The sequence below is a fragment of the Phytohabitans flavus genome (genome assembly GCF_011764545.1).
Taxonomy (GTDB): Bacteria; Actinomycetota; Actinomycetes; order Mycobacteriales; family Micromonosporaceae; genus Phytohabitans; species Phytohabitans flavus.
Map to the genome: position 1 here is coordinate 6,235,552 of NZ_AP022870.1, position 89,449 is coordinate 6,325,000.

Consider the following 89,449-nt stretch of genomic DNA (forward strand, 5'->3'; position numbering starts at 1 on the left):
TCCCGCCTGATCACGGACCGCGCACACTCGTCGTCGTCTTCGAGACCCCCGTCGCCGAGCATCTGATCCGCTTCGCCGCCGACCTGGGCTACCGCACGGTGCTGGTGGAGCCCCAGCCGCGGCTGCTGGCCGGCACGCCCAAGCCACACGGCGACCAGACGGTGGCCAGCGTGACCACGGCCGGGCTCGACGAGCACACCGACGTCGTCGTCACCGACCACAACCGGCCCGAGCTGGCCGTCATGCTGCGCGATGCGCTCGACAGCAAGGCGAGGTGGATCGGGGTAATGGGCGGCAAGCGGCACACCGCCCCGCACGTCGAGGGGCTCAAGAGCCTCGGCGTGGACGACGAGGCGATCGCCCGGGTACACCGCCCGATCGGCCTCAACATCGGCTCGAAGACCCCGGCGGAGATCGCCCTGGCCACGCTCGCCGGCCTGATCGCCGACCGCAACCACCGGCCGGGCGGCTTCGCCTTCTAAAGATCTTTCCGAGTCGGGGTCGCGTCGGCGTCTTGGACGCGGATAAAGATCCAAAATCAAGGAAGTCGAGCTACCGCGATGTCCGCGGTGGTCCAGACCGTCGCTCCCGCGGCCTCACCCTCCGCGGTTGGGCAAGCTCACCCCAGGTCATCGTCGGCCGACCACGACCTTCGCGGCCAGGTCCGCGCTCCGGCCCAACCTGGACCTAGCTCGGTGGTTGGACGGGGCTCGGTCTTGCCTTGATCGGCGCTACGACGGGCCGCCGTCTGGCAGATCGTGGTACTTAGTTGCCCCTGGAGGGGCGGTTGGATACCACGATCTCTCGCGTACGCCGGCCCGACCGGGGATCAAGGAAGCGGGTCTGCGGGTCGAACACGACGGCCCGTCCCCCAGGGGGGACGGGCCGTCGAGTCGTACCGGGTCAGCAGCCGGGCAGGCGGTCGATCAGGTAGCGCTCGACCTGGTCCAGCGGCACGCGCTCCTGCTGCATGGTGTCGCGGTCGCGGATCGTCACAGCGTTGTCCTGCAACGTGTCGAAGTCGACCGTGACGCAGAACGGGGTGCCGATCTCGTCCTGCCGGCGGTACCGGCGGCCGATCGCCTGCGAGTCGTCGAACTCCACGATCCACCGCTTGCGGAGCGTGGCGGCCAGCTCGCGGGCCTTCGGCGAGAGCTCGGGGTTGCGGGACAGCGGCAGTACCGCCACCTTGATCGGCGCCAGCCGCGGGTCGAACCGCATCACCGTGCGCTTGTCGACGCCGCCCTTGGTGTTGGGCGCCTCGTCCTCGTCGTACGCCTCCAGCAGGAAGGCGAGCACCGCGCGGGTGAGGCCGGCCGCGGGCTCGATCACGTACGGCATCCAGCGCTCCTGCTTCTCCTGATCGAAGTAGGACAGGTCGACGCCGGAGTGCTTGCTGTGCGTGGTGAGGTCGAAGTCGGTGCGGTTGGCGATGCCCTCAAGCTCGGAGAACTCCGTGCCGCCGAACTGGAAGCGGTACTCGATGTCGACCGTCCGCTTCGAGTAGTGCGACAGCTTCTCCTTCGCGTGCTCGTAGAGGCGCAGGTTGTCCGGCGAGAGGCCGAGGTCGATGTACCAGTTCCAGCGCTCCTGCAACCAGTACTCGTGCCACTGCTCGTCGGTGCCCGGCTCGACGAAGTACTCCATCTCCATCTGCTCGAACTCGCGCGTGCGGAAGATGAAGTTGCCCGGGGTGATCTCGTTGCGGAACGACTTGCCGACCTGCGCGATGCCGAACGGCGGCTTCTTGCGCGCGGAGGTCTCCACGTTGCGGTAGTTGACGAAGATGCCCTGCGCGGTCTCGGGCCGCAGGTAGTGCAGGCCCTCCTCGCTTTCCACCGGGCCGAGGTAGGTCTTCATCAGACCGTTGAACATGCGCGGCTCGGTGAAGGTGCCCTTGTTGCCGCAGTTAGGGCAGTTGATCTCGGACAGGCCGGCCGGCGGGCGGCCGTGCTTGTGCTCGAACGCCTCTTCGAGGTGGTCGGCGCGGAAACGCTTGTGGCAGGAGAGGCACTCGGTCAGCGGATCGACGAACGCGTCGAGGTGGCCCGAGGCGGCCCAGACGTCCTTGGCCAGGATCACCGCGGAGTCGAGGCCCACGATGTCGTCGCGCTGCTGGACCATCGCGCGCCACCACTGGCGGCGGACATTTTCCTTCAACTCCACGCCGAGCGGGCCATAGTCCCAGGCCGACCGGGTGCCCCCGTAGATCTCACTGGAGGGGAAGACGAAACCCCGGCGCTTGGCGAGGCTGACAACGGCGTCGATGCGGTCGGCTGGCATGTGATTTTCCTCCTGCGCCGGCTGGCGGTCGGCGGGGACAAGGTCTACTGCTTCGGACGGGACTAACAACGTCTACCGCCACCGTACGGTTACCGGCGGCCCAAACCCCAGCAGATTACCCGCGACCCCGCACACCTCGAACTGGCCGGTGCCCTGGTCCTGGGCCAACGTGATCTCGAGCTGGGCCTGCTGACCGCTCGTGTACGTCACGTCGGCCGGCACCGTCAGGTCGGTCAGGTTGACGTCACCGACCTGGTACGACGTGACCCGCGGCTCGCGCGAGACCCGGTCGGCGAACTCGGCCTCCGACTCGTCGCGCTGGAGGCGGTTGCAGAGCAGCTTGTACGCGTCCGAGTACCGCTGCGTGCCGAGCGCGTCGAAGTAGTCGCCGACGATCGTGTCGGCCTGCTCGTTGAGCGACTCCGCCTGGGTGATGACAAGCCCGACCAGCGCGGTACCACCGGCGCCGCAGCACAGCAGCGTGGCCAGACCGGCGACACCCAGCCCCAGCCACACGCGGGCGGTGCGCCCCTCGGTGGGCGGAGCCGCGAAGGGCGGCGTCACGCCCGGTCCGGGCGGTGGCGGTGGCGCGTCGGTGGGCGAGGGCGCCCCGGCTGCCAGCGTCATGACGGCAAGCGTAGTGGGCGCTCGCGCGCGGCCAGTGTCACCGGGAGAAAGCGGACATCTGTCACCGGGAGGAAGGTGCACCGGGGTCGGCCGCACGGTCGCTCGCGGCCGTGACCACCTCGCCACTGGGCGCGGCCTCGGCCAGTGTCTCGTACGCGGAGGGTTCGTCGAGCGACTCGGCGAGCAGCGGGGTGGCGTAGACCTTGACGTCGAAGGCGCCCAACGCCCGCCGGTACGTGCCGACCGACTCCCACTCGGTGACCAGGCACCAGTGCGACGGCTCGTCGAGCGAGCGGGTGAGCCGCCCGCGCAGGTAGCCGGGTCGCGCCGCCAGGGCGGCGAGTGCGGCGTGGGCCCGCTCGGTGAACGACCCGGCCGCGACCTCTTCAACCACGAACCGGTTCATGACCAGCACGCGCGCCTCCTTAGCATGGAATCCCATGAAGGGTACGCGTGACGCCCGGCTTGCCCGGATCAACCCGACCGCCGCGTTTCTCGGCGCGCTCGTCGTCGTGCTCATCGGCCTTTTCGCGCCGGGTGTGATCGGCGGCGCGGTGCTGCTCGCGCTGGCCGGGGGATGATCTATCTGATGACCCGCACGTGGCCGGTGGCGGCCCCGCAGACCCGGACGATCCGCGTGATCATGCTGGGTCTGCTGCTCCTCGCCGCTCTGTTCAAGATCCTATAGACCCATGCGCTTTTGACAATCATTGTCATCTCGGCGGAGAGTAGTGGCTATGCGAACCCGCCCTACCCCTCGGGCTCTACTCGCCGCGGCCACCGCCGCCCTGGCGGTCGGTGCGCTGACCGCCTGCGGTGACGACGCGTCGGACGCGAATGCCGCCCCGGGCAAGCTCAACGTCGTAGCCGCCTTCTACCCGCTCCAGTTCGTCGCCGAAAAGGTCGGCGGCGACGCGGTGCACGTGACCAACCTCGCCAAGCCCGGCGCCGAGCCGCACGACCTGGAGCTCAACGCCGACCAGGTGGCCCAGATCGTCGACGCCAAGGTCGTTGTCTACCTCAAGGGCTTCCAGCCGGCCGTCGACGAGGCGGTGGAGCAGCAGGGCGGCGACCGGACGTTCGACGTATCGACGGCCGTCCCCCTGCTGGACGCCTCCGCCGGCCACGAGCACGAAGGCGAGGAGGCGGGCGCCGAGGAGGAGCACGAGGAGGCGGCGGGCGGCAAGGACCCGCACGTCTGGCTCGACCCCACCCGCCTGGCCACCATCGGCGAGAAGGTCGCCGAGCGGCTCGGCCAGGCCGACCCGGACCGCGCCGCCGACTACACCGCCCGCGCGGCGACCTTCCGCTCCGATCTGGACACGCTGGACAAGGAGTACGCGGCCGGCCTGAAGACCTGCGCGCGCCGGGAGATCGTGACCAGCCACTCCGCGTTCGGGTACCTGGCGGACCGGTACGACCTGGAGCAGATCGGCATCACCGGCCTCACCCCCGAGGACGAGCCCTCGGCGCAGCGGCTGGCCGAGGTGGCGACCGAGGCGCGCGAGCACAAGGCGACCACGATCTTCTTCGAGACGCTGGTGAGCCCCAAGGTGGCCGAGACCATCGCGGGCGAGGTCGGGGCGAAGACAGCCGTGCTCGACCCGATCGAGGGGCTGCAACCGGGCAGCTCGGACGACTACTTTTCGGTGATGCGGAAGAATCTCGCCGTGCTCAAGCCGGCGTTGGGCTGCACATGACCCTCAGCAATGTGGTGGACGTCACGCACGGGGTGGTCGCGTACGGCGACCGCCCCGTCCTGCGCGACGTCTCCCTGTGCGTCGCGGCCGGGGAGGTGGTGGCCATCCTGGGCGCGAATGGTTCGGGCAAGTCCACGCTGATCCGCGCGATCCTCGGGCTGATCCCGCTCCGGTCGGGCGAGATCTCGCTCTTCGGCACGCCGCAGCGTCGCTTCCGGCAGTGGCACCGGATCGGGTACGTGCCGCAGCGGGTCGGCGCCGGCAGCGGCGTCCCCGCCACGGTGCGCGAGGTCGTCGCCTCCGGCCGCCTGGCCCGCCGCGGAGTGCTCCGCCTGCCCGGCGCCGCCGACCGGGCCGCCGTGTCTGCCGCGCTCGACGCCGTGGGCCTCGCCGATCGGGCCAACGACCCAGTGTCCACCCTCTCCGGTGGGCAGCAGCAGCGCACGCTGATCGCCCGTGCGCTGGCCGGCGGGCCCGAGCTGCTGGTACTCGACGAGCCCACGGCCGGCGTGGACGCGGCGAGCCAGGAGGCCTTCGCGGAGGCGCTGCGCGGGTTCGTGGCCGCGGGCGGGACGGCGCTGCTCGTCGCGCACGAGCTCGGGCCGCTACAGCCGCTGGTGGGGCGCGCGGTGGTCGTACACGATGGACAGATCGCGCACGACGGTGCGTGCCCTCCGCCAGCGGGGCATCATGCCCTGCCGGGCCACGACCACGTCCACCCGCACGAGCATCCAGCACCGCACGGAGTCTTTCAGTCGTGAGCATGTTCCAGTACGACTTCATGATCCGGGCGCTGATCGGCGCGCTGGTGATCGGGCTGTCCGCGCCCGCGCTCGGTATCTACCTTGTACAGCGGCGGATGTCCCTGATCGGCGACGGCATCGGGCACGTGGCGCTCACCGGCGTCGGCGTGGGCCTGCTGCTCGACCGCTCCCCCGTGCTCACCGCGGTGATCGTCGCCATCATCGGCGCCGTCGCGATCGAGCTGCTCCGCGAGCGCGGCCGCACCTCCGGTGACCAGGCGCTGGCGCTGCTCTTCTACGGCGGTATCGCGGGCGGCGTGATGCTCGTCGGCCTCTCCAGCAACCGCAGCAACGCCAACCTCATGGCGTACCTCTTCGGCTCGCTCACCACAACGTCCCGCGACGACCTGATCGTGATCGTCGTACTGGGAGCGGCGGTGCTCGCCGCGATGCTGCTGTTGCGGCCGGCGCTCTTCGCGATCTGCCACGACGAGGAGTACGCCCGGGTCTCCGGCCTGCCCGTCCGCACGCTCAACGTGCTGATCGCGGTCACCGCGGCGGTAACCGTCACGATCGCGATGCGTACCGTCGGGCTGCTGCTGGTCAGCGCGCTGATGGTGGTACCGGTCGCGGCCGCCCAGCAGGTCACCCGAGGTTTCCGCGGCACGATGACGCTCGCGATGGCGATCGGCGTGCTCTCCGCCGGTACGGGCGTGTGGCTGGCCGGCGAGGCGAACACCGCGGCCGGCGCGACGATCGTGGTGCTGGCGATCGGCGGGTTCGTCGCGATCGCTATCGGGGCCGCGACCTGGCGCTTGCTCCGCCGCCGAGTTCAGGCGTTCCCCCAAACCGCCGATGTGGAACCGCCGGACGTCGTACTCGAACGCTGACCGTTCCCCGTTTTGGACTACGGTTGCGGGGTGACCACGACGGCCGGATACGAGGCGTACGAGGGTGCGGGCGAGCTGCTCCGCGCGCTGTCCGCGCCTATCCGGGTGGCGATCGTCACCGAGCTCGCCGGCGGCGAGCGCTGTGTGCACGAGCTGGTGGACAAGCTCGGCGCCCCGCAACCGCTCGTCTCCCAGCACCTGCGCGTCCTACGTGGCGCCGGTGTGGTGCGGGGTGCCCGGCGCGGGCGTGAGATCGCGTACACGCTGGTCGACGAGCACATCGCGCACATCGTGGCCGATGCCGTCAGCCACGCACGGGAGGCCAGATGACCATCGACGAGGGGACCGGGGCGGCGGTCCGCAACACCCGCCAGCGCAGCGCCGTCAGCTCGCTTCTGGGCGAGGTGGAGGGCTTCCACAGCGCGCAGGAGTTGCACGCGATGTTGCGCGAGCGGGGTGAGCGGGTGGGCCTCACCACGGTGTACCGCACGCTCCAGGGCTTGGCCGACTCGGGCGAGGTCGACGTGATGCGGCCGCCGGGCGGCGAGCACCTCTACCGCCGGTGCAGCGAGGGCCATCACCACCACCTGGTCTGCCGCTCCTGCGGGCGTACGGTCGAGGTCGAGGGCCCCGCGGTGGAGAGTTGGGCGGACCGGGTGGCGGCGCAGCACGGATTCGTCGGCGTGAGCCACACCCTGGAGATCTTCGGTACCTGCCCGGAGTGCGCTACCCGCACCGGGTGATCTTGGAGGGCGTGCGGGACGCTGATCCATGTGAAGATTTACGCCGATCGCGGTCCCGCCGCCGCCCGCCAACTGGTTACAGATCTGCTCGTCGTCGCCTGGGTGTACGCCGCCATCCGGGCCGCGATGTGGGTGCACGACCTGGTGCAGAAGCTCGCCGTGCCGGGCCAGCGGCTGGAGGGGGCCGGCACGGGACTCGCCGACGGCCTGTCCGACGCGGGCGGCAAGATCAATCGCCTACCCGGCGTGGGCGACGAGCTGGCCGCACCTTTCCGAAGTGCCGCCGACGCCGCCCGTTCCATGGCCGGCGCGGGACAGCAGCAACAGGACGTCGTAAACGACCTCGCGCTCGCCCTTTCCCTCGGGCTGCTTGTGTTTCCGCTCGGGCTGGTGGTCTTCGTGTGGCTCCCGCTGCGGCTGCGCTGGATCCGCCGCGCCGGAGCCGCCGCCAGCCTCCGTGACGCCCCCGCCGGCCGCGACCTGCTCGCGTTGCGCGCGCTGGCCACCCAACCCCTGCGCAAACTGACAAAGATCGACCCCGACGTCGCCCAAGCCTGGCGCCGCGGCGACGAGGACACGGTAACCGCGCTAGCCGCACTCGAGCTCAAAGCCCTAGGCCTACGCGCCTAGCCCTCGCTGTTGATCAGGGACTTGGTGGTGGGACACGCCGCGCGACACGCCCACCAACTCCCTGATCAACAGCGCTGGTTACGCGATCTTCTTGGCGACCGCCTCGTGCTGGCCGACCGACCGTCCCCATTGGACCCGCTCGGCTGACCACCCTCGACCGGCTCGGCCGTCGTGCCGAGGCGGGCCGGGTCGGACCCGACGTCCGGCTCGGTGAGCAGGAACGCGGAGACCTCGCCGCCGGCGAGCCGGGGCAGGTACTTCTGCTTCTGCTCGTCGGTGCCGAAGAGCTTGAGCGGCTGCGGCACGCCGATCGACTGGTGCGCCGAGAGGAGGGCGCCGATCGACGGGTTGACCGAGCCGGCGAGCGTGAGCGCCTTGCAGTAGTACAGATTGGACAGTCCGAGCCCGCCGTACTTCTTGTCGATCTTCATGCCGAATACGCCGAGCGCCGCCAGCCCGTGGAAGACATCGTCCGGGATGTGCGCCTCGCGCTCGATCCGCGCACCGTCTACTTCGGACCGTACGTACGCGTCCAGCTTGGCCAGGTAAGCCTCCGCGTCCGCCACGGACTCCTGCGACGCGGCCGGCCAAGGGTCGATCAGGTCGAGCCGGAAGCGCCCCAGGAAGAGCTCCTTGCCGAAGCTCGGCTTGCGCCACTCGGACTCGCGCGCGGCCTCGGCGACCTGCCTGGCCTGCTTTTCCGAAACGCTCGCGGTCATGGCATACCCCCTTTGACGAGGACTGCTCAGTGGCCACGCTACCCCCTGGATATTACCGAGCGGTAGGTACATCTTCCGATTCGTCGCGGTCGCCCCGGCGCAGCATCGGGAGGACGAGCCACAGCAGCACGAACCACACGGCCGTGACGGCGCTCAATACCCAGGCGATCCAGCGGTCCAGGATGAAGTCGGTGATCAGCAGTACCGCGCTCGCCATCGCGAGAAACATGAAGGCCAGCCCACCGGAGGCCAAGCGGTGCGCCGAGCGGACGAGTTCCGCCTTGCGACCGCGCTGGAAGAGCACGCGGTGGTACGCCACCGGCGCGATGAGTGTGGCGGCGGCGCCGGCCGACGCGAGCAGGGCGACGACGTAGACGTCCCGCTGGAACCCGTTCACCCTGTCGAAGCCCGAGCTGAACGGGAGCGTCAGCAGGAAGGCGAACAGGATCTGCACGCCGGTCTGCGCGACGCGAAGCTCTTGAAGCAGATCTGCGTAGTTGCGCTCGTAACGTTCCTTCTCGGACTCCGGCACGCCGCCGACAGTGCCCGCATCAGCCCAAGATCAAACCTGCCCGGGTCAGGCGCCGCGGCGGAGGCGGCCCTTGTAGCGGGCTTCCAGCTCGTGGTTGTGCTCGTCGCCGCCGGGGATGTTGGCGGAGAGATACACCGGTGGTGTCTCGCCCGCCTCGACCATCCGCCGCACCACCTCGACCACCACCTGCTCCGCGAGCAGCGCGGCGGTTATCGAGGAGATCGCGCCGACCGCGCCGCCGCCGGGCAGCGGGAGGGTCGCGTCGCCGTACGGTGCGCCGTTGTCGAGCACCACGTCGGCGATCTCGGAGAGCTTGCGGCCGGACGGGTGCCGCGAGTCGACGCCGGCCGAGTGGGCCAGCGAGGTGACCGCGATCAGCCCGTGCCCGCGCTCCTTGACCAGCGTCGCGAACTCCACGATGGACCCGTTGACCCCTGAGTTGGAAGCGAGGACGAAGATGTCGGCGGGCTGGACCGGGGCCAGCGCGTAGAGCCGGTGCGCCACCGACGGGTCGCGCTCCAGCATCGGCCCGAGCACGCTCGCCGGCTCGCCGCCGAAGAGCACCAGGTCGCGCAGCGAGATGCGGTTGGTGGGCACGAGTCCGCCGGCCCGGCCCGCCACCTCCATCGCGAACGCCTCGGAGTGGCCGCTGCCGAACGCCTGTACCACCCCGCCGGCCCGCAACGCCGCGACGAGCAGGTCGGCGGCACGCAGGACCCCTCCCGCTGGCTCGCCGAGACGCGCTCGACCGTGGCGGTGACGACGTGCAGGAAGCCGTCCGCGCTCAGCTCACTCATACTGCTGCTTGGGCGGATCGATCTGGGTCCAGGTCTCGACCTCGATGTACGGGATGGTCTCCTCGTTCACCGGGTCGGTGACGGTCTGGTCGGTGTACTTGCCGACCACCTCGACCCACGTGTCGTCAGGCAGCCCGGCGGGCGCGTTGCCCGACATGCCCAGCTTGATCGGGCGGCCGTCGGCGGCGCAGCAGCTCAGGATGATCCGGGCGAGGATCGGCTCGCCGTTGGGCCCCTCCGCGATGAAGCCGGTCAGCTGCACCGTGCGGTCGCCGAGCGACTCGCCCTTGTCGAAGACGGCCCGGGAGGCGTAGTCGAGCACGCTGACCTTGACGGGGTCACCGGGCGGGAGCGGCGGGTAGTCGGAGATCTGCTGGCTGGAGAGGGCGGTACCGGCCTGCCCAGCCGCGTACGACCCGAGGGCGGGCGGGGCGACGAGCAGCAGCCCCAGCACCGGCAGGATCAGCAGCCAGCCCACCCACGGCTCGCGGTGTGGCTTGCCGTCACCGTGGTCGTGGCCGTGGTCGGCGTGCTCGTCGTGACCCTCGGCCTGCCGGGGCCGCAGCACCTCGTGCACGAGCGTCATCACCGCGGCGGCGATCAGCACCACGCCGGCGGCGATCAGGAAGGGCTGGAGCGATTCCTTCACGTACCGCAGGTACATGTCGGTCACGCTGGCCCGCACGATCGCGCCGCCGAACAGCAGCATGACCACGGCTTGCGCTTGCTTGTTCAAAGGACCACCGCCGCTACTCCGACGCCGATGAGGACGCAGATCGCGAAGGTCGCCGGGGCGAAGCGGATCGCGAACCGCCGGCCGAAGACGCCGGCCTGCATCGAGATGAGCTTGAGGTCGACCATCGGGCCCACGACCAGGAAGACGAGCCGCGAGGTGAGCGAGAACTGGGAGAGCGAGGCGGCCACGAACGCGTCCGCCTCCGAGCAGATCGACAGGAGCACGGCGAGCACGGCGAGCGCCAGCACCGAGAGCACCGGGTTGTCGGCGAGGGTCTGGAGCCAACGCTCGGGGACGACGACGTTGATGGTCGCGGCGGCCATCGCGCCGAGCACGAGGAAGCCGCCCGCGTGCACGACGTCGTGCCGCACCGAGGCCCAGAACGCCCGCCCCTTCGGCATGCCGTCGATGTCGGGCCGGTGCGGCAGCCGAATCCACTCGGCCTTGCCGAGGCGCAGCCAGAGCCAGCCCATGATCATGGCGACGATCAGGCTGGCCACGCCGCGGGCGACGACCATCTCCGGGTTGTTGGGGAACGCGACCGCCGTGGCGGTCAGCACGATCGGGTTGATCGCCGGCGCGGCGAGCAGGAAGGCCAGCGCGGCGGCGGGTGTGACACCGCGGCGGATCAGCGAACCGGCGATCGGGACCGCTCCGCACTCGCAGCCCGGCAGCACCACGCCGGCGCAGCTCGCCACCGGTACGGCGAGGGCGGGGTGGCGGGGCAGCGCGCGGGCCCAGAAGGACTGCGGCACGTACACGGCGATGATGGCGGAGAGCACGACGCCGAAGACGAGGAACGGCACCGCCTGCACCATCACCGACACGAACACGGTGGTCCAGGTCTGGAGGCGCGGGTCGGAGATGGCGTCGGCGATCGGACCCCGGAAGATCACGAGCAGGACGAGCAGGATCGCCAGGATCTCGACCGAGCCGACCCGGTCGCCGAAGATGCGCCGGCGGGGCTCGCGCGGCTCTTCCGGAGGGGGCGGTGGCGCCCAGTCGATCTCGTCGCCATCCAGCTGCGCACGCTGCGCGGTTGCGCGGTCTGCGGCAGTCACAGCAGGTAATCCCCTTCACTGGCGGCGGCCGCCTCAGGGTAACCGGTGTTAACGTGACTGGAAACAACCGACAGGGGAGCGCAAAGCGCTGAGAGTGCGGGTGCCGCGAGGCGGCCGCAGACCCTCGAACCTGATCTGGGTAATGCCAGCGCAGGGAGTCGATTCTCAGGCTCGTCGATATCTGGCGTGCGTCTTCTCCTGGTTCGCGAGGACTGGGAGGTTTTCACATGAACAACAACCGTTGGCGCACAGTGGACGTCGTGGTCGCGGCTGTGCTCGGCGCCGCGTTCGGCGTCATCTTCTGGGCCTGGGGCCTGCTGTGGGACGGTCCGGCAAGCGCGATCCCGCTGCCCGGGCGAGCGCTCATCTACGGCATCTGGCTGGTCCCGGCCGTGCTCGGCCCGCTGGTGATCCGCAAGCCGGGCGCGGGCATCTTCACCGAGTTCGTGGCGGCCACCGTGTCGACGTTCTTCGGCTCGCCGTGGGGGCTGGTCACCCTGCTCTACGGGCTGTTCCAGGGCGTCGCGGGCGAGTTCGCGTTCGCCGCGACCGGCTACCGGAGCTGGCGGCTGCCCACCGCGATCGTCGGCGGTGTGCTGGCCGGCGGCGCGGCCACGCTACTCGACGTGATCAACTACTACCCCGACACGAGCGCGGCCTGGAAGTGGGGGTACACCGCCCTGCTGGTGCTGAGCTCGGCGATCATCGCCGGCGTCGGCGGCTGGCTGCTCACCCGCGCGCTCGCCCAGACCGGCGTTCTCGACCGCTTCCCCGCGGGCCGCGACCGCGCGCTGGTGTGATCCGGGCCAAGGGCTTCGGGTGGCGGCACGCCGGCCGCCGAGCGTGGGCGGTCCGGGGGCTCGACCTGCGCGTCGAGCGGGGTGAACGGGTACTGCTGCTCGGGCCCTCCGGCGCCGGCAAGAGCACGCTGCTGGCCGCATTCGCCGGGCTGCTCGCGGCCGACTCGGGCGTGCGGGAGGGCACGGTCGAGGTCGACGGGCGGGTCGGCATCGTCTTCCAGGACCCGGAGACGCAGATCGTGATGGCCCGGGCCGGCGACGACGTGGCGTTCGGGCTGGAAAACCACGCCGTACCGCCGGCCGAGATCTGGCCGCGGGTCGACGAGGCACTGGCCCGGGTCGGCTTCCCCTACGGCCGGGACCGCTCGACCGCTGCCCTCTCCGGCGGCGAGCAGCAGCGACTCGCGCTGGCCGGCGCGCTCGCCCTCCGCCCCGACGTACTGCTGCTGGACGAGCCCACCGCCAACCTCGACCCGGCCGGCGCCGACCTGGTCCGCGGCGCGCTCCGCGAGGCGCTCGACCCCGGCACCGCCGTGGTCCTTGTCGAGCACCGGGTCGCCGAGGCACTGCCCCTCGTGGACCGGGTTGTCGTCCTGGAGCCCGGCGGCGGCATCCGGGCCGACGGCCCGCCGGACGAGGTATTCGCCGCCCACGGCGCCGGCCTGGCCGCCGACGGGGTGTGGGTGCCAGGGCACCCGGTGGAGCCGCGGCGCGCTTGCGCGCCGCCGGGAGAGGGGCTACTCGCCGCCGAACGGGCCACCATCCGCGATCGGTTGGCCGCCGTCGATCTTCTGGTACGGGCTGGCGAGTCCCTGGCCATCCTCGGTCCTAACGGCACGGGGAAGTCCACGCTGGCGCTGCTGCTCGGCGGACTGCTCCGGCCGGACGGTGGGCGGATCGCGGCCACACCCGCGCTCGCCGGTCCCGACGCCGCGACTCCCCCACACCGCTGGCGGGCGCCGGCGCTGGCCCGCCGGATCGGCTCGGTCTTCCAGGACCCTGAGCACCAGTTCGTGACGTCCACTGTGTACGACGAGCTGGCGCTCGGCCCGCGCCGCACCGGCCTGCCCGACGAAGCGATCAGGTCCACAGTGGACGAGCTGCTGGAGCGGCTGCGGTTGGCTCGGCTGGCTGGCGCCAACCCGTACACCCTCTCGGGTGGCGAGGCGCGAAGGCTGAGCGTGGCGACGGCATTGGCGGCGGCCCCGGCGCTGCTCGTCTTGGACGAGCCGACCTTCGGTCAGGACCGGCGCACCTGGGTCGAGCTTGTCGACCTGCTCGCCGGTCTGCGCGACGAGGGGCGCGGGATCGTGACGGTTACCCACGACCCCGCCTTCGTCGAGGCATTGGCAGACCGGACGGTCCGGCTGTGAAGGCGGTACTTGCCCGGCGTAACCCGGTCGCCAAAGTGGCCGCGGCGCTTGTCTTCACGGTCGCGCTTGTCACCACGCTCGACCCTGTACCGCCCGCGGTGGCCATAGCGATCGAGCTCGCGCTGGCGCCGCTCTTCGGTGTCGGCTACCGCGCGCTCGCCCGCCGCGCCTGGCCGCTGCTCGTCGCCGCGGCGGGTGTCGCGGTGACGATGGTGCTTTTCGCCGCCGAGCGCACGGGAGACACCGTGTTCCAGGCGGGTCCGGTCGCGGTCACGACGAGCGTGCTCGGCGGCGCCCTCGGGCTGGCGCTGCGGGTTGTCGCGATCGCGCTGCCCGGCGTACTCGTCTTCGCCTCCACCGACCCGACCGACCTCGCCGACGCGCTTGTACAGAACGTGCGGGCGCCGTACCGGTTCGCAATCGGCGCGCTCGCCGCCGTCCGCCTCGTGCCACTGCTCGGCCAGGAGTGGCAGTTGCTCCGCCTCGCCCGCAGGGCCCGCGGCGTGGACGCCGGCCGAAACCCCGTCGCCGCCGCGCGGATCTTCGTCTCGACCGCGTTCGGCCTTCTCGTCGGCGCGATCCGGCGGGGTACACGGCTGGCGGTCGCGATGGACGCGCGTGGATTCGACCGGGGTGGTTCGCGCAGCCAGGCGCGTACGCAGCGCTTCCAAACCGCCGATGCGGCCCTCATAATTGGCGCGCTGTCGCTGGCCGCGGCCGTCCTTTTTGCCGGTGTCGCGACCTGATTGCCAACCATGCCGGGCTGCGCATGTTCGCATGTGCGAAGCCGTGAGGCCACCTCCCGTTCGCTGATGAGGGCGAGATTGAGCCCTGGATTATCGCGCACACAAGGAGTAATCGCATGGGTCACGGCCACCACCACCATCACGATCACGGCGGGCAGTCCGCCGACGTACCCGAGGCTCTTGACCTGTCCATCCCGGACAGCGAGCTGTCGCCCTCGGATGTCTCGCGGCGCGGCTTCCTGCGTGGCGCCGGCCTGCTCGGCGCCGGTGCCGCCGCGAGCGTCCTCGCGACGCCCGGTGCGGCGCACGCGCACGACGGCCCCGAGGACCACGGGCACGGCCCCGGCGGCGACCACAACGAGAAGGGCGGCTTCCTCTGGCTCGCCGGTGACCACCACATCCACACGCAGCACAGCTCCGACGCCATGTACCGGGTGGTCGACCAGGCCCGGCACGCGCGGGCGTACGGGCTGGACTGGATGGTCGTCACCGACCACGGCAGCGTTGCCCACGCCAAGATCGGCGTAGACAAGGTAAACCCGGACATCGTCGCCACCCGCAAGGAGCTGAAGGACCTGCTGGTCTTCCAGGGCCTGGAGTGGAACATCCCGGCCGCCGAGCACGCCACCGTCTTCGTCGCCCCCGGGCCGAACGAGGTCGCGGTGCTGAAGGAGTTCGAGAACGCGTACGACGGCACCGTCAAGGGCGCCAGCGGCCCGACGCCGGAGAACGAGGCGTTGGCCATCGCCGGCATCAAGTTCCTGGGCGAGGCCGTGCGCGCTCGCCGGGTCGACGGCGCGCTGTTCCTCGCCAACCACCCGGCCCGCCGGGGCGTCGACTCGCCGCACGAGATCCGGGCCTGGCGCGACGCCGACCCGACCGTGGCGGTGGGCTTCGAGGGTGCGCCCGGCCACCAGGCGGCCGGCATCCCGGCCGGCGGCGCTGGCGGCCGCGGCTTCTACGAGGGCAGCCCCTCGTCGGCCTCGTTCCCCGGCTACCCGCTGGAGAGCTACCGCACCTGGGGCGGCTTCGACTGGATGACCTCCACCGTCGGCGGCCTCTGGGACAGCCTCCTCGCCGAGGGCAAGGCGTGGTGGATCAGCGCCAACTCCGACTCGCACACCAACTACCTCGACACGGCGCAGCGCGGGCCGGACAGCAACTTCGAGCTCAACGGCCGGTACAACGACCCGGTCTACGGCCCGCTCCTCACCGAGGCCGGCGACTTCTGGCCGGGCCAGTACAGCCGCACGCACGTGGGCTCGACCTCCTTCGGGTACCGCTCGGTCATGAACGGCATCCGCGCCGGCCGGGTCTGGGTGGACCACGGCGGCCTGATCAGCGGCCTGGACGTCCGCGTCCGCGAGGCCGGCGACGGCGGGCCGGACGGCGGCACCCCGCTCGGTGGCGTGCTCCGCCCCAAGCGCGGCACCCGGGTCGACCTCACCATCGACATCGACCTGGCGAACCTGCCGAACTGGGCGCAGTTCGTGCCGGTGCTGGCCCGCGTCGACGTCATCGCCGGCTCGGTGACCGGCCCGGTGGCCGACCGGGACAGCTTCACCGCCCCGAACACCAAGGTGGTCAAGTCGTTCGAGGTCAACAAGGGCACCGGCAAGGTCTCCTTCCGGTACTCCTTCGGCCGCGTGGACGAGCCGTTCTACGTGCGCGTGCGGGGCACCGACGGCAAGCGCACCGCCGCCGGCCTCATGGGCCCGGGCGTCGACCCGGTGGGCCCGGCGATGGACGTGGTCGGCGACGCCGACCCGTGGCTGGACCTGTGGTTCTACGGCAACCCCATCTGGGTTCTGCCCCGTTGAGATACGCCGGTATCAGCCTCGGACATGGGGCTAACCGGGAGGCCGAGCACTGGATTTCCACGCTCGGCCTCCCGGCCGGTGTCGAGGCGTGCACGCATCTGGCGCGCACGCCGTACCCCCACGTCGTGGTGAGCCTCGCGCTCCCGGACGGGGTCGACACCGAGCTACCTGTGACGCCGGACGACCTGTCGAGGTCCGCGGCCGAGGCGGCCGCCGACCACGCCGGGCGGCGGGGTGGCCGGGCGTTCCTCTTCGCGGGCGTCGAGGCCCTCACCGGCACCATGACGGTCGCCGACGTACTGGCGAAGAGCGCGATCTCCCGGGTCAAGGTGCTCGGCGGTCCCGATCCCGAGCCCGAGCGGGAGATCCTGACGCGCGACTTTATCCGTCCAGAGTGGAAGGACGGCGCGCTCACGCTGATGACGTCGCCGGGGCCGCGTGGGCGGCTGGCGCCGTTCGAGTTTCCCAACCCCACGCCCTGCTGTGGCGGCGACCACTGAGGAAGCCGGGGCATCCTGGCACCATCGAGGGATGCGCCTGGTCATGTGGGACGTCGACCACACACTGCTAGCCGCCGGGGGCGTCGCCCAGCTCGCGTACGCCCCCGCGTTCACCGCGGTCACCGGGGTGGCCTGGCAGCAGATGGCGTTCTCGGCCGGTCGCACCGACCGGGACATCGCCGCCGAGACGTTCGCGATGCACGGCATCGACGACTGCGAGCCGCACCTCGACGCGTTCTTCACCGTCTTCGCGGCCGAGTTCGCCGCCCGCCGCGAGCTGCTGGCCACCCGGGGATACGTCCTGCCCGGTGTCCGCGAGGTCCTGACCGCGCTGAGCATCCGCCCGCACGTGGTGCAGACGCTGGTCACCGGCAACATCCGCCCGGTCGCCCTGGACAAGCTCGCCGCGTTCGACCTGGCCGGGCTCGTGGACTTCGACATCGGCGGCTACGGCACCGACGACATCGTGCGCGCGACGCTGGTCCGCCGCTCGCTCGAGCGGGCCGCCGCCAAGCACAGCCGCGTGTTCGACCCGGCGGAGGTGATCGTCGTCGGCGACACGGCCCACGACGTGACCGCCGCGCTGGCCAACGGGGTCACGGCGGTTGCCGTGGCCACCGGCGGTACCTCGGCGGAGGCGCTCGCGGCGGCCGGCGCGCACGTGGTCCTCGACGACCTGAGCGACGTCGAGGCGGTCGTCACGCTGCTCGGCGGCTGATCACGCCTGTGCGTTGACCGCGTCGCCCGGCTGATCGCGCCGCGGGCTCGTGCCCAAAACCCCCTTGGGGCCTGTGCGCTTTGTGGGAGCGGTTCCAAACTCTAGACGGAATCCAAGTTGGCCGATTAAGCCCGCTCCCACAACGCTCCGGAAAGGCGGCAGCGCATGCCTTCGCGACGTCGACCCCGGTCCGACTCCACTTCCTCCGTCAGCCGGCGGGGGTTCATCGCGCGCGTCGGCGGTGCCGCCGCCGGTGCCGTGGCGATCGGCGCGGCACCCCCGTTCGCCGGATCGCACGCGGCGTACGCGGCGACCCCACCGGACCGCTTCGGGCGGATGTTCCCCGACCTCGGCCCCTTCATCCCCGCGGACGACCGCCGGCGGGCGGCGCTCATGGACATCGGGCGTCCCGGCGGGATCATGGACGCTCGGGACCCCCTCGCCGAGGGGCCGGTCCGGCTGATCACCAACCCCGAGCTCAGCCCCAACAACCGCGACGCCCAGGACGGCACGACCATCCACATGACCGCGGGCGTGACGTTCTTCGGCCAGTTCCTCGACCACGACATGACCTTCGACACGGCCTCGCCGCTGGGCATCCCCACGACGCCGGAGTCGTCGCCGAACAGCCGTACCCCCTCCTTCGACCTCGACACCGTCTACGGGGGCGGCCCGGTCGCGAGCCCGAGCTTCTACGAGCCGGACCGGACCAAGCTGCGCATCGAGTCAGGCGGCCTTTTCGAGGACGTACCGCGCCAGTCGAACGGCACCGCGATCATCTCGGACCCGCGCAACGACGAGAACGCGATCATCTCCGGCTTCCAGAGCGCGTTCATCCTGGCCCACAACCGGATCGTCGACCAGCTGCGCGGCCAGGGCGTGCCGGCGAACCAGCAGTTCGCCCAGGCGCGCCGGATCCTCACCTGGCACTACCACTGGATCATCCTGAAGGAGTTCCTCCCGACCATCGTGGGCCAACCGATGGTCAACACCGTGCTCAGCGGCGGCCGCCGCTGGTTCCGGCCGGACCCCTCGCCGGCCTTCATCCCGGTGGAGTTCCAGATCGCGTACCGCTTCGGCCACAGCATGATCCGCCCCTCGTACCGCCTCAACCTCGCCGGAAACCCGGACGGCACGGCGTTCTTCGGCTTCATCTTCGACCCGGCCGGCGAGGGCCAGGCGGACCCGGTCGACCTGCGCGGCGGCGCGCGGGCCCGGCGGCGCTTCGTAGGGTGGCAGACGTTCTTCGACTTCGGCGGCGCCCAAACCACCAACGTGCGCCCGAACAAGCGGATCGACACCCGCATCTCCACGCCGCTGTTCAACCTGCCGCTGGGTGCCATCGCGAGTGGAGACCCACCCACCTCGCTGGCCACACGCAACCTGCTGCGCACCATGACCTGGGGCGTGCCGGCCGGCCAACTGATCGCCCAGCGCATGGGCTACCCGGTGCTCCACCTCCAGGAGCTAGCCGGCTACGGCGTCGCGCTGGAAAACCACACCCCGCTCTGGTACTACGTCCTGGCCGAAGCCGAGCGCATGACCAACGGTGTGACCCTCGGCCCGTGCGGCGGCCGCATCATCGCCGAGGTCTTCATCGGCCTGCTCCAGCTCGACCCGGCCGGCTACCTGCGCGTCCAGCCCAACTGGACGCCCACCCTGCCGGCCGCGACACCCGGCACGTTCAAGATGACCGACCTGCTCCGCTGGGCGCGCGTGGACCCGGCGAGCCGCGGGCAGTAGTAGCCCGTTTCTGATGGGCGGGTGCGCCCGGCGTGGGGCCGGGCGCACCCGCTATGCGCGCTGCCAGCGGGTTCTCGGTGTGCCAAACCCCCGCCACGCGGCACCCACTCGCGGGGTCCGGGTTTCGATCATGTTTGGATGGGCTTATGCCCAACCCCGACCGCCCTGAGCAGCCGGCTCGTCGTCGTGGGGCACGCGACCGGTGGGTGCCGGTGGCGGAGCTCTCCCCGATGGCGCGCGCATTGCTCAGCGACGATCTCGGTGGCCGAGACGTCGTGCCCGGGCACGTAGCGGACCGGGTCGCCGAGCGGGCGGAGGAGTGGCTCGCGCACGGCTTCACCGCCGAGACCGCAAAGGCCTGGCAGGACCTGCCGCCTTCGGCCGCCGCGTACCTGGCCGAGCGCGGGGTCGAGCCGCGCGTGCTGGACCTGCCCGTCGACGCATTTCCCGGGCGGCGCCCGTGCCGCTGCGGATCGCGATCAGCACCGAGCGGATTCCGGTCGACCGGGCGTACCAACTGCTGGTTTTGACCGGCGAGCACCAGCCGGCCGCGCCACCGCCGGCGCCGCCACCGCCGCTGCCGGAGAAGCCGCCGTCCGGGAAACCACCGGCCAGGCCGGTCACTCCCGTTCTCTTCTCGCACGCCCGCCCCGAGGAGCACGATAGAAGGTCGTGAGCATCGTCGACGCCCTGCTGCGTTCCGAGGAGCCCTCCATCAGGTGGAGGGTCCGCACGCGGGTGCTCGGCGAGCCCACGGACGGCAAGGCCGTACGCCGGCTGCGAGAGGAGATCCGCAAGTCGCCCCGGGTGCACCAGCTGCTCTCGGCCCGCGACGCGGACGGGCGGATCACCAACCCCAAGCAGGTGTACGCCAAGTGGCGCGGTGCCCACTGGGTGCTCGCCGCCCTCGCCGACCTCGGGTACCCGCCCGGCGACGAGTCGCTGCACCCGCTGCGTGACCAGGTGCTCCGTCGCTGGCTGCGGGACGTGGAGGTGCCCCTGGTGCAGGGGCGGTACCGACGCTGCGCCTCCCAGCAGGGCAACGCCCTCCGCTACCTGACCACGCTCGGCCTCCTCGACGACGCCGACGCGGGCACGCTCGCCGAGCGCCTGGTGAAGTGGCAGTGGCCGGACGGCGGGTGGAACTGCGACCGCAACCCCACCGCGCAGAGCTCGTCGTTCATGGAGACGCTGCTGCCGATGCGCGGGCTGGCCCGGCACGAGGCCAAAGCCGCCGAGCGGGCCGCCGAGGTCTTCCTCGCCCGCAGGCTGGCCTGGCGACGCTCGACCGGCGCGCTGATCCACCCCGACTTCACCCGGCTGCACCACCCGCTGTACTGGCACTACGACGTGCTCGGCGGGCTGGTCGGCATGGTCGAGGTGGGTACGATCGGCGACCCCCGGTGCGCGGACGCGCTCGACCTGCTGGCTGCCAAGCGGCTCCCGGACGGCGGCTGGCCGGCCGAAAAGGTGTACGCGACAAGGGCTGGCGACCCGCTCGACTGGGGTGCCAGCGGCTCCCAGCGCGCCAACGAGTGGGTGACCGCCGACGCCCTGGCGGTGCTGACCGCGGCGGGCCGGCTCAGCTAGGCGCCACCGGGTTGGGCAGCGCGCCGCCGAAGCGGCGGTCACGCTGGGCGTAGAGCTCGCAGGCATACCAGAGGTGGCGCCGGTCGAAGTCGGGCCAGAGCGTGTCCAGGAAGACCATCTCCGCGTACGCCGACTGCCACAGCAGGAAGTTGGACGTGCGCTGCTCACCGGAGGGGCGCAGGAAGAGGTCGACCTCCGGCACCTCGGGGTGGTAGAGGTACCGCGCGATCATCTTCTCGTTCACCTTGTCGGGTGAGACCTTGCCCGCGGCGACGTCGCGGGCGATCGCGGCGGCCGCGTCGGCGATCTCCGCCTGGCCCCCGTAGTTGACACAGAACTGGAGCGTCAGCGTCGAGTTGCCGCGCGACATCTCCTCGGCGGTCGCCAGCTCGGAGATCACGCTCTTCCACAGCCGGCCGGCCCGCCCGGACCACACCACCCGTACGCCCAGGTCGACGAGCTGGTCACGGCGGCGGCGGATCACCTCGCGGTTGAAGCCCATCAGGAACCGGATCTCCTCCGGCGAGCGCCGCCAGTTCTCGGTCGAGAACGCGTACGCCGACAGGTACGGGATCCCCAGCTCGATCGCGCCCTCGATCGTGTCGAAGAGGGAGTGCTCGCCCTGCTCATGCCCCTTTGTCCGGGGCAGGCCGCGCTCCTTCGCCCAGCGCCCGTTGCCGTCCATCACGATCGCGACGTGTCGCGGCAGGCTCTCTCGGGGCAGCGCGGGCGGGCGCGCACCGGACGGATGCGGCGCCGGCGTGATCGGCTGCCGACGGCGAAGTGTTCGAACCACGTCCTGTGCCTCCTACGCTCGGCGCTCGTCGGCCGCCGTGCTTACGGCCCGTAGCCCTCGCGACTCCCGCTTATCCTCTTTCAACCAGCGGCAGCGAGCGTAACGCGCGCTCAAGGTGCCACTGCAAATGCGCCGCCACGAGCCCGCTGCACTCGCGGCGGCAGGCCACCTCCGCGCTGTCCGCCACACGCCAGTCACCCGATGTGAGGGCGGACATCAGGTCGATCGTGGCCGGCGCCGGATGCGCCGACCCGGGCGGCCGGCAGTCCGGGCACACACAACCCCCAGCGGGTACCGAGAACGCGCCGTGCCGCCCCGGCGTGCCGCACACCGCACACTCGGCCAAGGCCGGCGCCCACCCGGCGACACTCATGCTCCGCAGCAGGTACGCGTCCAGGATCAGCGTGCTCGCGTGCGCCCCCTCGGCCAGCGCGCGCAGGGCGCCGAGCGTGAGCAGGAACAGCCGCAGCGAGGGCTCGAGCTCCACGGGGGTGAGCCGCTCGGCGGTCTCCGCGATCGCGCTCGCGGCCGTATACCGCGGGTAGTCGTCGAGGAACCGCTTGCCATACAGCTCGATGCCCTCGACCTGGCTCACCGTGTGCAGCGAAGGCCCTCGGCGAGCTGGAGATCGATGTGCCCGAACGGCTCCAGCCGCGCCCCGAAGCGGGACGTCGTGCGGCGTACCCCACGGGCCACCGCCCGAACCCGGCCGTGCCGGCGGGTCAGCAACGTGATGATCCGGTCTGACTCGCCCAGCTTCTGCACGCGCAGCACCACCGCGTCGTCGCGGTACAGCGGGCGGCGAAATCCGGGCACCGGTCCATTCTCCCCTACCCCGTTCTCAGGGTCGTCTCGGTGACCGCTCCGGATGTGTCCCAGGGTTCCCCACCCGTAGCGTGAGCATCATGGATCCCCGAAAGCTGCTCGCGGCGGTCGGCGTGATCGCCGTCGCCGCCCTGGTCGGCTGCGACGACGTCGCCCGGACCCGCTTGGACTACAGCAACACCGAGAAGGTGGCGGTCAAGGAGATCGTCATCGAGCCGGGTTCGGGCAACGTGACGATCAGCACGAGCGACACCCAGCAGGTCGACATCCGCCGCGTTGTGCACTACTCCCGCAACGAGCCGGACACGACGTACCACATCAATGGGACAGTGCTCCGGATCGACAGCGAGTGCGGAAACTTCTGCAGCGTCGACTACGAGATCGTGGCCCCTACGGGCGTGGCGATCCGCGGCGAGCTCGGCTCCGGCGACCTCTCCTTGGCCGGTGTGTCCACGGTGGACTTGAAGACCGGCTCGGGCAACGTCGACATCACCGACACGTCCGGCTCGGTAAAGGTGCAGGCCGGTTCGGGCGACATGACAATCGCCGACATCGCCGGTGACCTGGACGCCCGCACCGGCTCGGGCAACATCGAAGCGCACGGCCTGTCCGGCGCGATGAACACCGCCCGCGCCGGCTCCGGCAACGTCACGCTGTCGCTGGTCAAGAGCGGCGCGGTGCGTACGCACACGGGCAGCGGCAACGTCGACATCGCCGTGCCGGCGGGCTCCTACCGGATCGACGCGCGTACGGGGTCCGGCGAGAAGGTACTCGGCGTGCCCAGCTCGCCGACGGGGACGTACCTGCTCGACCTGGAAACCGGCAGCGGCAACATCACGCTGCGGTCGGTCTGAGGCACGGTTGCGCGGCGCCGCCCACCGCCAGGGAGCAACACCGGGCGGCGCCGCGCGGAGACGTCCTCCACCCAGCCGAAGAGCGCAACCGCCACGGCCACCAGCAGGGTCACCACGGCCAGCCGCGCGCTCAGGCCGAGCGAGAGCACCGCGGCCACGCCGATGACGATGGGCATGTGCCACAGGTAGATGGTGAGCGCGCGGCTGTTGAGCACCGTGACGAGCCGCAGCAGCCCGGCCCGCCGTTCCAGCCACGCGGTGGTCGCCGGGGCGAAGCCGAGCAGCGCGACGATGAAGGCGGCGGACCAGAGCGCGTTGCCGAGCCGGATGTCGTTGAGGTCGTAGCCGCGCGGCCCCGGATGGGTGAGGAACCACGCCGCGCCGGCTGCCGCGAGCACCGCCACGCACGGCACGAGCAGCCGCCAGGACAAGCGGCGGAGCATCCCGTCGTGGTGCGCGAAGCCCAGCAGCCACGCGCCGAAGTACAGGCCCACGTCCTTGAGCACGGTGTGCGCCGGTACGACGCCGAACTCGATGAGCACGAGCAGCACGTACGGCGCGGCGAGCGTCGGGATCGGGAAGCGCCGGAAGAGCGGCAGCGCCAGCGGTGAGAGCAGCACGAACCACAGGTAGTCGCGCAGGTACCAGATCGCGCTGAGCGCCAGTGCACCCCACGCGTTGGCCGGTGGGTCGAAGAGCGGGAACCCCCAGTACAGCAGCCGCCAATCCACGGTGAGCCCGGTGAGCACCATGGCCGGTACGAAGAACGCGGCGAGCACCCACAGCGCGGGCAGCAGCCGGCGCAGCCGCCGCCCGACCGCGCGCACGCCCCGACTGTCCAAAGAGGCCGCCATGAGAGAACCGGCGAGCGCGAACATCACCGACATGGCCGGGAAGGCGATGGTGAGAAAAGCCCAGTGGGTGGTGTGGTACACGACGACTCGGACGATGGCCAGTGCGCGCAGCAGATCGACGTATCTGTTTCGCATGGGTCCAATCGGGGTGGCGGGACGGGGGTAGCTACCGCCCTACCCCGCACACCAACCGATCAATCCGGCCAAACGGAAACGTCAGCGTGACGAACCACACAAAGCAGTCAGAAGCCCAGCTTGCGCAACTGTTTCGGGTCGCGCTGCCAGTCTTTCGCGACGCGAACGTGCAGGTCGAGGTAGACCTTCGTACCGAGCAGCGTCTCGATCTCGGCGCGGGCCCGGGTCCCCACGTCCTTCAGCCGGCTCCCCGGGCCCCGATCACGATGGCCTTCTGGCTGGTCCGCTCGATGTAGATGTCGGCGTAGATCTTCGTCAGCCCGCCCTCGCGGATCATCTCCTCGACCACCACCGCGATCGAGTGCGGCAGCTCGTCGCGCACGCCCTCCAGCGCCGCCTCGCGGACCAGCTCGGCGACCATCACCTGCTCGGGCTCGTCGGTGAGCATGTCGTCCGGGTAGAGCTGGGGCGACTCGGGAAGGTACTTGGTCATCACGTCGACGAGCGTCTCCACCTGGTACCCGGAGACCGCGCTCACCGGTACCACCTCGGCGAAGTCGGCGAGCTCGCTGACCGCGAGCAGCTGCTCGGCCAGCCGCTTCTTGTCGACCAGGTCGGCCTTGGTGACCACCGCGAGCACCGTGCCCTTCAGCTCGGCCAGCTCGCCGGTGATGAACCTGTCACCCCGCCCGACCGGCTCGTCGGCCGGGATGCACAGGCCGATCACGTCGACCTCGCTCCAGGTCTGCCGGACCAGGTCGTTGAGGCGCTCGCCGAGCAGGGTACGGGGGCGGTGCAGCCCCGGCGTGTCCACGAGCACGAGCTGCGAGTCCTCGCGGTGCAGCACGCCCCGGATCACGTGCCGGGTGGTCTGCGGCTTGTTGGAGGTGATGGCGATCTTCTGCCCGACGATCGCGTTCATCAGGGTGGACTTGCCGGCGTTCGGCCGACCGACGAAACAGGCGAACCCAGCTCTCACTCGACGACCGTACCGATGAGCTTGCCGTCCGGGCCGGCCACGTGCACCGGCGCGTCGGCGGACAGGTCACGGACCGCGGAGTAACCGGCACCGTCCAGGGTGGACGCCTCGGTCACCACCGCCGCGGCCTCCAGGCGGGTCGCGCCGGCCGCCGCCGCCGAGGCCACGGCCAGCTGGAGTGCGGTGACCGTGAGCGAGGGAAGCGAGACGCTCGCCGCCGCGTACGTACGGCCGTCCTGGTCGCGCACGGCCGCGCCCTCCACCGCGGTCACCCGGGCCCGCGCACCACGGGCGAGCAGTACAAGCTTGGCGTCTTCGGCGTCCAGGTCGGCGGGCGCGCCGACGGCCGCCGAGCTGCCCGCGGGCCCCGGGATGGTGGACGGCTCAGGCATCGGCGGTCTGCCTCTCGTGCTCGGATGTATCGGCGGAAACGTCGCCGCCCTCGGTGTCGCGGCGAACCAGGACGGAGTCGATCCGGTTGCGGCGGCCCGTGGTGCCCTCGGCGACCATGTGCAGCCCGCCCACCGTAGCCCCCGCTCCCGGGATCGGTACCCGGCCCAGCGCCTGCGCGAGCAGGCCACCCACGGTCTCCACCTCGTCGTCGGGCAGCTCGACGCCGAACAGCTCGCCAAGGTCCTCGACCGGGAGGCGGGCGGTCACCCGGACCGCGCCGTCCTCGAGCCGCTCGACCGGCGGGCGCTCGACGTCATACTCGTCGGTGATCTCGCCGACGATCTCCTCGAGGATGTCCTCGATCGTGACCAGGCCACCGGTACCGCCGTACTCGTCGACGACGATCACCAGGTGGCTGCGGGCCGCCTGCATCTCGGAGAGCAGGTCGTCGACCGGCTTGGACTCCGGCACGAACCGCGCCTCGCGCATCAGCTCGGCCACTGGCGTGCCGTCGGCGCCCGGGTCGCCGCTCTGGGTGCGCCGCACGACGTCCTTGAGGTAGAGCACGCCGAGCACGTCGTCGACGCTCTCGCCGATGACCGGGATGCGGGAGAAGCCGGACCGCATGAAGAGCGCGAGCGCCTGCCGCAGCGACTTGACCGACTCGATCCACACCATCTCGGTACGCGGCACCATCACCTCGCGGGCGATGGTGTCGCCGAGCGCGAAGACCGAGTGGATCATCTGCCGCTCGCCGTGCTCGACCACGCCACGCTGCTCGGCCAGGTCGACAAGCTCGCGCAGCTCGATCTGGCTCGCGAAGGGCCCCTCCCGGAACCCCTTGCCCGGCGTGACCGCGTTACCGATCAGGATCAGCAGCGAGGCGAGCGGGCCGAGCGCCCGGCCCAGCCAGCGCACCAGCGGCGCGGCGGCGCGACCCACCTCGTACGCGTGCTGGCGGCCGATCGTGCGCGGGCCGACCCCCACCACGACAAAGCTGACCACCGTCATCGCGCCGGCGGTGACCAGCGCGGCTGTCCACCCGGCGCTGAACGTGTCGACCGTGACCAGCGCGACAAGCGTCGTGGCGGTCAGCTCGCAGAGCAGCCGCAGCAGCAGGAGCAGGTTGAGGTGGCGGACGACGTCCGAGGCGACGATCTGGAGGGCGCGCGCACCGCGTACCCCCTCGCGGGCCAGCTCGGCGGCGCGTGCCGGCGAGACGGCGGCGAGCGCGGCGTCGGTCATCGCCACGATGCCGGCCAGGACGACAAGCCCGGCCGCGAAGAGCAGCAGTTGCAGGTCGGGTAACCCACCGCCCGCGGCGGCCCCCGTGGCCGCTAAGGAGGCGCTCACGCCGTCTCCTCGCAGGCTCGGAGACGCCGCTCGCGCAAGCTGCTGAGCCTCATGGTTCGCTCGCTGCGCTCGCTCACGTGACTCGCGAGGCTCGCCAGCTGGAGAGCAGCCGGGCCTGGAGCGCGAACATCTCGCGCTCCTCCTCCGGCTCAGCGTGGTCGTAGCCGAGCAGGTGCAAGGCGCCGTGCACGGTCAGCAGGTGCAGCTCGTCGGCCGCGGAGTGGCCGGCGGTGGCCGCCTGCTTGGCCGCCACCTCCGGACACAGCACGATGTCGCCGAGCAGTGCTGGCTCACCAGCGCCGGCTTCGCCCGGGCCGTGGTCGACGCTCCCCTCGTCCATCGGGAACGCGAGCACGTCGGTCGGGCCGTCGCTGCCCATCCAACGGTGGTTGAGCTCGGTCATGTAGTCGACGTCGACGAGCAGGACCGAGAGCTCGGCGAGCGGGTTGACGCCCATCTCGTCGAGCGCGTGCCGGGCCACCGCCATCACGGCGTCTGTGTCGACGTCGACGCCGGATTCGTTGGCGATCTCTATGGACAACGTGCATTTCCCCAGGTGACGGACTAGCGGCGCCGGCCGGCGCGGGCGGTGCGGCCGGGTACGGCGTGCACACCCTGCCCATTCTGCGCCTCGCGCTCGGCGTCATACCGCGCGTACGCGTCGACGATGTCGCCGACCAGCTTGTGACGCACCACGTCGGCGCTGCCAAGCTGGGCAAAATGGACGTCTTCGACACCCTCGAGGATGTCGCGCACAACCCTGAGGCCACTCGTGGTGCCTCCGGGAAGGTCGACCTGCGTGATATCGCCGGTGACCACGATCTTGGACCCGAAGCCGAGCCGGGTCAGGAACATCTTCATCTGCTCGGGCGTGGTGTTCTGCGCCTCGTCCAGGATGATGAAGGCGTCGTTGAGGGTGCGACCCCGCATGTACGCCAGCGGCGCGACCTCGATCGTGCCGGCCTGCATGAGCCGCGGGATCGTCTCCGGGTCGAGCATGTCGTGCAGCGCGTCGTAGAGCGGCCGCAGGTACGGGTCGATCTTCTCGTACAGCGTGCCGGGCAGGAAGCCGAGCCGCTCGCCCGCCTCGACGGCCGGCCGGGTCAGGATGATCCGGTTGACCTGCTTGGCCTGGAGCGCCTGGACGGCCTTCGCCATCGCCAGGTACGTCTTACCGGTACCCGCCGGGCCGATCCCGAAGACGATCGTGTGCCCGTCGATCGCGTCGACGTAGCGCTTCTGCCCCAGCGTCTTGGGACGGATGGTCCGCCCGCGCCGGGAGAGGATGTTGAGCGTCAGAACCTCGGCTGGCCGCTCGGTCGTGCCCTGCTCGAGCATGCCGACGGTGCGCCGCACAGCATCGGTGGTCAGTGTCTCGCCCTTTTCGATCAGCTCAAGAAGCTCAGTGAAGAGGCGCTCGGCCAGCGCATTGTCGGCCGGCGCTCCGGTCACGGTGATCTCATTGCCGCGCACGTGCACGTCACTCGCAAGCGAACGCTCGATGAGCCGGAGAATTTCATCCCCAGCGCCGAGCAGGTTCACCATGATCTGCGAGTTAGGAACCGTGATCTTGGTCTGCACGCGGGTCTGCCCGGAGGGGGATGTCGTTGTCATAGATCGGCCCTTGGGCCAACGCCACCTGCTCTCGGTCTCAGTGCCGCGCCCCGTGACGCGACGTGCGTAACGACCTCCATCGTATCGGCTCAACGCCCTGACCACCGCGCCCATTTCCGGCCGATCGGCACGGTGGTCAGGGATTTTCAAACCGGACAAACGTACCGTTACCGCACCTCGGTCGGGACGAGGGCGTCGAGGAGTGGGCCGCCCACGCGCCGAAGCGCGGCCACCGCCCTGCTGACGCGGCTTTTCACCGTGCCCACCGAGCAGCCGAGCTCGGCCGCGATCTCCTGCTCGGAGCGCCCGCCCCAGTACCGCAACACAAGCACCACCCGTTGTTGCGCCGGTAGCGAACGCAGCGCCTGAAACACCATGTGCGCGGTGTCCGTACCGTCGTACGGGTCGGTCCCGGCCCGCTCGGGCGGCGCCTCGGTCGGCACCTCACGCCGCCACAGCCGCCGCCCGGCCCGCCAGGCCGCCCGCACCATCACCCGCCGCGTGTACGCCTCCGGGTTGCCGTCCGGGTGCAGCCTGTGCCACGCCCGGTACGTCTTGACCAGCGCCTCCTGGGCGAGATCCTCACCGTGCCCGGGGTCGCCGGTGAGGATCGCACCGTGCCGTACCAGCGCCGGGTACCGGTCCCGGACGAACTCCGCGAACCCCTCCGGCCCTCGGCTCGCGGCCGTCACCACGACAGCCGCACTCCGAGGATGTCGCCGAGCTCAGCGATGGCTTCCGCATCCAAGCGGACCCGTCCGCCTTCCTCGGAGACCACCTCGTGGCAATCCCTCCCCAGCGTGACCACGAGCGTCGACGGGCGCCGACCCGCCACGGGGTCCGCCGGCGCCGGTTCGCGCGGCTGGATCGTGATGAGGCCTTTCGTCATTTGCATTTCGCCGGTGCAGAACTCGGGCTCATCTACCACGGTCCCGGCGCGCAGCAGCTCGACCGCACGCTGGACCTGGGCCGGGTCCCTGATCAGCCTCAGTGACTGCTTGTCCTCGCCCGCGACCATCATCGATACTTCCTCGACCTGGCGGGGCAGCGTGAGCGCGGCCGGCTCCCAGCGACCGGTCGTGATCGAGTTCAGCACCTGCTGCCACACCTCTACGCCACCCCGGACTGTCACCGCGACCCGGGACCACGGCAGCACGATCAGGCGGGCGCCATCGGGATCCTCCCGGAGCCAGACCGGCTCACCACCGTGCAGTGTGAGCATCCGGGTCGGGGACGCGAGCAGCCCGGTCACCATGCCTGGCCCGTTCTGGTCATGGGTGTCGTAGCGGTACGGGTAGAAGTCGAAGAGGCTGTGCACCTCGATGTCCGCCGTCGTGCACCACGGGCTGGGTCCGTACGGGTTCGGGCCCTCGCCGATCAGGACCGTCCGTTTCTGGTGGCCGCACGGCGCGCCCTCGGTCTGGAGCACCGGCCAGCCCTCCGGCACCGGGAAACTGACCGTCCCCGCGACGATCCGGCCGTCCACGTGCTCCGGCGTCGGCGGCCGTTCGGGGCGGGAAGCGACGACCCCTGTCCCCGTACCCGTCTCCTGCGCAGGGTCGGCGAGGAGCCGCTGCCCCCGACGAACCCCCGGTGAGCAGCACGGCCAGCGCGAGCGCCCCCGCGGCTCCCGCCCGTACCCGCCCCGCCCGGCCGCGCCGGACCACCAGCCCAATCGGGTCGGCGGTCCTCGGCTCGACCCCGGCGGCCGCCTCGTCCAGTAGTGCCTTCAGCCGTTCTGGCATGTGGCCTCCCTTCCTCACCACCCCGAAGGCAGTGAGGTCGGCGGCGGGTTCCATTCAGTCGCCGGCGAACGTCTGCTGGTCGCGGGTGAAGCGGTAGGTCGCCCAGTGCATCCGCACCACGGTGCCCTCGGCGTCCCGGGTGAGGCGCAGCAGCTCGCCGGTCTCGCGCCCCTGTACGCCGCGCAGCACGTCGGGGCGGTCCGGCAGGGGCGCGAAGACCGCCGGTGGGCGGCCGGGCGCGTCGTCCGCGCCGCGGGCTCGGAGCGCGCCGTCGCGCCAGAAGAAGACGTACTCGAAGCCCTCGCCCCACCAACGGCCGAGCACCGAGCGGTACGCCTCCGGCACTGGCTCGCCGGGCGTCCACGGCGGGACGTCCGCCGGGTCGTCCTCCACAGCGGCGGCAAGCAGCTTGTGCGGCAGCTCGGTAGTGGCGATCGCGGTGCCGGACGAGCCGAGCACGGCGCACCCCATCGCGCGTGGCGTACCGTCGCCGAGCCCAGCGGGGGCGGGACGCCGGCCGTACACGCCGGCGAGGAAGCCGGGCATGGCACCGTCGTGTCCGACGTGGACGATCCGCTCCCCTTGCGGGATCAGGATCAGGCCGAGCCCGAACCCCACGCTCCACAGTGCCTGGTCGGTGGTGGTCAGCGGCCAGCTCATCTCGTCCAAGGTGGACGGTGCGAGCACGTCGGCGCCCGGGTCGAGCGCGGCCGGGTCGGCGAGGAACGCGGCCCACCGCGCCATGTCCGCGGCGGTGCTCCAGAGCTGGCCGGCCGGGCCGACACCGGCGAAGTCGGCCGGCGGCTCGGGCTTGGCGTTGTCGCTGTACGCCTCGACGAGATAGCCGGTCACCCCGTGATCGGTGGGCTGTACCGTCGTGGCGCCGAGCCCGAGCGGGCGCAGGATCCGGTCTTGCAGCACCTCCGCCCAGGTACCGCCGCGCAGCCGGCCGACCGCGTGCCCGAGCAGCGACATGCCGAGGTTGGAGTAGTGGTAGCGCCGGGCCGGCGGGAGCACCCGCTCGGCCCGGTCGAGCTCGGCGAGCAACCGGTCGGCGTCCGGGGCGAGCAGGGTGTCCCACACGTCGCCGTACGGCTCGCGCTGGAGGCCTGAGGTGTGCGAGAGCAGGCGCCGCACCGGCAGCTCGCCGTGCGCGGGCAGGTCGAGGTGGCGACCGATCGGGTCGTCCAGGTCGAGCAGGCCGTCGTCGCGGGCCTGGAGCACGAGCACAGCGGTGAACGTCTTGGTCACCGACCCGATCCGGAACTGGCTCACCGGACCGGCCGCGCCGACCTGGACCTGCCACAGTGGCCGGTCCGCCCGGTGCAGCGCCGCGGACAGCGCTGGCACCCGGGCCTCGGCCTGCACCTGCTGGGCCATCCTGGCCAGCTTCTTCGACATCCGCGACCCTTCCCCGACCGGACTACTCACCTTGCGATCATCGGGCCCAGCGGCTCACCGCCGAGCACGTGCGCGTGCACGTGGAAGACCTCCTGGCCGCTGTACGGCCCGGTGTTGAAGATGATCCGGAAGCCGTTGTCGAGCAGTCCTTCGGCCTCGGCGACCTCGGACGCCGCGGCCAGCACCGCACCGGCGAGCGCCGGGTCCGCCTTGGTGAGCGCGACGACGTCGGCGTAGTGCTGCTTCGGGATCACGAGCACGTGCACGGCCGCCTTCGGGTGGATGTCCCGGAACGCGAGCGTGGTCTCCGTCTCGTGCACCTTCGTGGCGGGGATGTCTCCCGCGACGATCTTGCAGAAGAGGCAGTCAGTCGTGGTCACCCGCTGATGCTAGAGCGCGCCGGCCGCCTGGGCGGTGTACAGGGTCGGGTAGAGCGGGCGGTAGCCCAGCTCGGTGCGGATGCGGCAGGTATCGACGATGCCCGCCCACGGGTCGTCCAGCGAGCGGGTGGCCGCCTCCGGGTCCGGCTCTTCCTGGTTGGCCCGGAGCAGCTCGAGCGCGGTCACCGGCGCGTCGTCGGCGACGTTGAAGACCTGCCCGTCGACTCCCTCGGCCGACAGGATGCGGTCGAGGGCCTGCGCCACGTCGGCGTGGTGCACGAGGTGCAGCCGCTGGTGCGAGGCCCACCGGCGGGCCCAGGCCAGCGACTCGGCCAGGTGCGGGTCGCCATCGCCGTACACGAAAGCGAGCCGGGCGATCCGTACCGGCAGTCCCCGCTCCCGGTGCAGGCGCAGCAGCTCGACCTCGGCGGCCGCCTTGCCCATCGGGTATGCCCCCGCGGGGTGCGGCTCGTCCCCCTCGCTTGACGGGCGGCCACGGCCAGGGCCGTAGACGAGGCTGGTGCTGACGAAGACGAACCGGCCCACACCCGCGTCGAGGGCGGCCCGTGCGAGCGCGACGGTGGCGTCGCGGTTGACCGCATACGCCTCGTCGTCGGGCACGCCGCGGAACGCCGCCGCGATGTGCACCACCGCGTCGACGCCCTCGACCGCCTGCCGGGACGTCGCAGGGTCGCGCAGGTCACCGATGACGACCTCGGCCCCACCGTTCCACCAAGGGGCGACCTGGGCCTCGGACCGCACCAGCACCCGCACCGGACGGTGCAGGTCGAGCTGGCGACGCACGTAGCGACTGCCCACCCGTCCGGTGGGTCCGGTGATGAGGGTGCGCACGGACCTCTCCCTCCGTAGGTATCATTAGCCAGACAATGAGTATACGTTAGCCGGCTAATGAGTTGGCGGCAAGGGCTTTCGTGAGGACGGGCAAGGGTGGGCAGTGACTTCCAGGTCGCGTTCTGGGCCGCGAAGCGGGCGATCGGTGCCGCGTCCGAGGAGGCGTACCAGCGGCACGGTGTGCGAGCCGGCCAGCAGTTCATCCTCTACGAGCTCTGGGCCGAAGACGGCCTGACCCCGGGCGAGCTGGCCAAGCGGCTGGGCCTTGCCGTGCCCACCGTCACCCGTACCGCGACCCGGATGGAATCCGCCGGCATCCTGCGCCGCGAGCCGCACCCCACCGACGCGCGACTGGTCCGCCTCCGCCTCACCGAGCGGGGCCACGAGCTGAAGGACCTCATGGCCGGCGAGGTCGTCACGCTCACCGAAAAGGCACTGCGCACATTGGACCAGGACGACCGCGAGCGGTTCATCGCGTACCTGCACGAGGTCAAGACGAACCTCACGACCCCGACGGTATGACGTAGCTGGGATGCCATCGACTCATTGCCATCCGTAAATCGCGCTCCGTACGCTCCCGGCATCCGAGACATGTGCGCACCCACGAGGTGCGCCATCCGTGTGGGGAGGATCCAATGGTTCGCTGGCGCAAAGTCGTGGGGGCTGTCGCCGCGGCACTGGCCGTGGGCAGCTTCACGGTCGCCGCACCGACGGCACCGGCCGCCGCGTCCGACATCACGCCGTTCGTCGTGGGCGGCACCCGGGCCGCGCAGGGCGAGTTCCCGTTCATGGTCCGGCTGTCGATGGGCTGTGGCGGCGCGCTCTACAGCCCGCGCCTGGTGCTCACCGCCGCGCACTGCGTAAACGGCACCGGCACCAACACAAGCATCACGGCGACGCTGGGCGCCGTCGACCTCCAGTCGTCGAGCCGGATCCAGGTGCGCTCGAACTACGTCCTTCGGGCGCCCGGTTACAACGGCAACGGTGACGACTGGGCCCTGATCCGGCTCGCCACCCCGGTGACCAGCCTGGCCACGCTGCCGATTGCGACGACGACCGCGTACAACAGCGGCACGTTCACCATCGCCGGCTGGGGCGCCGCGCGCGAGGGTGGGCCGCAGCAGCGGTACCTGCTGAAGGCGACCGTGCCCTTCGTGGCCGACTCGACCTGCGACTCTATGTACGGCGGTGACGTCATCGTGGGCGAGGAGATCTGCGCCGGCTACACCGCTGGCGGCGTGGACACCTGCCAGGGCGACTCGGGCGGCCCGATGTTCCGCCGGGACGCCAGCAACGCGTGGATCCAGGTGGGGATCACGAGCTGGGGCAACGGCTGCGCCCGCCCCAACTTCCCGGGTGTGTACACCGAGGTGAGCACCTTCGCCTCCGCTATCCGCTCCGCGGCCACGAGCCTGGGCGGCTGACCTGACAGGCCCCCGGTCGGCTGTTTGTGGGTGGACCGATCCGGGTGGCCGATCGGGCGGCTGACCCCCACCGCCCTTGCGGGGGCGTCCCAGTGCGGGACGCCCCCAACCCGTTTAGGATCAGGCGATGTCGGTCATCGAGGATGCGCTGGCGGCCCTTGACCTAGAGACAAAGGTCAAGCTTCTCTCCGGCCAGGACTTCTGGACCCTCCCCGCCATCCCCGAGATCGGCCTCCGCTCGCTGGTGATGTCCGACGGCCCGATCGGGCTGCGCGGCATCGGCTGGCGCCCCGACGACCCGTCCGTCGCCCTGCCCAGCCCCACCGCGCTCGCCGCGACCTGGGATCCGGCCCTGGCCCGTACGGCTGGGCGCGTGCTCGGGCAGGAGGCCCGCCGCAAGGGCGTGCACGTGCTGCTCGCGCCGACAGTCAACCTGCACCGCAGCCCGCTGGGCGGCCGCCATTTCGAGTGCTACTCCGAGGACCCGCTGCTGACCGGCGAGATCGGCGCGGCGTACGTGGCGGGCGTGCAGGACCAGGGCGTCGGCACCACCGTGAAGCACTTCGTGGCCAACGACTCGGAGACCGACAGGTTCACAGTGGACGTACGGGTCGGCGAGCGGGCGCTGCGCGAGCTGTACCTGGCGCCGTTCGAGCGGATCGTCGGGTCTGGCGCCTGGGGCGTGATGGCCGCGTACAACGGGGTCAACGGCAGCACCATGACCGAGCACGCCGAGCTACAGATCGGGCTACTCAAGCGGGAGTGGGGCTTCGACGGCGTCATCGTCTCCGACTGGACGGCCGCTCGCAGCACCGGGCCCGCGGCGAACGGCGGGCTCGACGTGGTCATGCCGGCGGTCGGCGACCCCTGGGGTGAGGCGCTTGTCGCCGCGGTCCGCTCCGGCGCCGTCCCGGAAGAGGTGATCGACGACAAGGTACGCCGGGTGCTGCGGCTCGCCGCCCGGGTCGGCATCCTCGACGGCGCGGCACCCGTGGTGGCCGAGGCAGACCGTCCGTCCACACTCGACGGCGCGGCGGTCGCGCGGACGATCGCCGCCCGCTCCTTCGTGCTCGTCCGCAACGAGGGCGGACTGCTCCCGCTCGACTCGGCACGGCTACGCACGGTCGCGGTCTCCGGTGCGCTCGCCGCAGACGCCCGCGTACAGGGTGGCGGGAGCGCGCTCGTGCAGCCGGCCCGGGTCGTGTCACCGCTCGACGGGCTGACCGCGGCGCTCGCCGGCGAGCAGACCCTGGCCGTGCCGGGCGAGGCGTCCGCGTTCGCCGCGATCGTCAACGCCGCCACCGTCACCTACGCGGTCGGCGCCGATCCGCGCCGCCGGGTGCCGGTCGCCAGAGGTCCACAATGGAGCGACATCACCGGGGTACTCCGCGCGGCCGGCGGACGGGAGCTCTTCCGGTCGCCGCTGCCGACCGCGTACGCGCGCTGGATGGGTGACCCGCCGCCCGGCGTAGCCCCGGACGAGATCGCCGAGCTCTCGCTCTCCGCGCGGCTCACCCCCACGGCGAGCGGCGCGCACGAGCTGGCGATCGTGGGCTTCGGCGACTTCACGCTCACCGCCGGCGGGCAACCGCTCTTCGAGGGTCCGGTGTACCGCGAGCAGGACGAGTCGGATGTCTTCCGCGGGGCCGAAGAGCGGCGGTTTCCGGTCGAGCTGTCCGCGGGCGAGCCGGTCGAGGTGGTGCTCACCCAGCGGGGCGGCAACCCGGGCTACGTGTCCTTCGCGATCGGGCACGCACCGCCCTCCCCGGGTCCGGACGCGCTGCTGGACGGGGCGGCGAGCGCCGCGGCCGAGGCGGACGTCGCCGTGGTGGTCGTGGGCACGACCGAGGAGGTCGAGTCGGAGGGGTTCGACCGCACCACGCTCGCGCTGCCCGGCCGCCAGGACGAGCTTGTCTCCCGGGTGGCCGCCGCCAACCCGCGTACGGTCGTCGTGGTCAACGCGGGCTCGCCGGTCCTGATGCCCTGGGCCGACCAGGTCGCCGCGATCCTGCTCACCTGGTTTCCGGGGCAGGAGGCGGGCGCCGCACTCGCCGACGTGCTGCTCGGGGCGGCCGAGCCGGGCGGTCGGCTGCCGACGACGTGGCCCCGCCGGGACTCGGACGCGCTGCCGGTCACGCCCACGGGCGGGGCGCTGGCGTACGACGAGGGCGTTTTCCTGGGGTACCGGGCGGACCCGGCTGACCCGCTCTTCCCGTTCGGCCACGGGCTTGGCTATACCGAGTGGGCGTACGAGTCACTGTCCATCGAGGATGGTGAAGCGGTGGTTACGGTCCGGAACAGCGGCACGCGTCCCGGACGGGAGGTCGTCCAGGTCTACGCCGGGCCGTCCTCACCGGACAGTGCGCGGCCGCGCCGTTGGCTGGCCGGCTTCGCCTCGGCCGTGGCGGAGCCCGGCGAGGCGGTCACGGTACGGGTGCCGCTCCCGGAGCGCACCTTCGCGGTGTGGGAGGGTGGCTGGCAGAAGGTGGCCGGCACGTACCTCGTCGAGGCCGCCCACAGCGTCGCCGACCGCCGCCTCAGCACCGAGCTGACGATCTAGCCGGTCACCAGCGGCCAAGGCGGGTGGAGAGCACCGCCAGGGCGGCCACTCCGGCGGTCGAGGTGCGGAGCACCGGGTCGCCCATCCGGACCGTACGGGCGCCGGCGGACTCGAACACGGCCAGCTCCTCCGGTGCGATGCCGCCCTCCGGGCCCACCACAAGCGCGATCTCGCCCGTCTCCGGAAGGTCGACCGTGGTCAGGCGGTCCTTCGCCTCCTCGTGGAGGACAAGCGTGGCGCGGGCGGCTGCCTCGCGGGTCGACGCGGCGGGCGCGACCAGCGGCAGCCACGGGCGGCGGGCCTGCTTCGCGGCCTCGCGGGCGGTGGCGACCCACTTGTCGCGGGCCCGGTCGCCGCGTTCGCCGCGCCACTGGACCACCGAGCGGGCGGCCGCCCAGGGCACGATCTCGTCCACGCCGGCCTCGGTCATCGCCTGCACGGCCAGCTCGCCCCGCTCACCCTTGGCGATGCCCTGGATCACCACCAGGCGGGGTCGGGCGCCGCCGCGTACCCCCTGCTGATGATCCGGAGATCGAGGGTGCCGCGGCCGGCGGCCGTGACCACCGCGGTGGCCGTGCCGCCCTGCCCGTCTCCGAGCAGCAGCTCCTCACCCACCCGCAGCCGTTGGACGGTGGCCGCGTGGTGCCCTTCCGGCCCGTCGAGCGTGAAGGCCTCCCGCTGCGGCAGCGCCGAGACCAGGAAGAGCGGAGCACTCACGCGTGGCCGTTGAACGCGTCCCGCATCCGCGAGAAGAAGCCGCCCTGCTTGGTGAGCTCGGCGACCTCCTCGCCCCGGGTCTTGGCGAAATCGCGCAGGATCCGCTCCTGGTCCGGGTCGAGCTTGGTGGGCGTGCGCACGTCGAGGTGGACGAAGAGGTCGCCGCGACCGGTGCCACGCAGGTGGGGCACGCCGCGGGCACGCAGCCGGAGCGTCGCGCCGGGCTGCGTGCCGGGCTTGACGTCGAGCTGCTCCTCGCTGTCCAGCGTCTTGATCGTCAGACGGGTGCCGAGCGCGGCGGCGGTCATCGGGACGGTGACCCGGCAGTGCAGGTCGTCGCCCTTGCGTGAATACACGTCGTGCGGCCGCTCGTGGATCTCCACGTAGAGGTCGCCGGCCGTGCCGCCGCCGGGGCCGACTTCGCCCTGCTGGGCAAGGCGGATGCGCATACCGTCTTCGACCCCGGCCGGGATCTTGACGGTCAGCGAGCGGCGGGTGCGCACCCGGCCGTCGCCGCCGCAGCTCGCGCAGGGGTGCGGGATCACCGTGCCGTAGCCCTGGCAGACCGTGCACGGGCGGGACGAGACGACCTGGCCGAGGAAGGTGCGCTGCACCGACTGGACCTCGCCGCGCCCGCCGCACGCCTCACAGGTGGCGAGGTGGGTGCCGGCCGCGGTGCCGGCGCCGGAGCAGGTGGTGCAGAGCACGGCGGTGTCCACCGTGATCGGTGCCTCGACCCCGAACGCGGTCTCGGTCAGCTCCAGCTCCAGCCGCAGGATCGCGTCGGCACCCGGCCGGGTCCGCGAACGCGGGCCGCGCGCTCCGGCAGCACTGCCGAAGAACGCGTCCATAATGTCCTGGAATCCAACAAATGGTCCCGCGCCGGGGCCGCCAGGGGCCCACCGCCGCCCGGCGCGAGAGGGTCGCCGCCGAGGTCGACGATCTGCCGCTTCTGGTCGTCCGAGAGCACCTCGTACGCGGCGTTGATGTCCTTGAACTTCTCGTGCGCCTCCGGGTCCGGATTGACATCCGGGTGGTACTGGCGAGCCAGCTTCCGGTAGGCGCGCTTGATTTCGTCGTCGGAGGCCTCTCGGCTTACACCGAGAATCCCGTAGTAGTCCTTGGCCACTGCGTTCCGTGTCCTCATGTTCTCGCGCTGTCCCGGGCTAATTGTTTCCCAACAGGTCGCCTACGTAGCGTGCCACGGCGCGCACCGTAGCGATGGTGCCGGGGTAATCCATCCTCGTCGGCCCGAGGACACCGAGACCACCCACGATTGTGGCGCCTGGACCGTAGCCCGTGCTGACAACTGAGGTGGACCGTAGGTTGTCGATCTCGTTTTCATCGCCGATTCGGACCCGGAGGGTGTCCGCGTCGACCTCACCCAAGAGCTTCAGCAGGATGACCTCCTCCTCGAGGGCCTCGAGGATCGGGCGGAGGGAGCCCTGGAAGTCAAGTAGACCGCCACGGGTCAGGTTGGCCCGGCCGGCTAGTGCGATGCGCTCATCGTGCCGCTCGACAAGCGTCTCAAGCAATACTGTGGCGAGCGCAACCATCGTGTTGCGATCGTCCGGCGGGACCTCGTCGACCAGCGCCTGGACCAGCGGCGGCGCCTCCGACAGCCGCTGGCCCACGAGCTTTTCGTTGACCCTGCGGCGCAGGTCGGTGAGGGCGTCGACCGGCACCGGCGCGGGCAGCTCGACAAGCCGCTGCTCGACCCGGCCGGTATCGGCGATCATGACGAGCATCACTCGGGTCGTGGAGATCGGCACCAGCTCCAGGTGCCGCACGGAGGAGCGGGCCAGGCTCGGGTACTGCACCACGGCGACCTGCCGGGTGAGCTGGGCGAGCAGCCGCACCGTGCGATGCACCACATCGTCGAGGTCGAGCGCCCCGGCGAGGAACCGCTCGATCGCCCGCCGCTCGGCCGGGCTCAGCGGCTTGACCCGGGAAAGCCGGTCGACGAAGAGCCGGTAGCCGCGGTCGGTCGGCACGCGACCCGCGCTTGTGTGCGGCTGCCGGATGTAGCCCTCCTCCTCGAGGACGGCCATGTCGTTGCGCACGGTCGCGGGCGAGACGCCCAGCTGGTGTCGCTCGACAAGAGCCTTGCTGCCGACCGGCTCCTGGGTTGCGACGTAGTCCTCGACGATCGCTCGGAGCACGTCGAGCTTGCGGTCATCGAGACTCACTGTCACCCCCTGCCGCACCAGATGAGAAGACTGGCACTCGACTGTACCGAGTGCCAGTCTACGTCGCACCCCCAAGTCACCGCGATGATCTCTTTGGGTGCAATGTCCGACAGTACGTAAGAGTGTTGTGTGGCGTAGGTTGATCTGTGCCCCTACCGTGACCTGCATGACAGAACCACCTCGCCCTCCCGGAGAGAGCGAGCCGGGCGGGACACCATCCGACCCGACCTCTCCGCTGACACCCCCAGCGTCCTACTCGATGCCGGGCGAGGCACCCTCCCCGGTTACGCCCCTCCCCGAGTGACGCACCGCCACCGCCGCCTGTGAGTGGGGCCGGCTACCCGGGTGCCGACTACCCGCCACCAGGCGCTGGCTACCCGCCCCCCGGTGGCAGCTCGTACCCGCCGCCCGGCTACCCACCGCCCGGCTACCCGCCGCAGGGTCCACCCGGTGGCTACTACGCGGCCGGCCCGCGCCAGCGGGGTACGCCACCAACGACGAGAAGACCTGGGCCCTCGTCGCCCACTTCGGCGGCGCGCTCGGCGCGTTCATCGGCGGCGGCACGCTGGGCTGGATCGGCCCGCTCGTCGCGCTCGTGGCAAAGGGCAACCAGTCGCCGACCGTGCGCGCGCACGCGATCGCGGCGCTCAACTTCCAGCTGCTCTGGTCGATCATCACCGTGATCTGCTGGATCCTGATCTGCGTGGTGATCGGCTTCGTCCTCGCGCCGATCGCGACGATCATCGCGATCGTCTTCGGCATCATCGGCGGCGTGCGGGCCAACGACGGCCAGCTGTACACCTATCCGATGACCTTCTCGATCATCAAGTAACGAGCAAGATCCCCGGGGACCGCAGGGTCCTCGGGGGTCCGCCTACGGATGGTTGTGAACCGCGGCGGGTGAGGCCGCGGGAGCGACGGTCTTGACCACGACGGGCATCGCGGTAGCTCGAATCTGTCTCTAAGAAAAGATCTTCTAGGGGAGCAGGTCGCGGACCACGGCGTCGGCGAGGAGGCGGCCGCGCAGCGTCAGCACCGCGAGCCCGTCCCGGATCTCCAGCAGGCCGTCCGCCTCAGCCCTCGCGGCGGCCGCACAGCCAGGACCGTCGAGCACGGCGAGCGGCAGCCCGGAGGCGAGCCGCAGGCGCAGCATCACGTCCTCGACGTGCCGGTCGTCCGCCGACAGCACCTCGCGGGCGTGCCCAGGCGACTCGCCGGCGGCCAGCCGCGCGGCGTAGGCCGAGGGGTGCTTGACGTTCCACCAGCGCACGCCGCCGACGTGGCTGTGCGCGCCTGGCCCGAGGCCCCACCAGTCGCCGCCGGTCCAATAGAGAATGTTGTGCCGGCAGCGTGCGGACGGTCCGGCCGCCCAGTTGGAGACCTCGTACCAGGAGAGGCCGGCCGCGCCGAGGGCGGCGTCCGCGGCCAGGTAGCGGTCGGCGGCGACGTCGTCATCGGGGTACGGCAGGTCGCCGCGGCGCATCCGGGCGGCAAGCCGGGTGCCGTCCTCGACGATGAGCGCGTACGCGCTGACGTGGTCGACACCCGCCCCCACGGCCGCCGCCAGCGATGCCGCGAAGTCGTCCGCGGTCTCCCCCGGCGTGCCGTAGATCAGATCGAGGTTCACGTGGTCGAAACCGGCCTCGCGCGCCTCGGTCGCCGCGACTGGCGCGCGGCCCGCGGTGTGCCGGCGTTCCAGCAGCTTGAGTACGCCCGGCGCGATCGACTGCATCCCCAGCGAGACCCGGGTGAAGCCGGCCTTGCGCAGCCGCTGGAGCGAGGCGGGCGTCACCGACTCCGGGTTGGCCTCGGTGGTGACCTCGGCGTCGGCGGCCAGCCCCCACGTGCGGTCGATCGCCTCCAGGATCCGGGCGAGGTCGTCCGGGTGGAGCAGTGTGGGGGTACCGCCGCCGACGAAGACCGTGTCCACCCGCGCCGGCGTCACGGCCCGCTCCGCGAGGGCCAGCTCGGCGAGCACCGCGTCCACGTACGCCTCGCCGCTCGTCCCACCGCCCAGCTCAGCCGCCGTGTACGTGTTGAAGTCGCAGTAACCGCACCGGCTGGCGCAGAAGGGCACGTGGACGTATACGCCGAAGCCCCGCCCGCCCAGGCTGGTGCCAGGTGGCAGGCTGCCGTCGCGGGGTACGGCCTCGCCGTCTGGGAGTGCTCCGGGCATGGGTTCTAGTCTGCCCGCATGAGTTCTGATGTTGAGTCGCTGGTCCGCGTCGAGACCGGGCAGGGCGTGGCGACTCTCACGCTGGACAGCCCGCACAACCGGAACGCGCTCTCCACCCCGCTGATGACCCAGCTGCTGGCGGCGCTGGAAGCGGCGGAGGGCGACGAGTCGGTACGTGTGGTGGTGATCTCCCACACCGGCCCGGTCTTCAGCTCGGGTGCCGACCTCAAGGAGACCGCCGAGGCGGTGGCGAGCGGACAGATCCCCGCGGCGATGCTCGGCGACGTGCTCGCGGCGATCTGGGAGTGCCCCAAGCCGGTGGTGGCGCGCGTGGGCGGGCCAGCGCGGGCCGGCGGCATCGGCCTGGTGGCCGCCGCCGACCTCGCGATCTGTACCGAGGAGGCCACGTTCGCCTTCACCGAGGTACGGCTGGGCGTGGTACCCGCGGTCATCTCCGCCACCGTCATCCCCCGCCTCACCCCGCGCGCGGCAGCCGAGCTTTTTTTGACCGGGGACACGTTCGACGGGCGGCGCGCCGAGCGGATCGGGCTGGTCACCCAGGCCACCACCGCAGAGACGCTGGACGCAACGGTGGCCGCCTATTGCCGGGCGCTCGTGCTCGGCGGCCCACAGGCACTCGCCGCTGCGAAAGACATCCTGCACCGCCGGGCGACGGCTACCGTACGTGAAGAGCTCGCCGAGCTTTCCGCCCTCTCGGTGGGCTACTTCCAATCTGAGGAAGGGCGAGCGGGCGTCCGGGCATTTCGGGAGAAAACCTACCCATCGTGGGTACCCGAGGGGTCGGCGGGCAGTTAACTCCCCTTCCGCGCCAAACCGGCCAGGGGTACGGTCGCCGGCAGGATCACGTCGTACCCTGGACGGACGACTCAGTGAGGGGTGACGGTGCGTATTCGGGCAGGGGTAGTGGCAGCCGTCGGCCTGATGCTTGTCGCCGTCATCGGGCTGGTCGTCGGCAAGCACGACTGGCACTCTGACCTCGGCCTGCCCCGCCCATACAGCCGGGCCTGCACAGTGCATGCCGACGGCGAGGTGACCCTCAACCCCGAGCAGATGGCGCACGCGGCCACGATCGCCGCGATCGGCATGCAGCGACAGATGCCCGAGCGGGCCGTCGTGGTGGCCCTGGCCACCGCGCTACAGGAGTCCAAACTGGAAAACCTCGCCGGCGGCGACCGCGACTCGATCGGCCTCTTCCAGCAGCGTCCCAGCCAGGGCTGGGGGACGCCGGATCAGGTCGGCGACCCGCGGTACGCGGCGAACAAGTTCTACGCCGCGCTCAAGAAGGTGCGCGGCTGGGAGAAGATGCGGGTCACCGACGCGGCCCAGCGGGTGCAGCGCTCGGCCTACCCGGAGGCGTACCAGAAGTGGGCCGACGAGTCGACGGTGCTCACCAAGGCGCTGCTGGGCAACGCGACCGGCGCGGTGGCGTGCACGGTGGACGGTGAGCCGCCGATGCGGGGCGCGGCGGCGACGGAGGCACTCGGTAACGGGCTGCGCCTCGACTGGGGCAGCATGGAGGCGTCCGCGCAGGTCACCGGCCTGACCGTGCCAGCGGCCAGCCCGCAGGCCGGCTGGCGGTACGCGCACTGGCTGGTCTCGCACGCCACCGACCACGGGGTGAAGAAGGTGCGGTTCGCCGGTCTGGAGTGGACGGCGAAAGAGGGCGCCTGGGCCCAGATCGCGCAGCCCGACCAGGCCGGCCAGGTGGTGGCGGAGGTCTACGCCGCGCCCTGACACGGCGATGGGGCCCACGTGGGGCCCCATCCGCGTCGGTTATTCGAGGTTGGTCAGTAGCGACTGACCCCGCGTCGTCCGGTCACGCCCACCACCAGGGCCACGCCGATCGCGGCCAGTACGACCTGGATGAGAGCCTCGGTCCAGTCGAAGCCAGATGTGTCAGCCACACCCGCCGCCCGCGCGATCACGGTGCCGAGCAGGGCCGCGGCGACGCCGATGACCATGGTCAGCCAGATGGGGATGTTCTGGCGGCCGGGAACCACCAGCCTCCCCAGCGCGCCGATGATCAGCCCGATGATGAGCGCGGAAATAATGCCGGTTGCGGTCACGGTCGTCCTCCTTCGGGGGTTCGTCCTGGCTGAACGTTTCCAACCTCGACGACCTCGGTCGGGTGGCCATCGGGTGAGGTGGAGAAGCGTTCGCCGGAAAGGTGCCCGCCGCTTCAGAGACCTAAACGCCGCGCTGCCTCAGCTATCGCCCGGTCCATCGACTCGAACGCCAGCGGCGGCGGCCGATCGAGGTCGAACCAGGTGTGGTCGGAGGACTCGCGCGGGTCGAGCGCCAACTGCGCGCCGTCGGCGAGCGTGGCGAGGTAGAAGCACTCGAGCACGGGCAGCCGCTCGTCCTGGTATTCGTACGTCCCGATGTACAAACCGATGAGGTCGCCGAGGGTGATCTGGACGCCGAGCTCCTCGCGGGCCTCGCGCACAGCGGCGACCGCGGGCTCCTCCCACCCGTCACAGAAGCCGCCGGGCACCTCCCAGAGCCCCGCCCGCGGCTCCATCACCCGTTTGATGGCAAGGAAGCGGCGTCCATCGTGGACGACCAGGTTGGCGGTCGGGCGGGCGTTGACGTACAGCTCGTAGCGGCATGCCACGCAGGTGGTGGGTGGCTTGTCCTGGAGTCTGGCGCCGCAGCGGGGGCAGAACCGCGCCTCCACCGTCACTTCTTGGCCTTGCCGTCCCCACTGCTGTCCGAGGTGGACAGTGCCGCGATGAACGCCTCCTGGGGCACCTCGACGCGGCCCACCATCTTCATCCGCTTCTTGCCTTCCTTCTGCTTTTCCAGCAGCTTGCGCTTACGGCTGATGTCACCGCCGTAGCACTTGGCAAGAACGTCCTTGCGGATCGCCCGGATCGTCTCGCGGGCGATCACGCGGTTGCCGATCGCGGCCTGGATCGGCACCTCGAACTGCTGCCGCGGGATCAGGCTGCGCAGCTTGGCGGCGATGGTGACGCCGTAGTTGTACGCCTTGTCCTTGTGGACGATCGCACTGAACGCGTCGACGGCCTCACCGTGCAGCAGGATGTCCACCTTGACCAGGTCGGCCTGCTGCTCGCCGCTGGGCTCGTAGTCGAGGCTCGCGTACCCCTTCGTACGGCTCTTGAGCTGGTCGAAGAAGTCGAAGATGATCTCGGCGAGCGGGAGCGTGTACCGCAGCTCGACCCGGTCGGCCGAGAGGTAGTCCATGCCGAGCAGCACGCCGCGCCGCCCCTGGCACAGCTCCATCACCGCGCCGACGTAGTCGTTCGGCGTGAGGACGGTCGCCCGCACCACCGGCTCGTACACCTCGCCGACCTTGCCGGTCGGGTACTCGCTGGGGTTGGTCACCACGTGCTCGGTGGCGTCTTCCATGATCACGCGGTACACCACGTTGGGCGCGGTGGAGATCAGGTCGAGGCCGAACTCACGCTCCAGCCGCTCCCGGATGATCTCCAGGTGGAGCAGGCCGAGGAAGCCGCAGCGGAAGCCGAAGCCGAGCGCGGCGCTGGTCTCCGGCTCGTAGCTGAGCGCGGCGTCGTTGAGCTTGAGCTTGTCGAGCGCGTCGCGCAGGTCCGGGTAGTCGGAGCCGTCGATCGGGTACAGGCCGGAGTAGACCATCGGCTTCGGGTCCTTGTACCCACCGAGGGGCTCGGTGGCCGGGCGCGTGTTGATCGTGACAGTGTCACCGACCCGGGACTGGCGCACATCCTTTACGCCGGTGATCAGGTAGCCCACCTCGCCGACGCCCAGTGCCTGCGCCTTCTGCATCTCGGGCGAGATCACGCCGAGCTCCAGGAGCTCGTGTACGGCGCCGGTGGACATCATCTTGATCTTGTCGCGCGCCTCGATCCGCCCGTCGATGACACGGACATAGGTGACGACGCCTCGGTACACGTCATACACCGAGTCGAAGATCATCGCGCGGGCTGACGCCTCGGCCTCGCCGGTCGGCGGCGTGAACTGCCGCACGATCTCGTCCAGCAGGTGCGGCACCCCTCGCCCGTCTTGCCGGAGACGCGCAGGCAGTCATCGGGGCTGCCGCCGATGAGGTGGGCCAGCTCCTCGGCGTACTTGTCCGGCTGGGCGGCCGGCAGGTCGATCTTGTTGAGCACCGGGATGACGTGCAGGTCGTTTTCGAGCGCCAGGTACAGGTTTGCCAGCGTCTGTGCCTCGATGCCCTGTGCGGCGTCAACGAGCAGCACGGCACCCTCGCAGGCGGCCAGGCTGCGAGACACCTCATACGTGAAGTCGACGTGCCCCGGCGTGTCGATCATGTTGAGCACGGCCGACTCGCCCTTGAGGGCGCCCTCCCGCACCGTCCACGGCATGCGCACGGCCTGGCTCTTGATCGTGATGCCACGCTCGCGCTCGATGTCCATGCGGTCGAGGTACTGGTCGCGCATCTGCCGCGGGTCGACCACGCCAGTGAGCTGTAGCATCCGGTCGGCCAGCGTCGACTTACCGTGGTCGATGTGGGCGATGATGCAGAAGTTACGGATGCGGCCGGGGTCGGTCGCGCCCGGGCTGTTCGCGCTCATCGGTGGCACAGTCGTCCGTTCTCGTTCAACCTGCGGGAACGGCCGGCGAATGGCCGGCCGCTCTCTATGGTCCCACGTTTTGTTCGTTACCCCGCTGGTGCCCGGTTGAAGATCGCCGCGTCTTCGTTTGTACTCGGCTGGCGCCCCTGCATCCGGCTGCCGACTCTGCTATCAGGCTGGCGCCTCCGCTACTCGCCTGGCGCCTCGCTGAAGAGCGCCGCCAGGCGCGGGAAGCGGCGACGGACCTCGTCTTCGTCGTCGAAGTCCCAGAAATCGTCCGTGTTGGGGCGTTTTGCCGCGGGCTCCTCGGGCAGATCCTCCCCGGTGGCCTCACGGTGGGCCTGTGCGGCGACGGCCAGCATCCGCTCCGAGCCCAGCTCCTCACCGGTGACCGCGGCCCGCTTCACCGCCGGCAGCTCGGCCAGCGAGTCGGGCTGCCCGACCGCCCGCGCGAACGCCTCGCGTCCCTGCGCCATCAGCCAGCCCCGGAACGCGTCGAAGCCCTCGTCCGAACAGCCGCCGTTGACCAGGTAGGCGGCGCCGAAAAGATCCACTTTGTACGACGCGTCGAGCACCCGCCGCATGTGCCGCTCGAAGCCGACGATCTCGTCCGCGTCGCGCTTGGCCAGCGCCGCCGCGATCCGCTCCGCCGCCGTGTCCGGTGTGCCGCCCTCGCGCGCCGCGTCGCCGATCAGCGCCCAGAACTCGCTCGTATTCATCTCGTCGGGCCTTCTTTCGCGTCCATCGGGCCCGACTGTGCCAGACGGGTGTGACACCAGGGCAGTATGGGTGCATGCCGAGGATGCCGATGCCGGCGGTCCCGTACGCCTCCACCGCCGTGCGCCCCTCCTGGGCCGACCTGCCCGCCGACCTGCGCACGGCGATCAGCGCGCGGCTGGGCTCGCAGGTGACCTGGGCCACCACCGCCGGCGGCGGCTTCACCCGCGGCTTCGCGGCGGTGCTGGACACCGCCGACGGGGAGCGGGCTTTCGTCAAGGCGGCGTCGCTGAGCACGCAACGGCACCTCACCGACTGGTACGCGCGGGAGGTGGCCGTCACCGCCGCGCTCCCGGCCGCCGTCCCAGCCGCCCGCCCGAGGTGGACGCTGACCGCGGCCGGCCACTACGTGATCTGCCTCGACGCGATCGAGGGCCGGATGCCCGACCTACCGTGGCGGCCCGCCGAGCTGGACGCCACGCTGGGCGCGTGGGCGCTGGCGGCTGAGGCGTTGCGCGAGCCGCCGGCCGAGCTGGTGGCGGTCGGGCTCCCGGCGCTCGCCGACCTCGTCCGTTCCGACCTGTCGTGGTGGCGGGAGATCGCCGCTGGGCGTGAGGCCATGCCGCCGGTACCGCCGTGGGTGGAAAAGCAGCTGGACGAGCTTGTCGCGCTGGAGGCGGCGCTCCCCGGGTACGTCGTGAGCACCGCCGCCACCCACTGTGACCTGCGCCTCGACAATGTCCTCATCGACCCGGCCGGTGCCGCCCACCTGTGCGACTGGACCTGGATCTGCTTCGGCCCGGCCTGGTGGGACACGGTGTCACTGCTGATCACGGCATACGCGAGTGGCCTCGACGCGGACGCCCTCTTCGCCGCCCACCCGACGGCCCGTGACGCCCCGCCGGAGGGCCTTGACGCGGCGCTGACCGCACTGGGCGGATACATGCTGACCCGCGCCGAGGCGGGGCCGACGGGTGCCTCGCCGCACATCGTGAGCCACCAGCGCTGGACCGGCGAGGTGGCGCTGGCCTGGCTGGCTTCCCGGCGTGGGTGGGCCTGAGGCCGCTGCCCGTTTTGGAGGTCTGCGAGGCTGGCTGGTAATCTGGTGCGTCGCGCATAGTGACGCATAGGTGTCGCGTGCGCTCAGATACCCGAAACCCAAAGAACGACAAGGACGAGGCTGTCGCGTGGCGAACATCAAGTCCCAGATCAAGCGCAACCGGCAGAACGAGAAGCGCCGGGTGCGTAACAAGTCGGTCAAGTCGTCGCTGAAGACCGCCATCCGGAAGTTCAACGAGGCGAGCGAGGCTGGCGACAACGAGACCGCCGCCGCCCTCATGCGTGACGCCTCGCGCAAGCTGGACCAGGCCGTCAGCAAGGGCGTGATCCACAAAAACCAGGCCGCCAACCGCAAGTCGGCGATCGCCAAGCGCCTCCAGTCGCTGGCCGCCTGACACTCGCACCACCTGCGGGCACCGCCGGAGCCGAAGCGCTCCATGAGCGGTGCCCGTTGCTTTGCCCCTTTTGCCCGAGATTGACCGGCCGGCGGCTACTCGTACCGGCGACTGGCTGACTGGCGCTCGCGCTGGCTCGTGGTATCGGCTTGCTCGGTGTGGTGGGCCGTCGCGTAGGCGTGCTGCCGCCAGGCCGCGTCCAGGTAGCGCCCCGCCGCCGCGTACCGCCCAGCCGTGTCCTTCCGCCCCGTCGCGGGATCGCTGTCCCGGTCCGGCTTGGTCAGGACGGGGAGCTGCGCGGTCGGCTCGGTCAAGCCGGCCGTCTCCTCGCGCGCGGGCGTGTCCTCGCGCTGGGGAGTGTCCTCGCGCTGGCCGCTTGCCTTCTCGTGCAGCTCGGGCGTGTCTTCGCGCTGCCCACTGCTCTCGTCGCGCCGCTCGCCCGCGTCTTCGGGCTGGCCGCCGCTCGCGTTGCGCCGCTCGACCGCGTCTTCTTGTTGGCCGTCGTTTGCGTCGCGCCGCTCGGGCGAGTCTTCGTGCTGCTCTGCCGGGCTTGCCAGGCTTGCTAGCAGAACGGTCGGCGCGGTCAGTGCCGCAACGGCCTCTTTTCGCTGCGCCGAGGTGGCTTTCCTGCGCTGCGTGGTTACCGACGCGTGCCCGGCCATCGGCATGAACGCGATGACCTCTCGCCGCAGCCGCTCCCGCTCGCGCTCGGGCATCCGCGCCGTCGAACGTGCCACCGCACCGGCCACCAGGTCGTTGACCTTCACCATCAGCGCGACCGACACCGGCAGGACCAACACCACCCACCAGCTCACCAGCTCGGCCAGCGCCAAGAGCAGGCCGATGGCGACCGAGCCCTCAAGGTAGACGAAGCAGAGCATGCCGCCTGGGTGGAGGTGGCGCAGGCCCAGCGCCCGGGCGTACAGCGGTCGGTATCGCACCTCCGCCACCGGCTCGGACGCGTGCGTCGCACTTTGCTTGCTCATCGACTCCCACTCCCTCGCCGCGCACCCGGCCTGGCCGCACCCGTCGGGGCACCGGCCGCCGCACCTTGTGAGGCCGCCCCGGAGCCGGCTCGGGCGGAGCCGCCCTGCCGCGCGGCGGCCACCGCGAAGATGGCGCGTTCCAAGGCGTACCCCCGGTCGTCGGAGCCGCCCTTGACCTCGGCGTTGCACTCCGCGGCCGCCTGCATCGCGTCGACCAGGCCCTCCGGGCTCCAGCCGCGACCCTGCCGCTGCGCGCGCTCGATCTTCCAGGCCGGCATGCCGAGGCTGCTCGCGAGCTGGTACGCGCTGCCGCGCCCAGCCGACGCGACCCTCGCCACCGTACGCACGCCGTCGGCGATGGCGTCCGCGATCGGCACCGGGTCGACGCCGACGTGCAGCGCCCACCGCAGTGCCTCCAGCGCGCCCGGCACGTCACCGACCATCGCCGCGTCGGCGACCGTGAAGCCGCTCACCTCGGCGCGGCCCCGGTAGTACCGGGCCACGGTGTCGGCGCCGATCCGCCCGTCGGTGTCGGCGACGAGCTGCGAGCAGGCGGCCGCTAGCTCGCGCAGGTCATTGCCGACGGCGGCGAGCAGTGCTTCCGCCGCGTCATCGGTGCACCGGGCACCCAGCCGCCGGAACTCGTCGCGCACGAACGCCACCCGCTCGCGGTTGCCCTTCAGCTTCATCGCCTGGACCACGGTCGCGCCGGCCGACTTCAGGCCGTCGGCGAGCGCCTTGCCCTTGGCCGCGCCCGGGTGCGTGACCACCAGCGTGACGTCGGGGTCGGGCTGCTTCGCGTACGCCAGCAGTGCCGCCGTCAGGTCCTTCTTGGCGTCCTGGCCATTGCGGATCACGAGCACACGGCGCCCGCCGAAGAGCGAGGGACTCGTCATCTCCGCGATCTCGCCAGGACTCAGCGCGCCACCCTCGTACTCCCGCACGTCGGCACCGGGATCGGCCGCTCGTGCTGTCTCGACGGCGTGGGCCACGGCCCGCGTGACCAGAAGTTCCTCGTCACCAGAGACGAGCACGATCAAGTCGGTGGCTCCTGAAGTCACGCAGCCCATACTGGCACGGCTGATCGTTGGCGTATCGCGTTCGCTCACTCGATCGGGTCGCCGTCGCATCGCTCACCGCCAAAGCGGACAAATCACCACGGTGGATCGCGTCCTCGGACCGCGACGGCAAGCTCTCCGGTACCCGTACGCACCGCGGCTAGGTCACCGTCCACATCGGTGCGCAGCACCCGCGCCCCGCCGCGCGCCAAGCGGCCGAGCACCGACTCGCTCGGATGGCCGTATCCGTTGTCCACTCCCACCGAGACGAGTGCGAGCGCGGGATCCACCGCGTCGAGGAACTCTGGATCTTGGTACGCGGAGCCATGATGCGCGACCTTGAGGACGTCGGCGCGGACACCTGTGGCACCCACCTTGTCGAGCAGGGCGCGCTGCTCCTCACTCTCGGCGTCACCGGCCAGCAGCACGCTCAGCCCGCCGGCCGAGACGCGCACGACAAGGGAGTTGTTGTTGGGGTCCGAGCGGGTGCCACGCATCTCGTACGGCGGCCCGACCACCTCGACCCGTACCTCCCCCACCACGCGCGACCAGCCCACCGTCACCGCCTCGACCGGCACCCGCTTGGCCGCGGCGGAGCGCATCACGAGATCCCGCCCGTACGCCGGCTCGGGCCACGCCGTGGTCACCACCGCGCCGACCGACCGTCCACGGAGGACACCGTCGAGCCCGCCCACATGGTCGGCGTGGAAGTGGGTGACCGCCACCAGTGGTACCGCCCGCACACCGTGGCGCCGCAGGCAGCGGTCGGCCGCCACCGGCTCCGGTCCCGCGTCGATCACCACCGCCTGCCCCGGCCCGACGGGCACCAGCACCGTGTCACCCTGCCCCACGGAACAGACCGCCACGAACCATCCCGCGGGTGGCCAGCCCGACGCCACGAGCCGTACTGGAAGCGCGCCGATGACCACCGCCACGGCGACGACCGCCGCGAGCCGGCGCACGACCCGGCGGCGGGCCGCGACGAGGAAGGCCACCGAGAGCACGCCGAGCAGCAGCGCCCCGGCCACCCCGCCGGGCCACGGAAGGGCGCCGGAGGGCACCCGCGCTCCGTACCGCGCGACCATCACCAGCCACCACGCCGGCCACCCGCCCAGCCACGCGGCGAACGCGGCACCAGCTGGCCAGACCGGCGAAACGATCGCCGCACCGACGCCGAGGAGCGTGGCGGGCGCGATCGCGGGCACGGCGAGCAGGTTGGCGGGGACGGCAACGAGGCTCACCGTGCCGGAGAGCCCGGCGACGACCGGCCCGCAGGCGAACTGCGCTGCCGCCGGAACGGCAAGTGCCTCCGCCGCCCCGGCCGGCACGCCCGCCCGCCGCAGCCCGTCCCGCCAGCGCGGCGCCAGCAGCAGAAGGCCGCTCGTGGCCAGGACCGAGAGCGCGAACCCGGCGTCACCGGCCAGCTCGGGATCCCACACCACGAGCACGGTCACTGCCGCGGCCAACGCCGGCACGGCCGCGCGCGGTCGCCCGCTGGCGAGGGCGATCAACCCGATGGCGCCCATCGCCCCGGCCCGGACCACGCTGGGCGACGGCCGTGCGAGGATCACGAACCCGGCGAGCGCCACGCCGCAGAGAGCCGCCGAGAGCCATGGACCCGCGCGTGCCCAGCGCGCGACAAGCAGTACCGCGCCGATCACGATCGCGACGTTGGCGCCACTTACAGCTACCAAATGGGTCATACCGGTGGTGCGGAAGTCGTCGTCGACCGCCGGATCCAGCCGGCTGGTGTCCCCGACCACGAGGCCGGGCAGCAGGCCGCCGGGCGCGTCGGGCAGCGGCTCGCAGGCGCGCTGGAGACCTGCGCGGAGCGTCCCGGCGGCCCGCTGCGCCCAGGAGGACTCGCCGTGCCGCACGGGCGGAGCGGTGGCCGAAAGCATCGCCGCGCTGAGGTCACCACGGCCGGCCGGGAGCAACCGCCCGGTCGCCGTCAACCGCTGCCCCGGCAGGAGGTCGCGCCACTGTGGATCGCTGGCGAGGACCAGGACCCGCGCCCGCACCGCGATCGACCCGTCCGCCGGCCGCACACCGCGGAGGTAGGCAGCGACAAGGTACGTCTGGGGGCGCCCGGCGAGCGAGCGAACCGGTCGCGGGTCGTCCCGCACGACAAGCTCGACATCGACGCGGGCATGGTCGCGGACCAGCGCGGCGATCGGCTCGGCGTCTCGCGTGGCCACACGGGCCGCGGTCGCGGCGCCGCCGCACACCGCGCCGAGCAGCACGCTGGCGACCACCCAGCCGTAGGGCACCGCTCGCCGCCGCATAACCAGGACCGTCGCCCCAGCGGCCAGGGCGGCGACCACGGCGACCACGATGGCACCGCGCACCGGGACATAGAGAGCGGCTAGCGCGGACAGCCAGGTCGCCACCGCCAGACCGGCCAGCCGTAGGTCGGGCAGCCGTGCGGTGTCTGGACCGGCCGGCTCCCGCGTGCTCATACCGTCACCAGCTCTTTTAGCTGCTCGTAACGCGCGTCGCCGATGCCGTCGACCTGCCGGAGGTCGCTCACTGTCCGAAATGGGCCACTCTTCTCGCGGTGGTCGAGGATGCGCTGGGCGAGCACCGGACCGACGCCGGGCAGCGAGTCGAGCTGCGCGAGCGTGGCGGTGTTGAGGTTGACCTTGCCGCCTGCGGCGCCACCGCCGGTCGCCCCCTCGGGCGGCGGCACACCACCGGCCGGGTCGCCGGGCGGCGCGGTCACGCCGACGAGGATCAGCTCGCCGTCGGTCACCTTGCGGGCGAGGTTGAGCAACGCGATGTCGGTGCCTGGGAGCACGCCACCGGCCGCGGTCAGCGCGTCGGCCACGCGGGAACCCTCGGGGAGCCGCACGAGACCGGGCTTGCGGACCTTGCCGGCAACCGCCACCACGACCTCACCACCACCACTGGCGGCGGCCGTCGCTCGATCCTGCGGGGCATCGCCGGTCGCGGCCGGGACGGGCTCGGCCGCCACTGGCTCGGACCGGGGCCGCGAATACCAGGCGATCGCCGCGGCGATGAGCACGACGACAGCGGCCACGGCCGCCAGTGACCGCACGCCCCGCCGGCCCGGATCGAACGCCGACCCGCCGCCGGCCCGGCTAGGCCGATCGTCGTCACGCCCTTCCGGGTGACCGCCTATGCGACCGTCGCCGACCTGCTCGCCGTCGCCGGTGAACGGGTCGCGGTCCCACCCGCCCGCCAGCGCCGGAGGTGGCGGGCCGCCAGGCACGGCCCGCCCACCGTCCCACGGACCGCCAACCGCCGCCCGTGGAAGAGCAGGCACCGGATGGCCACCAGCTCCCGAGACCGCCGGCGAAGAGCCTGGCAGCTCATGATCGGCCAGCACAGGCCCGCGCGACGAGGCGGCCGCGCGCGGCAGCGGAATGGTAGGCCGGGGAACGGCCGCCCGACCTGGCGGGATGGCCGGCGGTGGGAGATCCGGCGGTGTGATGGCCTGCCGACCCGCCTGCGCTCGTGCCTTGAGGCGGTGCAGGCGTTGCCGCACCGCGCTCTGCTCGTCCCTTGATGCCCCCTGCACGCCGCGACGCTATGCGCGAGCCACGGGCCCGCGTGGCGGCGGCGGCCTCCGCTGTGGACGGCGCGGGCGCCTGTGGAAAACGCCCTGATCAAGCGCCGATCTGCTATGCGCGGCGGTGCACCACGACGCCGAACAGGCCGGGGCCGACGTGGGCCGCGACCACCGCGCCCACCTCGGTTATGTACCGCTCGTGTAGGCGCTCTCCCAGCCGCTCGCCCAGCGCGCCGGCCAGCGCCGCAGCCCGCTCCGCGGCGCCCAGGTGGTGCACCGCGATGTCCACATCGGACTCGGCAGTGGTCTCCACGGCGAGCTCGACCAGGCGGGCCACGCCGCGGCTGGGGGTCCGGACCTTGTCGCGCACCACGATCGCGCCCTTGGAGACGAGCAGGATCGGCTTGACCGACAGCGCGGTGCCGAGCAGTGCCGACGCCGCGCCGATGCGGCCACCACGGCGGAGGAACTCGAGCGTGTCCACGTACAGCAGCGTGGTGGTGCGGTCGATGGCGTCGGCGGCTGCTCCGCGTACCCCATCCAGGTCAGCGCCCTCGGCGGCGGCTGCGGCGGCCGCGAGCGCCGGGAAGCCCAGGCCCATGCCCGTGGATTGGGCGTCGACCACCGCGAGGCGCTCCCCCACCTGCGCCGCGGCGAGGGTGGCGGACTCGAACGTGCCGGACAACTCGGCGGACAGGTGGACCGACACGACGCCGGTCGCGCCGGCGTCGAGCAGGCGGCGGTACGTGGAGACGAACACCTCGGGCGACGGCCGCGAGGTCGTCACCGCGACCCGCCGCGCGCTGAGCGCCCGGGCCACCTCCGCAGAGGTGGCGTCCAGGCCCTCGCGGCCCTCGACACCGTTGATCACGACGGTGAGCGGGACGACGGTGATGCCGTGCCCGGCCGGAAGGTATGCGGTGGAATCGGTGACGACCGCGACGCTCACGGCACCGCACCAAACGCACCGAGCCCGACACTCCACCTGCCGGCACGCTCGCTCCGCACGCTCATGCGGGCACGGTAGCGGATCAGGCTGTCAACGCGACACGATCTCGGTGACCACGAACGGCGTACCTTGCTGGCAGGTGGTCATCATGCCCTGCTCCACCTGCCCGCGGACCGTGAGCTGGGCGCCGATCCGCAGGTCCTCCTTGTTGATCCCGGGGCCGGCCATCAGCAGGTACTGGTCGATCAGCCGGCAGCCCATCTCGACGCCCTGAACCACCGTGCCGCTCACCTCGATCGACCCACCACCTGAGGGCTTGCCGGACGGCGTGGGGGTAGGCAGGTCTTCCGGGAACGACGGCGAGGCTGAGGGAGAAGGGGCTGAGGAAGACGACGACGGAGCCACGGCGTCACCTCCTGACGAGTCATCGGTGCCGGCACAGCCGCCCAGCAGCGCAGCCGCCACCAGGACGACAAGAGCGCGGCGAATACCCATGCCAGATGCGACGTTACCCAACCGCACGCGGTTCCTCACACGGGAGAAGGAGTGGGCCGATGCGCGGACGGCCCCGCGTTGTGGGCCCGCAGCCACCACCCGCGCACAGGATCGTGGCCGAGGTCGGTCCAGTGGCAGTTTTGCAGCGGCCCCACCCGGCGCAGCACCTCGGTCGACCAGCCGAGCAGGAAGCCGCAGCCCTGCCTCGCCGCGCCGCCGTGGGTGGCCACGACGATCGTGCCGCCGGGCGTCTGGTCGGCCGCGTCCTGGAGCGCCTGGCCGACCCGTTTGCCGAGGTCGTCGAGGGTCTCCACGTCGCAGCCCTCCGGCTGCTCGCCGGCCCGCCAGCGGGCGTGCTCGCTCGGGTACCGCTCGGCCACCTCGGCCATCGTGAGGCCCTGCCACTTCCCATACGAACGCTCGCGCAGCCGCGGATCGGTGCGCACCGGCAGCCCGGTCAGCGCGGCCAGCGCGGCGGCGGTGTCGGCGGCGCGCCGCAGGTCGCTGGCGACGATCGCATCGGGGTGGAAGCCGGCGAGCAGCGGGGCAGCCGTCTCCGCCTGCTCCCGACCGAGGTCGTTGAGGGCGGTGTCGGTCTGGCCTTGGACGCGGTCACTCGCATTCCAGTCGGTGTTGCCGTGGCGCCAGACGATGAGGCGGCTCATTCCGCCTCTACCAGCGCGCGATCCACGAACGGGATCGTCGGGCAGTCCTTCCACAGCCGGTCGAGGGCGTAGAACTCACGCTCCTCGGTGTGCTGCACGTGCACCACGATGTCGACGTAGTCGAGCAGGACCCAGCGACCGGAACGCTCGCCCTCGCGCCGCACCGGCTTCGCCTTTTCCGGCAGGTTTACCAGGGCTTCCTCGATCGCGTCGACGATCGCCTGCACCTGCCGCTCGTTTGGCGCGGAGGCGAGCACGAATGCGTCCGTGATGACCATCTGATCGGCCACGTCGATGATGACGATGTCCTGCGCCTTTTTGTCGGCGGCGGCCTGGGCGGCGCTCAGCGCCATCTCACGGGCGCGCTCGGATGCACTCACTCGACTAGCCTCTCACACCGGCTCACCGGCCGGGCAACGGTAAAGGCGACAAATCATCTGTAAAGGCGCCTCTTGGCGATGTACTGCACCACACCATCCGGGACGAGATACCAGACTGGCTTGCCCATCGCGACGCGCGCTCGGCAATCGGTCGATGATATGGCCATCGCTGGGACCTGCACAAGGCTCACCGTGTCGGCCGGCAGATGATCGTCGGAGAGCGCGAACCCGGGCCGGGTCACCCCGATGAAATGCGCCATCTCGAACATCAGGTCGGTGTCTTTCCAGGACAGCAGCTTCTGTAGCGCGTCCGCGCCGGTGATGAAGAAGAGTTGGGCCTTCGGACCGTACTCGGCGCGCAGGTCACGGAGGGTGTCCACGGTATAGGTGGGGCCGTCGCGGTCGATGTCGACACGGCTGACGTGAAACTGCGGGTTGGAGGCGGTCGCGATCACTGTCATGAGGTACCGGTCCTCGGCCGGGCTCACCGTGACGTCGCCCTTCTGCCACGGCTCGCCGGTGGGCACGAAGACCACCTCGTCGAGCGCGAACCGGTTGGCCACCTCGCTCGCCGCCACGAGGTGGCCGTGGTGGATCGGGTCGAATGTGCCACCCATGATGCCGATCCGCCGCGTATCGTCCGCCATGGCCGAATCGTAGATCGTTACCGATCGGCCGCGAGCCACAAGGGCCCGGTCGCCGCGAATCATCCGCGGGCGGCGAGCGCCCGGCGCAGGTCGTCGTCCAAGTCGATCACGACCCGGCGCAGGCCCGGCTCCAGGTCGTCGCGGGCCAGCAGCGTCGCGGCCGCCTCCCGGGTGGACGCCGCCACGGCGTAGCGGGGAAATGCGCTCTTCGCGACCCGGTCGGCGACCCAGGGGGTACGCAGTCGCGCGGCGGCCGGCATGTCGGCGAAGTAACGATCCACATAGGACTCTGTGAGGTCGGCCTGCTCCGGCTGCCAGAACCCCTCGGCGTGTGCCTCGACAAGCCGGTTGGAGAGCGTCGTGTCCTCGATGACGACCCGCCAGGCCCGCTCCTTCGCCGACGCGTCGGGTAGCGCGGCCCAGCACCGGGCCGCCCACTGCTCGCCTGTCGCGCTCCGGTCGTTGGCCAGCTCCGCCTCGATCAGGTCCGGGTAGGCCGCGCCGAGCACCACCAGCCGGTAGCACAGCGCCCAGCGCAGGTCGGTGTCGATCCGCAGCCCTTCGGGCACGTGCCGGCCCTTGAGCCAGCCGGCGAGGCGGCGCGTGTCGGTGCTCGCCTCGATGAGCCCACGCGCCGCCGCGAGCTGAAGCGAACCGCCGGGTGGCGCGCTGCCGAGCAGCCGGTCACAGGCCATCGCCACCGGCTGTAGCGCGATCTCCCGCCGCGCCGGGTCGAGGTAGCGGTCGAGCAGGTCGCCGGTCATACCCAGCACCCCCTCGACCATGAGGGGCTCGGTCTCCAGCGGCAGCGCGGTCACCACGAGCGCGACCAGGTCGGCGGGCGGGCTCTCGCCGTCGCGCACCGAGTCGACCGTCGTCGACCACAGCACCGCGCGGTCGAGCGAGTCGTCCAGCGCCGGCAGGATCCCCGGCGCGGCGGCGGCCGAGGCGGCGTCCAGGCGCACCTTGGCGAAGGTCAGGTCGCCGGAGTTGACCAGTAGCAGGTCGGCGATGGGCTCGCCGGCCAGCTCGGCCACCTCGGTGCGCTCCCCCTCGACGTCGACCGGCACGAGACGGCGCAACACCGGCCCGTCGTACACACCGACTCCCATGCGGTGCGGGCGGGGCGCACCCGTCTGGACGATGTGGACGCTCTCGTACCGTCTGTCCACTGTGGTCACATCAGTCCGCAGCGTGTCGACGCCGGCTCGCCGCAGCCACAGGTCGGCCCAGCCGCGCAGGTCACGCCCGCTGGCCTCGCTGAGCACTGCAAGCAGGTCGGCGAGCGTCGCGTTGCCGAACCGATGAGCCGCGAAGTGCGCCCGCAGCCCGGCGAAGAACGCCTCGTCGCCGAGCGAGGCGACAAGCTGGCGGAGCACCGAGGCGCCCTTGGCGTACGAGATGCCGTCGAAGTTGAGCAGCCCGTGCGCCGCGTCGACCACCTCGTCCGGCGCGACAGGGTGGGTGGAGGGGCGCTGGTCGGCGATGTATCCGGAAGCCTTGCGCCGCAACCCGAAGGTGGTCCACGCGCGGTCGAAGCGGGTCGACTCGGCGGTCACCCGCACGCCCAGGTACTCCGCGAACGACTCGTTCAGCCAGAGGTCGTCCCACCAGCGCATGGTCACCAGGTCGCCGAACCACTGGTGCGCCATCTCGTGCGCGATCACCACGGCCCGCCACTCGCGGTCGCCCTCGGTCACCGCCGAGCGGAAGATGTAGTCGTCGCGGAACGTCACCAGCCCGGGGTTTTCCATCGCGCCCGCGTTGAACTCGGGCACGAACGCCTGGTCGTACTTGCCGAACGGGTAGCGCACGCCGAAGAGCTCGTGGAAGCGGTCGAAGCACGCCTTCGTGATCTCGAAGAGCTCGTCGGCGTCCTTGTCCAGGTGGGCGGCGAGCGACCGCCGACAGAGCAGGCGCAGCGGGATGCCGTCGTGCTCGTCGTGACGCACGTGGTACGGACCGGCGACGAGCGACACGAAGTACGTGGCCAGCGGCGGCGTGGGCGCGAACCGCCCGTCACCCTCGTCCGCGCCGTTGGCCGCGACGAGCCACCCCTCCGGCGCACGCACGCTAAGCGTGAGCAGCGCCTTCAGGTCGGGCTGGTCGAAGCAGGCGAAGATGCGCTGTGCGTGGTCCAGGAAGGACATCGCGTACAGGTACGTCTCGCCGTCGGCCGGGTCGACGAAGCGGTGCAGCCCTTCGCCGGTGTTGGAATACGCCATCTCCGCCTCGACCACCAGCTCGTTGAACTCGGCGAGGTCGGTCAGCGGAAGGCGGTTGTCGATGAGCGTGGAGACGTCGAGGGGTCTGCCGTTGAGCGTGGCCGACCGCAGCTCGGCCGGCTTGATCTCGGCGAACGTCTCGGCGCCGGCGCGGGCGGAGCGGAAGCGCACCGTGACGGCGGAGCCGAACCGCTCGGGACCGCCGGTCACGTCCAGCTCCACGTCATACGACTCGACGGTGAGCAGCTCGGCACGCTCGGCCGCCTCGGCCCGGGTGAGGCTACGCATCCGCCCATCCTGCCCGATCACGTGCGGTATAGCCTTCCCCCGCGAACCGCCCTCGCCACTCGAGGGCCGAAAAGAAGGAGTTGGCGATGGCCCAGCACCCCAAGGGTGACTTCGACCTGAGCCGGGCGATGTGGCAGCGGGCCAAGGACGACGACTCGGAGAGCGCGGTCGAGGTCGCCTTCGTCGACGACCTCATCGGCCTACGCAACTCCGGCGAACCGGACGGCCCCGTGCTGGTCTTCACCAAGGACGAGTGGGACGCCTTCGTGGGTGGCGCACAGGACGGTGAGTTTGACATCGAGTGACCGGACGCCTACCCCACCAGCTCGCGGACCGCGTCCATCCGGGTGATCCGGGGCGCGAGCCGGCGTAGCTGGAGCGCGAGGTTCATCGCCACGAGCACCGGCTCCTCTTCGGGCAGGTCATAGCCCAGCCGGCGGCGCAGCCACTGCACGACCTCGACCCAGCTGTAGAACGACGTGTCGCAGCCGGGGTTGAGCGGTGGCGGGAAGCCACCCGGCCCCTGCCGGCCGACCGACCACAGGCGGACGATCTCACGGGACCGCCCGATCCTGGCCGCGACATCGGCGAGCGTTACCCAGTCGCCGGCCGCGACCCTTAGCGGACGGAGCCCCGCCGACTCGACGTCACGCACGGCCGCCGCGACCGCCTCGGCGAGATCAGCCGCCTGCCGGCGCACGACCACCGCGCCGAGGCCGTCTCGCGGGCCCGGGGTCGGGGCGAGCCCGTCGTACGGCCGCAGGACCGCCCTACCCGGCACACCGGCCACCACCAGCACGAACTCCTGAAGCTCCACGACCCCCTCCTCCGGAACCTCTGGCCACCACGGCCCAGTGCGCGGGGCCGGTCGAGCCGAGACGCGTGCCCCGACCGCCGTCCGGGCCCGCCGCGGGCCGGCCATGCCCCTTTGAACCTGGCCCAGTGAAGCCCACCCCCACGCCCCACCGGAGGAGCCAACACAGGGGCCAGCACCTGGCCCCCTGCTACTGTGGCCACATGCGTACGACGCTCCGGCATCTCGGCTGGTGGACCGCCTGACGGGCGGCCAACACGCGTTCACGCAGACCCCGAGACCTCGACGGCCGCCCCTCCGGGCGGCCGTTTCGCATGTCCGGAGCAGGGCGGCTCCCGTACCCCAAAGGGAGCCCAAAGATGACGACAACCGCGACCCTCACCGGTTTCAAGCCCACCGGCCACCTCCAGCTGGGCAACCTGCTGGGCGCCATCAGGCCGGTCGTCGCCGCGCAGCGGCGGACGCGGCCGGTGGCCTTCGTGGCCGACCTGCACGCGATGACCGTGCCTCACGAACCGGCGCAGCTGCGCCGGCTCACCATCGAGGTAGCGCAGCTGCTGCTCGCCGCGGGCGTCGACCCCGAGCGGAGCCTCTTCTACGTGCAGTCCCAGGTGCCCGAGCACGCCGAGCTGCATTTTCTGCTGGAGTGCGCGACCCGCTATGGAGAGGCGCACCGCATGATCCAGTTCAAGGAGCGGTCGTCCAACCGGGGCAGCCGGCTGAGCCTGCTCACGTACCCGGTGCTGATGGCCGCCGACATCCTGCTGCACGACACGGCGGAGGTACCGGTCGGCGAGGACCAGCGGCAGCACGTGGAGCTGGCGCGGGACGTTGCCAGCCGGTTCAACACCCACTATGGACAGACGTTCGTGGTGCCACGCGCGGTGAACCCCGAGGTCGCGGCGCGGGTCATGGACCTGTCCGACCCCACCGCCAAGATGAGCAAGACCAGCGGCGCACCCGGCACGCTCTTCCTGCTCGACCCGCCCGAGGTGATCGAGCGGAAGGTGATGCGGGCAGTCACCGATTCGGGTGACACGGTCAGCTACGAGCCGGAGACCAGGCCGGGGGTGGCCAACCTGCTGGAGATCATCGCCGGCTGCACGGGCGGGTCACCCGCCGCTCTGGCGTCCGGTTTCGCCTCGTACGGCGCGCTCAAGCGCGCCGTCGCCGAGGCGGTGATCGGCACCGTCCGTCCCGTCCAGGCCCGCTTCGCCGAGCTTTCCCGCGATCCTGGGTACGTACGGAGAGTGCTCGCCGACGGTGCGGAGCAGGCGCGGGACGTCACGGCCGAAACAGTCCACCGGGCGCGGAGGGCGCTGGGCCTGATCGCGTGAGATCGCCCCGATCGGGTAGAGATCATGGCGGAGGAGGGAGTGTGTACTCATGAGCGGTGGGCAGCAAGGCACTGAGCTGCGGCACAGCCCCTGGCTGGTACTCGCGACGCTCTGCCTCGGCTTCTTCATGATCCTTTTGGACACCACGATCGTGAACATCGCGATCCCGGACATGAGCGCCGCCCTCAATGCGTCGCTTGACCAGATCCTGTGGATCGTCAACGCGTACGTGCTGGTCTACGCCGTTCTCCTGATCACCGCCGGCCGCCTCGGCGACCTGTATGGCCCCAAGCAGCTGTTCATCGTCGGCCTGGTGGTGTTCACGCTGGCCTCGGCCGCGTGCGGGTTCGCCAACAGCTCGGGCCAGCTGGTGGCCGCCCGGGTCGTGCAAGGGGTCGGCGGCGCGCTGCTCACCCCGCAGACGCTCTCGGTGATCACGGTGATCTTCCCACCGGAGAAGCGCGGCGCCGCCTTCGGTGTCTGGGGTGGCGTGGCCGGCGTCGCCACGGTCACCGGCCCCACACTCGGCGGCTACCTGGTCACCGACTGGGGCTGGGAGTGGATCTTCTTCGTCAACGTGCCGGTCGGCATCGTCACCGTCGTGCTCGCCGCGATCGTGATGCCCAACCTCAAGCTCAACCGCCGCCACCGGCTCGACTGGACCGGTACGCTGCTCGCCTCGACCGGGCTCTTCCTGATCACGTTCGGCCTGATCGAGGGCGAGCCGCACCACTGGGGCAAGGTGTGGGGCCCGATCACGATCCCGGAGCTGATCGGCGCCGGCGTACTGCTGATGGTGCTCTTCTTCGTGCACCAGTACGTCACCCGGAAGAAGGAGCCGCTCGTCCCGTTCTCGATCTTCTCGGACCGCAACTTCTCGCTGATGAACTGGGTGGTCGGCGCGATCGCGTTCGCCATGCTCGGGCTCTTCCTGCCCCTGGTGATCTACCTCCAGTCGGTGATCGGGCTGAGCGCGCTGCGGGCTGGTATCGCGGTGGCCCCGCTGTCGCTGCTCGCCATGGTCATCGCCCCGTTCGCCGGGCGTGCGGCCGACCGGATGGGCGGCAAGTGGATCCTGTTCACCGGGCTCACCCTTTGGTCCGCCGGCATGGCGCTGGTGGTGTGGCTGGCCCGCGCCAACGCCGGTCAGTGGACCCTCCTGCCCGGCCTCCTGATCGCCGGCGCCGGCCTCGGCATGACGTTCGCGCCGCTACAGACGATCGCGATGCGGAACATCGCGCCGCCCATGGCCGGCGCCGCCTCGGGCCTGATCAACACCAGCCGGCAGCTCGGTGGCGTGGTGGGTTCGGCGGCGGTCGGCGCACTGCTCCAGGCCCGGCTCGCGACGGAGCTGCCGCGGGCCGCGCGTGAGGAGGCCAGCACGCTGCCCGAGCAGTACCGGCAGCAGTTCGTCAACGAGTTCACCCAGGCCAACACCGGCAGCCTGCACGTGGGTGCGGGGCAGACCGGCGTACCGCTGCCGCCCGGGCTACCGGAGCAGGCGCGGCAGATCATCGCGGCGGCGGCGGAGAGGGCATTCCGGGAGGGCTTCACCCATGCGATGCGCCTGACGCTGATCCTCCCGCTGGCGGTCCTCGCGGCGGCGGCGCTCTCCTGCCTCTTCATCCGCGGTCGCGGCCGGCTGAGCAGACGTGAGCGGGACACCGCACCGGCCGCGGTGGGTGGCTGACAGCGAGCGGAACGAAACCGCCTCATATTCCCAGCGGCGCGACGCTTTACGAATACCGCGAATACCGGCTGTGCTCAGGCAGCGACAAGAATGCGCTTTTCGAAACCGTTCGCCTGTGTCCGGCCATATCCCGCGGAACGGAGCAGCGCCAAAGCGGCCGGCAGGTAAACACCGGCGTCCAGCCGGAGCACCACATACCCCGCATCGAGGGCCATCTCCTCCAGGGCGGCCAGCATCTGGCGGGCGATGCCCCGGCCTCGGAACGCGGGTCGCACGTACATCCGCTTGATAGCACCGCTCTGCGCGTCGAGCGTCTGGAGTGCGCCGCAGGCCACGGCCCGCCCGTCGACCACGCCCACGAGGTGCTGGGCGCCGTCTTCATAGGTGAACTCCAGCCCGCCGCCGACCTCACGGAGCTCGCGCTGCAATGCCGTAATCAGCGTGCCCAACTCGGCATCACTGATAGGGCGGGCTTCTATCAACACCGGTCCAAAGTAGCCGGACGCGATTTCCGACAGGTTTCGTGCATGTGGCCCAGATACGGACACTATTCGTCCGTGGAGTCCGACTCCGAGGTCGATTTGGTGAACTCGATGACGGCTCCGCTGGTCGCGTCGCGTTGCGGCTGCCGGGCCCGGTGCGCGGCGAGCCGCTCGGCCGCGGTGGCCCGGCTCGAGCCATCCTCCAGCCGGGCGTCGGTGCCTCGCGGGCCCTGCGCGTACTCCCCGGCGGTCGGATGCCAGTCGAACTCCCGCGCGCCGATCCGCACCAGATCGCCCGGCTCGGCACCGGCCTTGGCCAATGCGTCCTCGACGCCGAGCCGCTCCAGCCGGTCGGCGAGGAAGCCCACCGCCTCGTCGTTGTCGAAGTTTGTCTGCCGCACCCACCGCTCGGGCCGGGGCCGCGTACGACGTACGCCCCAGCCTCCTCGGTGATCGTGAACCCGGCGTCGTCCACCGCCGGCGGGCGGATCACGATGCGCGTCGGCTCGGGCGCGGGTGCCAGCTCGCGGGCCTGCCGCACCAGGTCGGCCAGCGCGTACGTCAGCTCCTTGAGCCCCTCACGGGTCGCGGTGCTCACCTCGAAGACCGCCAGCCCCCGCGCCTCGATGTCGGGGCGGGTGATCTCGGCCAGGTCCCGGGCGTCGGGCACGTCGACCTTGTTGAGCACCACCAGGCGGGGACGGTCGGCGAGCCCGCCGTACTCGGAAAGCTCCGCCTCGATCGCGTCGATGTCGCTGAGCGGGTCCCGCCCAGGCTCGAGCGTGGCGGCGTCGACCACGTGCACGAGTACGGCGCAGCGCTCGATGTGACGCAGGAACTCCAGCCCAAGCCCCTTGCCCGTCGCCGCACCCGGGATCAGCCCCGGCACGTCGGCGATGGTGAACGTGTTGTCGTCGATCCGCACGACGCCAAGGTTCGGCACCAGCGTGGTGAACGGGTAGTCGGCGATCTTGGGCTTGGCCGCGGAGAGCACGGAGATCAACGACGACTTGCCCGCCGACGGGAAGCCGACCAGGCCCACGTCGGCCACGCTCTTCAGCTCCAGCACGACGTCGAGCCGGTCGCCGGGCTCGCCGAGCTCGGCGAAGCCGGGCGCCTTGCGGCGGGAGCTGGCGAGCGCCGCGTTGCCCCGGCCGCCCCGGCCACCCCGCGCGATCTCGATCGTGGTGCCGGCGCCCACCAGGTCGGCGATCGTCTCGCCACCCGTGGTCTGTATGACCGTGCCGTCCGGCACCTTCAGCACCAGGTCGCCACCGTTGGCCCCGTCGCGGTTGGAGCCCTGGCCGCCCTTGCCGTTTTCCGCCTTGATGTGCGGCCGGAAATGGAAGTCGAGCAGCGTGTGCACCTGCGGGTCGACGACCAGCGACACGGTGCCGCCGTGCCCGCCATTGCCGCCGTCCGGGCCACCAAACGGCTTGAACTTCTCCCGGTGGATGGAGACGCAACCGTGCCCGCCGTCACCCGCCTGGAGGTACAGCACGACCCGGTCGACGAACGTCGCCACGTCCTCATCCTTTCAAAACACAGCGAAGCGGGCCGGTAACCCCCGGCCCGCTTCGGAAGCTAACGCTGTTACTGCTGCGCCGGCACGATGCTGACGGTCTTGCGCCCGCGCTTGGTGCCGAACTGGACCGCACCCGGCGCCAGCGCGAAGAGCGTGTCGTCGCCACCGCGGCCGACCAGATCACCCGGGTGGAACTTGGTGCCACGCTGGCGGAGGATGATCTCGCCCGCGCTGACGACCTGCCCGCCGAACCGCTTCACGCCCAGGCGCTTTGCCCCCGAGTCGCGGCCGTTGCGCGAGCTGGAAGCACCCTTTTTGTGAGCCATGTCGCCTCGCTCCTACTTCCCGCTGGAGATGCTGGTCACCTTGACCTGGGTCAGCGGCTGGCGGTGCCCCTGGCGCTTGTGGTAACCGGTCTTGTTCTTGAACTTGTGGATCCGGATCTTCGGGCCCTTGGTGTGTGCGGCGATCTCGGCGGAGACCGAGACCTCCGCCAGCTTTGCCGCGTCGGTGACCAGGTCGTCACCGTCGACGAGGAGCACTGCGGGGAGCGTCACCGCATCGCCGGGCTCGCCGACGAGCTTCTCGACCTCGATCACGTCGCCCTCGGCGACCTTGTACTGCTTGCCGCCGGTCTTGACGATCGCGTACATCGGACGCGGACTCCCTGTCGCTAAGCGGATGTTTACGGGCACAAAAACCTGGCGCACCGAACGTGCGCCACAGGAAAGAATACGCCACGTCCCGGCACCCCGCCAAATCGGCGGTGGGCGGTTACGCCGCGCACAACGTGTCGAGACGCTGCTGGAGCTGGTCCAGCTTGGCGCTGTCCACGGTGTCGAGGTCGGCGCGCATCTTGCCGACCTCGTTGCCGATCTCGGTCAGCACGGTCCGCAGCCGCCCGTCGGTGGCCTTGGCCGCCTGGTCCTTCATCGCCTGGGACCACGTGGCGAGCGCGGCCTCGGCCTTCTGCCGGGCCTCGTACTCGGCCTTGCCGTCGCCCTTCCCGGTCGCGGCGAGCATGTTGCCAAGCTCGGCCAGGAACGTGGCCACGCCCTTCTCGCCAGCCGCCACCGCGTCCGCGCACACCTGCTTGGCGTTGCCGCCAGCCGGCGCGGTCTCCGCCGTCCCCGGTGGGACAGCCGCACCGGATGGGTCAGCCGTACCGGGTTGGCCGGCCGGACCGGAGGTCGTATCGGGCGCCACGGACGTGCCCGACGAGGCGGAAGGCGAGGCGGCCGGCCGGTCGGCCGAACACCCCGCCCCCGCGAGCACAAGCGCGACAACGACCACCAGCAGAGGAGATCGATTCATGGGGCAGAGCCTACGGGCGCGTACGCCGCCGAGCACCACCGCGCCGAGTCCGCCGCCGGCCCGCCGTCCCGGCTGCCGCCTCGTCGCCCTCTTCGTCCTCGTCGATCCCGTCCGGGTCGTCCGGGCTGGCCAGGCGCATCGGCTCGACGGCGTCCGCCACGACCGGGTCGTCCTCCATCGCGTTCTCGTAACGCGACAGGTCGTACCCCATCGTCTCGTCCTCGTCGAAGGCCGGCGCCGCCTCCACCGGCTCAGCCGAGACGGAGGTCGCGGCGCCCTTGCGGCCCCGGCGCCGGCCGCTGATGACACCCGACGAGCCGTTGGCCGGGGTCTCCGTCCGCGTCGCCGCCGCGACGGCCTTGACCTTGTCGCCCGCTCCGGCCGAGGAGACCGGGGCTGCCCCGCCGGCCGTACCCTTGGCCGGCACCGGCTCGGTGTGGATGATCACGCCACGGCCCTTGCAGACCTCGCAGGTCTCGCTGAACGCCTCCAGGAGCCCCGCGCCGATCCGCTTGCGGGTCATCTGCACGAGGCCGAGTGAGGTGATCTCGGTGACCTGGTGCTTGGTGCGGTCGCGCCCCAGACACTCGGTGAGGCGGCGCAGCACGAGTTCGCGGTTGGACTCCAGCACCATGTCGATGAAGTCGATCACCACGATGCCGCCCAGGTCGCGCAGCCGCAGCTGGCGCACGATCTCCTCGGCGGCCTCGAGGTTGTTTCGGGTGACGGTCTCCTCGAGGTTGCCGCCCGCGCCGGTGTACTTACCGGTGTTGACGTCGATGACCGTCATCGCCTCGGTGCGGTCGATCACCAGGTGCCCGCCGGAGGGCAGGAAGACCTTCCGGTCCAGGCCCTTGAGGATCTGCTCGTCGATCCTCTTCTCGGCGAAGACGTCGACCGCGCCGGCGTGCCGCCGCAGCCGCTCCACCAGGTCAGGCGACACGTGCTGGAGGTACGACTCGACCATGTCGTACGCGCCGTCGCCCTGCACCACGAGTTCGCGGAAGTCTTCGTTGAACAGGTCACGGACGACCCGGATGACGAGGTCGGGCTCCTCGTAGAGCAGCGCCGGGGCGCCACCCTCGGCGGCCCGCGCCTGGATGTCCTCCCACTGCGCCTGGAGCCGCTTGACGTCGCGGGCCAGCTCGTCCTCGCTGGCGCCCTCGGCGGCGGTACGCACGATCACGCCGGCGCCGTCCGGTACGAGCTTCTTCAGCACGTCGCGCAGGCGCTTGCGCTCGTTGTCCGGAAGCTTGCGGCTGATGCCGGAGGCGTTGCCGTGCGGCACGTACACAAGGTGCCGCCCGGAAAGGGCGATGTGGCTGGTGAGCCGCGCGCCCTTGTGGCCGATCGGATCCTTGGTGACCTGCACGAGCACCGAGTCGCCGGACTTGAGGGCCTGCTCGATCGAGCGAGCGCGCCCCTCCAGGCCGGTGGCGTCCCAGTTGACCTCGCCGGCGTACAGCACGGCGTTGCGGCCGCGCCCCACGTCGACGAAGGCCGCCTCCATGCTGGGCAGGACGTTCTGCACCTTGCCGAGGTACACGTTGCCGGCCATGGTGCCGGCAGAGGCGCGGGTCACGTAGTGCTCGACAAGCACGCCGTCTTCCAGCACCGCGATCTGCGTGCGGTCGCCGCGCTGGCGCACGACCATCACCCGGTCGACCGCCTCGCGGCGGGCCAGGAACTCCGACTCACTCAAGATCGGCGGTCGGGTGCGGCGCTGCTCGCGGCCGTCGCGGCGGCGCTGGCGCTTGGCCTCGAGGCGGGTCGAGCCGGAGACGCCCTGCACCTCGTCGGTGCCGCGCCGCGGCTCACGGATCTTGACGACCGTCGGCACGCCGTCGTCGGCGCCGGCCTCGACGTCGCTGGCGCCCTTGCGCCGCCGGCGGCGGCGCCGGCGGGTCAGCGGCTCGCCGTCCTCGTCTTCCTCTTCCTCTTCGGCCGCCTCGGCCGCGACCTCTTCCTCTTCGGCCTCGTCCTCGGCGGTCCCCCGCCCGCGGCCCCGGCCGCGGCGGCCACGGCGCCGCCGCCGGCGACCGAGGCCTTCCTCGTCCTCTTCGTCCTCTTCGTCTTCCTCGTCCTCTTCGGCCTCTTCAGCCTCCACCGCGGTGATCTCCGGGAGGACCTCCGGCTCCGCTTCCGCGATTTCGGTGGTACGCCGTCCGCGGCGCCGCCGGCGCGCGGGCTCGACCGTCTCGGCGGCCTCTTCTTCGTCTTCGGTGCCCGCCGCCGGGACGGCCTCGGGCTCGACCACCGGCTCCACGGCGACTTCCGCGCGTGCCTTACGGGCGGCCCTGGCCGGCGGTTCTTCCTCGGCCTCCGGTGCCATGAAGAGCACGGTCGGGGCCGACAGCGCGGCCCGGCGGCGCCGGCTCGTCGGCGGCTCCTCGACGGGCTCGGTGACGGGCTGGTCGGCAGGCTCCTCGACGGTCGCCGGCTCGGTCACCACCGCCTCGGTGACCGGCTCGGCCAACGGTTCGGTAGCCGCGGCCGCCTTCTTTCGCCTGGTACGCGTGACCTTGACGGGGGCAGGCTCCGCCACGACCGGCGCGGCTTCCGCGGCGATTTCCGGCGTCGTGCCCGATTCGTCCGGCGGGACGACCTTGCGTCGCCTCCGGGTCGGCGTGGTCGGTGCGGCAGCCTCCGCACTCGCCTCGGACGGCTCGGCCGGCTCGGCGACCTTGCGCCGGGTCCGGACGCGCTTGACGGGGATGATGCTTTCGGCGGTATCGCCGGCCGGCTCGGAACCGGTCCGGTCACCGCCCTCTGGCTCGTTGTCGAGCATGGGCGTTCTCCAGTTCTGGCGGCCCCGGGCGCGGGTGAGCGCTGCCACGCAGGGTCGCCGCAAAGTGTTTCCGGCGGCTCGCCCAGGAGGGCTGGCCACCGAAGTCTGCCTTCTGAGCGCTGGCCGGAGACCGGCTAGCGTTCACCGATGGGTATCCCGTCGCGATCCGCCTCCAACGGATCGACGATCGCCCCCTGCGCGGTCAGCGTGCCCTGCGCCAGCCGGGTCGCCCGAGCGGGCACCGGCGGCTCCAGGTCGGCCACCACGCGAAGGCCGGCAAGAACGTCATCGGGCCGTACGGACGGGGTGACCTGCCGTACGACTAGGTCGAGTATCGCACACGGTACGCCCGTGACCTCGCTAGGTGCCGCGGACTCAGAGATCACAGAGATGGCGGCCACTGCGTTCCGCGTGTCGAACGTACGCCGGCCCTGCTTCGTGAGGCGCTCCACGAGCACCTCCTCGGCGGCTGTGAAAGCGGCCACCGCCTTCTCCAGCGTCTCGGGCTCGACGCCGGAAAGCTCGATCCGCCACGAGGAGGCGTCGATCCGGTCGGGCAGGCTGGTACCGGCCCGCGCCTCGACCGCGTCCAGCACATCCAGGCCGGGTGAGAGGGCCTCGTCGAGCGACGCGCGGACCACCGCTGGGTCGGCCGTGGCCTGGAGGCCGATCTCCAGGTACTCCGCCTCGCTGGCCACCCCGGTCGGCGCCGCCGAGGCGTACGAAATCTTGGGGTGCGGGGTGAAGCCCTGCGAGAAGGCGATCGGCACTCCGGCCCGGCGTACAGCCCGCTCGAAGGCGCGGGCGAAGTCGCGATGCGAGGTGAACCGGAGCGGACCACGCTTGGCGTACCGGATCCGGATCCGCTGCACGACCGGCGCCTGGCCCCCTCCGGCTGTGGTTTCTTGCTGATCGTCTAGCTCCTGTCAGGTCGGCGCTGCTCTCGCAGGGTCAGCGCGCGGAGGCGACCGGCGTCAGTGGCAGCAGCTTGCGCCCGGTGGGGCCGATCTGGATCTCCGTGTCCATCGACGGGCAGACGCCACAGTCGAAGCACGGGGTCCAGCGGCAGTCATCCTGCTCGTACTCCGAGCGCGAGTCCTGCCAGTCCTGCCAGAGCCAGTCCTTGTCGAGGCCGGAGTCGAGGTGGTCCCAGGGCAGGACCTCGGCCTGCTCCCGCTCGCGGGTCGTGTACCAGTCGAGGTCGACGCCGTACGCCGGCAGGACCGCCACGGCGGCGTCCACCCACCGCTGGTACGAGAAGTGCTCGCTCCACCCGTCGAAGCGGCCACCCTCTTCCCAGACGCGGCGGATCACCGCGCCGACACGGCGGTCACCGCGGGAGAGCAGCCCTTCGATAAGTGAGGGCTCGCCGTCGTGGTAGCGGAAACCGATCGCCCGGCCGAGCGACCGCTCGGAGTTGATCTCGGCCTTCAGCTTTCGCAGCCGGCCGTCGATAACCTCCGGCGAGCACATGGAAGCCCACTGGAACGGCGTGTGCGGCTTGGGTACGAACCCGCCGATCGACACCGTGCAGCGGATGTCCTTGGAGCCCGTGGCCGCCCGTCCGGCCCGGATGACCTCGTGCGCGAGGCGGGCGATCTGGAGCACGTCCTCGTCGGTCTCGGTGGGCAGGCCGCACATGAAGTAGAGCTTCACCTGGCGCCAGCCGTTGCTGTACGCGGTGACGACGGTGCGGATGAGGTCCTCCTCCGACACCATTTTGTTGATCACCTTGCGGATCCGCTCCGAGCCGCCCTCAGGCGCGAACGTGAGCCCGGTGCGCCGCCCGTTGCGGGACAGCTCCTGGGCCAGCGTGATGTTGAACGCGTCGACCCGGGTCGAGGGAGTGAGAGCGAGACGTTGGTGCCTTCGTACTGGCCGGCGAGGCCGGAGCAGATATCCCCGATCTCGGAGTGGTCGGCCGAGGAGAGCGAGAGCAGCCCCACCTCGGAGAAGCCGGAAAACTCCAGCCCTTCCTTGACCATCTGCCCGACCGTCGTGATCGACCGCTCCCGCACCGGGCGGGTGATCATGCCGGCCTGGCAGAAGCGGCAGCCGCGCGTGCAGCCCCGGAAGATCTCCACCGCGTACCGCTCGTGCACCGTCTCGGCGAGCGGGACCAGCGGCTTCTTCGGGTACGGCCACTCGTCGAGGTTCATCGTCGTACGCTTGTGCACCCGGAAGGGCACACCTGCCTGATTGGGCACCACCCGCTGGATCCGGCCATCCGGCAGGTAGTCGACGTCGTAAAAGCGCGGCACGTACACACTCTCGGTGCGGGCCAGGCGCAGCAGCAGCTCGTCGCGGCCACCGGGGCAGCCCTCGGCCTTCCACGCCCGGACGATCCCGGTGATTTCCAGGACCGCTTCCTCACCGTCACCGAGCACCGCCGCGTCGACGAAGTCGGCGATCGGCTCCGGGTTGAACGCCGCGTGCCCGCCCGCGACGACCAGCGGGTGCGCCGTCGTGCGGTCACGCGCCAGGAGCGGGATGCCGGCCAGGTCGAGCGCGGTGAGCAGGTTTGTGTAGCCGAGCTCTGTCGCGAACGAGACGCCGAGCAGGTCGAACGCCCCCACCGGCCGGTGCGCGTCGACAGTGAACTGCGGCACGCCGTGCTCGCGCATCAGCCGCTCGAGGTCGGGCCAGACCGCGTAGGTGCGCTCGGCCAGCACGTCGGGCAGCTCGTTGAGCACCTCGTACAGGATCTGGACGCCCTGGTTGGGCAGACCCACCTCGTACGCGTCCGGGTACATCAGCGCCCAACGCACGGCCGCCGAGTCCCAGTCTTTGACGACCGCGCCCAGCTCGCCGCCGACGTACTGGATCGGCTTGCTGATGCGCGGCAGCAACTGCTCCAGCTGCGGAAAGACGGACAGGACGCTCACGAATCCTCCATAGGGTTACCCAATTGGCCAGAGTACGCGTGTGGACTCGCCCGCCGGTGGGCTGGTGCGGCGGTACTAGCCTCAGAGGAGTCACGAGCCGCTGTGGAGGGAGTGCACGGGAAGATGCCGGGATCGGATCCCGACCCCACGCGACCGGAGCACCGGGAGGACGAGCCGACGGCCGTGACCCCGCCCGCCGACGACGACGGCGTGAGCGGCGTCAAGCCCACCCTCAAGGAGCCGCCGCGCTGGTCCGGCTCCGCGGCCGTTCCGCCGCCTTCGGAGAAGAAGCGCAAGCGCTGGCTGGCCACCGCACACGACCTCGAGGTGCCCGGGCCGGCACCGTCGCCGCCACCGCGCGACCCGACGATGCAGATGTCCGAGGAGGAGCGCCGGGCGTACGAGAGCGGCGCGCCCGTGGACCCCTGGGCCGACGCCGACCCGCTCGACCAGCCGTACCCGCGGACCCTGCTTGACGTGCCGCACGCGCCGCCGCTGGCGCTCCCACCGGCACCACCCCCGCAGCCGCCCGCCCTTCCTCCGGCGCGCCGCCAGGCGGCGCCGCCCCACCACCTCCGCCACCACCCGCGCACCTTCCGGCCCGGCAGGTCGGGCAGCCGCTGCCCGACGTGCGCAAGCCGCCGAAGAAGCGGAAGTCGCGCAAGGGCCCGCCGCCACCGCCGCTCCAGGGACCGCCGCCGGGGTGGCAGCCTCCACAGGGGTACGTTCCGGTCGCGGTGCGCCGGCGCCGGCGCAAGTGGCCGTGGGTGTTCCTCTTCCTGACGCTGGCCTGCTGCTGCGGGTGCCCGGCGTACTTCGGCAAGCCGATGTGGGAGCAGTACCCGGCCTCCGCCTCGCTGCCGGCCGAGATCTCCGACCTGAGCCTCCGCGACGACGCGGCCAGCAAGCGCGTGGTCACGCAGCTGAAGACCGACCTGCGTGGGGCTCACGTGCTGGCCGAGGACACGTTCGCCGGGGTGTATTCGGACGGCGCCGGCAAGCGGGTCATGCTCTTCGGCACCACCGGCTTCCGCTTCTCTCCCGAGTCCGACCTGGAAAAGGAGATCACCCGGCTCACCGAGCGGTACGGGCTGCGGCAGGTGGAGTCGATCGACACCGGCACCCGCGGTGAGTACCTGCGCTGCGGCGTGGGCAAGGAGGGCCAGGCCACGGTTGCCGTGTGCGGGTGGGCCGACCACGGGAGCCTCGCCACCGGCGTCTTCACCCGCCGCTCCGTCGACGACAGCGCCACCCTGATGGAACGACTCAGGGGGACTATCGTAAGTCGCGGTTAGTAATTGACCGTAAACCGACAGTGATAATTCGGGGTTACGGATGGCCATGACCAGGCATTCCAGGGCAGAATCTGGGCATGCGGCGATGGCTCTTCGCTGACCAGCTGGGGCCGCACTTCCTCGACGCGGCGCACCAACCGGTGCTGTTGATCGAGTCAAAGGCGGTCTTCCGCCGTCGCGCGTTCCACCGGCAGAAGGCACACCTGGTCCTCTCCGCGATCCGCCACCGTGCCGCCGAGCTGGGCGATCACGCCGTGCACCTCAAGACGGAGACCTACCGCGAGGGGCTTCGGCAGTACGGCGAGGTGGTCGAGGTGTGCCATCCGACCTCGCGGCGGGCCCGCGACTTCGTCCGCGCACAGGAAAAGGTGACGGTGCTCCCGGCGCGCGGCTTCGTCACAAGCCAGGAAGACTTCGCCACTTGGGCCGACCGGCGGCGCGGCGCGGCCCGGCTCGACGACTTCTACCAGCACGCCCGGCAGGCCCACCGCGTGCTCATGGACGGCGACGAGCCGGCCGGCGGTCGCTGGCAGGTCCGGGTCGCCGACGCCACGCGCCCGCGCGAGCTGCCGACGCCGCCCACGCCGGTGGAGGACGACATCGACGCCGAGGTCCGCGACGACCTCGACCGGTGGGCCGCGGAGGGCGTCGAGTTCATCGGGCGCGACGGTCCGCGCCAGTTTCCGGTCACCCGCGCCGAGGCGCTCGACCGGCAGCAGCACTTCCTCGTGCACCGGCTGCCGCACTTCGGCCGCTCCGACGAGATGCTCGCCGACGACCCCTGGCTCGCCCACAGTGGACTGTCCACATCGTTCAACCTGGGACTGCTCGAGCCGCTGCCGGCCGTGCGGCAGGCCGAGGAGGAGTACCGGGCCGGCCACGCGCCGCTGTCCAGTGTGGAGCGCTTCGCCCGCCAGGTGATCGGGTGGCGCGACTACCTGTGGCATCTGTACTGGTACCTCGACGCCGGCTATCCGGCCGGCTCGCAGCGCCCAGGCCAGGGCTCGATCCCAGAGTGGTTCGCCAAGCTGGACGCCGAGTCGGTGCACGCGCGCTGCCTCTCCAACGCGCTCGCCGCCGTGCGCGACAGCGGCTGGGCCCACCACGCCGTGCGGCAGGCCCTGCTCGGCAACTACGGGGTGCAGCGCGGCTGGCGGCCGACCGAGATGGTCGACTGGTTTCAGCGCGCGTTCGTCGACGGCCAGGAGTGGGCCATGATCGGCAACGTCGTCGGCATGGCCCGCCACGCCGAGCTCGGGTCGGTGACCACCGAGGCGTATGCGGTGAGCGGCACCCACATCAACCGCACGAGCGACTTCTGCGGCGCCTGCCGGTACGACCCGAAGCAGCGGCTGGGCGCCGACGCCTGCCCCTTCACCGGCGGCTACTGGGCCTACCTACACCAGGCAAGGGAACGCCTACACGGCAACGTGCGGATGACAAGAGCCCTGAAACAACTAGCCCAAATCCCAGACGTACACGAGATCGTCACCCAAGAACGCGCCCGCGGCGACTGCGCCCCCTAGCCCCTTGCCTGTTGATCAGGGAGTTGGTGGGCATGGCGTGCGGCGTGTCGGGGCACGAAGTCCCTGATCAACAGCGGGGTCAGCGGGGACGGAGGCCGTCCAGGATGAGTGGGACGGCCGACGGGGCGTAGTCAGCCGCGCGAGAGGCGCCTACCAGTACCGCCACCACCTGGTCGACCTGCGCGTCCGGCCGGACCGCGCCGGCCGCTTGGGCGCGGGTCAGGAGGACGCCCAGCGCCTCCCAGAGCTCAGCGCCCGCGCGGCCCAGCGCCGCCTCCACGTCGACGCCCGCCTGCGCGAGCGCACCGGCGAACGCGTTCTTCGACGCGCTCTGGTCCACGACCGCGGCGAGGAAGCCGAAGAAGGCCGCGCCGGCGTCGTCCGCGCCAACCAGGCCGCGGGCCTCCTCGGCCAGCCGCCCGAAGCGCGCCACCAGCACCGCCTCCAGCAGCGCCTCCTTGGTCGGGAAGTGCCGGAACACCGTGCCGACGCCCACGCCGGCCCGCTTGGCGACCTCCTCGGTCGAGGCGCCCACGCCCTTGGTCGCGAAGATCTCGTCCGCCGCGTCGAGCACCCGGGCACGGTTGCGCCGGGCGTCCGCCCGCAGCGGCCGATCGCCGGCGGCGCTCACGGAAGCGCGCGGCGGCCTGTCACTCGCGGCGGTCACGGAAGCACGCGGCGCCGAGTCGGCACCGTTGACATCCGGAGTCGCCGCTCCGTATCGTTTAACCGGAGTCACGAGTCCGATTCTAGCCCCACGGGGGTCCCTCATGTTGCTCACCATCGGCCTGGCCTTCGTCGCGGGCTTCTTCGCCGGCAACGGCCTTCCCTACTACGTCATGGGCAGCACCGGCGACGGCCACCATCCGGCACCCTTCCGCGACTCACCCGCGATCGCGGTCGCGGTCGGCTGGTTCGCGTTCATCATCGCGGCTGTGGCCTGGAGCTTCGCCGACGTCGGCGACCACCCCTTCCCCGGATACGCGGCCGCCGCCGTGGGTGTGCTGGCCGTCGGCCTCATCCACACGCGAACGTGGCGGCGCGCCAACCCCTGGGGCAAGCGCACCGCCACGTCCTAAGTTCATCGCACCGGCGTGACCGAGACGACGACCCGCTCGCCGTCGCCGACCTCGCCCTCGAAGCCGGCCGCCGCCGGATCGAAGCGCAAATCGGTGGCGAGCACCTCGGCCGACACGAAGGCGCGGTGTGTCTCCACCGCGGCGACCACCTCGGGCGAGGCGCCGAGCGAGACGGTCACCCGGTCGCTCACGTCGAGCTGGGCGTCGCGGCGGGCCTGCTGTACGACGCGGATCACGTCGCGGGCCAGGCCCTCCGCCGCCAGCTCGGGCGTGACGGTGGTGTCGAGTACGACCACGCCCTCACCGCCGGGCAGCGGCGCCGAGTGCTCGGCATCGGCCGCGACGAGCTTCAGCTCGTACTCGCCGTCTTGCAGAGCCACGCCAGCGGCGACCGGGCGGCCGTCCACCAGTGTCCACTCCCCCGCCTTGACCGCCCTGATCACCTGCTGGACCGCGCCGCCGACGCGCGGGCCGAGCGCCCGGGGTACGACGGTCAGCACCTGCTCGCAGTACGACGACAGGTCGCCGGTGAAGTCCACCGACTTGACGTTGACCTCGTCCGCGACAAGGTCGCCGAAGGGGCGCAGCTCGTCCGCGGCCGGCGTCGCCACGGTCAGCTGGGGCAGCGGCAGCCGCACCCGCAGCCCACGCGCCTTGCGCAGCGACAGTGCCGCCGAGCTGACGCCCCGCACCGCGTCCATCGCGGCGACGAGGTCGTGGTCGGCGGGGAACTGCGCCGCGTCCGGCCAGTCGGTCAGGTGCACCGAGCGCCCACCGGTCAGCCCGCGCCAGATCTCCTCCGCGGTCAGCGGCGCCAGCGGCGCCACCACCTGGCTGAGCGTCTCCAGCACCGTGTACAGCGTGTCGAACGCGTCGCTGTCACCGCTCCAGAACCGGTCCCGCGACCGCCGTACGTACCAGTTCGTCAGCGCGTCCAGGTACGACCGGACCGACGCGCACGCACCGGAGATGTCGTACTCGTCCATCTGCCGCTGCACTGTGGACACCAGCTCGCCGGTCTTCGCCAGGACGTACCGGTCGAGCAAATGGTCACTATCCGTCCGGCGAGTGGCGGAGTACGACGACGCGTTGGCGTACAGCGAGAAGAAGTACCAGACGTTCCACAGTGGAAGCAGCACCTGGCGTACGGCGTCCCGGATCGCGCTCTCGGTCACCGGCATGTCCCCGCCGCGCAGCACCGGCGACGACATCAGCATCCACCGCATCGCGTCGGAGCCGTGCGAGTCGAAGACGCCATACACGTCCGGGTAGTTGCGCAGGCTCTTGGACATCTTCCGGCCGTCTTCGCCGAGCAGGATGCCGTGGCTCAGGCAGTTGCGGAACGCCGGCCGGTCGAACAGCGCGGTCGCCAGCACGTGCATGGTGTAGAACCAGCCCCGCGTCTGCCCGATGTACTCGACGATGAAGTCGCCCGGGTAGTGGTCTTCGAACCACTCACGGTTTTCGAACGGGTAGTGCACCTGGGCGAATGGCATCGAGCCGGACTCGAACCAGCAGTCGAGCACCTCCGGCACCCGCCGCATCATCGAGCGCCCGGTCGGGTCGTCGGGGTTCGGCCGCACCAGCTCGTCGATGACGGGCCGGTGCAGGTCGGTCACCTTGACGCCGAAGTCGGCCTCCAGCGCCTCGAGCGACCCGTAGACGTCGACCCGGGGGTACGCCGGGTCGTCCGACTTCCACACCGGGATCGGCGAGCCCCAGAAACGGTTGCGGGAGATCGACCAGTCCCGGGCACCGGCCAGCCATTTGCCGAACGAGCCGTCCTTCACGTGCGCCGGCGTCCAGTTGATCTGCTGGTTGAGCTCGACCATCCGGTCGCGGAACGTGGTCACCGCCACGAACCACGACGACACCGCCTTGTACACCAGCGGGGTGTCGCAGCGCCAGCAGTGCGGGTATGAGTGGGTGTAGGTCTCCTGCCGCACCACCACGCCCCGCTCGCGCAGCTCGCGCGAGATCGGCTTGTTGGTGTCGAAGACCTGCTCCCCCTGGTACGGCGGGACGAGCGCGGTGAACCGGGTGTGCTCGTCGACGGTGACGATGGTCGGGATGCCGGCCGCGTTGCACGCGTTCTGGTCGTCCTCGCCGAACGCGGGTGCCATGTGCACGACCCCGGTGCCGTCCTCTGTGGACACGAAGTCGGCACCCAGCACCTGGAAGGCGTTGGGCGTGTCGGCCAGGAAGTCGAACAGCGGCGTGTACCGGCGCCCGACCAGCTCGGCGCCGCGTACGACACCGACCTGGGTGAGCTCGCCGAGCTCCTTCTCGTACGCCGCGAGCCGCGCCGCACCGACGATGTACCGCTGCCCGGCGTCGTCGGCGAGCACCGCGTACTCGATGTCGGGGCCGACCGCGATTGCCAGGTTGGAAGGCAGCGTCCACGGCGTGGTGGTCCAGACCGCGACCTTCTCCCCGGTCTCCAATGTGAACCACACGGTGAGCGACGGGTCCTGCCGGTCACGGTAGACGTCGTCCATCCGCGTCTCGGTGTTGGACAGCGGCGTCTCGCACCGCCAGCAGTACGCCAGCACGCGGAAGCCCTCGTAGACAAGGCCCTTCTCATGCAGCGTCTTGAACGCCCACATGACGCTTTCCATGTAGTCCAGGTCGAGCGTCTTGTAGTCGTTGGCGAAATCGACCCAGCGCGCCTGGCGGGTGACGTACCGCTCCCAGTCCTGCGTGTACGTCAGCACGGACGTGCGGCACACGTCGTTGAACCGGGCCACGCCGAGGTCGAGGATCTCCGCCTTCGTGGAGATGCCGAGCTGCTTCTCCGCCTCCACCTCGGCGGGCAGGCCGTGGGTGTCCCAGCCGAAGCGCCGCTCGACCCGGCGGCCGCGCATGGTCTGGTACCGCGGTACGACGTCCTTCACGTATCCCGTGAAGAGGTGCCCGTAGTGCGGCAGCCCGTTGGCGAAGGGCGGGCCGTCGTAGAACACGAACTCGTTGGACCCGTTGGGGCCGGCGTCCCGGGAGTCCACAGACGTCTGGAACGTCTTGTCGGCCGCCCAGTGGTCAAGCACGCGACGCTCGACCGCGGGCAGGTCGGGACTCGCCGGTACGCCGGCCTTGGGGTCGGTTTTCGGGTACACCGTAGGTCTCCTCGCAGCTCACAAAGCTCATGTGCCCACTGCGAGGACGAGCCGAAGCCCGCGGTACCACCCCGCTTGGCGACCCAGGATCGGATCGCCCGCTCGTTGGCCGGCTGTGACGGGCCGGACCCGTCCGGTTCTACTGAGGCTCGGTCACCCGAAACCCGTTCTTCCGGAGGCTCACCGGTGATGGCCGGGTCAACGCCTTACGACCGTCAAGCGTACCCGACTGCTACGGGAGCAGCGTCTTGTTATACAGCGAGGTCCCGTCCGCATCCCGGAGGTCCACCCGGAAGGCGCCGGTCTCGCCGTCGATCACGACCTCGCCGAAGTGCTGGTAGCCCTCGGCTGGGGAGGTGTTGGCCACCGGCGGCGCGTGTACGAACACCGCCTCCGGCCCGAACGTGCCGTCCAGCGCGTTCGGCCCGAATGCGCCCGCGTGCGCCGGTCCCGACACGAACTCCCAGAACGGGGTGAAGTCCGCCACCGCGGCCCGGGACGGGTCGTAGTGGTGGGCGGCGGTGTAGTGGACGTCCGCGGTCAGGAACACGATCCCCTTCACGCGGGCCCGGTGCGCCGCGCTCAGGACCTCGGCGATCTCAAGCTCGCGGCCCTTCGGCGCGCCGGCGTCGCCCTGCGCGACACCCTCCTGGGCGGTCGCCCCGTCCGGCACCACCAGGCCGAGCGGCAGGTCGGCGGCGATCACCTTCCAGGTCGCCCGGGAGCGCTTCAGCTCGTGGATCAGCCAGGCGCGCTGCTCGGCGCCGAGCAGGCCGCGGCGGCGGTCGGCGTACGTGTTGCCGTCGTTCACGTCCTTGAACGTGCGCATGTCCAGCACGAACAGGTCGAGCCGCGGCCCGTACGACAGCTTGCGGTAGACCCGGTCGCTGCCGGTCGGCAGCCACTCGTGGAACGCCTGGCGGGCCCGGCCGGCCAGCACGTCCACCCGCCGCTCGGTGTAACGGGTGTCCGTCAGCACCTCACCCGGGTACCAGTTGTTGGTCACCTCGTGGTCGTCCCACTGGTTCACCTGAGGCACCTCGGCGGCGAACGCGCGCAGGTGATCGTCCAGCAAGTTGTACGAGAACTGGCCCCGGTACTCGGCGAGCGTCTCGGCCACCTTCGCCTTCTCCGGCGTGACGATGTTGCGCCAGATCCGCCCGTCCGGCAGCGTCACGGTCTCCGCGAGCGGACCATCCGCGTACACGGTGTCGCCGCTGCAAAGGAAGAAGTCCGGCCGGGCCGCCCGCATCGCCCGGAAGATCTTCATGCCGCCGAGGTCGGGGGCGATGCCCCAGCCCTGGCCGGCGATGTCACCGGTCCACACGAACCGCACGCCGCCCTTGCGGGGCGCGGTCCGCAGCGAACCCACCAGCGGCTGGCTGTTCAGGCCGTGGCGGTCGAGGCTCTCCGCCCGTACCCGGTAGTGCAGGCGCTCGCCGGCGGGAAGGCCGCGCAGGCGGACCTTGCCGGTGAAGTCGCTGTCCGGGCCGAGCAGCGGCCCGCGAAGGACGCGGGCACCGCGGAAATCGGGACGGCGGCTGACCTCGACGAGCATCCGGGACGCGCGGTCCGCGCGGGTCCAGACGACCGCGGTCTCCGCGGTCGCCTCGCCGCTCTGCACACCGTGCGTGAGCACCGGCCGTCCGCTCGGCCGCCACGCGGCCGAAGCACCAGATCCGAGCAGGGGTACGGCGGCGAGCCCGGCCCCGGTGACCAGCCCGCCGCGCAACACACTTCGTCTATCCATATGCCCTGCCTAATGGCCGGACATGACCATGGCGCAACACCCCGGTGACCACCGTTCACCCGTACGGGTGAAGGTGGCACGGCTTTGCGGTGCTAGACGAGATCGGGGAACCAGAGCCCGATCTCGCGCTTGGCGCTGTCCGGCGAGTCGGAGGCGTGCACGAGGTTTTCCCTGTTGGACAGTGCGAGATCGCCGCGGATCGTACCGGCGGCGGCCTTACGCCCGTCGGTCGTGCCGACCAGCGTGCGCACGACCTCGATCGCCTGGTCGCCGGAGAGGACCGCGGCCACCATCGAACCGCTGGTCATGAACTCCTTCAGCGGCGGGTAGAACGCCTTGTCGACGTGCTCGGCGTAATGCTGGTCGGCCAGCGCGGCGTCCATGCCGCGCAGCACCAGCGCCTCGATCGCCAGGCCCTTGCGCTCGAACCGGCGGAGGATCTCCCCGAGCAGGCCCCGCCGGAGGGCATCCGGCTTGATCAGGACCAACGTACGTTCGGCCGGGGTGCTCGTTGACACACTTCCTCCAGGGCGAGGGACGGACGGACGGCACCAGACTATCGGGCTTCCCATTACTGGCCGTCGCCGCCTAGCCTGGCGGGTAACCCGAGGGAGGTCCACTGTGGCTGACGCTCGTCGGAGGCCGGTCGCACCGGTCCGCAAGCTCGTCGCCGCCGTGCTGGGCACGATCGCGGTGTTCGTGATGCTCTTCGGCGCCGGCATGCAGAGCTGGGCGATCGTGGCGGTCGGTCTGGCGGTGCTGGTGCTGGCGATCAGCATGGTGCTGGTCAACACGATCCGTGGCGGCGCCCGCGCGTGGGTAGCGGGTACAGCGCACGTGATGACAGCGACCGAGCCGCCCGCCTCGTCCACATACGGCCGGTGCGAGCTCCAGATCGTCATCGACGCGCCCGGCCTGCCCGCCGCGTCGATCAAGGTGCGGGAGTCGCGGGTACCGGTCGCCAAGTGGCCGCTCCCCGGCGTCACGTTGCCGATCATGGTGGCCGTCGACGACCTGCGCCACGTGCGGATCCTGTGGGACGAGGCACTGACCCACGCCGAGGCCGCGGCCGTGATGGAGCCGGAGCGCGACTACGGCGCCGAGACCGACGACCTCCTCTTCGAGGAGGATGAGCCGCCGTGGTCGCGCCGCGGCCCGGACGAGCCGGTCACCACCGACCTCGTTGACGACCTGGACGACCTTGACGATCTGGACGACGGTATCCGCGAGGAGCCTGTCGTGGTCCACCAGCCGACTCCGGGCGGACCGTTCGTTGTGGAGGGCACGGTGGTGGAGCCGCACACGAGCGGCGAATCGCGGACGGTCCCGCTCCCCCGGCGCGCTCAGCGCGACGGCAACGGCAACGGCAACGGCGCGGCCACCGCGGTCGTCGACCCGGCGCCCTCGACCGCGGACCTCGACGATCCGATGGAGCCCGACCCGCTGGACCTGCCCCTGGACGAGCCGACCGCCGGTCCGGTCGCCGACGACGACCAGTTCGCCGACCTGCTGTCCACGTACCCGAGCGCCAACCCGGGCCGGGGCGGCTCGATCCACAACGTCGGCGTGACGGTGCTCGTCACCGACCTGGCCCGGTCGATCGAGTTCTACCGCGACATGCTCGGCTTCTACGAGATCGACGGTGGCGACGGCAACGCGGTGCTCGCCTCGGGCGAGACCCGCCTGGTGCTCCGCGCCATCAACGACCTCTCGCCGGCCGGCCCGCGCACCGTCCACCTCAACCTCGAGGTCGGCGACATCACCGCCACGCACGAGGAGCTGAAGGCGAAGGGCGTCAAGTTCACGTACGCACCTCGCCCGGTCAACAAGGGCGCGAAGCTGGAGCTGTGGGCGGCCGCCTTCAAGGACCCGGATGGGCACGGCATCGCGATCACCCAGTGGCGTAACCGCGAGGAGGAGGCCACCGCGCGGCAGGCGGTCGACGACGGAGCCTAGGCTTCCGCGCCGTCCTGGCCGGGCGGGGGCCCTTCGCGCTTCGGAGGGGCCAGGATCGTGCGGCGGACGTTCAGCACGTAGAGCCAGACCAGGCCGAAGATCAGCCCCGCGCCGGCCAGGGCCCAGTGCAGGAAACCGCCCAGCATGAGCAGGCCCTGGAGTACGGCTGTGGCGTACCAGGCCCACTCGCGGCGCAGCAGCCCGGCAAGCAGCACGCAGGCGACCGCCGCACCGACGATCACGCCGATCGCGGCGCCGCTCAGGTCGCCGCCGAGCGTACGAATCGGCTGGATGCCGAGTAGCAGCACGATCGTCTCGAGGATCAGCGTGCCGGCGCCGAGACCACGAGCGGCGGCCACGGGGTTGCGCAGACCGGAGCGCTGCGGCTCACCGCCGACGGAAGCGTCCGCCGGCGGCTCAGGTCCGCGCTGCTCGCTCATCGCTTCAGCAGCCGTCGCGCGTCGGCCACCGTCGCCACCGAACCGGTGATCAGGATGCCGACGCCGCTCAGCTCGCCCTCCACGTCGGACTCCGCGAGCGCCACGGCGGTCTCGATCGCGTCGGGCATGCCGGCGGCCACCTCGACCCGCACCTCGCCGAAGATCTCCTCCGCCACCGCGGCCAACTCCTCCGCGGGCATGGCCCGGGGCGAGGTGTTGCGGGTGACCACCACCGCGTCGACCACCGGCTCCAGCAGCTCCAGCAGCCCGGTCGCGTCCTTGTCGGCCAGCACCGCGACGACCGCGACAAGCCGGCTGAACGCGAACTCCTCCTGTAGCGCGGCCACCGTCGCGGCCATGCCGTGCGGGTTGTGCGCGCCGTCGAGCAGGATCGTCGGCGCGGTGCGTACCCGCTCCAGCCGCCCCGGCGACGACGCGCCGGCGAAGCCCTCCCGCACCACCTCGGGGTCGAGCTGGCGGGACGCGCCGGCACCGAGGAACGCCTCCACCACCGCGAGCGCCACCGCCGCGTTCTGCGCCTGGTGCGCACCGTGCAGCGGGAGGAACACCTCCTCGTACACGCCGCCGAGGCCCTGGATCGAAAGGACCTGGCCGCCGACCGCGACCGCACGGCGGAGCACGCCGAACTCGCTGCCCTCGCGCGCGATCGTGCCGCCGACCTCGGCGGTGCGCTCCAGGATCGGCCGCGCGGCGTCCTCCTCCTGGGCCGCCGCGATCACGGTCGCTCCCTTGTGGATGATCCCGGACTTGGCGTACGCGATGTCCTCGATCGTGTCGCCGAGCCACTCGGTGTGGTCGAGCCCGATCGGCGTGATCACCGCGATGCCCGCGTCGAGCACGTTCGTCGAGTCTTCCGCGCCGCCCAGCCCCACCTCGACGACCGCGACGTCGACCGGCGCGTCGGCGAACGTCGCGAACGCCAGCGCCGTCGTCATGTCGAAGTACGTCAGCGGCTCGTCGGCCTGCGCGTCCACGAGCGCGGCGAGCGGGGCCACCTCGCGGTACGCCGCGACGAAGCGCCGCTCGCTCACCGGCTCGCCGTCGAGGCTGATCCGCTCGCGCACGGTCTCCAGGTGCGGGCTCGTGTACCGCCCGGTGTGCAACCCGTGCGCCCGCAGCAACGAGTCGATCATCCGGGCCGTCGAGGTCTTGCCGTTCGTACCGGTCAGATGGATCGACGGGTACGCCCGCTGCGGGCTGCCCAGCAGGTCGAGGAGCTCCTTGATGCGGCCGAGGTCGAAGACCATCCGGGTGTAGCCCCGGCTATTGAGCTCCGCCTCGACCTGCTCGAACTCGGTGTGTTCGGTACTCATGCGGTCGGCAACGCCTCCAGGGCGGTGGCGATTCGGGCTAGGTCTGCCTCGGCGGCGGCCAGGCGTTCCTTGATCTTCTGGACCACCGGCTCGGGTGCCTTGCCGACGAACGCCGGGTTGTCCAGCTTCGCGCGGGTCTGCTCGGCCTCCTTGAGCGCGGCGGCCCGGTCCTTCTCCAGTCGGGCCCGCTCGGCGGCCACGTCGATCGCGCCGCGCGTGTCGAGCGTGACCGAGACCTCGCCGGTCACCGCGAGCTGGGCGGTGGCCGTGAAGTCCTCGCCGGCCTCGTCAAGCCGCGCCAACGAGCGGATCAGCGGCTCGTGCCCGCCAATGCCCGCGGCGGCCAGGCCGTCGAGCCGGGCCACCACCCGCTGCGCCGGCTTCAGCCCCTGGTCGGAGCGGAAGCGCCGGATCTCCGTGACCACGCGCTGGAGCGTGGCCAGCTCGGCCTCCGCGGCGTCGTCCACCAGCGCGGGTACGGCCACCGGCCAGGCCGCCGTCACGACCGTCTCGCCGCCGGTCAGCGCGGTCCACAGCTCGTCGGTCACGAACGGGATCACCGGGTGCAGCAGCCGCAGCAGCTGGTCGAGCACGTGCCCGAGCACCCGCTTTGTGCGCTCGGCCGCCGGGCCACCGCCGGCGAGCACCGGCTTGGCCAGCTCCACGTACCAGTCGAAGACGTCGTCCCACGCGAAGTGGTAGAGCGTGTCGCAGACCTTGGCCAGCTCGTACGACTCAGCGAGCTCGTCGACCTCGCCGATCACGTGCTGGAGCCGGGAGAGGATCCAGCGGTCGACGGGGCTCAGGTCGCTCGGCAGGTCGCCGTCGAGATGCGCGCCGTTGAGGAGCGCGAACCGGGTCGCATTCCACACCTTGTTGCAGAAGTTGCGCGAGCCCTGGGTCCAGTCTTCGCTGACCGGCACATCGGCGCCGGGGTTGGCGCCCCGGGCGAGCGTGAAGCGGGTGGCGTCCGCGCCGTACCGCTCGATCCAGTCCAGCGGGTCGACCACGTTGCCGAACGACTTCGACATCTTCTTGCCGTGCTCGTCGCGGACCATGCCGTGCAGCGCGATCACGTCAAACGGCTGCTTGCCGTCCATCGCGTACAGCCCGAACATCATCATCCGGGCGACCCAGAAGAAGAGGATGTCGTAGCCGGTCACCAGCACGCTGGTCGGGTAGAACTTGGCCAGGTCGGGCGTCTGCTCCGGCCAGCCCAACGTCGAGAACGGCCACAGCGCGCTGGAGAACCAGGTGTCCAGCACGTCCTCGTCCTGGCGCCAGCCCTCGCCGGTCGGCACCTTGTCGTCCGGGCCGACGCAGAGCATCTCGCCATCCGGCCCGTACCAGACCGGGATGCGGTGACCCCACCACAGCTGGCGGGAGATGCACCAGTCGTGCATGTTGTCGACCCAGGCGAAGTAGCGCTTGGCCAGGTCGCCCGGCTCGATCCGGACCCGCCCGTCGCGCACCGCGTCGCCGGCCGCCTTGGCCAGCGGCTCGGTCTTGACGAACCACTGGAGCGACAGCCGCGGCTCCACCGTGGTCTTGCAGCGGGAGCAGTGCCCGACCGCGTGCACGTACGGCCGCTTCTCCGCGACGATCAGGCCCTGCGCGCGCAGCGCCGCGACGATCGCCGGCCGCGCCTCGAAGCGGTCGAGCCCCTGGAACGGCCCGTGCGCGGTGATCACGCCGCGCTCGTCCATGATCGTGAGGCTGGGCAGGTCGTGCCGCTGGCCGATCTCGAAGTCGTTGGGGTCGTGCGCCGGCGTCACCTTCACCGCGCCGGTACCGAACGCCGGGTCGACGTGCTCGTCGGCCACCACGGGGATGCGCCGCCCGGTCAGCGGCAGCTCCACCTCGGTGCCGACCAGGTGCTTGTAGCGCTCGTCGTCCGGGTGCACCGCCACCGCGGTGTCGCCGAGCATCGTCTCCGCGCGGGTGGTGGCGACCACGATCTCGTCGCTGTACCGGATCGAGACGAGCTCGCCCTCGTCGTCGCTGTGCTCGACCTCGATGTCGGAGAGCGCGGTGAGGCAGCGCGGGCACCAGTTGATGATGCGCTCGGCGCGGTAGATCAGGCCGTCGTTGTACAGCCGCTTGAAGATGGTGAGCACGGCCCGGGAGAGGCCCTCGTCCATCGTGAACCGCTCGCGGTCCCAGTCGACCGAGTCACCCAGCCGGCGCATCTGGCCGAGAATCGTGCCGCCCGACTCGCCCTTCCACTGCCAGACCCGCTCGACGAACTTTTCCCGGCCGAGGTCGTGACGGGACAGCCCCTCGCGGGCGAGCTGGCGCTCGACCACGTTCTGCGTGGCGATGCCGGCGTGGTCCATGCCGGGGAGCCAGAGCGCCTCGTACCCCTGCATGCGCCTACGGCGGGTGAGCCAGTCCTGGATGGTGTGGTCGAGGGCGTGACCCATGTGCAGGGAGCCCGTCACATTCGGCGGGGGAATGACGATCGTGAACGGCGGCTTATCGCTGGTCGCGTCCGTCTTGAAGTAACCCGCACGTACCCACGCCTCGTACCGCCGCTGCTCTACCTCGCCCGGCTGGTACTGGGCGGCCAACGTCGGTGTCGCGGAGCTCTGGGTCTGCGGTGTTTCGGTCACCCGTAAAGTCTACGGAGGCGCCGTGTCTCGGCTCCGGGCGGAGTCACCTGCCCCTACGCTACGGTGGCGCAATGCAGCCGATCGACGTGACGCCTCCACCCGGCGAGCCCGTGGAGGAGCCGGAGGCCACCTCGCCACGGCGCCGTCGCACCCGGATGATCGTGCTCGGTTCGCTGCTCACGGTGGGTCTGGTCGGCGTGGGCTTCGCCGGTAGCGCCGCGTGGCGGGTGGTCCAGCAGAAGGACGCCACGCTCGACACCCCAGCGGAGGTCGCTGGCCTGCGCCGCGACTCGACCGCGGAGGCTCTGGAGACCTCTGACTACCTGCGCACCGCGATCGGCGCCCGCATCGAGCTCGATGAGAGCATCGGCACCGTCTACAACGACCCGGCGAACGCCAATCGAAGTGTGCTGCTCTTCGGCGGCACGACGCTCATCTGGACGCCGGAAAGGGACCTCGACACGCTCTTCGAGCTGCTCTCCGACGACACCGGTGCGGTCAACAACCTGCACGAGGTGGACGCCGGCGACCTGGGCGGCGTGATGAAGTGCGGCGAGAGCGTGGCCCCCGAGGGCAACACGACCGTCTGCGGCTGGGCCGACCACGGGAGCGTGGTGCTCGCGCTGCTCCCCGGCCGCACGCAGGACGAAGGCGGCGCATTGCTGCGCGAGATCCGCGGCACGATCCAGACCCGCGACTAGTAGCCGCTCTTCCCAGCCCGGTTGAGCTGATCTCCAGCCGATTTAGCCGCGGAAATACATCGAGGCCGTCCCCGAAGGGACGGCCTCGATTGTTAAGAAGTCCGGCGGTGTCCTACTCTCCCACACCCTCCCGAGTGCAGTACCATCGGCGCTGGAAGGCTTAGCTTCCGGGTTCGGAATGTGTCCGGGCGTTTCCCCTCCGCCATGACCGCCGTAACACTATAAACCATGTCAACCACCACAAACGGGTTTGGTTGTTGGTTCAGATTCGCATAGTGGACGCGTAGCAGCTTTGTAAGTCAAGTCCTCGGCCTATTAGTACCAGTCACCTAAACCTGTTACCAGGCTTACAGCTCTGGCCTATCAACCCAGTCGTCTACTGGGGGCCTTAACCCACAAGGGGTGGGATACCTCATCTTGAAGCAGGCTTCCCGCTTAGATGCTTTCAGCGGTTATCCCTTCCGAACGTAGCCAACCAGCCGTGCCCCTGGCGGGACAACTGGCACACCAGAGGTTCGTCCGTCCCGGTCCTCTCGTACTAGGGACAGCCCTTCTCAAGTATCCTACGCGCACGGCGGATAGGGACCGAACTGTCTCACGACGTTCTAAACCCAGCTCGCGTACCGCTTTAATGGGCGAACAGCCCAACCCTTGGGACCTGCTACAGCCCCAGGATGCGACGAGCCGACATCGAGGTGCCAAACCATCCCGTCGATATGGACTCTTGGGGAAGATCAGCCTGTTATCCCCGGGGTACCTTTTATCCGTTGAGCGACACCGCTTCCACACGCAAGTGCCGGATCACTAGTCCCGACTTTCGTCCCTGCTCGACCCGTCAGTCTCACAGTCAAGCTC

Annotated in this window: 78 protein-coding genes, 2 rRNA genes, 12 pseudogenes and 1 riboswitch (2 of these 93 running past the window's edge); of the genes and pseudogenes, 35 read left to right on the top strand and 57 right to left on the bottom strand. The window is 71.1% G+C overall.

The genetic code is table 11. From position 1 onward, the window contains the following. Positions 1 to 482, top strand: partial view of an XdhC family protein gene (locus Pflav_RS27015; protein ID WP_173039213.1) — the 3' portion only. Its footprint begins 43 nt before the window's first position; 482 of the gene's 525 nt are visible here — the last part of the coding sequence; its start codon lies off the left edge, out of view; its stop codon occupies positions 480 to 482. 421 nt (positions 483 to 903) lie between these two features. Here the strand turns inward: Pflav_RS27015 and Pflav_RS27020 are convergent, their stop codons facing one another. From Pflav_RS27020 to Pflav_RS27030, 3 genes are all read right to left on the bottom strand, one after another. Then, complete coding sequence (locus Pflav_RS27020) at positions 904 to 2,283, bottom strand: glycine--tRNA ligase (protein ID WP_173039215.1); 1,380 nt, start codon at positions 2,281 to 2,283, stop codon at positions 904 to 906. Positions 2,284 to 2,355: 72 nt separating this feature from the next. Next, positions 2,356 to 2,910 (bottom strand): hypothetical protein, encoded by a 555-nt coding sequence (locus Pflav_RS27025; protein ID WP_173039217.1) that lies wholly within the window; start codon positions 2,908 to 2,910, stop codon positions 2,356 to 2,358. Positions 2,911 to 2,971: 61 nt separating this feature from the next. Then, a complete protein-coding gene (locus Pflav_RS27030; protein WP_173039219.1) occupies positions 2,972 to 3,325 on the bottom strand; it encodes an antibiotic biosynthesis monooxygenase family protein in 354 nt (117 codons plus the stop codon). A 25-nt stretch (positions 3,326 to 3,350) separates the two neighbouring features. On the opposite strand from Pflav_RS27030, the gene Pflav_RS46310 reads away from it, so the two are divergent. The 7 genes from Pflav_RS46310 to Pflav_RS27065 all read left to right on the top strand — a co-directional run bounded on the left by Pflav_RS46310 (position 3,351) and on the right by Pflav_RS27065 (position 7,616). Further along, positions 3,351 to 3,491: a hypothetical protein gene (locus Pflav_RS46310; RefSeq protein ID WP_232071965.1), complete on the top strand. Its 141-nt coding sequence runs from the start codon at positions 3,351 to 3,353 to the stop codon at positions 3,489 to 3,491. 156 nt (positions 3,492 to 3,647) lie between these two features. Continuing rightward, entirely contained in the window at positions 3,648 to 4,610 is a 963-nt protein-coding gene (locus tag Pflav_RS27040; RefSeq protein WP_173039221.1) for a metal ABC transporter substrate-binding protein, read from the top strand. Next, the gene (locus Pflav_RS27045; protein WP_173039223.1) at positions 4,607 to 5,371 is read left to right on the top strand and encodes a metal ABC transporter ATP-binding protein; all 765 of its coding nucleotides are present in this window, start codon (positions 4,607 to 4,609) and stop codon (positions 5,369 to 5,371) included. Before Pflav_RS27040 ends, Pflav_RS27045 begins: the two co-directional genes overlap by 4 nt. Beyond that, the gene (locus tag Pflav_RS27050; RefSeq protein WP_173039225.1) at positions 5,368 to 6,243 is read left to right on the top strand and encodes a metal ABC transporter permease; all 876 of its coding nucleotides are present in this window, start codon (positions 5,368 to 5,370) and stop codon (positions 6,241 to 6,243) included. The genes Pflav_RS27045 and Pflav_RS27050 overlap by 4 nt, the downstream gene beginning before the upstream one ends. Before the next feature lie 30 nt (positions 6,244 to 6,273). Further along, positions 6,274 to 6,573, top strand: a complete 300-nt coding sequence (locus Pflav_RS27055; protein ID WP_173039227.1) for an ArsR/SmtB family transcription factor — start codon at positions 6,274 to 6,276, stop codon at positions 6,571 to 6,573. Further along, positions 6,570 to 6,986 carry a Fur family transcriptional regulator gene (locus Pflav_RS27060; protein ID WP_173039229.1) on the top strand — a complete coding sequence of 139 codons (417 nt, stop codon included), beginning with the start codon at positions 6,570 to 6,572 and terminating at the stop codon, positions 6,984 to 6,986. Before Pflav_RS27055 ends, Pflav_RS27060 begins: the two co-directional genes overlap by 4 nt. 30 nt (positions 6,987 to 7,016) lie before the next feature. Further along, entirely contained in the window at positions 7,017 to 7,616 is a 600-nt protein-coding gene (locus Pflav_RS27065) for a hypothetical protein (protein WP_173039231.1), read from the top strand. Positions 7,617 to 7,741: 125 nt separating this feature from the next. On the opposite strand, the pseudogene Pflav_RS27070 reads toward Pflav_RS27065, so the two are convergent. The 5 genes and pseudogenes from Pflav_RS27070 to Pflav_RS27090 all read right to left on the bottom strand — a co-directional run. After that, positions 7,742 to 8,407, bottom strand: a pseudogene (locus tag Pflav_RS27070) (acyl-CoA dehydrogenase family protein); the annotation flags it as partial. After that, positions 8,388 to 8,867 (bottom strand): DUF6328 family protein, encoded by a 480-nt coding sequence (locus Pflav_RS27075; RefSeq protein ID WP_173039236.1) that lies wholly within the window; start codon positions 8,865 to 8,867, stop codon positions 8,388 to 8,390. The gene Pflav_RS27075 and the pseudogene Pflav_RS27070, both read right to left, overlap by 20 nt. A 45-nt stretch (positions 8,868 to 8,912) precedes the next feature. Further along, positions 8,913 to 9,664: pseudogene (locus Pflav_RS27080) on the bottom strand (sugar isomerase domain-containing protein). Next, a complete protein-coding gene (locus tag Pflav_RS27085) occupies positions 9,657 to 10,400 on the bottom strand; it encodes a TIGR03943 family putative permease subunit (RefSeq protein WP_173039238.1) in 744 nt (247 codons plus the stop codon). The pseudogene Pflav_RS27080 and the gene Pflav_RS27085 overlap by 8 nt, the downstream one beginning before the upstream one ends. Further along, the gene (locus Pflav_RS27090) at positions 10,397 to 11,353 is read right to left on the bottom strand and encodes a permease (protein WP_232072747.1); all 957 of its coding nucleotides are present in this window, start codon (positions 11,351 to 11,353) and stop codon (positions 10,397 to 10,399) included. The genes Pflav_RS27085 and Pflav_RS27090 overlap by 4 nt, the downstream gene beginning before the upstream one ends. Before the next feature lie 170 nt (positions 11,354 to 11,523). Continuing rightward, a riboswitch (TPP riboswitch) is annotated at positions 11,524 to 11,635 on the top strand. Positions 11,636 to 11,688: 53 nt separating this feature from the next. On the opposite strand from Pflav_RS27090, the gene Pflav_RS46315 reads away from it, so the two are divergent. From Pflav_RS46315 to Pflav_RS27130, 9 genes are all read left to right on the top strand, one after another. Further along, positions 11,689 to 12,261, top strand: a complete 573-nt coding sequence (locus Pflav_RS46315) for an ECF transporter S component (RefSeq protein ID WP_232071966.1) — start codon at positions 11,689 to 11,691, stop codon at positions 12,259 to 12,261. Then, on the top strand, positions 12,258 to 13,634 hold the full coding sequence (locus tag Pflav_RS27095; protein WP_232071968.1) for an ABC transporter ATP-binding protein: 1,377 nt from the start codon (positions 12,258 to 12,260) through the stop codon (positions 13,632 to 13,634). Before Pflav_RS46315 ends, Pflav_RS27095 begins: the two co-directional genes overlap by 4 nt. Continuing rightward, the gene (locus tag Pflav_RS27100; RefSeq protein WP_173042661.1) at positions 13,607 to 14,380 is read left to right on the top strand and encodes an energy-coupling factor transporter transmembrane component T family protein; all 774 of its coding nucleotides are present in this window, start codon (positions 13,607 to 13,609) and stop codon (positions 14,378 to 14,380) included. Before Pflav_RS27095 ends, Pflav_RS27100 begins: the two co-directional genes overlap by 28 nt. A gap of 116 nt (positions 14,381 to 14,496) precedes the next feature. Further along, entirely contained in the window at positions 14,497 to 16,200 is a 1,704-nt protein-coding gene (locus Pflav_RS27105) for a PHP domain-containing protein (RefSeq protein WP_173039242.1), read from the top strand. Continuing rightward, a complete protein-coding gene (locus Pflav_RS27110) occupies positions 16,197 to 16,700 on the top strand; it encodes a hypothetical protein (protein WP_232071972.1) in 504 nt (167 codons plus the stop codon). The genes Pflav_RS27105 and Pflav_RS27110 overlap by 4 nt, the downstream gene beginning before the upstream one ends. A 31-nt stretch (positions 16,701 to 16,731) precedes the next feature. After that, positions 16,732 to 17,418, top strand: coding sequence for an HAD family hydrolase (locus Pflav_RS27115; protein WP_232071974.1), 687 nt, complete (start codon positions 16,732 to 16,734; stop codon positions 17,416 to 17,418). A gap of 165 nt (positions 17,419 to 17,583) precedes the next feature. Beyond that, positions 17,584 to 19,161: a peroxidase family protein gene (locus Pflav_RS27120; protein WP_173039244.1), complete on the top strand. Its 1,578-nt coding sequence runs from the start codon at positions 17,584 to 17,586 to the stop codon at positions 19,159 to 19,161. A 146-nt stretch (positions 19,162 to 19,307) separates the two neighbouring features. Further along, positions 19,308 to 19,691: a hypothetical protein gene (locus tag Pflav_RS27125; protein ID WP_173039246.1), complete on the top strand. Its 384-nt coding sequence runs from the start codon at positions 19,308 to 19,310 to the stop codon at positions 19,689 to 19,691. 142 nt (positions 19,692 to 19,833) lie between these two features. Continuing rightward, positions 19,834 to 20,751 carry a hypothetical protein gene (locus Pflav_RS27130; RefSeq protein ID WP_173039248.1) on the top strand — a complete coding sequence of 306 codons (918 nt, stop codon included), beginning with the start codon at positions 19,834 to 19,836 and terminating at the stop codon, positions 20,749 to 20,751. On the opposite strand, the gene Pflav_RS27135 is transcribed toward Pflav_RS27130, so the two are convergent. Together Pflav_RS27135 and recO are read right to left on the bottom strand one after the other, a co-directional pair. Next, a complete protein-coding gene (locus tag Pflav_RS27135) occupies positions 20,744 to 21,517 on the bottom strand; it encodes an isoprenyl transferase (RefSeq protein WP_173042664.1) in 774 nt (257 codons plus the stop codon). The genes Pflav_RS27130 and Pflav_RS27135 overlap by 8 nt on opposite strands. Positions 21,518 to 21,617: 100 nt before the next feature. Continuing rightward, positions 21,618 to 22,363: pseudogene (gene recO / locus Pflav_RS27140) on the bottom strand (DNA repair protein RecO). A gap of 89 nt (positions 22,364 to 22,452) precedes the next feature. On the opposite strand from recO, the pseudogene Pflav_RS46320 reads away from it, so the two are divergent. Continuing rightward, a pseudogene (locus Pflav_RS46320) lies at positions 22,453 to 23,151 on the top strand (DUF4097 family beta strand repeat-containing protein); the annotation flags it as partial. Here Pflav_RS46320 and Pflav_RS27145 read toward each other — a convergent pair. The 11 genes and pseudogenes from Pflav_RS27145 to Pflav_RS27195 all read right to left on the bottom strand — a co-directional run bounded on the left by Pflav_RS27145 (position 23,103) and on the right by Pflav_RS27195 (position 32,932). After that, a complete protein-coding gene (locus tag Pflav_RS27145; RefSeq protein WP_173039250.1) occupies positions 23,103 to 24,215 on the bottom strand; it encodes an acyltransferase family protein in 1,113 nt (370 codons plus the stop codon). The pseudogene Pflav_RS46320 and the gene Pflav_RS27145 overlap by 49 nt on opposite strands. Before the next feature lie 107 nt (positions 24,216 to 24,322). Then, positions 24,323 to 25,137 (bottom strand): annotated as a pseudogene (era, locus tag Pflav_RS27150) (GTPase Era). Between the two features lie 53 nt (positions 25,138 to 25,190). Next, the gene (locus Pflav_RS27155; RefSeq protein WP_173039252.1) at positions 25,191 to 25,586 is read right to left on the bottom strand and encodes a cytidine deaminase; all 396 of its coding nucleotides are present in this window, start codon (positions 25,584 to 25,586) and stop codon (positions 25,191 to 25,193) included. Beyond that, positions 25,579 to 26,940: a hemolysin family protein gene (locus tag Pflav_RS27160; protein WP_415624335.1), complete on the bottom strand. Its 1,362-nt coding sequence runs from the start codon at positions 26,938 to 26,940 to the stop codon at positions 25,579 to 25,581. Before Pflav_RS27160 ends, Pflav_RS27155 begins: the two co-directional genes overlap by 8 nt. A 73-nt stretch (positions 26,941 to 27,013) precedes the next feature. After that, complete coding sequence (ybeY, locus tag Pflav_RS27165) at positions 27,014 to 27,481, bottom strand: rRNA maturation RNase YbeY (RefSeq protein ID WP_173039254.1); 468 nt, start codon at positions 27,479 to 27,481, stop codon at positions 27,014 to 27,016. Positions 27,482 to 27,504: 23 nt separating this feature from the next. Beyond that, a complete protein-coding gene (locus tag Pflav_RS27170; protein ID WP_173039256.1) occupies positions 27,505 to 28,554 on the bottom strand; it encodes a PhoH family protein in 1,050 nt (349 codons plus the stop codon). Positions 28,555 to 28,721: 167 nt separating this feature from the next. Continuing rightward, on the bottom strand, positions 28,722 to 29,246 hold the full coding sequence (locus Pflav_RS27175) for a SigE family RNA polymerase sigma factor (protein ID WP_180201283.1): 525 nt from the start codon (positions 29,244 to 29,246) through the stop codon (positions 28,722 to 28,724). Continuing rightward, positions 29,243 to 30,040 (bottom strand): hypothetical protein, encoded by a 798-nt coding sequence (locus Pflav_RS27180; RefSeq protein ID WP_173039260.1) that lies wholly within the window; start codon positions 30,038 to 30,040, stop codon positions 29,243 to 29,245. Before Pflav_RS27180 ends, Pflav_RS27175 begins: the two co-directional genes overlap by 4 nt. A gap of 313 nt (positions 30,041 to 30,353) precedes the next feature. After that, entirely contained in the window at positions 30,354 to 31,700 is a 1,347-nt protein-coding gene (locus tag Pflav_RS27185) for a serine hydrolase domain-containing protein (protein ID WP_173042666.1), read from the bottom strand. Between the two features lie 26 nt (positions 31,701 to 31,726). Next, positions 31,727 to 32,080: an HIT domain-containing protein gene (locus tag Pflav_RS27190; RefSeq protein WP_173039262.1), complete on the bottom strand. Its 354-nt coding sequence runs from the start codon at positions 32,078 to 32,080 to the stop codon at positions 31,727 to 31,729. Positions 32,081 to 32,089: 9 nt separating this feature from the next. Beyond that, entirely contained in the window at positions 32,090 to 32,932 is an 843-nt protein-coding gene (locus Pflav_RS27195; protein ID WP_173039264.1) for an NAD-dependent epimerase/dehydratase family protein, read from the bottom strand. A 96-nt stretch (positions 32,933 to 33,028) separates the two neighbouring features. Between Pflav_RS27195 and Pflav_RS27200 the strand changes: the two genes are divergently transcribed. The 3 genes from Pflav_RS27200 (at position 33,029) to Pflav_RS27210 (ending at position 36,916) form a co-directional block, all read left to right on the top strand. Continuing rightward, positions 33,029 to 33,454, top strand: coding sequence for a MarR family winged helix-turn-helix transcriptional regulator (locus Pflav_RS27200; RefSeq protein ID WP_173039266.1), 426 nt, complete (start codon positions 33,029 to 33,031; stop codon positions 33,452 to 33,454). Positions 33,455 to 33,567: 113 nt separating this feature from the next. After that, the gene (locus Pflav_RS27205) at positions 33,568 to 34,356 is read left to right on the top strand and encodes a S1 family peptidase (RefSeq protein WP_173039268.1); all 789 of its coding nucleotides are present in this window, start codon (positions 33,568 to 33,570) and stop codon (positions 34,354 to 34,356) included. Between the two features lie 127 nt (positions 34,357 to 34,483). Continuing rightward, positions 34,484 to 36,916 (top strand): beta-glucosidase family protein, encoded by a 2,433-nt coding sequence (locus Pflav_RS27210; RefSeq protein ID WP_173039271.1) that lies wholly within the window; start codon positions 34,484 to 34,486, stop codon positions 36,914 to 36,916. 4 nt (positions 36,917 to 36,920) lie between these two features. On the opposite strand, the pseudogene Pflav_RS27215 reads toward Pflav_RS27210, so the two are convergent. The 3 genes and pseudogenes from Pflav_RS27215 to hrcA all read right to left on the bottom strand — a co-directional run bounded on the left by Pflav_RS27215 (position 36,921) and on the right by hrcA (position 39,822). After that, positions 36,921 to 37,633: pseudogene (locus tag Pflav_RS27215) on the bottom strand (16S rRNA (uracil(1498)-N(3))-methyltransferase). After that, positions 37,630 to 38,762: pseudogene (dnaJ, locus tag Pflav_RS27220) on the bottom strand (molecular chaperone DnaJ). Before dnaJ ends, Pflav_RS27215 begins: the two co-directional pseudogenes overlap by 4 nt. A gap of 37 nt (positions 38,763 to 38,799) precedes the next feature. Continuing rightward, positions 38,800 to 39,822: a heat-inducible transcriptional repressor HrcA gene (gene hrcA, locus Pflav_RS27225; protein WP_173039273.1), complete on the bottom strand. Its 1,023-nt coding sequence runs from the start codon at positions 39,820 to 39,822 to the stop codon at positions 38,800 to 38,802. 550 nt (positions 39,823 to 40,372) lie between these two features. On the opposite strand from hrcA, the gene Pflav_RS46325 reads away from it, so the two are divergent. Next, positions 40,373 to 40,654, top strand: coding sequence for a DUF4870 domain-containing protein (locus Pflav_RS46325; protein ID WP_232072748.1), 282 nt, complete (start codon positions 40,373 to 40,375; stop codon positions 40,652 to 40,654). Positions 40,655 to 40,798: 144 nt separating this feature from the next. Here the strand turns inward: Pflav_RS46325 and hemW are convergent, their stop codons facing one another. Further along, positions 40,799 to 41,998: a radical SAM family heme chaperone HemW gene (gene hemW / locus Pflav_RS27235; RefSeq protein ID WP_173039275.1), complete on the bottom strand. Its 1,200-nt coding sequence runs from the start codon at positions 41,996 to 41,998 to the stop codon at positions 40,799 to 40,801. A gap of 18 nt (positions 41,999 to 42,016) precedes the next feature. Between hemW and Pflav_RS27240 the strand changes: the two genes are divergently transcribed. Both Pflav_RS27240 and Pflav_RS27245 read left to right on the top strand, forming a co-directional pair. Next, a complete protein-coding gene (locus tag Pflav_RS27240) occupies positions 42,017 to 42,814 on the top strand; it encodes an enoyl-CoA hydratase-related protein (protein WP_173039277.1) in 798 nt (265 codons plus the stop codon). 81 nt (positions 42,815 to 42,895) lie between these two features. Beyond that, entirely contained in the window at positions 42,896 to 43,753 is an 858-nt protein-coding gene (locus Pflav_RS27245; protein ID WP_173039279.1) for a hypothetical protein, read from the top strand. A gap of 53 nt (positions 43,754 to 43,806) precedes the next feature. Here Pflav_RS27245 and Pflav_RS27250 read toward each other — a convergent pair whose 3' ends face one another. The 4 genes and pseudogenes from Pflav_RS27250 to Pflav_RS27265 all read right to left on the bottom strand — a co-directional run bounded on the left by Pflav_RS27250 (position 43,807) and on the right by Pflav_RS27265 (position 47,276). Beyond that, entirely contained in the window at positions 43,807 to 44,085 is a 279-nt protein-coding gene (locus Pflav_RS27250) for a GlsB/YeaQ/YmgE family stress response membrane protein (protein WP_173039281.1), read from the bottom strand. A 113-nt stretch (positions 44,086 to 44,198) separates the two neighbouring features. Further along, on the bottom strand, positions 44,199 to 44,696 hold the full coding sequence (locus Pflav_RS27255; protein ID WP_173039283.1) for an NUDIX domain-containing protein: 498 nt from the start codon (positions 44,694 to 44,696) through the stop codon (positions 44,199 to 44,201). Positions 44,697 to 44,698: 2 nt separating this feature from the next. Then, a pseudogene (gene lepA, locus Pflav_RS27260) lies at positions 44,699 to 46,557 on the bottom strand (translation elongation factor 4). A gap of 188 nt (positions 46,558 to 46,745) precedes the next feature. Continuing rightward, positions 46,746 to 47,276, bottom strand: a complete 531-nt coding sequence (locus tag Pflav_RS27265; protein ID WP_173039285.1) for a DUF4240 domain-containing protein — start codon at positions 47,274 to 47,276, stop codon at positions 46,746 to 46,748. Between the two features lie 74 nt (positions 47,277 to 47,350). Here Pflav_RS27265 and Pflav_RS27270 point away from each other — a divergent pair, with 74 nt between their 5' ends. Together Pflav_RS27270 and rpsT are read left to right on the top strand one after the other, a co-directional pair. Then, positions 47,351 to 48,334 carry a phosphotransferase family protein gene (locus Pflav_RS27270; protein ID WP_173039287.1) on the top strand — a complete coding sequence of 328 codons (984 nt, stop codon included), beginning with the start codon at positions 47,351 to 47,353 and terminating at the stop codon, positions 48,332 to 48,334. A gap of 127 nt (positions 48,335 to 48,461) precedes the next feature. Next, positions 48,462 to 48,728, top strand: coding sequence for a 30S ribosomal protein S20 (rpsT, locus tag Pflav_RS27275; protein ID WP_173039290.1), 267 nt, complete (start codon positions 48,462 to 48,464; stop codon positions 48,726 to 48,728). 641 nt (positions 48,729 to 49,369) lie between these two features. On the opposite strand, the pseudogene Pflav_RS46330 reads toward rpsT, so the two are convergent. The 10 genes and pseudogenes from Pflav_RS46330 to pepN form a co-directional block, all read right to left on the bottom strand. Further along, a pseudogene (locus Pflav_RS46330) lies at positions 49,370 to 49,714 on the bottom strand (hypothetical protein); the annotation flags it as partial. A 95-nt stretch (positions 49,715 to 49,809) separates the two neighbouring features. Beyond that, a pseudogene (holA, locus tag Pflav_RS27285) lies at positions 49,810 to 50,784 on the bottom strand (DNA polymerase III subunit delta); the annotation flags it as partial. Between the two features lie 83 nt (positions 50,785 to 50,867). Beyond that, positions 50,868 to 53,231 carry a ComEC/Rec2 family competence protein gene (locus Pflav_RS27290; protein ID WP_173039296.1) on the bottom strand — a complete coding sequence of 788 codons (2,364 nt, stop codon included), beginning with the start codon at positions 53,229 to 53,231 and terminating at the stop codon, positions 50,868 to 50,870. Then, positions 53,228 to 54,058 carry a ComEA family DNA-binding protein gene (locus Pflav_RS27295; RefSeq protein WP_173039298.1) on the bottom strand — a complete coding sequence of 277 codons (831 nt, stop codon included), beginning with the start codon at positions 54,056 to 54,058 and terminating at the stop codon, positions 53,228 to 53,230. Before Pflav_RS27295 ends, Pflav_RS27290 begins: the two co-directional genes overlap by 4 nt. Before the next feature lie 358 nt (positions 54,059 to 54,416). Beyond that, positions 54,417 to 55,253, bottom strand: a complete 837-nt coding sequence (locus Pflav_RS27300; protein ID WP_173039300.1) for a DegV family protein — start codon at positions 55,251 to 55,253, stop codon at positions 54,417 to 54,419. 90 nt (positions 55,254 to 55,343) lie between these two features. Then, on the bottom strand, positions 55,344 to 55,748 hold the full coding sequence (locus Pflav_RS27305; protein ID WP_173039302.1) for a hypothetical protein: 405 nt from the start codon (positions 55,746 to 55,748) through the stop codon (positions 55,344 to 55,346). A gap of 35 nt (positions 55,749 to 55,783) precedes the next feature. Continuing rightward, positions 55,784 to 56,413, bottom strand: a complete 630-nt coding sequence (locus tag Pflav_RS27310) for a histidine phosphatase family protein (protein ID WP_173039304.1) — start codon at positions 56,411 to 56,413, stop codon at positions 55,784 to 55,786. After that, positions 56,410 to 56,793, bottom strand: coding sequence for a ribosome silencing factor (gene rsfS, locus Pflav_RS27315; RefSeq protein ID WP_173039306.1), 384 nt, complete (start codon positions 56,791 to 56,793; stop codon positions 56,410 to 56,412). The genes Pflav_RS27310 and rsfS overlap by 4 nt, the downstream gene beginning before the upstream one ends. Positions 56,794 to 56,846: 53 nt before the next feature. Beyond that, on the bottom strand, positions 56,847 to 57,440 hold the full coding sequence (gene nadD / locus Pflav_RS27320) for a nicotinate-nucleotide adenylyltransferase (protein WP_173039308.1): 594 nt from the start codon (positions 57,438 to 57,440) through the stop codon (positions 56,847 to 56,849). Positions 57,441 to 57,499: 59 nt separating this feature from the next. Further along, positions 57,500 to 59,953 (bottom strand): aminopeptidase N, encoded by a 2,454-nt coding sequence (pepN, locus tag Pflav_RS27325; protein WP_173039310.1) that lies wholly within the window; start codon positions 59,951 to 59,953, stop codon positions 57,500 to 57,502. A gap of 86 nt (positions 59,954 to 60,039) precedes the next feature. On the opposite strand from pepN, the gene Pflav_RS27330 reads away from it, so the two are divergent. Next, entirely contained in the window at positions 60,040 to 60,258 is a 219-nt protein-coding gene (locus Pflav_RS27330) for a DUF397 domain-containing protein (RefSeq protein ID WP_173039312.1), read from the top strand. A gap of 8 nt (positions 60,259 to 60,266) precedes the next feature. On the opposite strand, the gene Pflav_RS27335 is transcribed toward Pflav_RS27330, so the two are convergent. Then, positions 60,267 to 60,770 carry a hypothetical protein gene (locus Pflav_RS27335; RefSeq protein ID WP_173039314.1) on the bottom strand — a complete coding sequence of 168 codons (504 nt, stop codon included), beginning with the start codon at positions 60,768 to 60,770 and terminating at the stop codon, positions 60,267 to 60,269. Between the two features lie 356 nt (positions 60,771 to 61,126). Here Pflav_RS27335 and trpS point away from each other — a divergent pair, with 356 nt between their 5' ends. Together trpS and Pflav_RS27345 are read left to right on the top strand one after the other, a co-directional pair. Next, positions 61,127 to 62,104 carry a tryptophan--tRNA ligase gene (gene trpS / locus Pflav_RS27340; protein ID WP_173039316.1) on the top strand — a complete coding sequence of 326 codons (978 nt, stop codon included), beginning with the start codon at positions 61,127 to 61,129 and terminating at the stop codon, positions 62,102 to 62,104. Positions 62,105 to 62,153: 49 nt separating this feature from the next. After that, positions 62,154 to 63,794 carry an MFS transporter gene (locus Pflav_RS27345; protein ID WP_173039318.1) on the top strand — a complete coding sequence of 547 codons (1,641 nt, stop codon included), beginning with the start codon at positions 62,154 to 62,156 and terminating at the stop codon, positions 63,792 to 63,794. Between the two features lie 74 nt (positions 63,795 to 63,868). Here Pflav_RS27345 and Pflav_RS27350 read toward each other — a convergent pair whose 3' ends face one another. The 8 genes and pseudogenes from Pflav_RS27350 to Pflav_RS27385 all read right to left on the bottom strand — a co-directional run bounded on the left by Pflav_RS27350 (position 63,869) and on the right by Pflav_RS27385 (position 72,788). After that, positions 63,869 to 64,279 carry a GNAT family N-acetyltransferase gene (locus Pflav_RS27350; protein WP_173039320.1) on the bottom strand — a complete coding sequence of 137 codons (411 nt, stop codon included), beginning with the start codon at positions 64,277 to 64,279 and terminating at the stop codon, positions 63,869 to 63,871. Positions 64,280 to 64,341: 62 nt separating this feature from the next. Continuing rightward, positions 64,342 to 65,801 (bottom strand): annotated as a pseudogene (gene obgE / locus Pflav_RS27355) (GTPase ObgE). A 68-nt stretch (positions 65,802 to 65,869) separates the two neighbouring features. Beyond that, positions 65,870 to 66,127 carry a 50S ribosomal protein L27 gene (gene rpmA, locus Pflav_RS27360; RefSeq protein WP_173039322.1) on the bottom strand — a complete coding sequence of 86 codons (258 nt, stop codon included), beginning with the start codon at positions 66,125 to 66,127 and terminating at the stop codon, positions 65,870 to 65,872. Between the two features lie 12 nt (positions 66,128 to 66,139). Then, complete coding sequence (gene rplU / locus Pflav_RS27365; protein ID WP_173039323.1) at positions 66,140 to 66,454, bottom strand: 50S ribosomal protein L21; 315 nt, start codon at positions 66,452 to 66,454, stop codon at positions 66,140 to 66,142. Positions 66,455 to 66,575: 121 nt separating this feature from the next. Beyond that, on the bottom strand, positions 66,576 to 67,115 hold the full coding sequence (locus Pflav_RS27370) for a hypothetical protein (RefSeq protein WP_173039324.1): 540 nt from the start codon (positions 67,113 to 67,115) through the stop codon (positions 66,576 to 66,578). 10 nt (positions 67,116 to 67,125) lie between these two features. Further along, positions 67,126 to 69,903: an Rne/Rng family ribonuclease gene (locus tag Pflav_RS27375; RefSeq protein ID WP_173039325.1), complete on the bottom strand. Its 2,778-nt coding sequence runs from the start codon at positions 69,901 to 69,903 to the stop codon at positions 67,126 to 67,128. Positions 69,904 to 70,037: 134 nt separating this feature from the next. Next, positions 70,038 to 70,775 carry a TIGR03936 family radical SAM-associated protein gene (locus Pflav_RS27380; protein WP_173039326.1) on the bottom strand — a complete coding sequence of 246 codons (738 nt, stop codon included), beginning with the start codon at positions 70,773 to 70,775 and terminating at the stop codon, positions 70,038 to 70,040. A gap of 79 nt (positions 70,776 to 70,854) precedes the next feature. After that, a pseudogene (locus Pflav_RS27385) lies at positions 70,855 to 72,788 on the bottom strand (TIGR03960 family B12-binding radical SAM protein). Positions 72,789 to 72,911: 123 nt separating this feature from the next. On the opposite strand from Pflav_RS27385, the gene Pflav_RS27390 reads away from it, so the two are divergent. The 3 genes from Pflav_RS27390 (at position 72,912) to Pflav_RS27400 (ending at position 75,609) form a co-directional block, all read left to right on the top strand. Further along, positions 72,912 to 73,571 carry a hypothetical protein gene (locus Pflav_RS27390; RefSeq protein ID WP_173039327.1) on the top strand — a complete coding sequence of 220 codons (660 nt, stop codon included), beginning with the start codon at positions 72,912 to 72,914 and terminating at the stop codon, positions 73,569 to 73,571. Beyond that, entirely contained in the window at positions 73,556 to 74,083 is a 528-nt protein-coding gene (locus tag Pflav_RS27395; protein WP_232071976.1) for a hypothetical protein, read from the top strand. The genes Pflav_RS27390 and Pflav_RS27395 overlap by 16 nt, the downstream gene beginning before the upstream one ends. A gap of 77 nt (positions 74,084 to 74,160) precedes the next feature. Next, positions 74,161 to 75,609: a cryptochrome/photolyase family protein gene (locus Pflav_RS27400; protein ID WP_173039328.1), complete on the top strand. Its 1,449-nt coding sequence runs from the start codon at positions 74,161 to 74,163 to the stop codon at positions 75,607 to 75,609. A 79-nt stretch (positions 75,610 to 75,688) separates the two neighbouring features. On the opposite strand, the gene Pflav_RS27405 is transcribed toward Pflav_RS27400, so the two are convergent. After that, entirely contained in the window at positions 75,689 to 76,276 is a 588-nt protein-coding gene (locus tag Pflav_RS27405) for a TetR/AcrR family transcriptional regulator (protein ID WP_197938768.1), read from the bottom strand. Positions 76,277 to 76,379: 103 nt separating this feature from the next. Here Pflav_RS27405 and Pflav_RS27410 point away from each other — a divergent pair, with 103 nt between their 5' ends. Next, complete coding sequence (locus Pflav_RS27410; RefSeq protein ID WP_173039331.1) at positions 76,380 to 76,688, top strand: hypothetical protein; 309 nt, start codon at positions 76,380 to 76,382, stop codon at positions 76,686 to 76,688. Between the two features lie 2 nt (positions 76,689 to 76,690). Here the strand turns inward: Pflav_RS27410 and ileS are convergent, their stop codons facing one another. From ileS to ndk, 3 genes are all read right to left on the bottom strand, one after another. Continuing rightward, positions 76,691 to 79,801 (bottom strand): isoleucine--tRNA ligase, encoded by a 3,111-nt coding sequence (ileS, locus tag Pflav_RS27415; RefSeq protein WP_173039333.1) that lies wholly within the window; start codon positions 79,799 to 79,801, stop codon positions 76,691 to 76,693. Between the two features lie 232 nt (positions 79,802 to 80,033). After that, on the bottom strand, positions 80,034 to 81,551 hold the full coding sequence (locus Pflav_RS27420) for an alkaline phosphatase D family protein (protein ID WP_173039335.1): 1,518 nt from the start codon (positions 81,549 to 81,551) through the stop codon (positions 80,034 to 80,036). A 92-nt stretch (positions 81,552 to 81,643) separates the two neighbouring features. Then, positions 81,644 to 82,069, bottom strand: a complete 426-nt coding sequence (gene ndk / locus Pflav_RS27425) for a nucleoside-diphosphate kinase (RefSeq protein ID WP_173039337.1) — start codon at positions 82,067 to 82,069, stop codon at positions 81,644 to 81,646. Between the two features lie 103 nt (positions 82,070 to 82,172). Here ndk and Pflav_RS27430 point away from each other — a divergent pair, with 103 nt between their 5' ends. Beyond that, a complete protein-coding gene (locus Pflav_RS27430; protein ID WP_173039339.1) occupies positions 82,173 to 83,507 on the top strand; it encodes a VOC family protein in 1,335 nt (444 codons plus the stop codon). Here Pflav_RS27430 and Pflav_RS27435 read toward each other — a convergent pair. Genes Pflav_RS27435 through Pflav_RS27445 form a run of 3 tightly spaced genes read right to left on the bottom strand, consistent with a single transcriptional unit; the run spans position 83,504 to position 87,893 of the window. After that, positions 83,504 to 83,947 (bottom strand): DUF4233 domain-containing protein, encoded by a 444-nt coding sequence (locus tag Pflav_RS27435; protein ID WP_173039341.1) that lies wholly within the window; start codon positions 83,945 to 83,947, stop codon positions 83,504 to 83,506. The genes Pflav_RS27430 and Pflav_RS27435 overlap by 4 nt on opposite strands. After that, positions 83,944 to 85,281, bottom strand: a complete 1,338-nt coding sequence (locus Pflav_RS27440) for a bifunctional folylpolyglutamate synthase/dihydrofolate synthase (RefSeq protein ID WP_173039342.1) — start codon at positions 85,279 to 85,281, stop codon at positions 83,944 to 83,946. Before Pflav_RS27440 ends, Pflav_RS27435 begins: the two co-directional genes overlap by 4 nt. Further along, a complete protein-coding gene (locus Pflav_RS27445) occupies positions 85,278 to 87,893 on the bottom strand; it encodes a valine--tRNA ligase (protein WP_173039351.1) in 2,616 nt (871 codons plus the stop codon). The genes Pflav_RS27440 and Pflav_RS27445 overlap by 4 nt, the downstream gene beginning before the upstream one ends. A gap of 71 nt (positions 87,894 to 87,964) precedes the next feature. Here Pflav_RS27445 and Pflav_RS27450 point away from each other — a divergent pair, with 71 nt between their 5' ends. Continuing rightward, complete coding sequence (locus Pflav_RS27450; RefSeq protein WP_173039353.1) at positions 87,965 to 88,594, top strand: hypothetical protein; 630 nt, start codon at positions 87,965 to 87,967, stop codon at positions 88,592 to 88,594. Between the two features lie 99 nt (positions 88,595 to 88,693). Here Pflav_RS27450 and rrf read toward each other — a convergent pair. Together rrf and Pflav_RS27460 are read right to left on the bottom strand one after the other, a co-directional pair. Next, positions 88,694 to 88,810, bottom strand: a 5S ribosomal RNA gene (gene rrf, locus Pflav_RS27455). 79 nt (positions 88,811 to 88,889) lie between these two features. Continuing rightward, positions 88,890 to 89,449, bottom strand: a 23S ribosomal RNA gene (locus Pflav_RS27460) (it continues 2,540 nt past the right edge of the window).

What these genes read in the sequence shown, in the direction of transcription:
- Pflav_RS27020 (WP_173039215.1), bottom strand. Translation starts at nt 2,283, where the DNA reads ATGCCAGCCGACCGCATCGACGCCGTTGTCAGCCTCGCCAAGCGCCGG.
- rplU (WP_173039323.1), bottom strand. Translation starts at nt 66,454, where the DNA reads ATGTACGCGATCGTCAAGACCGGCGGCAAGCAGTACAAGGTCGCCGAG.
- Pflav_RS27390 (WP_173039327.1), top strand. Translation starts at nt 72,912, where the DNA reads ATGCCGGGATCGGATCCCGACCCCACGCGACCGGAGCACCGGGAGGAC.
- rpmA (WP_173039322.1), bottom strand. Translation starts at nt 66,127, where the DNA reads ATGGCTCACAAAAAGGGTGCTTCCAGCTCGCGCAACGGCCGCGACTCG.
- Pflav_RS27120 (WP_173039244.1), top strand. Translation starts at nt 17,584, where the DNA reads ATGCCTTCGCGACGTCGACCCCGGTCCGACTCCACTTCCTCCGTCAGC.
- Pflav_RS27240 (WP_173039277.1), top strand. Translation starts at nt 42,017, where the DNA reads ATGAGTTCTGATGTTGAGTCGCTGGTCCGCGTCGAGACCGGGCAGGGC.
- Pflav_RS27265 (WP_173039285.1), bottom strand. Translation starts at nt 47,276, where the DNA reads ATGAATACGAGCGAGTTCTGGGCGCTGATCGGCGACGCGGCGCGCGAG.
- Pflav_RS46315 (WP_232071966.1), top strand. Translation starts at nt 11,689, where the DNA reads ATGAACAACAACCGTTGGCGCACAGTGGACGTCGTGGTCGCGGCTGTG.
- Pflav_RS27330 (WP_173039312.1), top strand. Translation starts at nt 60,040, where the DNA reads ATGGCCCAGCACCCCAAGGGTGACTTCGACCTGAGCCGGGCGATGTGG.
- Pflav_RS27410 (WP_173039331.1), top strand. Translation starts at nt 76,380, where the DNA reads ATGTTGCTCACCATCGGCCTGGCCTTCGTCGCGGGCTTCTTCGCCGGC.
- Pflav_RS27025 (WP_173039217.1), bottom strand. Translation starts at nt 2,910, where the DNA reads ATGACGCTGGCAGCCGGGGCGCCCTCGCCCACCGACGCGCCACCGCCA.
- Pflav_RS27060 (WP_173039229.1), top strand. Translation starts at nt 6,570, where the DNA reads ATGACCATCGACGAGGGGACCGGGGCGGCGGTCCGCAACACCCGCCAG.
- Pflav_RS27045 (WP_173039223.1), top strand. Translation starts at nt 4,607, where the DNA reads ATGACCCTCAGCAATGTGGTGGACGTCACGCACGGGGTGGTCGCGTAC.
- Pflav_RS27370 (WP_173039324.1), bottom strand. Translation starts at nt 67,115, where the DNA reads ATGAATCGATCTCCTCTGCTGGTGGTCGTTGTCGCGCTTGTGCTCGCG.
- hemW (WP_173039275.1), bottom strand. Translation starts at nt 41,998, where the DNA reads ATGCCCGGAGCACTCCCAGACGGCGAGGCCGTACCCCGCGACGGCAGC.
- Pflav_RS27115 (WP_232071974.1), top strand. Translation starts at nt 16,732, where the DNA reads ATGCGCCTGGTCATGTGGGACGTCGACCACACACTGCTAGCCGCCGGG.
- Pflav_RS27185 (WP_173042666.1), bottom strand. Translation starts at nt 31,700, where the DNA reads ATGTCGAAGAAGCTGGCCAGGATGGCCCAGCAGGTGCAGGCCGAGGCC.
- Pflav_RS27170 (WP_173039256.1), bottom strand. Translation starts at nt 28,554, where the DNA reads ATGACAACGACATCCCCCTCCGGGCAGACCCGCGTGCAGACCAAGATC.
- Pflav_RS27125 (WP_173039246.1), top strand. Translation starts at nt 19,308, where the DNA reads ATGCCCAACCCCGACCGCCCTGAGCAGCCGGCTCGTCGTCGTGGGGCA.
- Pflav_RS27400 (WP_173039328.1), top strand. Translation starts at nt 74,161, where the DNA reads ATGCGGCGATGGCTCTTCGCTGACCAGCTGGGGCCGCACTTCCTCGAC.
- trpS (WP_173039316.1), top strand. Translation starts at nt 61,127, where the DNA reads ATGACGACAACCGCGACCCTCACCGGTTTCAAGCCCACCGGCCACCTC.
- Pflav_RS27440 (WP_173039342.1), bottom strand. Translation starts at nt 85,281, where the DNA reads ATGAGTACCGAACACACCGAGTTCGAGCAGGTCGAGGCGGAGCTCAAT.
- Pflav_RS27040 (WP_173039221.1), top strand. Translation starts at nt 3,648, where the DNA reads ATGCGAACCCGCCCTACCCCTCGGGCTCTACTCGCCGCGGCCACCGCC.
- Pflav_RS27375 (WP_173039325.1), bottom strand. Translation starts at nt 69,903, where the DNA reads ATGCTCGACAACGAGCCAGAGGGCGGTGACCGGACCGGTTCCGAGCCG.
- Pflav_RS27155 (WP_173039252.1), bottom strand. Translation starts at nt 25,586, where the DNA reads ATGCCTGAGCCGTCCACCATCCCGGGGCCCGCGGGCAGCTCGGCGGCC.
- Pflav_RS27435 (WP_173039341.1), bottom strand. Translation starts at nt 83,947, where the DNA reads ATGAGCGAGCAGCGCGGACCTGAGCCGCCGGCGGACGCTTCCGTCGGC.
- Pflav_RS27420 (WP_173039335.1), bottom strand. Translation starts at nt 81,551, where the DNA reads ATGGATAGACGAAGTGTGTTGCGCGGCGGGCTGGTCACCGGGGCCGGG.
- Pflav_RS46310 (WP_232071965.1), top strand. Translation starts at nt 3,351, where the DNA reads ATGAAGGGTACGCGTGACGCCCGGCTTGCCCGGATCAACCCGACCGCC.
- Pflav_RS27105 (WP_173039242.1), top strand. Translation starts at nt 14,497, where the DNA reads ATGGGTCACGGCCACCACCACCATCACGATCACGGCGGGCAGTCCGCC.
- Pflav_RS27305 (WP_173039302.1), bottom strand. Translation starts at nt 55,748, where the DNA reads ATGGGTATTCGCCGCGCTCTTGTCGTCCTGGTGGCGGCTGCGCTGCTG.
- Pflav_RS27345 (WP_173039318.1), top strand. Translation starts at nt 62,154, where the DNA reads ATGAGCGGTGGGCAGCAAGGCACTGAGCTGCGGCACAGCCCCTGGCTG.
- Pflav_RS27290 (WP_173039296.1), bottom strand. Translation starts at nt 53,231, where the DNA reads ATGAGCACGCGGGAGCCGGCCGGTCCAGACACCGCACGGCTGCCCGAC.
- Pflav_RS27205 (WP_173039268.1), top strand. Translation starts at nt 33,568, where the DNA reads ATGGTTCGCTGGCGCAAAGTCGTGGGGGCTGTCGCCGCGGCACTGGCC.
- Pflav_RS27145 (WP_173039250.1), bottom strand. Translation starts at nt 24,215, where the DNA reads ATGCGAAACAGATACGTCGATCTGCTGCGCGCACTGGCCATCGTCCGA.
- Pflav_RS27310 (WP_173039304.1), bottom strand. Translation starts at nt 56,413, where the DNA reads ATGAGCCGCCTCATCGTCTGGCGCCACGGCAACACCGACTGGAATGCG.
- nadD (WP_173039308.1), bottom strand. Translation starts at nt 57,440, where the DNA reads ATGGCGGACGATACGCGGCGGATCGGCATCATGGGTGGCACATTCGAC.
- Pflav_RS27450 (WP_173039353.1), top strand. Translation starts at nt 87,965, where the DNA reads ATGCAGCCGATCGACGTGACGCCTCCACCCGGCGAGCCCGTGGAGGAG.
- pepN (WP_173039310.1), bottom strand. Translation starts at nt 59,953, where the DNA reads ATGCGTAGCCTCACCCGGGCCGAGGCGGCCGAGCGTGCCGAGCTGCTC.
- Pflav_RS27210 (WP_173039271.1), top strand. Translation starts at nt 34,484, where the DNA reads ATGTCGGTCATCGAGGATGCGCTGGCGGCCCTTGACCTAGAGACAAAG.
- Pflav_RS27270 (WP_173039287.1), top strand. Translation starts at nt 47,351, where the DNA reads ATGCCGAGGATGCCGATGCCGGCGGTCCCGTACGCCTCCACCGCCGTG.